Source organism: Actinomadura roseirufa (genome assembly GCF_900659635.1).
GTDB lineage: Bacteria > Actinomycetota > Actinomycetes > Streptosporangiales > Streptosporangiaceae > Spirillospora > Spirillospora roseirufa.
Map to the genome: position 1 here is coordinate 1 of NZ_CAACVB010000007.1, position 84365 is coordinate 84365.

Sequence of the window (84365 nt, forward strand, 5' to 3'; positions counted from 1 at the left end):
GCCGGCGGCTGCGCCTCGCCCGCCCGCCGCCCGAAGGCGTCCGGCGGCCGGGCGCTCGGCCCGCTCGCGCACGGCTGCAAGGTCGAGCTGGACGTCGTCGCGCCGGAGACGGGACGCTACGACGTCCGGATCCGGTACGCCGACCGGTCCGGCGCGGCGGGCGAACAGGAGCTCGCCGTGAACGGCCGTCCCGCCGCGACCGTGCGCCCGCGTAGGACCCGCGGCGGCGACTGGACGACGGCGGGCGCGCGCGTCGACCTCGTCGCCGGGCGCAACACGCTCGCGTTCCGTCAGGTGACGGGCAAAGGACAGCTGGACTACGTCGAGGTCGAGTGACCTCGCGCGCTCCCATGAACGAGACAGGCATGCGACAGGACAGGGTGGCCATGACCACGGTTGGACCCGCCGGCGACGTCGGCCACGTCCCCCACCGGCCGGACGCGCCGGCGCACGCCCGGCGCGGGCCGCTCGCCCGCGCCCTGGCGCACCCGGCGCTCGTCGCGGCCGTCGCGTGGCTGGTGGCCGCGCCGCTCGCCGCCGCCGTCCCCGTCTGGACGGGCGCCGACCCCTTCCGGCAGCAGGACGCCGACCTGCCCCTGGCGCTCGGCGGGATCGTCCTCGCGGCGGTGGCCGCGGTGGCGCTGCGCCGCCGGGAGCCGTGGGTGACGGGCCTGGCGGCCGGGCTGTTCGCCGCGTTCACCGTGCTGCTGATGCGCACCGCCCTGCACGGCACGCCGTTCGCGTTCGAGGGCGCCTGGAGCGACACCGGCCGGATCTCGGCGATGGCCACCCGCTACACCACGACCTGGTCCAGCTCCGACGGGATCGTCGCCGGCGTCCCGTCGGAGTACCCGCCGCTGTTCCCCTACCTGGTCGGCAAGGCCGCGGTGCTGCTGGACGAGCCGGCCTGGCGGCTGCTCGCGCCCGCCGAGATCATCGTGACGTCCGGCGCGGTCGTGGCCGGGTTCGCGCTGTGGCACCGGCTCGTCGCCGCGCCCGTCGCGCTGGCCGCCATCGTGCTGGTGTTCGCCGTCTTCCCCGCGCCGAGCAAGTCCTACGAGGTGCTCGCGCTGGCCGTGGTGCTGCCCTGGCTGCTTTCGACGGTCGGACGACCCGAGCGGGGCGCGCTGGGCTGGCTGCCCGCCGGGCTGATCGGCGCGGTGACGTTCCAGATCTACTTCGGCTTCCTGCTGTACGCCGCGCCCGGCATCCTCGTCCTCGCCTGGACGGTCCGGCGGGACGCGGCGGACCGCACGGCCTACGTCCTGCACCTGGCCAAGACGGCGGCGGTCGTGCTGGTGCTGTCGTCGTGGTTCCTCGTCCCGTACGCGGTGGCGATGGCGGGCGGCGGCAAGCAGGTCGCCGATATGTGGGACGCGCCGCAGAGCTCGGAGAGCCCGTTCCCGTTCCTGCAGCCGACGCCGCTCGGCGTCGTCCAGCTCGCGGGACTCGCGGCGATGGTCTGGTACCGCCGCTCGGCGTGGTGGGCGAGCCCGCTGCTGACCCTCCTGCTGGGCGTGTACGCCTACCGGGTCGTCAACATGGCCCGCTGGGGGTTCACCGGGCACACCGGGCTGTACTACTACACCACCCCGCTGATCTCCGCGCTCCTGGTCGTGGCGGCGGTGCTCGGCGCGGCCGAGGCGGCGCCGCGCGTCGCCGAGCGGGCGGCACGGCCGGTCCCGCCCGGCACGGGCGTCGCCGTGGTCGCCGCCCTCACCGCGATGGCCGGGTTCGTGTGCTGGTCGTCGTGGATGCCCGCGAGCCGCTGGATCCCGAAGGACGACAACGTCGCCGTCCCCGACCCGGCCAGCGGCGGGTGGCTGAACCGGCAGACCGTCCAGGCGCACGCGCAGCGGCTGCCCGGCGGCGGACGGCCCCGGTACGCGGCGGAGGCCGCCGAGGCGGGCGTCCACTCGGAGATGATCCCGGTCGAGCGGATCCGGGCCGCCGCCGAGCGGATCCGTGGCGCGGGCGCGGCGCCCGCCACGGTGAGCTTCGACGAGCAGCTCTTCGCGCTGCTGCCGTGGCGGGGCTACATCAGCGCGATGCGGACGGCGTCGGCGGCCACCGCGCGGTTCGACGACCGGCTGGCCGAGCTGCGGCGGGTCGCCTCCTACGGCGACCCGGCGCGGTTCGCCGAGGAGTCGGCGCGCACCCGGTTCGGTGCCATCGACGTGTTCGTGCTGAGGCGGGAGGGCACCGGCCTGACGTTCCGGCCGCTCCAGGTCAAGGAGCCGGTGCGGTTCAGCCGCGCCCAGTTCGACCCGGCCGCGTGGAAGATCCTGGACGGCCTGCGCCACGGCGGGTTCGTCGCCATCCGCCGCTGAGCCCGCGGCGGCCCTGTGGCGGCCCGGCGGCGGCCTCGCGGCGGGTCAGACGCCGGGCCGGACGCCGAGGTCTCGCAGGATCTCGGCGGTCGGCCGTGGCCGCGAGCGCACGCCGTCGGCGAGGCCGCGGGCCAGGCAGCGGCGCAGCGTCGCCCGGTCCCGCGACCCCGCGAAGGTCCGCCCCCACCGGCGCAGCGTGGACGCGCCGTACAGCGCGCGCTCGGCCGGGGAGAGCCCCCGGCTGCGGGTGAACAGCCAGATCTTGTTGCGCACCTCGAAGTAGAAGCGCTCGCCGGGGTCGGCGTCCGTGGACCCGAACGTCGCGGTCTTGTGGACGACCACGCTGTCGCGGCACAGCAGCCCGCGCCGCCCGCGCAGGATCCGGGTCGTGAACTCGAAGTCGTCGTTCCACAGGAAGTAGTCGGCGACCGGGAGCCCGCGCTCGCGGACCCGCCCGGCGTCGACCAGCACCGACACGAACGACGCGGACCGGATCGGGTACCCGTTCACCGCCCGCGCCGCGGCGCGCTCGGACGCGGCGGCGCGGGGCTTCTCACGCGGGGTGTTCATCGGGTGGTCGCGCCCGTCGGTCCACACGACGCGGCTGGCGACCAGCACCGGCGGCCCGTCCCCGCCTTTCCTGCCGTCTCCGCCCGAGCGGCGGGCGGTGAGCAGCGCCGCGAGGGCGCCCGGCTCGGGGACGGTGTCGTCGTCCAGCAGCCACAGCTGGTCCACGGCGCCGCCGGGCGCGTCCGGTCGCAGCGCGTGCGCGATGCCCGCCGCGAACCCGCCCGCGCCGCCGGTGTTCGCGGCCAGCTCCAGCAGCTCCGCCTCCGGGAACTCCGCGCGCACCATCGCGGGCGTGCCGTCGCCGGACGCGTTGTCCACGACGACGACCCGGTCGGGCGCGCGGGTCTGCGCGCGCAGCGCGGCCAGGGCCTCGGCCAGCAGCGCGACCCGGTTGTAGGTGACGACCACCGCGACGACGACCGGCGCCGTGTCCGGCGCGGTGTTCGTTCCGGGGGCGGATGCGGTGTCCGGTGCGGTGTCCGTTCCGGGGTTCGGGGCGGGGTTCGGGGGCGTGGCGGCGTTCATCGGCCGATGCCCGCGCGCCGGACCGCCCTGCGCAGCCCCGGCGCCGGTGCGCTCGCGGCCTCCAGCAGCCGGTCCAGCCCGTCCTGCACGCCGACCAGGTCGGCGTGCAGCTGCGCCAGCCCGACGCGCTCACGCGCCTCGGCCAGCCGCGCCAGCAGGTGCACGACCACGCCCGTCGACGCCGTCGCGACGTCCTCCTCGGGCAGGTCACCCGGCATCAGCGCGGGCGCCGGGTGCCGGGAGGTGGTCAGCTCGGCCAGGTCGCCGTGGACGCGGTAGCCCGCCGCCCGGATCGCCGCCGCGATCTCGCCGGTGCGCCGGGCCGCCCACGCGGCGTGCTCGGGCGGAAGGCCCATCGTGGTCTTGCCGACCAGCTCGGCGCCCTCGCCCAGCCCCCCGCCGGTGAGGTAGCGGCCCACGATCCGCTCGTACTCGCCGCCCAGCACCGCCGCGAGAGAGCCGTTCAGCCGCCGCAGCAGCTCCGCCTCCAGCACCGACAGCGGCTCGTCCTCGGGGGCGCCGGAGACGTCGTAGCGGTCGCCGTCGATGCCGGTCAGCGCGCAGAAGCGGTGCCACAGCAGCCCCGGCGGCCCGCCCGGCGGTGGCAGTGTCAGCAGGTGGATCCGGTCCCGGGGCACCGCCGTCTCCCACGTCCGCAGCACCCGCAGCGGGTCGTGCAGCCCCCAGAACATCTCGCCGTAGGGGGCGGGCGCGTCGATGCCGTGCACGACGAGGTCGTCGACGAACTTCTCGAAGGTGATGGTGTGGGTGTGCCGGACCTGTTCCTGCCAGTCGAAGATGAGCTGCCAGCCCAGGTCGCGGGTCATGAACACCACGTGCACCTCGGCGTCCCCGAAGGAACCGGCAGCCCGCTCCACCTGCCGCTCGTCGGCGCCGCCGAGCAGCTCCTGCGACAGCACGACGGTGTCGCCCTCGAAGTCGCGGGCCCGCTTGGCGATCTGCTCCCACGCCCCGTCCCAGGCGGGGTCCCGGTGCCCGCCCCACGTCAGGTCGCGCAGGTCCATCACCGCACCGAAGTGCTCCAGCGGGCCGGTGACGGGGTAGGACACACCGTCGGCGGCCAGGCGGCGGCGGTTGTCCCAGAGTGCCTTCTGCAGGAACGCCCCACCCGCGGTCGGCGCGCCGACATGCAGGTAAACGGCCTTGGCGGGCTGGGCTCGGTCCATGTGCTCGGTCACCTCGTGCTCGTCTCGTCGTGGGCGCCGCCCCCCTGGTCGTCGCCGGCCTGCTCACCGGCTTGGGCGCGCCAGTACGCCTCGCGCATCCGGCCCACCACGGGATGGCGCTCGCTCAGTGTCCGCACCGCCCTCCTGATCAGCGGGACGGTGCCGTCCGCCAGATGCCCGACCCGGGCGGCCAGCCGCCCGGTGCCGTCGAGCAGCAGGTCGACCCGCTCGGCCGCGGTGAGGTCGCCGTCCGGCATCCCCGCGAGCTCGGCCTCCACCTCGGCGATGCGGCGCAGGACGGCCACCGCCGCGTCCACGCCCGCGTCCGCCAGGTCGCCCCAGACGGGCGAGTCGGGGTGCGGCGCGCCGTCGCCCGGGTGCGGGCCGGGCAGCAGCTCGTCGAGATCACCGACGACGTCGTATCCGGCGGCGCGCAGGTCAGCGCACATCGCGGCGGCCCGCTCCGCCGCCCAGGCGTGGTCCCCGGCGGGCATGCCGATGCGCGCCGAGCCGCGCCGCCGGGTCAGCACGTCCTGCGCCAGATAGTGCTTGACCTCGTCGTTGTAGAAGTGCCAGTCCCCGTCCTCAAGGGCCCGGTTCAGCCGCAGCAGCAGCTGCGTCTCGGCGAGCCCGAGGGACGGGTTGGCGAACGACCGGGACAGGTCGCAGCTCTCCGGGTCGAGCCCGATCACCCGGCAGAACCGGCGCCAGAGCAGGTCACTGGGCGCGCCCGGCCGGGGGAGCGTGACCAGGTGGACGCGCCCCGGCGGCAGCGCCGACCCCCACCGGTCCAGCACCTCCACCGGGTCCTGCAGCCCCCAGAAGAGCCATGCCACCTCGGAGTTCTCCCAGTCCCGGCTCCGCAGCGCCGCCATGAACTCGGCGAACGACGTCGTGTACCGGTTCTTGACGTCCTCCTGCCAGTGCGCCGGGATCTGCCGGGCGAGGTCGCGGGCGGTGAAGACGAGATGGACCTCGGCGAAGTCCAGGTCGGCGAGCGCCCGCGCCACGCGCTCGTGCCGCGTCGGCGCGAACAGCTCCTGCGAGATGACCACCCGGCCGGGCCAGTCCCGGACCCGCTCCACGAGGTCCGCCCAGGCGCCGCGCGTGTAGGGATCGGTCGCGTCGGGGAAGAAGGTCCCGCGCAGATCGAAGGCCGCGCGGACGTGCGCGGCGTGGTCGCGGCCGGGGTAGAGGACCCCCTCGTCCCGCAGCCGGTCACGGTTGTGCCAGAGCGCGTTCTGGAGGTACGTCGTTCCGCTCTTGGCGGCCCCGAGGTGCAGGAACACCACGGGGCGCGCGTCGCGCGCACGGGCCCCGGGTGCCGATCCCGGAGGTGGTACTGACACGGGCTTCCTAGGGATCATGTACGACCGCCGACCGATCAGCCGGTATCTTAACGGGGCATCCGCACCGTGGGAGCAGGTGGTCACCGAGCCCGCACCCGGCCGTGCTCGCCTGACGCCGGGCCTCCCGCACCCGCTCGGCGCCGCTCCCGCCCCGCTCCCCGTCCCCCCGGCCACGCATGGAGATGGACGCCGCCCAGTGAACGTTGATCTCGTGGTCGTGGGCTCCGGCCTCTTCGGTCTCACCGTCGCCGAGCGGTGCGCCGCCGCGCTCGGCCTGCGGGTGCTCGTCCTGGAGCGCCGCGACCACCTCGGCGGGAACGCCTACAGCGAGGACGAGCCGGAGACCGGGATCGAGATCCACCGGTACGGCGCGCACCTGTTCCACACCTCCAACGAGCGGGTGTGGGAGTACGCCAACCGGTTCACCGCGTTCACCGGCTACCAGCACCGCGTCTTCTCGGCCTACAAGGGCCGCGTCTACCCGATGCCCATCAACCTCGGCACGATCTGTGCCTACTTCGGCCGGATCATGTCGCCGGACGAGGCGCGCGCGCTCATCGCCGAGCAGGCGGGCGGGCAGGCGGGCGGGGACGGCGGCCCGGCCCGCAACCTGGAGGAGAAGGCGATCTCGCTGATCGGGCGGCCGCTGTACGAGGCGTTCGTCCGCGGCTACACGGCGAAACAGTGGCAGACCGACCCGCGAGAGCTGCCCGCCGAGATCATCACGCGGCTGCCCGTCCGGTACACCTTCGACAACCGGTACTTCAACGACGTCCACGAGGGCCTCCCGGTCGACGGGTACACGGCCTGGCTGGAGCGGATGGCCGACCACCCGAACATCGAGGTGCGCCTCGGCACCGACTTCTTCGACGTGCGCGACGACCTCGCCGGGCGGGTCCCCGTCGTCTACACCGGCCCGCTCGACCGCTACTTCGGCTTCGCCGAGGGCGAGCTCGGCTGGCGCACGCTGGACTTCGAGACCGAGGTCCTGCCCACCGGCGACTACCAGGGCACGGCCGTCATGAACTACGCCGACGAGGACGTGCCCTACACGCGCGTCCACGAGTTCCGGCACTTCCACCCCGAGCGGGACCGCTACCCCCGCGACCGCACGGTCATCATGCGTGAGTTCTCCCGGTTCGCCGCCCGCGGCGACGAGCCGTACTACCCGATCAACACCCCGGAGGACCGGGCCCGGCTGCTGCGCTACCGCGAGCTCGCGGCGCGCGAGGACGGCGTCCTGTTCGGCGGGCGGCTCGGCACCTACAGGTACCTCGACATGCACATGGCGATCGCGAGCGCGCTCGGACTGGTGGACAACCGGCTGCGGCCGCACTTCACCGAGGGAGCCCGCCTGGTCAGTGGAGGAGCGGACGCATGACCCCATCCCCGGAGCACGACGGCGGGGACGCGCTGCGGACGCTGCAGCGCGTCGTCCTGCCCGTCGGCCGCGACCTGGACGTCCTGGCGCTGTACATCGAGGGCCAGATGGTCCGCGGCGCCGAGGCCCTCGCCGAGGAGGCCGCCGTGGAGGCGGGCCTCGCCGACGCGTCCGCGGAGCCCGGCGCCGCCGGGACGGGCGAGCCCGGCGCGGCGCCGGCGGAGAACGCCGGCCGCCGCACCGTCGTGGTCCCGGTCGGGCGGCGGGTGTCGTTCGCGACGTACTTCAACGCGTTCCCGGCCGGGTACTGGCGGCGCTGGACCCACGTCGACGCGGCGATCCTGCGGGTCCGGGTGCGCGGCCAGGCCACCGTGATCGTCTACCGGTCCAGCGCGAAGGGCCACGTGCACCGCGTCGCGTCCATCAAGGTCGACTCCGAGACGGCGGAGGAGCGCACGCTCACGCTGCCGCTCCAGCCGTTCGTCGACGGCGGCTGGTACTGGTTCGACCTCGCGGCGGGCGAGCGCACCGCCGTCCTCGAACGGGCCGAGTGGTGCGCGGCGGCCGGGCACGTCCGGCCGGGCACCGCGAGCATCGGCATCACCACCTACAACCGGGCGGCGTTCTGCGTCGACCAGCTCGTCGCGCTCGGCGAGGCGCCCGAGGTGCTGGCGGCGATCGACGAGGTCCTCGTCGTCGACCAGGGCACCGACCGGATCGAGGACCACCCCGGCTTCGCCGCCGCGCGGGACGCGCTGGGCGGGCGGCTGCGCGTCATCGACCAGGGCAACCTCGGTGGCTCCGGCGGGTTCGCCCGGTCCATGGACGAGACGGTCCGCGCCGGGCGCAGCGACTACGTGCTGCTCCTCGACGACGACGTGGTGACCGAGAGCGAGGGGATCCTGCGGGCGATCGCCTTCGCCGACCACGCCAAGACGTCCACCATCGTCGGCGGGCACATGTTCAACCTGTACGTCCGCTCCCAGCTGCACGCGTTCGGCGAGACCATCGAGCGGTACCGCTGGTGGTGGGGCCCGGCCGCGCACACCTGGGCCGAGCACGACTTCGCCGAGAAGGACAACGGCCTGCGCGACACGCCCTGGCTGCACCGCCGGGTCGACGCCGACTACAACGGCTGGTGGATGTGCCTGATCCCGGTCGAGACCATCGGCAAGATCGGGCTGTCCATGCCGATGTTCATCAAGTGGGACGACGCCGAGTACGGCGTGCGCGCCCAGGCCGCGGGGTTCCCGACGGTGTCGCTGCCCGGCGTCGCCGCCTGGCACGTCCCGTGGCAGGACAAGGACGACGGCATCGACTGGCAGGCGTACTACCACTGGCGCAACCGGCTGGTCACCGCGCTGCTGCACTCCCCGTACGAGCGCGGCGGCAACCTGCTCAAGGAGTGCTTCATCATCTCGGTGAAGCACGCCCTGGCCATGCGCTACTCCACCGCCGAGCTGATGATGACGGCGCTGGAGGACGTCCTGAGCGGGCCCGAGCACATGCACGCCGGCATGGCCACGAAGATCAAGGAGATCCGCCGGGTGCGCGCCGCGTTCGCCGACGCGCAGGCCCGGGAGAGCGTCGAGGCGTTCCCGGACGTGCGCGGCCGGCCGCCCCGGCGCGGCCGCAACCCCGCCCCGCCCAAGGGCCGGTCGAAGGTGATCATGACGGCGCTGACCGGGGCGCTCAAGCACCTCGGCCCGGTCGACGAGCAGGCGCTGCGCAACCCGCAGGCCGCCGTCGCCCACCTCGACCAGCACTGGGGGATGCTGTCGAAGTTCGACAGCGCCCTGGTGTCCTCCGCCGACGGCACCAAGGTCACCTGGTACCAGCGCGACCCGCGCAAGTTCCGCGGGCTGCTGCGGCGCAGCGGCGTGCTGCACGCCCGGCTCACCCGCGAGTGGGACGGCCTCGCCGTCCGCTACCGCGCCGCCGCGGCCGACCTCGCCTCGCCCGAGGCGTGGCGGGAGACCTTCGAGGCGGCCGGATCGGCGCGGGAGTGAGCCGGCGGTGAGGCGGAGATGAGCCGGATATGAGCGCCGTGTCCCCGGGGGACCTGCCGCCGCTGGTCACGCCCGGCGCGAACGGCGGGCTCGGGCGGGTCCTGGCCGACAGGTACCTGCTGCGGCTGCTGGTGCGGCGCGAGCTGAAGGCCCGGTACAAGGGGTCCCTGCTCGGGCTCGGCTGGTCCTACGTCCGTCCGGCCGTGCACTTCGCCGTGTACTTCTTCGTGGTCGGGATCTTCCTCGGGATGGACCAACGGGTGGAGCACTTCCCGGTCTACTTGTTCTCGGGGATGGTCCTGGTGAACCTGTTCACCGAGACCCTCCACTCGTGCACCCGCTCGGTGACCGGGAACGGCCCGCTGGTCAAGAAGGTGTTCCTGCCGCGCGAGCTGTTCCCGGCGGCGTCGCTGCTGGTGTCGCTCGTGCACTTCCTGCCCGGCTTCGCGATCATGCTGGCGGGGGCGCTGGCGTACGGGTGGCGGCCGGACCCGGCGGGGCTCGGTGCCGCCGTCCTCGGGTTCGCCATCATCGTCGTGCTCGGGTTCGGGCTGGGGCTGCTGTGCGCCGGGGTGAACGTGTTCTTCCGCGACCTGGAGCAGGTCGTGGACATCCTGATGATCGTCATCACCTGGTCGGTGCCGATGATCTACCCGTGGACGCAGGTCCGCGAGCGCGCGCCGTCCTGGGTGCTGGACGCCTACCTGGCGAACCCGCTGGTCTCCGCGGTCAGCCTGTTCCAGCGCGCGTTCTGGGCCCCCGGGACGCGCGGCGGCTTCGCGTTCCCGCCGCAGATGTACGGGCGCGCCGGGGCGGCCCTCGCGGTGGCCGTGCTGGTGTTCATGATCGGGTCCCTGACGTTCTCCCGCGCCCAGCGGCGATTCGCCCAGGAGCTGTAGCGGCATGAGCGGTGACATGAGCGGTGACGTGACGACGGACGCGAGCACGGACGCGAGCACGGACGCGAGCACGGACGCGAGCACGGACGCGCCTGGGAGCGCGGCCGCGCCCGGGGACGCCGGCGCGCCCGTCCCGTCCATCGTGGTCGACGGGGTCAGCAAGCGGTTCACGCTGCGGCACGCCCGGTCGATCCGGGAGATGACGATCCGGGCGCTGCGGCGGCAGCGGCTGTCGGAGACGTTCGACGCGCTGGACGGGGTGAGCCTGACCCTTCACCGAGGCGAGACCGTCGCGCTGATGGGGCTCAACGGCTCCGGCAAGAGCACCCTGCTCAAGCTGATGTCCGGGGTGATGAGCCCGGACGCGGGGTCGGTCCGGGTGCGCGGGCGGATCGCCGGGCTCATCGACGTCGGCGCGGGCCTGCACCCCGACCTGACCGGCCGGGAGAACGTCTACCTGAACGCGGCGATCCTCGGCATGTCCGAGGCGGAGACCAGGCGCAAGTTCGACGCGATCGTCGAGTTCTCCGGCGTCGAGCGGTTCCTGGACAACGAGGTGCGGTTCTACTCGTCGGGCATGTTCATGCGGCTGGCGTTCTCGATCGCCGCGCACACCGAGCCCGACATCTTCCTCATCGACGAGGTGCTGGCGGTCGGCGACCCGCCGTTCCGCGAGAAGTGCCTGGAGCGCATCCGTGAGCTGCGCGGCGAGGGGCGCACGATGGTCATCGTGGCGCACGACATCCCGATGCTCACCCGCCTCTGCGACCGGGGCGTGACGCTCCGCCAGGGCAGGATCGTCTTCGACGGCGACCCCGCCGAGGCGGGCCGGCTGTGGCTGGAGGACCGGCGGGCGCGGCAGACCGCCGACCGACCCGGCAAATCCTGACAAGCCGCCTCGGCCGGTTCACCGGCCATTCACCCACCACGGTGGCGCTGACCGGGTCGTTCACCACTGGCGAAGGCTGCCCTCCGGATCCGCTACCCACCGGGGTCGGTTTCGGACCGTCCATTCCGTGCCCATTGTTGGCCGCATCCGGCCAACAGCCCCGGGACGTGCCGCCCGATCTTTCCCGTGGGCCCCCGGGGTGACCGAATTGCCGCCTCGTTCCATTGAACGAGGCGCGGGAACCCGGCAAGCTCTTTACCCTGTGTGGTGTAAGAAACCAACCCGACTACCCCCAGGCGTACCCATATTTCCCGCGACACCCAGGGGTCTCCTGACGTGACGGACATGGCGAGCGGGTCCGCGACGCCGCGGCTCACACAAGCCGACCGCGTTCATGTGGGCTGGCGGTACGCGCAGGTGCACCCGGACCCGGGGCCGCCCCCCGGCCTCCCGGAGCGGGCCGCGCGGCCCCCGGTCCCGGCGCCCGCCCGGCGGCCCGCCGAGCACCTGGCCGCCCGGCCGCTGCGCATCGCCACCGGCGGGACTCTCGTCGGCGTCGTGCTGTTCCTGGCCTGCGCCGTGATCGGCGTCCTGCCGTGGCCGTTCGCCGCCGTGGCGCTGCTGGCCTGCGCGGTGATCCTCGGCATCACCGGCGGAGCGCTGTGGCGCGACGAGCGCGGCATCCGGGAGCGGCTGGCCCTGGAACGCGAGCGCGGCGAGCGCGAGCGCGCCGCCATCGACCGCGAGCGCGCCGCCGCGGAACGGGCCCACGCCGAGGCCATGGGCGAATGGGAGCGGCGGCACCGCGCCTACGAGAGCCAGCGCGAGTGGTACCCCGTCGCCGTCCCGCCCGGCGTCGACCGCGTCGACGTCGTCGGCGGGACGCTCGCCGGCTGGTCCGCCGCCGTCACCACCATGGGCGCCGCCCGGCTGGCGGTCGGCGCCCGCCTCACCGTCATCGACCTGTCCGAGGGCGCCGTCGCGCACGACCTGCTGCGGCTGGCCGCCGACCGCGGCGACGACCCGCTGGTGTGGGTGCTGCCCGCCGACCTGCCCCGGCTGGACGTCACGCGCGGGCTGTCCCCCGAGGCCCTCGCCGACGTGCTGTCCCTGGTGGTCGGCGCGGGCGAGGAGCAGGACGGCACCCGCGACCTGTCGTTCGACAACTCGATCCTTGAGCGGATCATCGACGTGCTCGGGCCGGACGCCACGATCCCGCGCATCACCGCGGCGCTGCGCGTCCTCGCCCAGGTCGGCGACCCGCGCGACGACCTGCGCAAGGGCCTGCTCACCGACGGCCAGCTGGAGCGGATCGCGACGCTGTTCGGCCGCGACGCCACCGACCGCATCGTGGTCCGCCGCGCCTGGGCCCTGGAGGCCCAGCTCCGCAAGCTGGAGAAGCTCGCCACCGAGCCCGTGCGGCTCCCGCCGTCCCGGCTCCACGTGGTCTCCATGGACCGGCGCGCCGGCGTTCTCACCAACCGCGTCCTCGGGACGTACGTCACGACCGCGCTCACCCACCGCATCCGCGAGGCGCGGGCCCTGCACCGGTGGGACCACACCCTCTTCCTGTGCGGCGCCGAGAAGCTGCGCGGCGACGTCCTCGACCGGCTCATCGACGCGTGCGAGGCCACCGGCACCGGCCTCGTGCTGATGTACCGCTCGATCCCGGGGCACGTCCGCGAGCGGCTCGGCCGGCGCGGGCACGCCGCGGTCGGGTTCATGCGCCTCGGCAACCCCGAGGACGCCCGCGTCGCCGCCGAGCACATCGGCACCGACCAGCGCCTGCTCGTCGCCGAGCTGACCGACTCCGCCGCCGAGTCGCTGTTCGACTTCGCGGGCGAGAGCTACGCCAGCACCGTCGCGTTCGCCCGCCCGCGCGGCGACGGGCTCACCGACCCGGCCTGGTCGCCGCTGCCCGCCCCCGCCGCCGACGACGCCGCGCTGGCCGAGGGCATCAGCGCCGCGACGGCCTGGCCCCGCACCGTCGCCGCGCCGCGCGCCGGCAAGCCGCGCTTCCGCGAGCTGCGGGTCGAGCCGCCGCAGCTCCAGGAGCTTCCGCCGACCGCGATGGTGTTCACCCACTCCGGCGCCACCGGCCGCCGGATCCTGCTGGTCGACGCCAACCCCGGCATCATCACCCTCCCGACGACCCACTCGATGGAGCTGGAGGAGTTCCAGCGCGAGCAGGAACGCCTGAACCGCCCCGACCCGGACGACGCGACGCCCCGGCCGGGCATCCCCGCCGGCCCGGACGCACCGGCCCACCGAGACATGACGCCCCGTCCCGAGGAGCGCCCCCACCCGCAACCGGCGTCCTCCCCAGAGGCAAAGCCGCCCCCAGGCCCGCGGCCTCACCCCGAGAGGCAAGCCCGCCCCGAGGCGCAGCCGTTCCCAGGTTCGTGGCCACCTCCTGAGGGGGAGGCCCGTCCCGAGACGCAGTCTTTCCCCGAAGGGCGGCCCTTCCCTGAGGGGCAGGCTCATCCCGATGCGGAATCTCGCTCTGCGAAGCGGTCCCTCTCTGAGGAGTCATCCCTTCCCGAGGTGCAGGGGCGTCCTGAGGCGTCGTATCGGGCGGAGGCGGTGTCGCGGCTGGACACCTCGTCCCAGCTCGACTTCAAGCCGCGGGCCCGGCACGCCCTTCCGCGTGGTGCCGCCGCCGCGCGGTCCACTCGGGCCGTCCCGCCCCTGAAGCCCACTGGCCGGCACAAGGCGCCCCCGCCCTGAAAGCGAGCCCGACCGTGAGCTCTGACCGGCGCCATCCGAACCCGGTGGGACGGTGGCGCGGGAGCCTCGGGCGCGTCAGGATGCTGGAGTGACGACGCCCCCAGGCCCGCCCCCGGGACGGCCCCCGCGCATGCCTCCCGGACCCTTCCCCGGCCGCTCCCCGGGGATGCCGCCGGGGATGCCGCCGCCCGGGATGCGCGGCCGGATCCAGGAACCGGCCGCCCGCGCCCCGGAACCGCCCGCCCGGCATCCGGCCCGGCACGGCGCGGACGCGGCGGGCGGGGGTGAGCCGGTGTCGCTGCCCGGCCCCTGGTACCGCATCCTCGCCGTCCCGGCGCCCGAGCGCGCCGCGTCCGCGGAGTGGGACTTCGTCAGCGTGCTGCCCGCCGCGCTGTCGGCGGCGCGGCTGGGCCGGCCGTTCGTCGTCGGCTGGCTGTCGCCGGGCGGCGGCGCCCCGCTGGAGCTGATCACCAACGCGGGCCCGGTCGGCGGGCCCGAGCCGGCGCCGGGCGGGGAGGCGCGCGGGCTGCTGTTCCCGAGCGGCGCGCGCGGCGTCCCGATCGGGGACGGCTGGCTGCGGCAGGCCGGCCGCATGGCGTGGACCTCCTGCCCCGGGCGGCTCGCCCCGCAGGTCGGGCGCTCCGACGCCGCCGCGAGCCTGTTCGAGTCGACGCTGGTCACGCTGATGGAGCGGCCGTTCGGCTGGTTCGTCGTCGCCGACCCCTGCGACGAGCGGATGATCGACGACGAGATGCGCGAGCTGCACCACGAGCTGCGGATGCTGCGCCGCGGCGAGGACGAGCAGGCCCGGCTCGCCGTCGCCCGCGCGGACCAGCGGCTCGCCGAGCTCGACGCGTTCCGCGAGGCCGGGCTGTGGCGGGTGCGGGTCGTCGCGGGCGCGGCGACGCAGGCCGAGCTCGGCCAGATCGCGCCGGTGCTCGTCGGGTCGATGGAGCTCGGCCACCACCCGTACCGGCTGCGGTCCGGGCCCGGCGGCGGCTCGTTCGCCGAGGCGCTGCGGCCGGACGCCGGGCCCGCCGCGCCCGCCGTGCTCCGCACGGCCGAGGCCGAGCAGCGCTTCCCGTTCGTCGCGACCGCCGGGGCGCTCGCCGCGCTGGCCGGGCTGCCCCGCCGTGAGGTGCCGGGGCTGCGGGTGCTGGACGCCGGCTACTTCGACGTGACGTCCGAGACGTCCGAGACGGCGGAGTCCGCGGACGACCGGGACGGCGGCCGGATCGACCTCGGCGCGATCCTGGACGCCCAGGACCGGCAGGTCGGCCGGCTCACCGTGCCGCGCTCGACGATCAACCGGCACGTGTTCGTCACCGGCGCGACGGGCGCGGGCAAGTCGCAGACCGTCCGGCACCTGCTGGAGCAGCTCACCCGCGCCGGCGTGCCGTGGCTGGCGATCGAGCCCGCGAAGTCGGAGTACGCGGCGATGGCGGGCCGGATCGCCGACCTCGGCGGGCCGGTGACGGTCGTCAACCCGTCCGACCCGGCGTCGGTGCCGCTGTCGGTGAACCCGCTCGCGCCCGAGCCGGGCTACCCGGTGCAGGCGCACATCGACATGGTCCGCGCGCTGTTCCAGGCCGCGTTCGACGCCGAGGAGCCGTTCCCGCAGATCATGGCGCAGGCGCTGCAGCGCGTCTACGAGAACAACGGCTGGGACGTGGTGACCGGCGCGGGCGTGCCCGGCTCGCTGATCGAGCCCGCGGTGCCGACGCTGGAGCAGCTGCAGAACGCGGCCCTCCAGGTGATCTCCGACGTCGGGTACGGACGTGAGCTGATGGCCGACGTGCAGGGCTTCGTGGACGTGCGGCTGCGGTCCCTGCGCATCGGCTCGGCGGGCCGGTTCTTCGAGGGCGGCCACCCGGCCGACATCGGCGGCATGCTGCGCGACAACATCGTGCTCGCCATCGAGGACGTCGCGAACGACGAGGACAAGGCGTTCCTCATGGGCACGCTGATCATCCGGATCGTGGAGCACCTGCGGATGCGCGAGCGGCGCCGCGACCGCTCGTCCGGCCCGGCGCTGCGGCACGTCATCGTGATCGAGGAGGCGCACCGGCTGCTGCGCAACCGTCCCGAGCGCACCAGCTCGCACGCGGTCGAGCTGTTCGCCGGGATGCTCGCGGAGATCCGCGCCTACGGCGAGGGCATCATCGTCGCCGAGCAGATCCCCACCAAGCTCGTCCCCGACGTGATCAAGAACACGGCGCTGAAGGTGGTGCACCGGCTGCCCGCGCACGACGACCGGCACCAGGTCGGCGCGGCGATGAACCTGGACGTCGACCAGTCGCGCGAGGTGGTGTCGCTGCGGCCCGGCGTCGCCGCGGTGTTCGCCGACGGCATGGACCGCCCGCTGCGGGTGCGGATCCCGCTCGGCGAGGGCCGCGAGGCCGAGCTGCCGGGCCCGCCGCCGCCCGTGGACGGCCGCCGCTCGGCCGCCTGCGGCCTCGAATGCCGGTCCGGCCGGGCCTGCACGCTGTACGAGCTGCGCGAGGCGGACCTCGTGTCCGGCCACCCCGACCGGGCGTGGCTGCGGCTGTGGGCCGACACCCTCGTCCTCGCGCACGTCGTCAACCGGCCCATGCCCGCGGTCCCGGCAGAGCTGGGCCGCGCCTGGTCCCGGTTGTCGCCGCGGCTGCGCGAGTGCGCGCTCGCGACCGTCCTCGAACGGGCGGTGACCCGCCGCGCCTCGGGTCTGCGGACCGCGTTCCCTCCGGCGGATCTCACGGCCGCGGTGGCGGACGTGGCGCAGCGGCTGCTCGGCGCGGCGTCCGGCGCCGGGTCCTCCACGGCGGGCGCGGACGGCGCGGTGCCGGGCCGGGCGCCCGGTCCGGCCTGGGTCATCCCGCAGCTGCGGTGGCTGCACGAGCTCGACCGGCTCTTCCCCTATGGCGGGGGCGTCCCCGACAAGCACGCCCCGGCCCCGCTGCTCGACTACCAGCTTCCCGGGCTCAAGCAGCCGCCGGAGCCGAGGCTGGGGCACCGGCTGCGAGCGTTGCGCCGACATCCGCTGTCGATGGAGCTGGAGCGGAACCGCCCGCTGGCCACCACCGCCCTCTACGGCGATGACGACCACGCCGGCTTCTACCGCGACCTCACGGTCGTGGCCATCGGCTTCGAGGAGGACGAGCAGATCGAGCACGTCGCCGCGACGATGCGCGTCGACGCCTGGCTGGAGCCCGTACTGAGCTGGGCCGAACGCTTCGTCGACCCGTTCGAGGACCCGTCCAACGGCCTGCCCTTCCTCACCCCCGAACCCCAGGAGGAGTGAGCCACCTCATCGAGATCCCATCTCATTTCGGATATTAGTTACCGCTTTCCCGGATGCGGCGCTAAATTCTGCCTCCACGCGAAGCCCGCCAGACGTGCCGTGGAGGACCGGCGTTGGACGTGCAGAGTGAGATCCCGCAGCAGGCCCCCCACTTCGGCCAGGGCACGAGGTACGAAGCCCGCCAGGGGCCCATGCAGAGCCTGACCCGATACCTCAGTGCGGCGATGTACCTGGACAAGGGCTTATGTGACCAGGTGCTCAAGGAGTACGTGTACGAGTTGCACCGGGCGATCGTCCCGTCGCACGGGTACGACCTGGAGCCGGTGATCCGGCACGCTCGCCGGGCGCGGCTCCTGCGCCTGGGCCGGGACGCCATGCTCGTGGGCATCTGGGTGGTGCTCTACCTCATGCTCCCCGGGCTCGCCGTCGCCTATGTGATGCTGTTCAGCTACACGGCGGTGCTCGTCCGCGTCCCATGGCGGCGTCTGTCCGGCTGGTGGCGCCTCGGGCTCGCCCTGATCCTGTCGTGGCCTCTGATGTGGGCGCTCGGCCTGGTCCTCGCGGCCGTGGCAGCGGTCCTCATTCTTCCGGCGGGGTTTCTCGGCGACGCGGGGATCGCCGGGCGCGCTCGGCTCGGCGTGGCGATGTTCCTCGCCGTGGTGCTTCCCCTGACCGCCGGATACGCGGTCGCGGTGATCGGGCACCTGTTCGTGGTGCTGCGGCTGCTCGCCCGGGACCTGTGGCCGGGGGCGGCCGGGCCGGGCCCCGGACCGGCCGTCGCTCCCCAGGCCGCCTCCGCCGACTCCGCTTCCGAATCCTCCTTCCAGCGGTTCGCCAGGGCCGTGCGGCGCGTCCGCACGGCCCAGGACGGCAACATCACGCTCTATTCAGGGGACAATCCGTTCATCGGCGCGGGCCACCCTCATTCGTCCCATGCGAAGGTGTGGTCGATCGTCCTCGAACTGGATCGCGAGAGGCCGGGCTCGAAGGGCGGGCCGGACGGCCCCGCACCGGTCGACCCCGTGGTGATGCACGAGCGCATCAGTGCCCGGCTCCACCAGATGCGCGACGACGTCCCCTCCGGCGGGACGGGCGGCAGTGCGGCCCGCACCCGGCCGCTGCCGCCGAACGAGCGGATCTCCGGCCTGGTCACCGGATGGCACGTCACGGCGCACGGCCGGCGCGTGCGGCGCCCGCTCCAGGCGGGCGAGCCGCTGTGGGACCACCCGCTGATCGACCCGTCCTGGCGGGCGCCCCACTCGGTCGCCTCGCCGGCGGCCGTGGCGGCGATCATCCGGCACCCGAGGGCGGGCGTGCGCTGCTTCCAGCGGGTGACGGTCGGCGCCCAGCGCCAGGCGGTCAGCACGGCCGCCGGCGTGCCGGTCGCCCCGGCCGAGGAACAGGACGTCGCGCTGACGGCGTTCGTGCACCTCGCGGTCGAGGGCCGGATGCTGTACGGGCAGTTCGCCGCGACCGTGCTCCCGCCCGTCCGGCCCGCCTTCAGGATCGTCGACGAACTGTACGCGTGGAGCCGGTCGAGGATGCTGTGGCGGGCGCTCGTCGCCGGGCGGTCGGCGTTGTTCGTCGCGCCGCTGCTGGCTCCCCAGCGGCTGGCCTGGACGCTGTGGCGGATGTCCCGCGAGGCGTTCGCGACGCAGTTCCCGGTCGACCCCGCGCGCGAGCCCGTCTACGACTTCGGTGCCCGGATCAGCGTCCGGGAACTGGCGGCCGACGACGACTTCCACGACTTCATCCAGGAACTGGACGCCGACAAGTACACACGGCTGATCGAGCGCCGCGTCAACGAGGCGCTCCTCGACTACCTGGGCGACGAGTGCGGCATCGACGTGTCCGTCTACCGCGCTCAGGCCGGTTTCATACTGAACCAAGGAGTCATCATGACCGGCGGCACCGTCCACGGGCAGGTCGCCGCCGGACGCCGCGTCGACCAGCGGCAGACCGATATCAACCCCTGAGTTTCGGAGCGCGCATGACCAAGCACGACGGCCGGGGCATCAGCGTCACCGGCAACGCGACCGTGTCCGGGCAACTCGCGACCGGTGACCACGTCACGCAGAACCAGCAGGTGAACGGCCTGGCCGCCGGGGAGGCCGCGGAGGCGTTCGCCCTCGTCGCGCGGCTGCTGGACCGGCATGACCGTGAGCTGGCCGAGCCCGACAGGGCCCGCGCCCGCCGCGATCTCGCCGACATCCGGGAGGAGATGGCCGCGGCCGACACCGACGACGACCGGATGCGCGGTGCCCTCGACCGGCTGGCACGCCGGGTCGGCGCCGTGGCGGCGCTCGGCGAGGCCGTCCGGCAGCTCGCCGCCGTGACCGGGTTCGGCGACTAGCTCAGATCGTGTCGGCGTCGCGGACCGTGATGCCGGCCTTTCCGGCGTTCGGCGTCCAGAGGCGGATGAACTCGTTCTTGGCGTCGCTCGCGTTCTGGTTGCTCCCGGCGACCTCGTCGTCGTCCGGGCAGCCCGGCGCCGCGTCCAGGTACTTCTGGTTCGACTCCACGGACGCCTGCAACGCGCGGACCAGCGCGTCCTTCATCTCCTCGCCCTCCAGGAGCGCGCCGACCTCCAGTCCGCGGGCCTTGTCGAGCTGCTCGGTCCGCTGGTCGCGGACGCGCTGCAGGCCGGAGGTGCTGCACCCCGCGGTCACGACCGCGCCGAGGTCGGAACGGGTGCCCGCCATCTCCTTCAGCAGGGCCTCCACCGTGCCGGCCTGCTTCTCCAGCGCGTCCCCCTCGGCCGTGGGGGACGGGTCGCCGCCCTCGGTCTCCGGCGCCTCGGGCTCGCTCGGCTGCGCGCTCGTCCGGTCGCCCGCGGACGTGGCCGACCCGTTCGAGCCGCCCGACCCGTTCGGCCACAGCACGATCCCGAGCGCCACCGCGGCGAGCACCAGCATCCCCGCGGCGATCAGGAAGTAGGGCCGCCTGCTCTTCTTCGGCTGCTCGGGCGGCTGCCACATCGGGGGCTCCGCCCACGGCTCCGGCGACAGCGGGGTCGAGGTCTCGCCCGACGGGGGCATGGGCGTGGTGTAGTCGGCCGGGGACGCGGCCCAGGGCGGCGGCTCCTGCTGCCGCGCCCACGGCGGCGGCAGCGGATCGGCGCCCCCGAACCCGCTCGGCGGCCCGCCGGGCGGCCCGCCCTCGTACGGCACGCCCTCGTGCTGTGCGGCTTCGTGCCGTCCGCCCTCGTACGGCACGCCGGGCCGCCCGGGATCGCGCGCGGTGGCCTCGTCCCGGAAGAGCCCGCCCGGACGGAACGAGCCGTCGGGGGCGGGACCCTCGTGGGGGAGGGCGTTCTCCCCGGCGGACGCGTGGTCGAGCGGCGCGTTGCACCGTGTGCACCGGGGCAACGCCGGCGTGGTGTCGCTACCGCAGCCCGGACACCGCATATGAGCCCCTAACCGTGAGGTTCGACGGTGCAAAGATAACGCGCCGTCCCGCGACCCGGACTCGGCGCGCCCGGTCGCAACGCGCTCGTGATTCGCCCGGGGTCAGACGCGCTGCCAGTCGCGCGAGGGCAGGTCGGTGTTCTTGGCGACCGGGTTCCACAGCACGACGAACTGGCGCTTGGCCTGCGTGGCGCGCTGCTCGGCGGGGGCGCGGCCCGGGACGTGCGCGGCGTCGGGACGCGGCTTGCCCTTGCACTTGCGCTGGTTCCGCTGCGCCCACTGGAGCAGGACCTGGTCGACGTCCAGCGACGCCTGGAGGGCCTGCCGGAGCGAGCCGCGCAGCCGCTCGCCGTTCTGGACCTTGTCCAGCTTGAGGTTGTGGTTGCGGCGCAGCTGGTTCTGGCGGCGCTGCGCGACCGTCTGGAAGCCCTGGATCGCGGTGGGCAGATCCTTGCAGGTGCCGGCGTGCGAGAGGGCCGCGTTGAGGACGCGGCGCGTGTCGACGCTGGCGTTGAGGATCTCGTTCATCGCGCCGGCCTGCTGCCGGGCCGCGCTCGGGATCTTGTTGGTCTGCGCGACCTTCGTGTTCGCGGGCGTCGGGCTGACCGGCTTCGCGCCGGCCGCTCCCTTGCCGCCGGACGGCCACAGCACGAACCCGACGGCGGCCACGGCCACCGTGACCAGCGCCGACACCCCGATGATGAGCGGCTTGCCCGGCCCCCCGCGCTTGCTCGGCGCGGCGTGCCCCGGGTAGCCGCCGTCGAACCCGGGGCCGGCCGGGCCCATCGGGTTCCCGCCCATCGGCGGCGGCGTTCCCGGCCCCATCGGACCTTGCCCGAACTGTCCCGGCCCGTACTGATCCTGGCCGTACTGTCCCTGGGCGAATTGGTCCTGGCCGAACTGCGCCTGGACCGTCTGGCCCGGGACCATCTGAGTCTGTGCGAGGGCCGGGTTGAAATCGAGCCGCGTGCCCTCGTCCAGCGGCGTCCCGGGGTTGCCCATCGGGCCCGGCGCGCCGCCGTAGGGGCCGCCGTTGAAACCCCCGCCGTCCAGCATCGTCGACTCGACCGGCGGCTCGGCGCCCGCGCCGGGCGGCGCCGCGCCCCACCCCTGCCCGGCGGCCGGCTGCTGCGGCGTCCAGACCTGGGTGGCCTCGGCCTCGGGCTCCTGCGGCTTGCGCGGCTGCGCGTACCACGACTCCGGGACGATCGACTCCGGCTCGGGCAGCGGCTGCGCGCCGAACGCGGGCGGCCGATCCGCGCCGAAGGACGCGACGCCCCCGTGAGGCTGCGACCCGGCCGGGGACAGCGGCGCCGCGGACGAGCCGTCCGCCCAGGTGGGCGGCGGCGGGGTCGCGAACCCGCCGGACGGCTCGTCGGGGTTGAACGTCCACGCCGCGGTCGACTCGGGGTCGGTGGGCGCCAGCATCCCCGCGGCCTGCTGCGGCGGCTCGGGCGGCGGCCCCTGCTGCTGGAGCGCGGGTTGCGGGCCCGGCTGGACGGGTCCCGGTCCCTGCGGGGCGGGCGGCGCCTCCATCAGGGGCGCCGCGAGCGGCGGCGGCTGGTCGAACGGAACCGCGCCCTGCGGCGCCTCCTGCGGCGCCCAAGACGGTGTGGGCGGCGGCACCATCATCGTCTTGTCGCCCAGCCCGTCGGCGGCCGCCTGGCCGTGCGGATCGGCCGGGCCGACCGAGTACACGTCGATCGGCGCATTACAGTTCGAACACCTGCCGAGCGTCCCGGGCGTGTGAGAACCGCACGTCGGACACTGCATCGCTCAGACCTCGCCTTGTCGCCGCTTCGCCACGCTTGCGATCGGCCCGCCTCTGAACGGACCCCGTCTCCCCGCAAACCAGCAGGGCTCCCGACAAAAGTAGTGGGTGACGTCGTTCACGGGCGCGTGGATGGGAATCTGGCACACCGCTGCCGGGGGTCGCACCGAATCACGACATCTTGGTACTGGTCAAGATTGCCCGGAGTGGTTTACACGGCCCGGTGTGATGCTCGTCGCATCGGGCGGCGGCGCCCCGCACCGGCTAGGCTGGTGCGGGCCGGTTGAGGGCACTATGAGACTGACTCTAGGCTCGGAGCGGTTTCCCCGGCGCATCCAGAGAAGACGGAGTCCATGAGCGATCTTCCGCTGCGTTCGCAGCTGGCCGTCGCGCTCGGTCGTACGGCCGCCAAGGTGTCCCGCATCGCGGGCCGCGGGGACGGCTCGGTGATCGGCGGCCGGATCGGCCTGCGGCTCGACCCGGAGCTGCTGACCAGGCTCGCCAAGGACCGCAGGCTCGTCCTCGTCAGCGCCACCAACGGCAAGACGACGACGACCCGGCTGATCACCTCGGCGATGGCGCCGCTGGGGGAGGTCGCCACCAACGCCTTCGGCGCGAACATGCCCACCGGGCACGTGTCGGCGCTCGCGTCCGCCCCCTCGGCCCGCTACGGCGTGCTGGAGTGTGACGAGAAATACGTTCCGATGGTGCTCGCCGAGACGGGCGCGAACGTCGTCGCGCTGATGAACCTCAGCCGCGACCAGATGGACCGTGCCGCCGAGATCTGGCTGCTGGCCGGCAAGTGGCGGCGGGCGCTGGAGGCGTCGCCGCAGAGCCACGTCATCGCCAACTGCGACGACCCGCTCGTCACCTGGGGGGCGTCCACGGCCCGCAACGTGACGTGGGTCGCCGCCGGCCAGCACTGGCGCGAGGACTCCTGGTGCTGCCCCGAGTGCGGCGGCCCCCTCGACCGGCAGGACACCGACGAGGACAGCGACTGGCGCTGCCGGCAGTGCCACTTCGCCCGGCCCCGCCCGAACTGGATCCTGCGCGGCGACCAGATCGCGACGCCCGACGGCCGGGTGTTCCCGCTGACGGGGCTGTCGCTGCCCGGCCGCGCCAACCGCTCCAACGCGCTCGTCGCGCTCGCGGTCGTCGCCCAGTTCGGCGTGCCGCCCGAGCAGGCGCTGCCGCTGCTCAGCCAGGTCACCTCCGTCGCCGGCCGCTACACCACGGTCGAGCACCAGGGCCGCAGCATCCGGCTGCTGCTGTCGAAGAACCCGGCGGGATGGCTGGAGGCGTTCGACGTGCTCCAGCCGGCGCCCGGCCCGGTCGCCCTGTCGATCAACGCGCAGGGTCCCGACGGCCGCGACACGTCCTGGCTGTGGGACGTCGACTACCGCATCCTGCGCGGCCGTCCCGTCTGGGTCGCCGGGGAGCGCCGGGTCGACCTCGCCGCGCGGCTGGAGGCCGCCGAGGTGTCCTTCACCGTCGTGGACGACTTCGAGCAGGCCGTGATGGCGGTCCCGCCCGGTCACCTGGACGTGATCGCCAACTACACCGCCTTCCAGAGCATCCGAACGAGGTACGGCCGTGTCGTCTGACCGCATCAAGATCGTCTGGATCTACCCGGACCTGCTCAGCACCTACGGGGACCAGGGCAACACGATCGTCCTGGAGCGCCGCGCCGCGCTGCGCGGCATCCCGACCGAGACCGTGCACATGCGCTCGGACGAGCGGGTCCCCCAGGACGGCCACATCTACCTGCTCGGCGGCGGTGAGGACCGCCCGCAGATCCTCGCCGCGCAGCGGCTGCGCAACGACGGCGGCCTCGCCTACGCCGTGCAGCGCGGCGCGGTGGTCTTCGCCGTGTGCGCCGGGTTCCAGATCCTCGGCCACGAGTTCGGCGGCGAGGAGGGCCAGCCCGTCCCGGGCCTCGGCATCCTCGACATCCGCAGCGGCCGCGGGCAGCAGCGGGCGGTCGGCGAGGTCGTCGGCGACGTGTCCGCCGAGCTGAACATCCCGCGGATCACCGGCTTCGAGAACCACCAGGGCGCCACCAGCATCGGCCCCGGCGCCAAGCCGTTCGCCAAGGTCGTCTCGGGCGTCGGCAACGGCGACGGCAGCGGTTTCGAGGGCGCCTACAGCGGCCGTGTCCTCGGCACCTACATGCACGGCCCGGCGCTCGTCCGCAATCCCGCGCTCGCCGACCTGCTGCTCTCCTGGGCGGTGGGCCAGCGGCTCCAGCCCATCGACGACTCGTGGGCGGGCCGGCTGCGCGAGGAGCGTCTCAACGCCGTCCTGTCCGGGCCCGCGCCCCGCTGATCAATCCCGGGCGTCCGGTCCGGCAAAGAAGCCGCCAACCCGCCGCGCCGACCACGCCCCGCCCCCCGTCCCGGCCGGTATCCCTGCTGGCGTAGGTCAGCGCGGCGTCCGATGCCGCGCCACGGGGGAGGGTGCGCGGTGGGGGCGTCAGCGGTTTCCCGGGCACTCGCCGTCCCGGAGCGCGCGGCGGCCGGGCTCGTCGACGGCGTGGCGGTCGTCATGCCCGCCTACCAGGAGGCCGCGAACCTCCGGGCCACCGTCGAGGACTTCCTCGGCACGCTCCGCGAGGCCGGGGTCGAGCACGCCGTCGTGGTCGTCGACGACGGCAGCTCCGACGGCACCGGCGCGGTCCTGGACGCGCTCGCCGCCCGTCACCCCGGCCGGGTCGTCGCCGTCCGCCACGGCGCCAACCGCGGCTACGGCGCGGCTGTCCGCACCGGCATCGACGCGGCGCTGCGCCGCACCCGGCTGCGGCTGCTGCTGCTCACCGACGCCGACGGGCAGTTCCGCGCGGCCGACCTCCCGGCGTTCCTGGACCTGCGGCGGCGCGAGCGCGCGGACGTCGTGATCGGCTACCGGCGCGAGCGCGCCGACCCGCCCGCGCGCCGGATCAACGGACGGCTGTGGACGCTCGCGGCCCGGCTGCTGCTCGGCGTCCGCAGCCACGACGTGGACTGCGCGTACAAACTTTTCGACCGGCGGGTGCTGACCGGCCTGGAGCTGATCGGCGAGGCCGCGGCGATCGACCCCGAGCTGCTCGCCAGGGCCGCGCGGGGACGGCACCGGATCGTCGAGGCGCCCGTCGGGCACCACCCGCGCGAGCACGGCCGGCAGACCGGCGCCTCCCCGAAGGTCGTCCTCCGGTCCCTGCTGAGCCTCGCCCGCGTCCACCGGAACCTGGCGCGCGCGGCGCGGCGGGCGCGGCGGGCACCGGCGCGGGACCCGGTGCTCACGCTCGTGACGCTCGCCGCGTCCGCGCTGTCCGCGGCGGCGTACGCGCACTACGCGCGGCTCGGCGGCGTCCTCGCCTACGACGACGCCGTCTCGCACGCCCTCATCACCCGGCGCGTGATCGACGGCCCGGTGGCCGGACCGGCGCAGCTCGGCGGCGTGTGGCTGCCGCTGACGCACCTGCTCGCGCTGCCGCTCAGCGGTTTCGACGGGCTCTACTTCTCCGGCTTCGCGGGCGCGACCGTCTCCATGGCGGCGTTCGTGCTGACCGTCCGCTCCCTATACCGAATCGCGGCGCGCATGGCGCTCCCGGCGGGCGGCGAACCGGACGCCGGCGGCCCACCGGACGGCCGGGCCCGCGCGGCCGGCGCGGCGGCGGCGTTGCTGTTCGCGGCGAACAGCAACGTCCTGTACCTGCAGAGCACGCCCATGACGGAGCTGCCGCTCCTCGCCTGCGCCGCCGCGGCCGTCGACCACCTTCAGCGCTGGTGCCGCACCGGCCGGTACACGCACCTCACGACCGCCTCGATCGCGACGCTGCTGGCGACCCTCACCCGGTACGAGGGCTGGATCCTCGCCCTGGCCGTCGCCGCCGTCGTGGCCTACACCGCGGTCGCGGGCGACCTCGGCGTCGCGGGCGACACGCCGGTGTCCCGCGCGAGACGGCGCGTCCGGCTGGAGTCGCACCTCCTGTTCTTCTGCGCCGTCGCCTTCAGCGGGATCGCGGGCTGGCTGTGCTGGAACCACGTCCTGTTCGGCGACGCGCTCAACTGGAGCTCGGGCGCCTACGCCAAGCCGTCCTTGTGGGTGACGTCCGGCGAACGGGCGATCGGCGACCTGACCGTGTCGGCGCACGCCTACCTCGGCGCGGTGGGCCTGGTGGTCGGACCCCTCACGCCCCTCCTCGCCCTCGCCGGGCTGGCGGTGTACGCGTGGCGGCACCGGCTCCGCCCCGCGTCGGCCGCGCCCTACGTCACGCTGGTCTTCCTGCCGTTCTTCGTCCTCATGCTCTACCTGGGGCAGCGGCCCCTGCACATCCCGTCGATCAACGGCGACCTCTACAACGTGCGGTTCGGCCTGGTCATGGCCCTCGCCACTTCGGTGTTCGCCGGATACCTCTGCGTGCTCGTCCCGGCGGCACGGCCGCGCCGCGCGGCCGTCGCGGCGGTGGCCGCCACCGTGCTCGCCGTCCCCGGCACCGCCACGTTCGCCGAGCCGCTGGCCTGGCGGCGCCGGGCCGACCCTCGGACCGCCGTGGTCACCGCGTGGCTGCGCGGCCACTACGACGGCGGCCGTGTCCTGATGCAGGGCTTCGGCAACGAGTCGGTGTCGTTCCGGTCCCGGCTGCCCAGCGCACAGATCGTCTATGAGGGCGGCTTCCGCCTCTGGGACCGGGCCCTGGCCGACCCGGCGGCCAACGGCATCCGCTGGATCGTCGCGCGGACCACCCCCGGCGCCGAGGACGGCACCTGGACCGCACTGCGCGGCACCCCCGCCCTGAACGCCTACTCCCTCACCTACAACGACGGCCGCTACCGCGTCTACCGCCGAACACCCCCGCCCCCGCCCGCGAACCGGGCGGCGATCTCGGCGACGAGCCGGAGGGCCACTCCGGCGACGAGCCCATCCGCACGCGCGCCCGCGAACCCGGCGGCGCCTCCGGTGGCGTCTCTGGGGGCGGTCTCGGTGGCGGGGCGGGCGGCGAGTGCGGCGGCGGTGTCCTCGTCCGCGCCCGCGATCGTGAGTGCGGGTTCGGCCGCGTTTCCGGTCGTGGCCCCGGCGACCTCGGTTGTGAGGCCGGTCGTTAGCTCGGCGGCGGGGTTGGTGGGGCGAGGCGGGGGGAGTGGTTGGTGACCGCGCCGATGACCACGGCCGCGCCGCCGCGTCCCGCCGCCGCGCCCGCGCTGCTGCCGGAACCGCCTGAGGACCTCAGCGCGCGCCGCCTGCTGAGCCGCGGGCAGGCCGCCGTCGGCGGCGCCACCGCCGTCTTCGCCGCCGCCGCGCTCGGGGTCCACGCGCTGACGGGCGCCGGGCCGTCCTTCACGTGGTGGGCGCAGGCCGTGATCGCCTTCTGCACCGCCGTGTACGCGCTGGTGGTCGGGTTCAAGCTGCTGATGGTCCTCGGTTCGTGGGAGGCTCCGGTGCTGCGTTTCGGCCCGGACGACCTCCGCTCCGTCCCCAATGGCGAGCTGCCCGCCTACACCGTCCTCGTCCCGCTGTACAAGGAGGCCGAGGTCCTGCCGCACCTCCTGGACCGGCTCGGCCGCCTCGACTACCCCGCCGACCGCCTCCAGGTGCTGTTGCTGGTCGAGCAGGACGACACCGAGACACGGGACGCGCTCCCGCCCGAACTGCCGGGCTCGTTCGAGGTCGTCCTCATCCCGCCGTCCGCGCCGCGCACCAAGCCCAAGGCGTGCAATGTCGGCCTCGCCCACGCCCGTGGCGAGTTCGTCGTCGTCTACGACGCCGAGGACCGTCCCTCCACCGGCCAACTCCGCGAGGCCGTCCTCGCCTTCCGCGCGCTGCCCGACCGCGTCGTCTGCGTCCAGGCCGAACTCCAGTACTGGAACCCGTGGACGAACTGGCTGACCCGCTGCTTCGCCGCCGAGTACGCCACCAACTTCAGCCTCGTCCTGCGCGGCCTGGACCGCCACCGGCTGCCGATCCCGCTCGGCGGCACGTCCAACCACTTCCGCGCCGCGGCCCTGCGCGACCTCGGGGCCTGGGACCCCTACAACGTCACCGAGGACGCCGATCTCGGCATCCGCATCGCCCGTCGTGGGTGGGACGTCCGGATGATGGACTCGGTCACGGAAGAGGAGGCCAACAGCAGGCTGGGGAACTGGATCCGCCAGCGTAGCCGCTGGATCAAGGGCCACATCCAGACCTGGCTCGTCCACACCCGCCATCCGGTCCGGTTGTGGCGCGAGCTCGGCACCAGGGGCACCGTCGCCTTCCACCTCACGATGGGGTTCTCGACCTTCGCCGCATTGGCCAATCCACTGTTCTGGGCGCTGACCCTCATCTACCTGTTCACGGGCGTCCAGTTCATCGGGGTCCTGTTCCCGGCGGCGACGCTCTATACAGGGGTGGCCACGATGGCGGGAGGCAACCTCCTGATGGCCTACTGCATGATGACCGGCTGCCTGGAGCGCGACCTCCACCGCGCCGTCCGGACCATGCTGACCGCACCCCTCTACTGGGCCCTGATGAGCGTCGCCGCCTGCAAGGCTGTGGCGCAACTCCTGCGCCCCAGCCGCCGCCACTTCTGGGAACTCACCGACCACGGCCTGGTGAACGACCCGCCGCCCGGCTGATGAGCGGGCGGTGACATGGCGCAGCGGCACCTCGATCGGGAGTTTCTCGTACTCCTCTCCGTAAGCCGCTCGCGACCGTGCCGGCCATCTATTCTGAGCGATCCTCGGTCGGTTTTCGTAGATGGAAAGCGTGGCAAAGAGGTGGCCGCTGTCTTCGTGCCGGGACGAGATCTACGGGAGCGCGTCCGTTGAGCTGGAGGAGTACACCGCGATCCGGGCGGCGACCCCCGGGTCCGACCGCGTCTTTCAGATGGTGTCCAGTGCCCGTCCAGTGCCTGTCCAGTGCGGCTGAATAGCTTGTACCGCAACGGATCACATCACACCGGAAATGGAGGAGGGACATGCGAAATCGTTTGTGGAGATCCTGTACCCGGACCGCAGCGGCGATTACCGCTAGTGTCGTAACCCTCGCAGCGGGCGGAACTCTGACTGCCGCCGGCCCGGCCAGCGCCGCCACCTCGTCGAAACTGCGGGTGATCAAGGTCACCAACGGCGAGTTCAACGTCATTCTTCCGAACCCTCAGGTCGGAAGGCGGGCGGTGGCCGCGAGCAACGTTACGGCTGCCCACGCTTTCAGCAGCTTCCAGAAGCTCACGATCCAGTCGGAAGGCTTCGATATCGACGGACGTATTAAAGGCACGCTTAAGAGCCACAACTTCGAGAGCTTGTGGACGGTCTACAACCTGCCGAGATCGTCCGGCTGGAAGGTGTGGGCCCTCAGCTTCAAGAAGGACAGCAGTCAGAGCGTCCTGAAGGAGACCTTCCACCGGGAACAGCTGGTCAACCTCGACATCGACATTCACTTCACGGTCAAAGCCGCCTCGTTGAAGGGGGTATCCACCCTGCGCATCGGGTTCGAGACGGTGAGGCTGGAGCTCGACGGAGTGATTAAGGACTTCACGGTCGTCAACCCGGAGTCCGGCGGCGCGAAGGACCAGGACGGCAAGGAAATCCCGGTCGAATTCGACCCGATCTGACCGAGGCCTCCCGATGGGCTCCGGGCGACCTACCCGATGATGCGTTGACGACGGCGGCGATTGGTTCCGGGCAGGCACCGGCACCAGTCGCCGCCGAACCTCGTTGGGGCCGGCCCGCCGCGCGTGAAATGTGGACCGCCTTCCTTTTCGCACTTATATTGGCCGAGAGGGCTGACATGCCATCCACCACGAACACTCCGATATCGATGACCAGCCGGCATCCTGGTGTTCCTCGCATATCACTGGGCGTGGCACGGAACGTGCTGACGAGATTTGCCACGGCCGCCACTTCGACAATGGCGGCTGCAATGCTTCTGATCGGCGGCTCCAACGCCGCACTCGCGGACGGCGCGCATTTCGTGCCGGAGGCTACCGATGTCAGTTGGGATGGCACCGTCGCCACCGTTACGTTCCGTGAAGTCGGTGTGGTGCTGAAGGCGGACGTGACCACGATCTCCGTCAAGGTGACCGCCGACGTGGACGCCGTCTGCAGGCGAGGAGTTTCGACACTTCACATTTACCGGTCGGCGACCGCCCTGGATGCGAAGGACTATCCGATCGGCGACGACCACACCGTCGAAGGCGCCGCCAGGGTGCCGCTCGAGGTGCCGGGGTTGGAGGTTTCCGGCTTCACGTGTGTGATAACGAACACATCGGTCACGACTGTCCTCAAGGATTTCCGGACCGGCGCGACTCTGACCCACAGAACTGACCACCAACAGATCCGAAAAAGCACCACCAGGGCACTGCGTCAGTGATCCCTTGAAGATCTGAGGCAGGGCGTTCAAGGATTTCGTCTGCGGTCTTGGTCCAGGTGAAAGGCCGGGGCGCCGCGGTCCAGGGTCTGATCCAGTCGCATCAGGCGCCGCGGAGATCACCGCCTCGACCCGTCCGTCGGTGATCTTCCGCGGCCCTTGGCGTGGCGCAGCGCGGACAGGTGATGCCTCCGGGCCTCGACGGGGCGGCCGGCCCGGTCACGCCGCGGAGCAGGGTGAGAGCGTGCGCGCGACTTCCTACGCGAGTTCCAGAGCCCGCTGCAGCTCGGCGCGGGCCTCGGCGTACCGGCCCTGCCGGATGGCAACGATCCCGAGGTTGATCCGCAGCTGTGCCGCGCTGCGGTGATCGGGCACGCTCTCGGCGGCCCGCAACGCGTGCTCGTGCAGGGTGACGGCATCGGCGTAGTGGCCGCCGCTTTCCAGGTAGCGCAAGAGCACCAGGGCGAGCTGCACCGGGTACCAGGCCTGCCCGTGCTCCGCCGCGTGCACCGCGGTGGCGACCAGGTTGGCGCGCTCGGCGTCCAGCCAGGCCAGCGCCGTGGTGTCGTGCAACGTGGGTAACGCCACCGTGGGACGCGACACCCGGGGCCGCTGGTCTCGCTCGGCGGGATACAACACGTCCATCGCCGTGGCCGCGGTGTACAGATAGAAGTCCAGGACGCGGCGCGGCAGCTCGACCTCGCCGTTCCGGACGGCCAGATCCTTGGCGTACGCCCGGAGCAGGTCGTGCATGCCGTACCGATCCCCGTTGCGCTGCACTTGATGTCTGCCGGCGAGCAGCTCCAGGCTTTCACGGGCCGTCGCCTCCTCGCCGCCGAGGAGGGCGGACGCCCCGTAGCCGTCCACATCGGTCCCGGGATGCAGGCCCAGCAGCCGGAACAGGTGGGCCGCGCCGGGCGGCAGGTCCCGGTACGACCAGGAGAACACGACGCCGATGTCGGAGCGCGGATCCCCGGTGGACAACAGGTCCAGCCGCCTCCGGTGATCGGCGAGCTCGCCCACCACCTCGGCCAGGGCCACCGGCGCCCTCCGGTGCACCAGCTCCGCCGCGATCCGCACTGCGAGCGGCAGCCTGGCGCACTGCGCCGCCAGCGCCTCGGCCGCGCTGGTCTCCGCGGTCACCCACTCGCCCGCCAGTCGCCGCAGCAGCGCCAGCGCATCGTCCCGGCGCAGGACGTCGAGGTCCAGTCGGCGCGCACCGTGCCGCACGACCAGGCCGGGCAGGCTGTCGCGGCTGGTCACCAGCACGGCGCTGCCGGCCGACCCGGGCAGCAGCGGCCGGATCTGGTCGACCGAGGCGGCGTTGTCCAGCAGGATCAGCATGCGACGCCCGTCGAGCAGGCTGCGGTACCGGGCGGCGCGCTCCTCGACGTCGGCCGGCACCTGCTCGCCCGGCAGGCCGAGCGAGCGCAGGAACCTGGCCAGGGCGGCACTGGGGGACACCGGCTGCTCCTGGTCGTAGCCGCGCAGGTCGATGTAGAGCTGGCCGTCCGGGAAGCGGTCGCGGGCGCGGTGCGCCCACCGGGTGGCGAGAGCGGTCTTGCCGACGCCCGCGGTGCCGGACACGACGACGATGGCGCTCGTGTCCGGTTCCGGCGCGGTGGTCAGCCGGTCGAGCTCGCCGAGCTCGTACGCCCGTCCGACGAAAACCGGAACGTCGGCCAGCAACTCCGCGGGCACAGTCCGGTCGACCGCGATGGGCGGCCCGGTCAGGACGTGTGCCCGCGAATCCTCGTCCAGGATCTCCTGGTAAGCGGCGGTCAGCTCCGGCCCCGGGGCGACGCCGAGCTCGTCGGCCAGCCGGCGTCGCACCGCGTGATAGGTGGTGAATGCCTGTGCCCTGAAGCCGGCGACGGCGTACGCGCGGACGAGCCGAGCCTGCCCCATCTCGTCCAGCGGGTCGGCCGCCGCGACTTCCTCGAACGCGCTGATCGCCCGGTCCACCGCCCCGGTCGCCAGCATGGCGGCGCCGTACCGGCCCAGCGCCGCCCGATGCTCCGCCACGATCGACAGCACCCGCGGGTGCTCGGCCAGCAGGGGGAGGTCGGCGAAGGGCCGGCCCTGCCACAGCGCCAGCGCCTCGGTCAGGGCCGCCGCCTCCCCGCCGTCGGCGGCGTGGCGGACGAGGCGGCGGAAGCGCATGATGTCGATCTGGTCCGCGGGGACGCCGAGGCGGTAGCTGTCGCCCAGATAAGGCAGCATCTCGCTGGGGGAGCGCGGCGCCCGCCCGGGTTCCAGCAGCCGGCGGAGCCGCTTCACGTGCGTCTGGAGGATGTTGACGGCGCTGGCCGGCGGCTGATCGCCCCACAGGGCGTCGATCAGGCTGGTCAGGCCGACCGGCTGCCCTCCGGCCAGCACGAGCAGGCCGAGCACGGCGCGTTGGGCGGGCGGCCCGAGCAGGAGCGGCTCGTCGTGGAGCCATGCGCGCATCGGCCCGAGCACCTGGATCCGTAGTGTCAACCTCGCGTCCACTTCCGGTCCAATCGATTGTCAAGAATCGCTCGGCGTTAGCTTATCGATCTGATCCGGTACAAGCGATGAGATAGGACGCATATGGCGCAAACCGGACGGGTGAGGCTAGGAGTCGCTCGGATGGTGACGGGCCTCGCCGACCCTGCCGGACCCGCCCGGCTCGTCGCCCCCTCCACGCCCCCGCCACACCGGCTCGGGCAATGCGCGGCACCATCCCGCGTTGGCTCAGATGCTCAGCGGAATCGCAGGCCCTGCCGGCACGGACCTTGACCGGGCCGGGACGGCGGCGGCGTCCACGATCGCCGATGCCCGGTCCACCGGCCCAAGCGCCCCGAGATCGCCGCCGAGCGGTTCAGGCAACCTTGATCGAATGAGGCCCGACGCTGACGGTGACGTCCACCTGGCCGCCGAGTGCGGCGGCATAGGCGCGAAGCGTCTCCAGTTCCATGGCTTCGAGGTCGCCGTTCTCGATCTGCGAGATACGAGATTGAGAAACTCCGAGAATCTGGGCGACCTCGGCTTGCGTCCTGCCGACGGCCTTGCGGAGTTCCTTGAGGTGGTGGCCGGCGATGTGCGCGTTCAGTACGGCGCTCGCTTGTGCCCGGCGCTCGGGGTCGGCCAGTTCGGGATGGCGGCGGTGTGCTTCGGCTTTGATGTCCTGCCAGCGGCGCCCAGTACTCATCGCCTGGCCTCCTTGTCCTTCGCGGCCCGATACTCGGCGTAGCGGGCTTCCGCCAGTGGGATGGCCTCGTCATACCAGCGGGACCACTGTCCGGCCTTGTCTCCGGCCACGAGGAAGATCGCGGCACGCTCCAGGTCGAAGACGAACAGCATCCGGATCTCCGATCGCCCTCGACTGCCTGGCCGCAGTTCCTTGAGGTTGTGTAGCTCGCTGTGCTCCAGGGTGTCAACGAGCGGTCGTCCCAGCGTCGGCCCGACCTCGGTCAACAGGTCGATGGCCTGCTCGACCAAGGCCGCGGTGTCCACATCGCACTCACACAGCTTGAGGAACCAGCTCTCGACCGGTTCGAGGAGGATCACATCCCAGGCCATCGACTCAATATAACCCCTGGCTCATGTCTGGGCCGCTCAGTCGCCCGATTGCTCCGGACCCTCTGCTTCGCGCCGCCGCCACGTGAACACAGGACGGTGGAGCGAGCGATGCACGTTGTTCGAGGCAGCGTGGCATCGAAGAGGACATTCACTGACCTATTGGTGTCCTAGCGTGGTGGGCGTTGGACGAGGACAGGGAGCATGCGATGCCACACGGATCCGCCATCACAGGGCCGGCGATGCACTTCGCGGACGCCGCGGAGTGGGAGGCGTGGCTGGCCGTCCATCACCAGGACGAGGGCGGTGTGTGGCTGGCGATCGCCAAGAAGAACGCGCCGGTGACCCTGGTGAGCATCGCGCAGGCCCTCGACGTCGCGCTGTGTTACGGCTGGATCGACAGCCAGCGCAAGGGACTCGACGAGCACCGCTACCTCCAGCGCTACTCGCGTCGGCGCAAGGCCAGCCCTTGGTCGCGGGTGAACGTCGAGAAAGTGGAGGCGCTCACCGCCGCAGGACGGATGCGGCCGCCCGGCCTTGCGGAAGTCGCCGCCGCCCAGGCGGACGGACGGTGGGACCAGGCGTACGCGGCCCAGCGCGATGTCACCGTCCCGTCCGATCTGGCGGCGGCGCTGACCGTACGCCCGGAGGCCGCGGCCCGTTTCGAGGCGCTCGACAAGACCGGCCGCTACCTGCTGATATTGCCATTGCTGAAGGCCAGGACCCCGGCCGTTCGCGCGGCCCGCCTGGAAAAGGCGGTCGCCGGACTGGCGGGAAACTGACCCTTGCCCAAGGCTTTCGCATATCTGCCTTGTCTCGTTTGCACTGTCCAAATCGGTCATACTCGTGGGCATGCAGCGGAACGCAGGCGCCGCTCGTCAGGCGCGATCCAACTACAACCTGGTCGGCACGATCACCGATAGGCGCCCGGACCGCGGCGTCGCGGAAGTCCTAGAGACCTGGTCGCACGTCGACAAACTCGTCCGCGACCGCGGTGAGGAGCCCCTTCGTTCCGTCGCCTTCATCGCCCGGCTCAGCGGACTTCCGGCCAAGCAGATCGGCCATTTGCGTCAGGTCCGCAACCTGTGCGCCCACTCGGCCGACGACGGCTGGCCCTCGCAGAAGGACGTCGATCAGGCATTGATGACCGCCTACGCCCTGAGAGAGCTCGTCCTGGGCATCTGACACCTGTCGCCGGACTGGCCTTCAGCGCCCCTGCGCGCCGAGCCGCACGTCCACCATGCGCATTGGGGTGAAAACCCTGCGCAACCAGTGACGGACGGTGACAATGGCGTTGACGTGAGCCGGTCGCCTGCGGCGACCTCCAGGCGGAAGGGTGCAAAAGCCATGTCTCGTGAGCAACGCCCTGAATGGGCCCTTCGCCTCGAAGCGGAGCGCCTTGACCGGGGCTGGGGTAAATACGACCTGGCCCGCCGCCTGCGGGGCGTGCTGAACATGCCCCTCACCTCGCCGGGTGTCAGGGGCACCGGCGCTCAGATCTACCGATGGGAACGGGGCATCCACTTCCCGGCCATGTGGGCGGACATCCTCGCCACCGTCTTCGAGACGACGAAGGAAGACCTCTTCGGCGACGAACTGGACAGGCGCGCCCAATCCGCATCGGGGCCCCTTGTCGAAGACGCACCAGGCATCCCCGGCGGTAGCGTGGATCAGAGTCCAACTCCCGAACAGGGGGACGACGACGTGAAACGACGTGCCGCACTCCAGGTGATCACCGCCGCAGCCGCTGGAATCGCCAGCCCGCCAGGCGCTGTGGAAACCGTCCTGTCCGGCATCCGAAATGCCATCGGCAATGCTCTCGGCCTCGGCGCCTGGGAAGCCACCGTCCACGAGTACGGGCAGCTCCTCACCACCCGCCCGGCCGGTGAATTGGTCGGCGGCCTCACTACCGAGCTCATCACGGTGGGGCAACTGCTCGAACGACCCCGCAACGACAGTGATCAGGTCGGGCTGCTCCGCGTCAGCGCCGGACTGTCCGGCCTGCTGGCAATCGACCTCGGCGACGTGGGTGATCAATGCGCCGCGCGAACCTCGTGGGACGTCGCCAGGCACGCCGCCGATGCGTCGGGCGACCGCGATCTACGGGTCTGGGCGCGCGGGCGCGCCGCCCAAGACGCGTTCTGGGGAGAGAACCCAGGGAGCGTCATCGCCAATCTGGCAACGGAAGCCGTCGAGATCGCAGAGGGAGCACCGTCGCCCGGCCTCGCTCGCGCATACGCCGCACGCGCCTACGTCGCCGCAGACCAGAACGACGCCCGGCAAGCTCACGCATCGCTCAACGCTCTCAGGCGGACCGTGGACGCGCTCCCAGAGTCGGCGGAGGAGACCCCACTTGCATTCCGCGAGAGCCAACTCCGCTGGGCGGAGTCCTACGTGTACACACAGTTAGGCGACCGCCAAGCAAGCGCGACACTTGATAAAGCCTATGCGGCCTACGGTGGCGCAGGCCGCGTCGCCGTAAAGAACCTGCGCCTAATGCGAGCTTCGGTTCTCATCAAAGAGCGCGAGGTCGATGCAGGTCTAGCGGAGGCACTGGCCACACTGCATGAATACCCCAAAGCAAAGGCCGCCGGGATAAATCTGCTGACCGGGCACGTCCTACGGGCGCTTCCTGAACAATCTCGGGACCTTCCGGCGGCGCGGGAGTTGCGGGCGTTGGCCTCTGGGCAGAGCCGCACCGCACTCACCTGACCGCGCAGGAGCCCCGTCGAGTGATCGACGGGGCTGCTGTACGCGCTGGGGCCAGGCCCGTCCGGCGGACCAGGCCGGACGCGAGCCTGGGCGGAGTCCATCGCCATGCCCCCGACGTCCATGGCGACGGCTTGTCCGCCAGTGGGGACGGCGCGCGGGCGATCTGCCTATGGACGAGCCGCCGGTGACGGCCGGAGGACTACTTGGGCGGCAGGTTCGTCCACTCGGCGGTGATCGAGGCGCCGCCCGGCACCGAGACCACTCCTCCGTCGGCCGAGACGAAGTAATCGGTGTCGATGATCCGCGACGTCTTCGGGTCGACGACCAGGTGCGCCGACTGATTTCCCCTGAAGGCGATCGAGAGTCCCTGGCCGCCCTTGACCCGGCCGAGGTTCTTGACGTTCGGGTACGAGGCGATCGCGCGGAAAGCGGCAGCGCGGACCTTCGGCGGGGCCGGCAACTGGGAGACCAGGGAGAGCAGGCCCTCGAAGGTGGATTCCTTCCGGCCGGCGGCGTCGAGCTTGCCGGCGCTGGTCCTGATGTTCCCGGACTCGACGGATTTGGCGATCCACGTCTTCAGCGCATCCGGCGTGGTCGGAAGCTTCTGGAGCTGTTCGAAGGTCACATCGGGGCCGCCCAGCCGGAATGGAATGGGGTGGGTGAGCTGGACGGCCTTGCCCCCGGTCTTCTCTCCCTTCCACCAGACTCGGCCGTCGCGCCGAGTCCAGCTCTCCAGCGAGGTGCGTCCACCGCCATTGGAGTTGGTCCTCGTCGTCTTGACGTACCAGTAGGTGCCAGAAGCCTTTGGTGCCCGCTCCGCCGTGGTGGCGGCCACGAGCAGGAGCTGCCGGCCGGACGGCGATGCCGCCGCCTGCGTGCCAGAGCCGTTCTTGGACCCGGCAGGCTCACCGGAACCGCTGCCCCCGATCACCACCGCGGCGGCGGTCACGGCGGCGACGGCGGCCAGTGCCGAGCCGAGAAGAATGGGCCGCCGCTTCGGTGAACGGCGGGGAGCCTGGTCGGCCGACTGGAGGTCTTGGTGGATCTGGCTCATGACGAACTCCTGGATTTGCCGGTGCCGGCCGCTCGGCAGATCCCGTTCCACCGGCCCCGGCAATAGCCTGGCCAACTCGGCGAACTCGTCGGGGTCGGGCTGATTCGGGGAGGTTTTCATCGGTTGATCTCCTGAGCGGACCGGACCGCGACTTCGCGGTCACCATTTACCTGTCCGTGGTCGGGCCGCGGTTCCCGATTTCTTTCGGGCGCCTGAAGCTTTCCAGCGGTGACGAGCTTGTTCAGTTTTTTGCGCGCTCGGAACAGCCGGGACCGAACCGTCCCGACCGGCACTCCGAGCGCCTCGGCCGCCTCGGCGTAGTCGAGCCCGGACCACACGCACAGGGCCAGCACCTCCCGCTCCGGCTTGCGCAGCGCCGCCAGCGCCGCACGCACGAGGGCGAGCCGCTCGCGATCACCGATGCGGGTGACGACCTCGTCGGCGAAGTCCGGCATCACCCCCGCCTTCGGAAGCCGCGACAGCGCGCCGTCGTACCTCTGGGCGGCGCGGCGTACGTTGCGCGCGATGTTGGTGGCGATACCAAGAAGCCATGGGCGCAGCGACTGTCCGTCGGCGTCCCTGTCGACGCGGTCGCGCAGCCGCCACGCCTCAAGAAAGGTCAGGGACACCACGTCCTCGGCCGTCGACCAGTTCCCCGTCAGCCGGAAGGCGTGGTTATAAACCGCGCGAGCGTGCTCATCGAACAGTTCCCTGAACGCATCCGGCTCCCCGGCGTGCACACGGGCACGCATACTCATCTCCACATCCACGGACTGTCCGCCCAAGAATCCGAGTTTCTGTGACCTGCACCACAAGACGGACCTCTGGTGCCGCGTCCACCGAGGCAGCAAGCCCCTGGCGCGGGGCGGCCATGCGTTCCCGGCCGCCGCCCTAGGCCATCGTCGCGTGAGCGCGCCAGGCAGCGATCACGGCGGCACGGGCCCCCGGCGGCCCGTCCTGGCATGGATCCGTGACGCCCGGATCTCCCTCAGACTCCAGAACGCTTCCCGAGAGAACGGCGGGGACCGTTTCGAGGGTCGTCCCGTTGCTTGGCACACGTCGCGCACTTCCCACTGTTTCCTGTGTTCGGCCCGGGGGATGCGAACCTGGCCAGGGGGAAGTGGGGTGGCTGGGGTCCTCTCACCAGGCGCTGGCCGTCGAGGGGCTGTCGACGTCGCCTAGAAAGTGAGCCGATGAGGTTCTTCGTTGTTCACGACGGGCAGGGGATCATCTCTTCGGTGATCACGGTGCCGGATGATTCCACCGCCGTGACGTTCGCCGCTCCGGCGGGGTCGTCGGTGAGCGAGGTCGGCGATCTTCCGTTGGCTCCGGAGGATCTGCGTGATCGCCGGAGGCTGGAGGAATTCGCCGCCGAATTCCAGGTCGACGTCAGTGGTTCGGTTCGTCGCGCCGCGGTGGTCCGGCGAGGGGGCTGAGCCCGGCGGTCCGCGGGGCGGGGCGATCAGGCGAGGGCCTCGGCGATCGCCGCCTGGTCCTGGTACTCGCGCCAGTGGACGATGCGTCCGTCGCGGGCGTGCAGGACCACCACGCACGCGGCGCTCGCCCGCGTGCCGCGTCCCGGCACCGTGGCCGTCAGCCGGTACTCGACGATGATCACCTCGGGGTCGGCGGTCTCGTGGATCACGACGTCCCGGAACTCCTCCAGCGTGAGGGGGAATGCCTCGCGTCCCGCCCGGACCATGGCGAGGACCTTCTCGCGGCCCTCGGTCAGGCGGTGCTCGGCGGGAGCGAACGGCTGCTCCACGACGACGTCGGCGGACAGCATCTCCTCGTCCAGCGCGGCCTGGCCGGACAGGGCGTTGCGCTGGAACCGGGCGAAAAGGTCTCGTGGGGTCGGCGTGGGCATGGGCGGTCCCTTCGGCGTGGACTAACATGAGTGTCGGCTCATGAAAAATATGAGTCGCGACTCATCTTGTCAACGAGTGGACGAATGACGCCGAGCAAGCCCATGCGCGCCGACGCGCTGCGCAACCGCGCCCGCATCCTCGCCGCCGCCGAGGAGGTGTTCGCCGAACGGGGCGCCTCCGCCTCCACCGAGGAGGTCGCCGCCCGCGCCGGCGTCGCCATCGGCACGGTGTTCCGGCATTTCCCGACCAAGCGCGACCTCCTCGCCGCGATCATGAAGGAGGTACGGGACGGTCTCGTCGCCGAGGCCGAGACCGTGCTCGCCGGTGGGCGGGCGGGGAGCGCGTTCTTCGACTACTTCGCCTTCGTCGTCGAACGCTCGGCCGAGGTCGGCACCGTCGTGAGCCTGCTGGCGGAGGAGGGGACGTCCATCGAGCCGGGTGAGCAGATCATGGCGTTCACCCGGGCGTTCGGCTCGCTGCTGGACGCCGCGAAGGACGCGGGGACCGTCCGGCCGGAGGTCCGGCTCGACGAGGTCATGGCGCTTCTCACGGCGACCGCGCATGGCGCCCTGGCCGCCGGATGGTCCGACGACCTTCGCCGCCGGACGGTGGCCCTGCTGCTGAACGGGCTCCGCGCCCGCTGAGACGGCCGGCCCCGGGTCAGTAGATGAGGGCCTGGACGTTCTCGGCGGTGGCCTCTTCCACGAAGGTGGGGGCGCCGGCGATGCGGATGCCGGGCAGGACGTCGTCCGGGCCTATCTCGCGGCGGGCCGCGCACTGGGTGCACAGGGTCACCCGGCCCGCGGACAGGATGACCGCGATGAGGTCCTCCAGGGGCGTGGCGTGCGGGAGGCGGAACTCCGCTGCCCTGCCGGGGAGGGCGAACCAGGACGACTCGCCCGTCAGCCAGAGGGAGACGGGCAGGCCGCTCGCCACGGCGGCGGCGGCGATCGTGAACGCCTGGTTGCATCGTTCCGGGGCGTCCGCGCCCGCGGTCACCTTGATCACCAGAGGTCGGGCCATGCGGAAAGCCTATCCGGGCCGATGGGGGCGCCAGTAGCATCGCCTGCCATGGGCGGCATGGTGAACGCGGGTGTCCTGATCCTCGCGCTGGCTCTGGTGGCCGTGGCGGCGGTGCTGCTGGTGGTGCGGCTCGGCCGGCTGGGGTAGCCGGGGTTGGACGGATCGCGCCGCGGATGATCGATGGCGGACGCTTCGTCCACGCGGCGGCCCGGTTTCGCGACGATGCGTTCAGTGCCGGTTGCGTCCGCCGCGGGAGCAGGCACGATGCCCCCTGTGGATAAGACGAATGTGTTCAATCTGGACGGCCGGCGGTTCGCGATGGTCAGCTCGACCGCGAGCCGGGTGGATCCGGACGCCCCCACGCGCTTCGCCTACACCGAGGCCGACGGGGTGATCTGGGGCAGCTACGAGGGCGACACGGTGGTCCACGGCCGTTTCGTGGGCGTCCGGGACGGGGCCGACGTGGAGCTCAGCTACGTGCACCTGACCACGCGGGGCACGGCCCCGGTGGCCGGACGCAGCTCCAACCGGATCGAGCTGCTGCCGGACGGGCGGATGCGGCTGGTGGAGGAGTTCCGGTTCGACGGGGACGACACCCCGCAGGTCAGCGTGTGCGAGGAGATCGTCTAGCCGGGGTCCCGCATGGCGGCGCGGCCGGCGTCCGCGCGGATGAAGCGCATCCGGCCGTGCGCCACCGACTCGCTCGCGGGGCGCGCCTTCGCCGGCGCGGGGGCGCTGTCGGAGGTCAGGACGTACGGGCGGCGGATGACCTCGTCGAGGATGAGGACGGTCTCGGTCGCCTTCACCGCCGGGATGCCGGCCAGCCGCTCGGAGACCAGCCGGTGCACGGCGGCGACGTCGGTGGCCCTGACCTGGATCATCGCGTCGTGCTGGCCGGTGGTGATCGCGCAGTACTCGACCTCGGGCATCGAGGCGAGCTGGGCGCGGAACTGCGGCCACATCTGCTGCCGGACGGTGACGAAGATGAGCGCGCAGATGCCGAGGCCGGTGCGGACCGGGTCGACCTGCGCGGTGAACCGGCTGATCACGCCGCTGGTGCGCAGCGCCTCGAAGCGCATGTAGGCGTTGGCCCGGGAGATCCCGACCTGCTGGGCGAGGGCGGCGATGGAGATCCGGCCGTCCTGGCGCAGGACCTCCAGCATCTTGAGGTGGATCGCGTCCAGTTCGGTGTGCATACGTCCAGTGTCAGGGGCCTCTGAGGGTGCTCCGTCCGACGATTTGACCATGGATCCGCCGCCTCCCTTCGCTTTGTCTTGTCTTTGCGGCCGCGTGTAGACGCTATGACGGCAGTCTTGCACTATCGGGACTTAAACGTCTAGAAGCAGACATTTCATCTACCGGACTCATCGGAGGCGTCTCATGCCGATCACGCGTGGGGCCACACGGCGGGCGGTCGCCCTTCCCCTCTTGCTGGCCAGTGCGGTCGGCCTGGCCGCCTGCTCGGGCGGGGACGGGTCGTCCAGCTCGGCCGGAGGCAAGGCCCTGGTCGTCGACACCTCGTTCAACCTCAAGACCGCGGACCCGGGCCGGATGTACGAGCAGACCGGCCTGCTCATCGACCGCGCACTGTACGACACCCTGCTCACCTTCCAGGGCTCCGATGTGAGCAAGCCGGTGCCGGCGCTCGCCGAGTCGTACGAGCTGTCCAAGGACGGCAAGAAGCTCACCCTCAAGCTGCGCCAGGGCGCGGTCTTCTCCGACGGCAGCCCGGTCACCGCGGACGACGTCGTGTTCTCGCTCAACCGGGTCCGCGACCTCAAGGGCAACCCGTCGTTCCTGCTCGACGGCGTGAAGGTCGAGAAGACCGACGCGACGACCGTGACGCTGGTGTCGGCCAAGCCGAACCCGTCGCTGCCGTTCGTCCTGCCGAACCCGGCGCTCGGCATCGTCAACTCCAAGGTCGTCCAGGCCAACGGCGGCGCCGCGGGCCCCGCCGACAAGGCCGAGGCCTACCTGAACAAGCAGTCGGCCGGATCCGGGCCGTACGTGCTGGAGTCCTTCAACGCGGCCACGCAGGTCGTGCTGAAGGCCAACGACAAGTACTGGGGCGCGACCAAGCCGACCTACAAGAAGGTCGTGCTGCGCAACGTCCAGTCGCAGACCCAGAAGCTGAACGTGCAGCGCGGGGACAGCCAGGTCGCGGTGGACCTCACGGCCGACCAGGCACAGGGCATCGGCGGCGGCACCCAGACCACCAAGGGCGCCTCCGCCAACGTCTTCTTCCTGCTGACCAACCGGAACCCGGCGGTCAGCAAGACCACGTCCAACCCCAAGTTCGCGGAGGCCGTCCGCAAGGGCGTGGACTACGCGGGCCTGCTGGAGCTGGGCGGCGCGGGCTCGGTGCAGGCCGCCGGTATCGTCCCGTCGATGATCAACGGTGCGCTGACCGCGGACCAGGCGCCCAAGCGGGACGTGGCGGGCGCGAAGGCGGCGCTCGCCTCGGCCGGGATCGCCAACCCCCGGGTCAAGCTGGAGTACCCCAGCGACTTCACGCTCAACGGCCTGTCGTTCCAGCCGCTCGCCGAGCGCGTCCAGGCCAACCTCAAGGAGGTCGGCATCACCGTCGACCTCGCCCCCGCCCCGATCGCGACGGCCCTGGAGAGCTACCGTGACGGCAAGGAGGAGATGGGCCTGTGGTGGTGGAGCCCGGACTACCCGGACGCCAGCAACTACCTCGCGTTCGTCCCCGGCGGCCTGATCGGTGAGCGGTCGGGCTGGAAGAAGGGCGCCGACAAGGAGCTGGAGGACGCCGGGGCCAAGGTCGCGACGACCGTCGGTGACGACCGGTTCGCCCAGTACCGCCAGATCCAGTCCCAGCTCAACGCCCGCGGCCCGTTCGTGCAACTGCTCCAGCCGAGCCAGCGGTTCGTCACGGCCGGCTCGGTGACGGGCATGGCGGGCAACCCGGTGTGGACGTTCGACATCGCGGCCCTCGGCAGCAAATGAAGTCCACCAGCCCGACCGATGACGGGACCACCGCCGGGCGCGCCGCCCGGCGGTGGCCCCGGCCCGGCGGCCGCCACGTGCGCCCGGCCCTCCATGAGCAGCGGGCGCAGGTGGGCGAACTCGGCGTTGGCCCGGTCGTAGTCGTCCGGGCGCCCGATGTCGAGCCAGTAGCCGTCGAAGCGGTGCTCGCGCGGATGCCGCCCCTCGGCCAGCAGATCCAGGACCAGCTCGTCGAAGCCGAGTGCCAGGCCCGGCTCGTACTTGGTGAGCGCGTCCTTGGCGACGCCGTACACGCCCATGCTGACCTGGTAGTCGAGCGAGGGCTTCTCGGTGAACTCGACGACCCGGCCGTCCCGGGAGGTGAGGACGCCGAAGTCGATGTCGACCCGGCGCGCGTACGTCGCCACGGTCAGCGGCGGACCGGTCATGCGGTGCTCGTCCAGCAGCCCCGCGAAGTCGAGGTCGGTGAGGACGTCGCCGTTCATCACGAGGAAGTCGGCCGGGAGCCGGTCGCGCATCGTCAGCAGCGGGCCGATCGTGCCGAGCGGCGCCTCCTCCGAGGTGTAGTCGACGCGTACCCCCCACCGGCTTCCGTTGCCGATGTAGGACCGGATGAGATGACCCAGGTGCCCGATGGCCAGGGTCACCGTGCGGAACCCCTGCCGGGAGAGCTGGTGCAGCAGGATCTCCAGGATGGCGTACTCGTCGCCGATCGGGACGAGCGGCTTGGGCAGCGTCGTCGTGTACGGCCGCAGCCGCACCCCCTTGCCGCCAGCGAGGATTACGGCGTGCATGATGCCTCTCCGTACCTAGATGGTGTACCTGGACGGCCGGTAGCGCGCCAGGTTGACGGGGTCGAGGAACCACTCGACGGTCTCCTTGAGGCCCTCTTCGAGGGTGTGCCGGGGGCGCCAGCCGGTGGCGCGGCGCAGCCGGGAGCTGTCGCAGACCAGGCGCATGACCTCCGACGCGGCGGGCCGCTCGCGGGCCGCGTCGGTGCGGAACTCGGTCCGCGCGCCCATCAGGTCCGCGATCGTGCGGGCGAGCCGTCCCATCGAGATCTCCACGCCGGTGCCGGCGTTGAACAGCCGGCCGGTGACGGCCTCGGCGGGCGCGGTGCCGACGGCGGTGAACGCCGCCGCGGTGTCCTTGACGAAGGTGAAGTCCCGGGTCGGCTCCAGCGACCCCACCTTCACGACCTCGGTGCCCGCGGCGATCTGGCTGGCGACGGTGGGGATGAAGGCGCGCGCGGACTGGCGCGGCCCGAAGGTGTTGAACGGGCGCAGCGTCACCACGGGCACCCCGAAGCTGGCGTGGTAGCTCTCCACGAGCTTGTCCGCCGCTATCTTCGTCGCCGCGTAGGGGGACTGCGCCTGGAGCGGGTGCGACTCGTCGATCGGCACGCTGCGCGCCGTCCCGTAGGTCTCGCTGGTCGAGGTGTGCACGAGCCGCGGCGTGCACAGGTTCCGGACGGCCTCCAGCACGTTCAGGGTCCCGACGACGTTGGTGTCGACGTAGGACTGCGGCGCCCGGTAGGAGTAGGGGATCGCGATGAGCGCGGCCAGGTGGTAGACCACGTCGGCCTTGCCGATCAGGTCGTACACCGACTCCGGGTCCCGTATGTCGCCCGGCATCACCTCCACCTCGGCCATGACGTCCGGCGGGAGCGCGTCGAGCCATCCCCACGTCCCGAACGAGTTGTACTGCGCCATGGCCTGGACGCGGTGGCCCTGCTCCACCAGCGTCTCGACGAGGTGGGAGCCGATGAACCCATCGGCTCCCGTCACGGCGACCATGTTCTTCATCGGATCCATGCCTTTCGTCGAGTGTCAGCGATGGGAGGTGGCGCGGGACAGAACGTCCCCCGCGTAGATCGACAGGACGAGGAACAGCCCGCCGGCCGCCGCCATCTGGACCGTCCCGGGCTCCATGCCGGGGACGGCCCACGCGACGGCGGCCTCGGCGGCCAGGAAGCAGGCGTAGGCGAGCAGGACCACGCCGATCCGCCCGCACGCCTGAAGGATCAGGGCCAGGAAGAACACGCCGCCGAGCCCGAGGAACCCGCCGAGCATGCGCAGCGTGGCCGCCGTGGTGGGCAGCCCGGCCAGCGCCGCCGCCACGGCGACGAGCACCGCGAGCGCGGCCAGGTACCGGGCGAGCGCGCCGGCCAGCACGGCACGGGCGGCGCGGGTGAACCCCACGATGTCCCAGTGCTCGTGCAGCAGCCGGTGCACGCGCCCGCGGTAGGCGTACAGGATCCACTCCGCGACGCCCATGGACAGCGACAGCGACAGCACCGCGACCGTCGTCGAGCCCGACGGCACCGGCCGTCCCGCGAGCGCGCACAGCAGCGTGAACGTCAGCAGCCCGCCGGTGAGCAGCCCGAACGCGGCGAAGGGCAGCGCCGCTCTGATCTCCCGGCGGGTGGCGACCGGGCGGGTGGAGCGCCCCGCCCCGGCGGTGCACACCACCGCCAGCGCGACGGTCGCCGCGAGCGTCGCGAACCAGCACGCCCACACGCCCACCGGGACGGTGCCCGGCGTCCCGTCCGGCCGCGGCTCGGGCAGCGCGCCGCCGTGCCCGGCCAGATAGACCGCGAACCCGGCGACCCCGGGCGCGAACGCCAGCAGCAGCCGCCGCTCCGCGCCGTTGACCTGCGCGACCGTCGCCGACAGCAGATAGCCGCCGAGCCCGGCCGCCAGCGCGGTCGCCGCCGTCCCCGCGCCGAGGATCACCCCGGCGGCGGCCGTCACCGGCACCACCACCAGCGCCCCGGCCGCGAGCCCGTGGCGCAGCACCCGCGCCGCCGCCGCCTTGTTCCCGAGCCCCAGCTGGACGTACCCGAGATAGGCCGTCCCCTGGCTCACCGTCCACGACAGCAGCAGCGAGAACACCAGCAGCACACCGGCGGCGGTCCTGGTCAGCACCGGCGTCGCGGTGACGTAGCACAGCCCCGGCAGGCCGAACAGGATCCCGCGCAGCAGATGCCGCCAGGGCACGGCGCGCCACGGGTCCGCCGCCGTCTCGGGCGCCGGCGGCCGCCGCGGCGTCCGCGCGAACAGGTCCTCGGCGAGCGCGAACACGTCGGGATGGCCGTAGCCGCGGGCCGCCTCGTCGTTGATCCCGTCCGCCTCCAGCGCCGCCGTCACCTCCAGCGGGTCGACCGCGTTCGCGCACAGCTCCGCCATGCGCTCCCGCAGCGCCTCCAGCGCGTCCGCGGCGGAGCCGCGCGGCTCCGCCGCGGACCCGGTGCCGTGCTCGCCCGGCCGCGCGGCCGGGTCGGGCAGGAAGGAGGCGGTCATGCGAGTCTCGCCTCCGGACGGCAGTCCGGCGCGCCCGGTGAGGACAGGCCCGCGTAGATCGACCGGAACGCGTCCACCGCCCGGTCGACGGTGAACAGCTCCAGCGCCCGCTCCCGCGCGGCCCGGCCGAGCCGCCGCCGGGACACCTCGTCGCGCAGCAGCCGCACGCACGCGTCCGCCATCTGCCGCGGCGCCCGCGGCGGCACGACGAGCCCCGTGTCGGCGACCGCCTCCCTGACCCCGCCGACGTCGGTCGCGACGGTCGCGCGGCCGCACGTCATCGCCTCGATCAGGGTGTAGGGGAAGCCCTCGGAGATGCTCGACAGGACCACCACCGTCCCCGCGGCGTAGGCCTCCCGGATGTCGTCGACCCGTCCCTCGAACGTGGTCTGGTCGGCGATCCCGAGCTCGGCGGCCAGTTCCTCGCACCGGGTGCGGTACCGCTCGCCGCCGGACGGCGTGCCACCGAACATGCGCAGCCTCGCGTCCGGTACCTCATCCTTGACCAGGGCGAACGCCCGGATCAGCGTCTCCAGGTCCTTGATCGGATCGACCCGCCCGGCCCAGCTGATCGTCGGCAGCTCGGGTTCGGCGCCGGCCGCCGGGAAGGCAGCGGGGTCGACCCCGTTGTAGACGGTCTCCAGGTTCTCCGGATCCGCCCCGCACCGCACCTCCCACCGCTGGTTGTACAGGTTGCAGGGGGTCACCAGGTCCGCGACCCGGTACCCGGTGGCGCACAGCAGCCGCAGGAAGCCGAGCAGCGCCGACTTGACCGGCCACGAGTACGCCGACCGCTGGTAGCCGATGTACCGCTCCCGCAGGTAGATGCCGTGCTCGGTCAGGCACAGCGGCGTCCCGTGCGTCCACTTGGCCGCCAGGCCGGGCAGCACCGGGATGCCGTTGGACACCGCGTGCGTGAGATCGGCCTTGCGCGGCGGCCGCATCATCGGCCGCAGCAGGTGCTCCAGCAGGTCGATCACCGTGAGGGCGTCGTGCACCGTGGGCCGCACCCCGATCCGCTCGTACTCCTTCCTGCGGCCGGCCCACTCCTCCATGAGCCAGCGGACCGGTCCCTCCGTGCGCAGCGCCGCCTGGAGGCCGTAGTCCTGCCCGAAGTCGAACAGGGCCCGCAGGATGTGCGGGAACACCTCCCCCTCCGGGCCGGAGGGGGTGAGGATCGCGTGCAGGAACGCCCGGCACAGCTTCTCGAAGCGCCGCGCCGCCCCGCCGGACGGGGGCCGCCCGCCGGGCGGCCCCCACATCGGTACGGCTTCGGCGGTGACGTGGTCGGGAAGGTCCCACTTCACGGGCTCCGCACCGGTGATCGTGAGCGCCAGGACATGGAAGGAGTGCTCCGGCATGCCCTGCACGAGCTGGTCGCACCAGACGCTCACGCCACCGTAGTTGTGCGGATAGGTGCCCTCCGTCACCAGGGTGATGTCCAACGTCAGGCTCCAGGGGGCAGGAGCGTGAAGTTCCCCGTCCGGTAGGCGGACCGCTCACCGGAGTACGCGGCGCCGAACGCCGCCCCGGTCGCCCCGTCCTTCGAGCCCTCGGGCACGGTGACGGGAACGTCCAGCCCGTCCGGGGCCTTGACGGTGACGGTGCCGTCCTGGACGTAGGCGGTGACGGTGCCCTTCTCCACGGCGCCGTCGCGCAGCGCGGCGCGCCACACGTCCTGGCGGCCGAGCTCGGTGCCCGCCTCCGCCATCGACCCGGACACGACCGGCGTGTTGTCGGCGAACGCCGCCCGGTAGTCGCCGAGGACCCGGTCGAGCAGCGGGTAGAGGATCCGCCCCTCGGTCAGGTTCGACTGGTGCGCGTAGTGCGGCCGCGGGTCGTTGCCGAGCACGTGCGACAGCGCGATCTGCGCGTCGGTCGGCACGATGTAGGACGCGAACCCCGTCGCCGCGTCCAGCGGCTTGATGCACGTGGTCGTGGACGGGTTGTCCTCGCAGATGCCGCTGCCGCCGTCCGCGCGCCGGGTGTAGATCCAGTTGTACTCGTCGACCTCCTCGGCCTCGGTCGCGACGTTGAAGAAGACGCTCAGCGGATGCCGCGGGACGGTCCGCAGCGTGCCCAGCGCCCGCTGCGCCCGCTCCCGCGAGGCGTCCCCGGCGACCCAGGTGACGGCGAGGCCGGACAGCCCCGGCGCGAGGTTCGGGTTGTCGTCGGGCTGCTGCGGCTGGATCCGCAGACCCGAGTGCTCACCGGTGACCAGCTCCGCCGCAGGGACGGTGATGCCGTGCTGGCCCGCCCACTCGATGTTCTTGGCGACCTCCTGCTGGATCTGCGCCTGGCTGACCCACCTGACCTTGTCGTCGTCGTCGGTGCGGCACCTCCACGGCCGGACGGACAGGTCCTGCACGCAGCCCAGGTAGGCGTGCCCGTAGGTGTGGTTCAGCCACCGGAACTTGGCCCGGTTGTCGACCAGCGACGTGGTCAGCGGGTCCGACCCGTCCCGGGTGATCGCCTCGTCGCTGCCGAGGCCGTTGAACGCGAGGTCGAGCGGGAACGAGCGCTGCGTCTGCCAGTCCGCCGCGTACGTCACGTCGGCGGGGGACATCCGGATGTCGGGCGTGGTGACCCCGCCGGGGCAGTCCTCACCGGGCGTGCAGTTGCTCTCGGTGCTCCAGCGCGAGTCCGGCAGGAACACGTCGTCCACGTGGACGCCGAAGTAGTTGCGGGTGTAGCCGAGGTGGACGCCCTTGGTCAGCCAGGTGATGATGCCGTGGCCGAGCGTCCGGAACTGCCACTGCTCGCCGTTGGCCGCGAAGGTCAGCACCAGCTCGCTGCGCCCGTCGTGGTTGTAGACCCCGCCGAGCGTGCCCGTCGTCGTGCCCACGGTCGCGGTGAGGAACGGCTGGAAGGACCGTCCGGTCGCGGGGTCGTCCGGCTGGGGCGTCGCGATGAACCCGTAGCTCTCCGACTGGTTCGGGACGAGGTCGTCGAACTTCACCGGCCCGCGCAGGTAGCGGAACGCGTCCGCGCGTGCGGCGGGCGTCGCCTCGGCCGCCGCCCCGTCCAGGGAGCCGGCGTACCCGGGCGCGTTCAGCCCGACGTCAGCGCCGGGGTAGACGTAGCCGTCGAGCTGGCGGATCCCGAACTTCTTCTCGTAGTCGGCGAGCGCGGTCGCCTCCGCGCCGTTCGTGAACGGCGAGGCGTTGGGCAGGACGACCGCCTGGTACTTGGCCCGCGCGACCCCGTCGACGGTGTCGGACAGGAACGCCTCGTTGATGACCGGCCGGTCGGCCGCCCTCAGGTCGACGGTCTTGTAGGGCACGCCCTCGAGCTTGAGCTGGTCCGTCACCGCGGACACCGAGGACGAGCCGTTGGTGACGACGAGCACCTGCAGGTCGACGCGCGGGCCCACCACCCGCGCGCTCGCCTGTGGACAGGTGGCCAGGGCGGCCGCTGTCAGGACCCCGCAAAGGGCACTGAGAGCGGGACGACGACTGACTCTCATCACGCCTCCTCCGGACGCATTTCGATGGTGATCGAAGAATTCACACCGATTCACATCCACTATCGAAATGGGAAATAAATGGGCTGCGACGCAGCCAGCCAGAGCATGCGGCAGGCGTCTCGGCGAGTAAAGACGGCGGCGGGGTCCATCTTGCTCTGGGCCCGGTCCTAGGACCGCCCTGGACAGCGGTCATCACGAGGATTTATGACCGGCCCCGCCGACGCGCGGATTTCCATTCTTGCCAGCGTGCGGTGGCGTGTTCCCGGCCATCCGCGCCGAGCCGCTTATAGATCTGGTGCGCGTGGTTCTTCACGGTCTTCTCGGAGATGACGAGCCGGCGCGCTATCTGCCGGTTCGTCAGCCCGGCCGCGATCAGCTCCAGGATCTCCACCTCGCGCGGGGTGAGCCCCGGGTCGTCCGGCGCCGCCGCCGAGTGCCCCTCGTGCAGCCAGCGCACCAGCGCCGTCACCGCCGGCCCGGACAGATGCGACTCGCCCCGGTGCGCCGAGAGGATCAGCCCGGCCAGCGACTGCGGCTCGAAATGCCCGTAGACCAGGCAGCTGTGCGCGCCCGCCAGCAGCGCCCCGACCAGCAGCCGGGGATCCTGCGCCGCCGTCACCGCGACGATCCGGGCACCCGGCCGCAGCCGCGCCAGCGCGCCGATGTCGCCGGTGGGCGGCGGTGAGGCGTCCAGCACCACGACGTCCGGCTCGTGCCGCCGGACGTCGGCCATCGAGAGCTTGACCGTCCCGTTCCCGACGACGTCCAGCATCGGCGCCGTCCGCAGCAGCGAATGAAGCCCGATCCGCAATACAGGATTGTCGCTGACAATCAAAACACGCACCGCGTTCGACCGCTGGTCGAGCGGACCGTCAGAACTCAACGCTGATCCCTCTGCACGCCTGTTGCCTCGCTTTTCCGCGCCGGTGGGAGCCGGCCTTGCGGCCGATCCGGCTCGTGTGCAACGAGCGAAGACTCACGATCGAATCCGAAACGCCGGAAGCGAGTCAAGAAAGACGTGCCCCGATGACCGCATTCGGCCACCTAGGTGAAAATTCCACAAAACACCCGCGAGCCCAAACAAGATCAACTTCGAAGCCCCACGCGCCCGCGAACACACGGCGAAGAAGATTCGGCGAGGGCCGCCCGGGGCCACCCGGCGCCCGAAGCCACGGCCCGCACCCCGAGCCGAGACAACGTGACGAAAAGGAGCGTTCCGTCGAGCCGGACGCTGCGACGGCGCCACCACCCGAGCAGCGAGGGCCGGGCCCGGGGGAGAAGTAGGGCCACCTGTCCGCAGAGGTAACACGCAACGGTCCTGCGCCGTAGCCTGAGGTTGTCTAGACGTCAGGTCGGGAAGGCGAGAAGCCGAATGTACGACGAATCTAGCATCGGGGCCCGGCTGCGATCACTGCGCAAGGAGCGGGCGCTCACACAAGAACAACTCGCCGAAGCGAGCGGCGTGTCCGTTGACTTGATCGGCAAGCTCGAACGCGGGCGTCGCTCGACTGCGCGCCTCACCTCGATCGCGAAGCTCGCAGGTGCCCTCGACGTCGAGGTCTCCGCACTGACCGACAAACGGGAACGCTTGGGCCGCGACCGCGACGGCGGCAGCGTCCTCGCACTACGGGACGTCCTCACCTCGCCGTCGCTCCTGCCCGGGTTCGACGCCGACGACCCAGGGGAACCAACCCCGATGGACCGGCTTGAGCGGGCTGTGGGCAAGGCATGGGCGGATTACTGGGCGGGCAACTTCGGTGAGGTCCTCGCCGCACTGCCCGGCCTGATCGGCGAGGCTCGCGTCACCCGGGAGGCGCTCGGCAACCCGGCCGTGCAGCCCCTCGCGCTCGCGTACGAGGTCGCTTCGTGCCTCGCCGCCCAGATCGGCCGAGCCGATCTGGGGATCCTGGCCGCGGAACGCGCCGTCAACGCGGCGTATGGCGGAGATGATCCGTTGCTGTGGGCCTGCATGCACTGGTCGTACGCATGGGTCCTCTTTCATCAGGACCGATACGCCGAGGCCGAGACGGTGGTGGTCAAGATGGCGGAGAAGATCGAGCCGGGCTTCCGGGGCACCGACATGGAGGTGGCGGTATGGGGGTCCCTGCTCACCACGGCCGTCGCGCCAACCGTCGCACAGGACCGTGACCCCGGAGAGTATCTGCGTCTCGCGGGCGCGGCCGCTGAGCGCATCGGCGGGCGCATGTGGGTTTACCGCACGTCCTTCGGCCCGGCGACGGTGGCAATGCAAGCGGGTTACGGCTACGCGGTGCTGAAGGAGCCGGCGAAGGTGTTGGAGGCGTCCCGCCGCATACGCCCCGGGGACCTGAAGGGAATTTCGTGGGGCGCGCATCTGATGGACGTAGCACAAGCCCATCTGGACGCCGGGCATCGCCGAACGGCAGCGACCAAACTCCTGGAGGCCCGGCAGGTGTCGCCGGTGTGGTTCCGGCACCAGCGCGTCGCGCGCCAGGTGACAGCGGAGATTCGTGAGCAGGAGCGCCGCCTCACCCCCGAGACGCGGACGCTGGTCAAGGCCCTAAAGCTCGACGACTAGGACATACCGCGCAGCCAGCCCGGACGCCTCGTACGGGTTGGCCGCGCACGACCATGCGGATCCGTACGTTACGTCCGTGGTACTTCCCGTCACTCAGTGCGACTCTGTGTCCTCCGACACAAGGCGGTCCCGGACGCGGTGGTAGCGCACCGGCCGGGACCTTGACCGGAAGGACCCCGGCCCATGGCGGAGTCTACGACCCCGGAGGGACGGCTAGCCGCCCTCGCTGCCCACTTGGGCGCGCGCAAGCTCACCGTCGAACTCACCCCTAACGGCCTGCTGGTCACCAACCAGAACGCGCCGGGCTGCTGCCCCGAGACCCGCCACCCCCGAGACCTGATCACCTGCCGCAAGCGCCCCGAGGACGACGGGACGCTGTGGCTTTTCACCTCCTGGGGCGAGCCCATCGCCCCCGCCGACCAGATCATCGACGCCGCAGTGTTCATCCTCGGATACCTCGGCCAGCGCACCGAGCCCCTCACGCCAGAGGACACCGAGCAGGGACGGGCCGCGCGATGAGGACCCCCAAGACGTGGACGCGGGACGAGCGCGCGGCAGCCCCCACGTCCACCACGCGCCGACCGCAGGAACCCCTCGCGCTCAAGGCCCAGCGGTCGGCGCGCACCTCCCAGGAGGGATGTCTCGCCATCGAGGGCGGCGCGGGCGTCTACCTCCTTCTAGACCCCGAGACACGCGACATCCGCGGAACCCTCCTGGACCAGGGCGGCGGCTGGTGGAAGTGCCGGACACCACGCGGCAACACCCGCCAGGTGTTCATCGCCCCCGACGTCGCCGACCCATGGCTGAACGCGGCCGAGCGGATGGCCGCCTCGTGAACGCCGAGCGCCTGGAAGAGCTGGCAACACTCGTGAACCGACGCTTCCCCAACATCTCGGCGAGGCTGCCATCCGGCACGCAAATCCTCCACGTCCGCTCTCGCGAAGAGGGCCCCCGCTTCGTGGTCTGGCGCCCAAACCCCGGCGCCTACGTCTGGTACTCCGACCCAGGCCACGGCAAGCACCTAGGCACAACCGCCGACCAAGCCGCCAACGAAATCGCCCGAACCCTAGACCTCACCACCCAATAGACCCCGTGGTCCCCGGGTTAACGGCGCGCGCCCGGGGACCACGGTCCCGCCTGAAACCACCCTCACGCTCTGGGCGCCCAAGAGGGTGCACGGCGGGCGGAACGCTGCGATACTCAACCACGTCGGTTCTCGTTTTCAGCGGGACCCCCGGGTCCGCTGCACAACCGGAGGCTCGCTGAAGAATCGACCGCCAGCACCGCCCCCAAGTCGTGGACCACCTGCGGCTTTACCCTGGGGTCCTCACAGCCCCTACGAGGGTTCGCAACTCGAGCTCGGCGGTCATGCTCTCCGGGTACTTCTGGGTCCTCATAGCCCCTACGAGGGTTCGCAACGACCAGAACGAGGCGTCGGACAGCCCCAGGTTCTCCGTCCTCATGGCCCCTACGAGGGTTCGCAACGGGCATCGATGGCTCCTGTACCGGCGGGACCCCACGTCCTCATAGCCCCTACGAGGGTTCGCAACCGGCTTGGCGGCCCGATGGTGGTATGACGTAGGCCGAACGTCCTCATAGCCCCTAAGAGGGTTCGCAACATCCAGGTGATGGCCTGGGACAGGTACCACTCGATGGTCCTCATAGCCCCTACGAGGGTTCGCAACAGCCCGAACAGCTCATGGTCGGCAAGCACGCCGACCAGTCCTCATAGCCCCTTCGAGGGTTCGCGGGATAGGACGCCTTCGCTTCGATGCGGAGGTGAAGTCCTCGCGCCGGATCGGGGCAGCTACGCCAGGGGTGAGCCGTTGTCGGCCGGGTAGGTGATCACGCGTGGACCCGGCTGGTGGGGCCGAACCGGGCCCGTGGGGCGAGCGCTTCGTGTCAGCCGGGGACGGTGTCGTGGGCGATGATTGTTGGTGGCCAGTGCGATTCCTCACTGGCGGCCAGTTAGTGGGGAACTATCTGGCCGTGGGTGTCCACGTTCAGTGATCGCGTCGCGGGCCGCCAAACGTGCGGGGTTGGGCCTTCTGAGAGTGCGATGCCTTGGCCGGTATCGGGCGTCGTCGGCGTGCAGATGGCGAGCGGCAGGAGATCCAGGTACCGCTTGTCCAGCGCAGAGCGCGCCTGGAGCATGCGTGGCAGGGAAGTGGTCCCGCGCCCGGCGTGGACGGGACGCGAGTCCTTGCCATGCAGGACAGCGAGCCTCTGGCGTTCATGCCGGGGTGGCGACAATCCTGGGGACATCGCTCACGGTAGGCGAATGATCCGTTCCAGTAACGGACCGGGGGCTCCCTCCTCCGGTCCGGCACGGGATCCACGGATCAAGCCGCGCGCGCCGCCCGGGAGTGCGGTCCTTCACCCCGTGCATGCGCCACCGCCGGGGAGGAGGGCCCCGCGCAGGCGTCGTGCCGCGTCAAGCCGACCCGTCGATGGGCCGCCGGGGCACGACCCTGGAAGGGACACCCCCATGTCACCGTCCACCAGCGTCCCGGCGCGCCGCCGCGGACTCCGCGGCCGGTCGGCCGCCCTGATCGCCGCGCTCGCCCTTACCGCGGCGGGCCTGCTGGCCCTGGCGGGCCCGGCCCACGCCGCCCCCATCGAGATCACCGGCCCGGCCGACCCGGTCCCCGCTGGCACCGCCTACACCTACACCGTCAACACCTTCCTCGACCGGGACATGACCGTCACCGCCGACCTGTCCGGCGCGGCCGCGACCTTCACCGCCGTCACCGAAGACAGCGGCGACCTGGCCTGCAACGCCTCCGGCACCCACGCCGTCTGCACCGCCGCCAACCCGTCCGGCCGCCCCAACCCCGTCGCCATCACGCTGACCGTGCTGCCCACCGCCACCGGAACCGTCACCGCCGACGCCACCATCACCTCTTTCAGCCTGGACGGCAGCGCCAGCACCACCACCACCATCACTCCGGCCGGGCCGACCTACACCTTCACCGGGTTCTTCGCCCCGGTGAACAACCCGCCCGTCCTCAACACCGTCAACGCCGGACGCAGCATCCCGGTCAAGTTCTCCCTGAATGGCGACCAGGGCCTGAACGTGCTGGCCGACGGCTCGCCCTACTCCAAGGCCACCACCTGTGGCACCGGCACCCAAGACCCTGTGGAGACCACCACCGACTCCAACTCCGGCCTCACCTACGACCCCGGCACCGGCCGCTACACCTACGTCTGGAAGACCGACAAGAACTGGGCCGGCACCTGCCGCACCTTCCACCTGAAACTGGCCGACGGCAGCGACCACACCGCCAACTTCCAGTTCCACTAGAACCACCCACCGCCCAGCCGTGGCCCCGGCACCACCGGGGCCACGGCCGCGCTCCAACCCAGACTTGCCCGTTTCCATCCCTCACCGATCACCCACCGTCACTGGCTAACTGGCCGTACGTGGGGAACTGCAGCTGGCCGCTGTCAGCGATGATCTCGATTTCGAGTTCGGGTCCATTAGGGGGGACGCCACGCGCGTCCCATGAGCCGGGCCGAAACCTCAGCACGGTCCTTCTCGGGTGGCTTCTCTGGCGTCTTGGCACGCCACCTTTGTCTCGAACCCCAGCCGCCACAGCTCCCGGACTAGCGGGACCATTTCGGTGTCGATCTGGGCCTCGCGGCCGTTGGGGGTCGTGAGGACCTGTGTGGGGTGAAACTGCGTCCAGTCGGTCACGGGCTCACCTCTCCAGCCGGTATTTCGCCCAGCGGCCCGCGAGGTCGGCGTACTGGCTGATCCAGGGGTCTTCACGGGTCTGGGCGGCGGCCCGCCACTGCTCGGCGAACGCTACGGTGAACGCGTCGAGGTCAGCGGATGGGGCCGACGCCCATGTGGGGAACTGCGAGACCCACTCGTCGGCGGCCTGCGGCGAGTGCCCGGCCTTGAGCAGCCACGGAATCAGCAGAGCCAACTCCAGCCAGGCGACGCCGCGCGTCACGAATGCCCAGTCCACCACGTAGGCGCGGCCGTCGGTGGTGATGATGAAGTTGTCCTCGTTCAGGTCGGTGTGGAGCAGCGAGCCACCCCCCAGCGGGGCCGGGTCGTCGATGAAGCGTTGCCAGCGTCGCCCGGCCGACAGCATCGGCACGTCCGGACACGGCGCGTTCTGGATGTTGTGGACGGTTTTGGCCAGTAGTTCCATGTCCGGAGATCCGGCGGAGAAGTCGGCGGGGCGTCCGTCCACGTGGTCGAACCCGAGCGCGAGCCACCCCCCGGCCTCGGCCTGCCACCGCAGCCCGGGGGCGAACTCGGAGATGACGGGATTCACGGCGGCCTCGCGGCGCAGCGACATGACCTCGGGGCCGTCCCTGTCCTGCAGTTTGCGCGCGGCCTTCATGAAAACTCGGCCGGCACCAGTGAAGAGGGTGCACGCGATGTCCGCGTGGTTGCCCTTGGGGGCCGGGTCAACGAGGTGGACCGGGCCGGTGTTGGCCTCGATCCCACTCCGCAGTTCCTCGGGCAGGTCGGTCCAGTCGGTACGCACGCGCGGCCCTTCCTAGATCAGATGCGGATGGTCAGCGGCTCGTCGGACAGGGAGGGCTTGAAAGTTGACCCTCCATCGCAAATCCCAGGGCCGCGCCCGGCTCGTCGGTGTCGCGTGGCCGGAAGGGCTGGCGGTGCTTGTCAACCGGCGGTTCTCCAATGTGTCGTCTAGGCTGCCGTCCGGCACGCAAATCCTCCACATCCGCTCCCGCGAAGAGGGCCCCCGATTCGTGGGTCTGGCGCCCAAACCCCGGCGCCTACGTCTGGCACTCCGACCCCGGCCACGGCAAGCACCTAGGCACAACCGCCGACCAAGCCGCCAACGAAATCGCCCGAACCCTCGGCCTAACCACCCCATAGCCCCCGTGCCCCCTGGGCTGACGGCCCCGCCGAGGGTGCAAGGTCGGTGGATCGCTGAGATACTCCGTCCCGTCGGCCCTAGTTTCAGCGCGACTCCCGGGCCTGTTGCACAAGCGGAGGCTCGCTGAAAAATCCACCCCAAGCCGCAGATCACCTGCAGCTTTACCCTGGGGTCCTCATAGCCCCTACAAGGGTTCGTAACGCAGCGACCCCGGTGCCCTCCGCGATCATGGCGGCGGTCCTCATCGTCCCTACTAGGGTTCGCATTCTCACGGAGGCCGTGCGAAAGCGCGTTTCCGGTGTGTCCTTTTCGCCCCTACGAGGCGTTCACCCAACGCCGGGGCCAGTGGACGAGTTGGACGGTCCGCCCATGCACCCACACCCAGCGGCGGATGGTGTGATGGAAAGTGCCTGGGGGCAGGCGTCGTCACTTGGCAGCCGAAGCCCGCAGGATCCGGCTGCGGCGAGGGGGGCGACCAGGCGGGAGACGGTCGGATCGGAGCCCATCGGCCCGAACACGGCGGTTCGGCACGCAGCATCGCGATATCGGCCGGACAGGCCCCCGCCCAGGGTGACCTTTGATTCTCTTGAGATGACCGGGACCTTGGTGACGCCTATCGTCCCAGGTCAGAGGCACTTTCACGACTGGGAGAGACCAGCCGGACGGCACGGGACGACCAGCTCCCGGTGTCGGGATCGGTCAGTTGTCGCGGGGTCTGCCGAACTCTTCGATCAGCACGGGATACTGCTCCCCACCGTGTCCGGCGGCGATCGAGCGGTCGGCCATCGCCTTGATCAACTTGGGTAGTTCGGCGTTGACGCCCAGCGCCTCGCTCTCCTCGATCAGGTGCGCCATCGCCCGCGCGTCGGTCTCCAGGGCAGACACCTCGGCCGGGAAGGAGCCGTTGTCGATCTGCTCGGCATAGCCGGGCAGCCATCCGGCCACACCGGCAGCGATCTGCTGCGCGAACGTCGCATACGTCGCGGCGTCGACACCGGCCGTCCTGAGCATGGCGGTGCCCTGGAGCCAGGCGTTCAGGACGCTCCACATCATGGCCAGGCCGGCCACGTCGTACAGGGACGCCAGCCCGTGGTCCGCGCCAAGGTAGGCGACGGTGCCGAGGGCGTCGAGTGTTGCCTTGTGAGCATCGAGGTCCGGCTGCGGCCCGCTGTGCAGGATCACCGCCTCGGCGGTCCCGATCGCCTGGGGGATGGCCATGATGGCGCCGTCCAGGTAATGGGCGCCGCGTTGCTCGGCCCATCGGGCGGCTTCCCGGGCCTGGGCCGAGGAGCCCGAGGTCAGGTTGATCAACGTCGTGCCGTCCAGCTCGGCGTCGCTCCCGCCGAGCAGCTCGTACACTGCCTGGTAGTCGGTGACGCAGATGATCGTCAGGGAACCCGCCTTGAGCGCATCGCCCACCGTCGGCGCCAGCCGGGCGCCCTCGGCCATCAGCTGGTCGGCCTTGGAGGCCGTACGGTTCCACACGATCGTCGGGTGCCCGGCTTTCAGGAACGCGCCGGCAAGTGCCTGGCCCATCAGGCCGAGTCCGATGACTGCCACGGGTGTGTTGGTGTTGTCGGTCATGGCACCATCGTCAACGTTCATGCCGGCCTGAAGGTCAAGTGAGGTTTCGATGCTGATCGGGGAACTGAGTCGTCGGACGGGCGTCAACGCCCACCAGTTGCGCTACTACGAGGCCCATGGCCTGCTTGAGGCAGACCGCGGCGCGAACGGTTACCGCGAGTACGACGAGCACGCCGTGCTGCGGGTGCAGCAGATCCGGCACCTGCTCGGTGCCGGTTTGTCCTCCGAGGACATCGCGTACCTGCTGCCCTGCGCGGTCGGAGAGGTCCCGGAACTGCTCGGGTGCCCCGAGATGCTGGCCGCGATGCGGTCACGCATGCGGCGACTGGACGATCAGATGGCCAGGCTTGCCCAATCCCGCGACGCTCTTGCCGACTACATCGATGCGGCCGAACGAATGAGCAGCGAGAGCTATCCGCCATTTGACGGAGCTGACCAGGAGTCCGTCCCAGCCTGAGTAGTCGGAGTGCCCCAGGTCTTGCGGACCCGCCTCGACAGCACACCCCGCGCCGACCTGCCAGACCAGCCCCTCAGCCCGGACGCGAGACGGAGCCTTCGACAAGCCCCATCTTCCCAGCTCAGGAGCCTTGTCGAGGGTCCGCCCCCGCCTCGTCTGGCCTCGGGCGGGACGCGTGAGGTTCGGCGATCTATGGCAAACCCCGGCGCAGGCGGGGCCGCCTGGATAGAACCTGGTGCATGCCCGCCCCCATCTCGTCCTCGGCACAGGCGGCCCGGCAACGTCTCGCCGATCAGCTCAAAGAGATCCGCGAGGACGCCGGGCTGACCGGCCGCGAACTCGCGCGCCGCGCGGGCTGGACGGCCGGAGTAGCGAAGGTGTCCCGAATCGAGCACGGGCACCGGCCCATCTCCGTCGAAGACCTCCGAACCTGGTGCAATGCGTGCAAGGTGTCTCCGGAGCGTGTAGCCGAGCTGATCGCTGAACTCCGCGCTGTCGCGAGCATGTGGGCAACCCACCAGCAATTGAATCACGTTGGCCTAAAGGCCCGTCAGGAAAAGCTGCGCGACAAGTACTGGAGCGTGAGGCTACATCGGGTCTATCAGACGAAGTACATTCCGGGCTTACTCCAGACGCGGGCGCTGACGAAGCACTACCTGACGACAGCGCGGCTCGAACAACATCTCGACATTGACGACGTCGTCGCAGCGGTCGATTCCCGAATGGAACGTCAGCGCTGCCTGAACCGCCCGAATGCCCGCTGGCTGTTCTTGATCGAGGAAGACGTTCTCTGGTATCGCCCCGCCTCCGACGCGGTTCACATTGAGCAGCTCCACTACCTGATGGAGGTCATGGGACGTCCGACCGTGTCCCTCGGGGTGATTCCCAGGGGCATCGCGCGCCACGGGGTGAACCCTGAGGAGTCCTTCACCATGTCGAGCTTGCCTGACTCTGTGGTGGTTACGGTCGAACTCGTTTCGGGAACTCTGACGCTTTCACAGCCGTATGAGACCCGCATGTATGCAGAGGCGTGGACCCGGTTGTTCGACCTGGCGGTTCACGGTGAGCAGGTGCGGGAATTGATCCGAGGACCGTTGGCCGCGCTAGAGCGCTCCTGACGAGCCGTCTCGCGTCGGGTGAGAGGCAACGGGCCGCCGCAGACCTGGAGGCTGACCGTGGGTGACATCGACTTCGTCGGCTCGGACCCCGGCTCGGAGGATGAGCGCTGTCCGGCCGTGTACCGCACCCCTGACACCGGGGACTTCTACCAGCAGGGTCGGCTCGTGACCGACCCCGAGGTCTTGAAGAGCCTCGGCGAGCACGTGGCCCTTGCTGCTGACGAGGCGGTCATCTGGCAGCCCGCTCGCATGGCCGACATGCTCGCCGAGGCCGCCGCCGGTTCGTACGAGCAGGGCAGAGCCGGACACGGTATCCCCGCGTTCGCGGAGCTGCTCGCTGGCACGAAACGGTCAGCCGTCCACCTGGAGATGCGCGACTTCTACGGCGGCTCGAAGGGGTTCGAGGACTGGAAAGCCGGCGGCTCTGGCCGCACGGACCGTTCCCGTTGGGTCGGCTTGGTGAACGACGCGACCGCCAGGGGCGTGCGGATGCGACGGGCCCGGATCGTGTCTGAACCCGTAAGTGACTACATCCGCTGGGAGCACATGGTCACCGATGTGAACATCGACGCCGGTGAGAATGTCCGTTGGCTTCCCAGACGGCAGACGTGGGACCTTATGTTGCCAGGTGCGGACTTCTGGATGTTCGACCAGCGGCTCGTAAGGTTTCACTTCGATGCGGGGAGCGGTGACCCACTGGAGGAATACGAGTTCGTGTCGGATCCGCGCCGGATTGCGGCGGTCGTGGCTGCGTTCGAGATGGTGTGGGAGCGGGCAATCCCCCACGAGGAGTACAAGCTGGACTAGCCGTCGAACTGCATAGCGGCAAACGGCGGCAAAACTCTGGCGCGGCGGAATCGGCGGGTTGGATGCTCGTGCCATCGGACGCCGGGAGACCCAGTCCGATGCGCGAACACCGGGGTCCCGGACCTGACCGGAACCGAGGCCCCGTCGCCTTCCCTTGGCACGCGGGAATTCCGCGCCGGAGGGTCTCCTCAACCGCAAGGAGATCAGCACATGACGGTGCGCCTCACTCCCGACCGCACGAACGCCCTGCTCTGCTCGCCCGACGGCGAGTCCCGCGGTTTGATCGCCAGGGTCGGCGACATGTTCCCCCTCGACCCCATGCCGGCGGTTCAGGCCAACAGCGGCGCCCCGCCCTCGACGACCGGCGTCCGGCCGTGGGGGTTGCAGTTCGTCCGCCCGCCCCGTGTCCGAAACCTCGGCCCCGACGAGCCGGTGATCTACGACCCCGTCCGGCAACTCACGGTCGAGGTCGCGACCGGCCGGCCGGTGTTCAAGCACTCGGGCGGGACCAAGGAGACGACCGGGAACCCGGACGGCCAGAAGGCGGCGCCCGAAGAGACGACCAAGGACTAGCCGGCGATGGCCTCAACGATTCTCGTCATCACCAATCGGGAGGACGGCACAGCCGACAGGGTCGTGCACGAGCTCAACGAGCGCGGCACGCCGGTCATGCGGTTCGACGCCGCCGACTTCCCGCAACGGCTCGCTTTGTCGGCCGCGTGCGGGCCGGACGCGTGGTCGGGTTCGCTGGTCGGCGACTACCAATCGGTGCGGCTGGAAGACGTCGTCGGTGTTTACTTCCGCCACCCTGGACAGTTCGAGCTGCCCGAGGGCATGAGCGAGCCCGAACAGCTCTGGTCCTACGGCGAGGCGCGTCTCGGATTCGGCGGTGTACTGCACGGCCTCGGTTGCGCGTGGGTCAACCATCCGACGCGCACCGCAGCGGCCGAGTACAAGCCACTTCAATTGTCGGCCGCTCTCGCCGCTGGACTGCGCATCCCGCGCACATTCATCGGTAACACCCCCGACCAGGCATATGCGTGGGCGAAAGAGGTCGGCGCGCCGATCGTCTACAAACCGCTCGCCGGATCGGTGCACACCGAAGCCGACGCGACCCACATCCTCTACGCGACACCGATCGACGACCTGTCGTCGCTCAACGACCCCGCCATGCGCACGACCGCGCATTACTTCCAAGAGTGGATTCCCAAACGCGCCGAGGCGCGGGTCACCGTGGTCGGCGACGAGATGTTCGCCGTCACGATCCACATCGACAGTCCCGAGGGACGCATCGACTGGCGCGCCGACTACGCCTCGCACCGGTATGAGGTCGTGCCCGTCCCCGACGACGTGCGGGCCGGACTGGACGAATGCCTTGCCCGGCTCGGCCTGGTCTACTGCGCGGCTGACTTCGCCATCGACCCGCGCGGCGAGTGGGTCTTTCTCGGCGATCTCAACCCCAATGGCGAATGGGGATGGCTCGCCCATCACTGCGACCTGCCGATCGCGGCGGCCATCGCCGACGCACTCGAAAGGGGGAGACGATGACCCGAACCGGCATCGGCTCGGACACCGAACGGCGGGCCGAACAACTCGCCGACCGACTCGCCCAGGCGGGGGACATCATCACCCCTGCGTGGCGGAACGCGTTCGCCCGCGTGCCCCGGCACGTGTTCGTGCCGTCCTACGCCCGGTACGAACACACACCGGACGGCGTGCGATACACGCTGGTCAGCGGAGACGATCCCGACCAGCGCCAAGAGTGGCTCGACGGCATCTACGCCGACGAGACCCTGATCACCCAGATCAAGGGCGAGCGGGTCGAGGTCGCCCTCGCCGACGGCGTCCGGCGTGGCGCGTGGACCAGCTCGTCCACCGCGCCGGGCCTCATGGCGCGACTGCTGGAAACCCTCGACGTCGCCGACGGCATGACCGTGCTGGAGATCGGAACCGGCACCGGCTACAACGCCGCACTGCTGAATGAGCGCCTCGGCGCCGGAAATGTAACGTCGATCGACATCGACGAGCAACTCGTCGAGGACGCGCGAAGACGCCTCGCCAGCCTCGGCTACCAGCCGCGACTGGCGACCGTCGATGGCCGCGACGGCTTTCCGGAAGGGGCGCCTTACGACCGGGTGATCGGCACGTGCGCGTTCCCCAACATCCCGCCGACATGGATCGCCCAGACCAAACCCGGCGGGCTCATCCTGGCCAACGTCGCAGGCGGGCTCGCAGGCGCGATGGTCCTCGTCCGCGTCGACGCGGACGGCACCGCGACCGGCCGCTATCTGTCCAAGTGGGCGGGCTTCATGCCCGCGCGGTCACGAAAGCCCGTGGCCGAACCCACCTACCCCGACGTCGACAGCACCCGCGAAACCCTGCTCAGTCCCGACGCGCTAGACGAGCCCACCTTCGCGTTCCTAGCCCAACTGCACGTCGGCGACGCCTCACCGTACTGGGCAACACGTGAAGACGGGTCTCCGCTATTCGGCCTCGCCGCACCCGACGGATCCTGGGCCGAAATCCACCCCGCCGACGACCACGGCCGACGACACGTAGAGCAAGGCGGACCACGCGTCCTATGGGACCTGGTCGAGGCCGCCCACACATCGTGGGAAAAGCTCAACCGCCCCAACTGGTCGGCCTTCGGAATCACAGCCAACAGCACCGAACAACGAGTATGGCTCACCACCCCCGAAGGCCCTTCCTGGCCATTGCCCAACTAGCGACGAAGCCGTGGGTGTCCTGAGGGTATGCACCTCAGGTGGATCGCTGCGATACTCCGTCCTGTCGGCCGCGGCTTCAGCGGGACCCGCGGGTCTGCTGCACAACCGGAGGGTCGCTGAAGAATCGACCGGCGACACCGGCCCCAAGCCGCAGATCACCTGCGGCTCTACCCAGGGGTCCTCATCCCCCTACGAGGGTTTGTAACTCCACCACGGAGGCCGCGGCGCCCGCGTACTCGGCGCCCTCATCGCCCCTACGAGGTGTTCACCAAGTCGACGCCGGGTCAGGGGACGAACTGGTCGACCTGTCTATGCACCGCACCCAGTAGTTGAGGCTCCGGCCTCTACCGCGAGAACCATGTCCTGCGCGGGCTGCGGAGGCGCAGTGCTCCCACTATCGGGATACGTAGGCTGGGGTGAACCCCGTCGCCCCTTGTCGGCCGGGGATGTCACAAACCACAAGTGGCTCGGCTCGTCGGCGACACCCGCCGCACCCGCCTAGCGAAACCGGACGACCGGGCGAGGCGCTCAGGTCGGCGGTTAGTGGCCGTTGGTCTCTTCGCTGGCACGAGCGGCGGGCATCAGGGCCGGGAGCGCGCGGGCTCGCTCGCGCAGTTCGGTCACGCTCGGCGCGGCCACTGGCGAGACGTCGTCGACGAGCGCTGAGAGCCGGTTCCGGGTGGAGGCGCGCAGCCGCTCGGCTGCGACGGTGTCCAGTACCTGCACCCCGAGCGTGGCCGCGTCGCCTTGGTGTCCGCGTGCGGCTTCGCCGCGTGCCAGGATCAGCATCGCCGCCGCCCAGCCGGGACGCCCTTTCGGTATGGCTCGGATCGAGGCTTGGGCGTAGGCGCGTGCTTGCCCGGCGTCGCCGGCGAGCAACCCGGCCTCGGCCAGGTGCAGGGTGAGCTCGGCCTGGTCAAATCCGAAGCGCCCCGGCAGTTCTTGCGCCGAGTCCATGGCGTCCTCAGCCCGTCCGGCGATGCGTGTCGCCTCACGACGATCGCCGAGCGCGGCGGTGGGCCGCAGCAGAGCCCAGGCGAGCATTTGCGCTTTGCGTAGCTGGGTGTCGGCCAGCTCGTGAGCGCGGCCGCCCAGCGCGATCGCGTCGCGGTAGTGGCCCTCCTCGTTAGCGATCATCGCCTGCGCGCCCAGCGCCCAGCACTCCAGCCATCGGTCTCCGACCACTGTGGCCAGCCTCTGCGCCGTCACAAGGTGCACGCGCGCGGCAACGCGGTCGTCCAGATGGAACGCCAGATTCCCCACCAGCGCCGACAGCCAACCGGCCACCTGGCGCAGCTCGGCCCGCACGTTATCGGGAGGGCCCTGGGCGAGGATCTCGTTCACCATGTGCCGCACTTGGTGGACCTCGGTGGCAAGCACGCTGGGCGGGGACGCCGAGTAGTGCAGGCCGTAGTAGTCGACGGCGGCGTGCAGCGAGGCCAGGGTTCCGGACCCGCCTGCGGGGCCCTCGGCCTCCAGCCCCAGCGCGATCGAGTCGCGGAGGGCCTGCAAGGCGCCGCTGCTGCCGTTGGCCATCAGATCACCATTCCTCGCGGTCGCGGCCGTTCCCCTTGCCGCACCGTACCCGCCCGGCCCGCGGTTCACAGCCCATGACGGATTTGAGGACGCGAGCCCGAGTTCACCCGGTGCGGCCTGATAAACCGCGGCGAACGCCTCGGCGTAGGCGGGCCCCGGAGCGATCTCGCCGTGCTCGTAGCGGCACAGCATGGAGCAGTTCAGCCCCGGCACGCCCAGATCGTGATCCTGGTAGTACCCGGTGACCTGCTGCACGGTCTGTGGACGCGACCACCCATACGCCCACCGCCACGCCTCAAGGGCCGACACCTCCGGCAGCTCCCGGCGGATCCGCGCGACGATCTCCGGCACCGTCCAGCCGGCGCGCTGCCCGCGCCGGCGGATCAACTGACCGGCTCGGGCGAGTTCGGCGCGACGGCGACGGCTGATCCCCATGAGCCACTCTCCGGCTTACACGACACCCGGTTCGGAGCGTAACCCGCCGTGCACACCGCCATCATTGCCGTGCACGGCAATGATGGCGGCAATACCGCGACCACAATGCGGCATTGAGTCGTTCACCTGCTGGACCGCATCGTGAAGACATGACCGAGCTTCCCGCCACCGGCTACTGCACCGGCGCGTCCCGGACATCTCCAGGCGCGGCCGAACGCACCGCCTGCGGGTATCACGACCTTCCCTCACCGCATGCCGCGTGCGCGTCGGGGCATCGGGCCGTGCGCTGGGGACGGCGAGGCCACCCGTTCACCACGCAAGGGAGGGGGCCACGATGACCGTCACGATCGCCGACTACGGCACGTTCCCGTCGGCGTTCGAAGCACCCCAGGAGCATCTGCCCGACTTCGCCGCGCTGTTCGACGGCGAGGCCCGCTACATCGTCCAGACGCCGCCGGTCCGCAACGACTACAAGAAGGCGTCCGGGTCCAGCGACGGTGCCAAGACCTACGACACCACCGCCACCTGACCCGCGAAAGAACCGGCCAGAACCACGCCAGCCCAGGGCCCGGCCACGCGGTGGCCGGGCCCGCGCAGGCCGCCCTGCGGCCACAGGGAGTCTGTTGTGCTGACCTTGAAGATCGACCCGGGCGCCCTCCCCTGTGTGGCAGTGGGACGGCGGCTCCTACACGACCCTGGACGGGCGTGGCCGGGTCACGCCCTACCCGCACCCGATGGTGGAACAGTGCGCCGCGACCGACGGTGCCCGCACCGTCCTCATCGTCAGGGAACGTGTGCTTGGACGTCCGGCCACCCCTGCCGCCGTGGTCCCTGTCCACGCCGGCGATCTCGATCGGATCATCGCCGAGGCGTACCGGTGGCCCGTCGACCACCTGCTGATCGAGTTCACTCCGCGCCGGCCGCTGCGCATCCGGGCCGGGGCTGTCCGCGCCACCCCGCTGTTCCTTGCTCACCGCGAGGGAATCCTGCACGGATCGTGGGACATGGCCGACCTGCGGTCCTTCGCCGGAGACATCGCCCCCCAGGAAGCCACCCGCCTCCTGATCTACCGGCCCCGCTACAGCACCGGCACGCCCTTCACGGGCATTCACCGCCTCACCGAACGCGCCACCGCCACCTTCGGCGGCGACCTGGTCATCACCTACCCCGACCCCATCGAGCACGCCGAGCCGCACGGCCTGGCCACCACCGAGACCGATGTTGGGGACGGAGCCACATCGGGCGGGGCCGACGTGCTGGCCGCGTTCACCACCGGGATCGACATCGCACTTGACGCCCGCCCTATCGAGCCCACCGCGACCGTCTGCCACCTGACCGGCGGGCTGGACTCCGGCTCGATCGGCACCCGCATGGCCCGACGCTGGCCCGGCCAGGTCGACACCGCCACGCTGATCGTCATCGGGCCAGGCCGCGAGCAGCAGATCAGACGTCGCGCCCAGATGCGCGAGCGGGTGCCGTTCGGGTCCCGAGACCTGTGCCTGGACACCCGTGACCGGCTGCTGTTCGGGCCGGGCTGCGGCCGTGTGCGCGGTGAGCCGCTCAGCCCCTACGACGAGCCGCTGTATGAGCTGTTCACCGAGCTGAACGCCCAGATCGCCGCTCTTGGCGCGCACACGCTGGTCACCGGGCTCGGCGGGGACGAGATGGTCGCGGTCGGCTCGGCCGAATCAGCGCGGGCCGCCCTCGACAAGGCCCAGAACTTCGACCTGCCGTGGCTGGGGCCTCGGGCGCGGGCGGCGATCGAGTACGGCGACATCGGCATCGCCCCGCCCGCCATGGCCGGCGGGATCACCCTCCTGGCTGCCGAGACCGTCGCGCCGCCACTGCTGCGCGCCGGCCTGTGGCCGGTGCACCCCTTCGCGCACCGGGCGCTGATCGAGCTGGGTGATCAGCTGCCCTTCCACTGGCGCGAACTCAAGCAGCTCCAGCGCCGCCACCTGGCCACGTTCGGGCTGAGTCACGACGCCTGCAACCCCGCTGAGCGTGAGAGCTTCGCCGAACTCGTCGAGGCGTCCCTGCTCATCAACGGGCTGCCGCTGGTGCACCGCATCCTGAGGGAAGGATCGCCCCTGATCGAGGCAGGGCTTATAGACCCTGACGGCCTCGCGGCCACGGTCGCTGAACTTGGCGGTATCTCCTACCGGGAGGACGTCCACTCGAAGCTGCTCGAGGTCATCGCCCTCGACCAAGCGGCCCGGGCATTCCTGCCTTGACCTGCGCCCCCAACCACGGGTCTAGGTCGAGCCGCTCAGCCCGCCGCGCCATCATGAACACCTCGGCATGGGTCCGTTGCTCTCGGCGCACCAGCTCGAACCCCTGCGTGAGGTTGTAGCGGGCGATGCCGATGTCGTGGCAGTGCCGCCGGATCCACGGCACACCGAGCCGGGCGGCGCTGTCGACCGCCCACCACGCCATGGCCGTCCCGGGCCGCCGTTCACGAACCGCCGGGTCAGTGATCGACCCCGACAGATACAGCGCGGGCTCAGCCCGCTCGGTGTCGGTCCACCCCCACGGCGGGCCGACGTCCTGGACCAGCATCTGCCCGATGACGCCGCGCCCGGGATCCGCCAGCACCCACACATCCCCGTCGGGGTTGTCGCACTGGGCGACCAGATCATCGGCCGCGTCCCGCCAACTCGGCATCCCTCGCCGCTCCATCCAGGCACAGCGAGCGTTCACCATCCGTGCGACACCGTCCCGATCGGTGGCCGCCGCGCGTCGCATCTGCCACACGCGCCAATTGTGCGCCATCCCTCGGCCGGAATCAGGTGAACGCCCACCCCAGCCGACGTGCAGCGCCCGGACTGGCTCATGCGCCCCCACGCCCGACCACGGTCATCCTCGCTGGAGGGACACCTTGGTTCGCGTTCTGCCTCGCCGCGCCGCCGAGGTCCGCCACAGCCTCGTAGGCGACATCTCGTGCCTTGGGGGACCGCCCGCCCATTGCCGCGAACAGCATCGGCGATCTCTTCGACCGGAGCTCCGGTTCGATCGACGGCGGCGGCATCAGCGGCGCCTCTTCGGGCGACCTCGCCGCTACGCGTTCCGGGTCCTCCTCGACCCGAACTCCCGTGACCTCCGCAAATGTGCTTCTCGACCAGGGGCGGCGGCTGATGAAAATGCCGGACGCCCCGCAGCGACGCGCGGGAGGTGTTCGTCGAGCCCGATGTCGCCGAGCCATGGCCGAACGCCGCCGAGCGCGGTGGGCAACTCGTGAATGCGGCGTCTGGAAGAGCCGGCGGTGCTGGTGAGCCGGCCGTTCTCCAACGTGTCGGCGAGGTAGCCGTCCGGCACGGAGATCCTGCACAACCGGGGGGGTCGCTGAAGAATCGACCGGCGACACCGGCCCCAAGCCGTGGATCACCTGCGGCTTTACCCTGGGGTCCTCATAGCCTCTACGAGGGTTTGCAACCACAGTGCCCCCAGCGGGCCGCCTAGGCCCACTGTTAGTCCTCATCGTCCCTGTAGGGGTTTGCCGGTTTTCGTGGGGGCGTGGGCTTGTGTGGTGGGGCCGGCCGGGGGTGGCCCGGCCGGGCCCTTGGTGGTTTTTAGTCGGGGATTACTGCGTGGGCTGTTATTTCTATTTTTAGTTCGGGGCCTACTAGGCGGTTTACGCCTATGTGGGTGCGGGTTGGGCGGTGGGGGCCGAAGTATTCGGTGTAGACCGCGTTGACTTCGTCTTGGGCGTCCATGTCGGTGTTGTAGATGGTGACCTCGACGATGTCGGTCAGGGTGCCGCCGGCGGCTTCGAGGGCCGTGCGGACGTTGTCCAGGCAGGCTCGGGTCTGGGCGGCGATGCCGGCGGGGACGCGAAGTTCGTCCGGGTCGTGAGGGTGCTTGTGGATGAGTGGGTAGGCGGTGGCGCCCGAGAGCCAGATCGTGCGGCCGCCGCGGGTGGCGATGGCGGGGGTGAAGGGGACCTCGTCCGGGTCGGCGCCCGCCGTGTAGAACTGCATGGATCGTTCCTTTCTCATGGGATCAGGACGCGGTGGCGAGCGGCCCGGGGTCGGGTGCGGGGGCCGGGCGGGCGAAGCCCGCGGGGCGCAGGCCGAGCGCCGCGAGCAGCGCGGCCGCGGCGGACAGCGCGGCGAGCTGGACGAGTCCCGCCGCCGGCCAGCTCGTGGCGCCGGCCAGCAGGCTGAACAGGTACCCGGCGAAGCCCGCCGGGATGTAGATCGCGGAGACGAACAGCCCGGACGCGCGGCCCGCCAGGTCGCCGCGCACCGAGGCGACGAGGTAGCCGGCGAGGTTGACGAACACGCCCGAGCTGAACGCCAGGCCGAACACGAACGACCAGACCGCCTGCCACCACAGGGCGGTCGGGCCGGTGAACAGCGCCACCGCGGCCACCGCGGTGAGCAGGAGGAACCCGCCGAGCACCGCCCTCGGGTCGTACCGGTCGCCGAGGTAGCCGCCGGCGCTGGACAGCAGCGCCGCCAGGCCGGACAGCCCGACGACGAGGCCGGCCCGGGTCGGGGAGTAGCCGAGCTCGTCGCGCAGGAAGCTCGGGTACATGCCGATGTAGCCGAAGTCGATCAGCCCGCCCAGCACGGTGACGGCCGCGAGGATCGCCGTGTTCCGGTTGCGCAGGCCCGGCGCGCCGCCGACCGTCCGGACGCCGTGGCCGCCGTCCGCGCGGGCCTCGCTGAACCACGGCCGGACGGCCAGCGACACCAGGACGAGGGCGCCCGCGCCGATCAGCCCGAACAGCAGCATCGGGGCCCGCCAGGACCCGTAGGCCGACAGCAGGTGGCCGCCCAGCGCGGGCCCGATCAGCGACCCGGCGGCGAACGCGACGTTCACCGTGCCGATCGCCGTCCCGCGGTACTTCTGGAACGCCGCCGCCGCGATCGCCAGCAGCGCCGTCAGCTGGAGGGACTCGCCGACGCCGGAGGCGGCGCGCCAGAAGAGCATGTCCCAGAAGCCCGCCGAGACGACGGTGAGCACCGTGACGGCGGAGAACAGGAACGTTCCGAGCAGGAGGAGGGTCTTGCGCCGGACGCGGGTGATCAGGTATCCCACCGGGATCCCCGACAGGCCCATGCCCAGGGCGAAGAAGGTGGACTGGAGCCCGGCCCCGGCGTCGCCGAAGCCGTACTCCTCGCGGACCTCGGGGAGCAGGATCGGGAAGACCTGGCGGTCCATCGCGTTCACGACGTAGGCGATGAGGAGCACGCCGAACATCGCGAACATGTGCTTCTGACGGTGTGGATCATTGGTCGTACTGGCTGTCATGGTGGACCGCCTTGCTCGCTGTTGCCTGTCGTTGTCCAGCCCCCGGGAGATGTCGCGTCCGTGCCGCCGGGGCACGGTGCCGCCCGTGGTCAGGGCAGGCCGATGGTGGTATCGAGCCTGCCGATGCCGTCGATCTCGACGGTGACGCCGTCGCCGGGGCGGAGCCAGGCGGGGTCGTCCATGCCCCAGGCCACGCCCTGCGGGGTGCCGGTGGCGATGATGTCGCCCGGCTCCAGGGTCAGGCCCTGGGTGAGGTCGGTCAGCAGCGTCGTCAGGTCGAAGATCAGGTTCTTGACGGTGTCGTCCTGCCTCACCTCGCCGTTGACCAGGGTCCGGACGCGCAGGGCCCGCGGGTCCGGGATCTCGTCGGCGGTGACGATCCAGGGGCCGATCGGCCCGTAGCCGTCGGCGCCCTTGCCGCGGAACCACTGCAGGTGCCGCTGCTGGACGTCGCGCGCGGTCAGGTCGTTGAAGATCGTGTAACCGAACACGCAGTCCAGCGCTCCGGCGGCGGTGAGGCCGCGGGCCCGGGTCCCGATGACGAGCGCGAGTTCGCCCTCGTAGTCGAGCGCCCGGGTGAAGGCGGGGTCGGCGACGACCGTGGCGCCGTGCCCGGTGAGGGCGGTGTGCGGCTTGGTGAAGTACACCGGCGCCTCGGGGATGACGGCCTCGGCCAGCCCTTCGGCGCGGGCGCCCTCCTCGACGTGCTCACGGTAGTTCTTCCCGACGCAGATGACGTTCTTGGGCGGGTGCAGGACGGGCGGCAGCCACGTCACCTCCCGCGCCGGGAGCCGGTGCCCGGCGAGGGCCGTCACCTCCGCGCTCGTCAGCGGGGACGAGATGAGGGCCGTCACGTCGGCCGCGTCGTCGCGTCCGGGCAGGGCGCGCACGGGCGCCACGCCGTCGTCGGTGACCAGGGCCGCGGACGTCCCGGTCCGGTGTTCGATGGTCGCGAGCCGCATCAGTCCTCCACCACCGCGAAGAGGCGGGCGTGGGCGCCCTCGATGCCGCCGATGCGGGTGAAGGCCGGGTACACCCGGGTCCGGTGGCCGAGCAGCGCGCCGAGGTTGGTGGCGTGCTCCACGAGGTAGATGCCGGCGCCGAGCAGGATCCGGTGGACGACGAACTCCTCGGAGGTGAAGTCGTGGTTGCGCGCGCACTCCTCCTCGAAGAAGTCGAACACCACCGCGCGGGGCGCCCGCTCGGCGAGCCATCGGGCGCCGGACTCGTGCAGCCACGGGGAGGTCGTGTAGTACTCCGGGAACCGTCCCCACATCCGGTCGGACCAGCCGGTGCGCAGGACGGCGACCTGCCCGGCGGCCAGGCCGGGGTCGGCCTTGTCCAGGTCGGTGTCCGTCACCGCCTCCGACGGGCCCTTCGCGAGGTCGAACACGGCCGCCTCGCCGGCGATGTCGTCCAGCGTGAGGTCGCTGGTCGTCCCGCCGTCGGCGTAGACGTGCAGCGGGGTGTCGATGTGGGTGCCGAGGTGGATCGGCATGACCCGCGCCGTGCTGACCTGCCAGAACCCCGGGCCCCGGTGGTGGTGCTCGATCTCCAGCGTGAGGCTGGTGGACGGGGGGCCGGGCGTCCCGGCGGTCACTTCGACGCTCAGGTCGATCAGTTCGGTCATCGTTGCTCCTCGTGGTGTGCGTGGGTGCCGCTGTAGACCTCGGCGGCGCGGTGGATGTGGCGCCGGGCGGCCTCGGCGGCCCGGACGGGGTCGCCTCCGGCGATGCCTTCGAGCAACTCGCGGTGGTCGCGGTGGACCTCCTGCCGCCAGCTCGCGTCCACCGTCAGGTTGCTGAGGCTGGAGACCTCGATGCGGTCCCACAGCCGGGTGAGGGACTCGGTCGCGAACGTGTTCGCGGCCAGCGTGCAGATCCACTGGTGGAAGCGGAGGTTGGCGACCGAGGCGCGGCGCGCGTCGTCGCGCCCGGACGCCACCTCGACCGCCTCCGCCCTGGACTCCAGCTCGGCCAGCTGCGCCCGGGACAGCTCGCCGTCCCGTGACCGCTCCGCCGCCAGCTCCGCGGTGAGCGCCTCCAGCGCGGCCCGGTACCGGTAGGCGTCCGTGACCTCGGCCGCGGACAGCCCCGCCACGATCACGCCGAGGCCCCGTCCGCCCACCGTGACGAGCCCGTCGCGCTGCAGGTGCTTGAGCGCCTCGCGGATCGGGGTGCGGCTCATCCCGAGCCGCTCGCTGAGCTGCCGTTCGGACAGGGGCGTGCCGGGCGGGGCGTCCCCCGACAGCAGCAGCGAGCGGATCCGGAGGTACGCCTCCTCCGCGCTGCTGAGCGTCTCCATCGACTCATGCCTGGTCATAGAGGTGGTATACCAGGCATCCCAGGTATTCCACAAGAGAAGGCGGGCCCCCGTGAACCTGCTCGATGCCGTCCTCGTCGCCGCCGCCGGGATCACCGCCGGCGCCCTCAACACGGTGGCGGGCGGCGGGACGCTCGTCACCTACCCGGTGCTCCTGCTGTGCGGCGTCCCCCCGGTCACCGCGAACATCACCTCGGTCGTCGGCCTCGCGCCCGGCTACGCCGGCGCCGTGCACGCCTTCCGCCCCGAGCTGCGCGGCCAGCGGCACCGGCACCTGGCGCTCGGCCCGGCCGCGGTCGCGGGGGCCGCCCTGGGCGCGGTCCTGCTGCTGGTCACCCCGCCCGGCGGTTTCGCGGGCGTCGTCCCCGTCCTCGTGCTCGTGTCGAGCCTGCTGCTGCTCGCGCAGCCGGTCCTCGCCGGCCTGATGCCCGCGGCGGGCGAGGACGCCGCCGCGCGCGTGCCCTGGCCCGCGCGGGCGGGCGTGTTCGCGGCGTCGGTCTACGGCGCCTACTTCAGCGCGGGTCTCGGGGTGCTGCTGCTGGCCGTCCTCGGCATCGTGCTCACCGACCCGTTCCCGCGGGTCAACGCGCTGAAGAGCTCGCTCTCACTGATCATCGTGCTGACGGCGATCGCGGTCTACCTGGCGTCCGGGCACGTCGCGGTCGGCTACGCGGCCGTCCTGCTCGTCGCGTCCTACGCGGGGGGAGCCGCGGGCGGTTCCGTCGTCCGCCGGATCAGCCCCGCCGTGATCCGCTACAGCGCCGCCACCCTGGGAATCCTGCTGGCCCTGGCTCTCTTCCTGAAGAACTGAGGGCGGGACGTGTCAGTGTCCCGCGTGGCCCGTCGCCGTCCGAGCCCCTGCCTGGAGGGTGGGCAGGGGCTCGGCGGCTGGGGTTCAGCGGCGGATCGGGGGGAAGCGGAGGATGCGGTCGTCGGTCGCGGCGGGGCTGCCGCGGCCGTCGCGGTTGCTCGTCGTCAGCCAGAGCCAGCCGTCCGGGCCGACGGCGACCGTGCGGAGGCGGCCGTAGGTGCCCTGGAGCACCGCGGTCGGGGTGCCCGACGAACCGCCCTTGCCGTCCAGGGGCACCAGCCAGAGGCGCTTACCGGCGAGGGCGGCGGTGTACAGGGTGTCGCCCGCGACGGCGGCGCCGCTCGGCGAGGCCTCCTTGGTGTGCCAGGTGGCGATCGGCGCGATGTAGGTGGGCGGGCCGCCCGGCCCCTCGACCTTCGGCCAGCCGTAGTTGCCGCCCGCGACGATGTGGTTGACCTCGTCCCAGGTGTCCTGGCCGAACTCGCTCGCGTACATGTGGCCGCCGCCCCAGGCCAGCCCCTGCACGTTGCGGTGCCCGAGGCTGTAGACCACCGTCTTCGGGTCGGGGTTGCCCGGGGCGGGCGACCCGTCCGGGCGCATCCGGAGGATCTTCCCGGCCGGGGTGGCCGGGTTCTGGGCGTTGGCGGACTGGCCCGCGTCGCCCGTGCTGGCGTAGAGCAGGCCGTCGGGACCGAACTGGATCCGGCCGCCGTCATGGAAGGTGTTCTTGGGAATGCCCGAGAGGAGCACTTCCTGCTGGGGGGACGCGGCGAGCTTGAAGCGGACGATCCGGTTGTCGGACGCGGAGGTGTAGTAGGCGTAGACGTACTTGTCCTCGGCGTAGGTCGGCGAGACGGCGATGCCGAGCAGCCCGGACTCGCCCCGGGCCTGCACCCCGGACAGCTTGGCCACCTCGACCGGCGCCGAGCCCGGGGACAGGCGCAGGATGCGGGCGCTCACCCGCTCCGACACCAGCGCGCTGCCGTCGGGCAGGAAGGCTAGGCCCCAGGGGACGGTCAGGCCGGACGCCACGACCTCGGGGCGGGAGAAGTCGAACGCGGGATTCGCGGCCGGTCGCGCCGCCGCGGGCGGGGCGGCCGCGGCGGGTGACGGCGCGGCGGCGGGAGCGGCGAGCAGGGACGCGGCGGCGACCGCGGCGGCCGCCGGAACGAGGACGCGCTTCTTCAGGGGCATTGTCACTCCAGGCCGGCCCGGTCAGTGCGTGCCCCCGGTTCCCTGACGGGCCGTTGTCGAAGGTGAGAACGGAATTCGCGGACGATGCGGAGTCGCGACGGGTGATGGCGGGAGGAGCAGATGGTCTCGATGGGCCCCGGACGGTGCCTCGGCGGCCGGGGGACGAGAGGCACGGGGGAGTCTGGCGTGCCTTCTGCGCAGTGGCGGGACGTTCGGTTTCGTAACGTACCCGGACCGTCCGTTTCTGTGAAGGCTCGATTTTTCACTTTCAAGCGCGCCGGGCCTTCGCCGGGAATGGAAGCCGAAGGTCCGGTGGAGGACCGGACGGTGGGCGCGGGTTAGGGTCGGGGGGTGCGATTCGCGATCTCCATCCCGCAGGTGGTCACCGGCGGCGACTTCGACCCCGGACCCTTCCGCCATCATCTGGAGCGCGCCGAGGCGCTCGGCTTCGACAGCGCGTGGACGGTCGACCAGGTGCTCGGCCCCGCGCCCACGCTCGGCCCCATCGAGACCATGACCTACGCCGCGGCTTTGACGCGGCGGCTGCGCCTGGGCTGCGCGGTGTTCGTGAGCCCGCAGTACAGCCCCGTCCACCTGGCCAAGAGCCTGAGCACGCTGGACCAGCTCAGCGGGGGACGCCTTGAGGTGGGCGTCGCCATCGGCGGGCGGGACCGGACGCTGGACGCCTTCGGGGTGGATCCCGACGGTCTCGTCTCCCGGTTCACCGAGGGGATCGCCCTGATGAAGGCGTGCTGGACGCAGCCCCGCATCACCTTCGAGGGGCGGTTCTGGCGGCTCGACGACGCGGTGATGGAGCCGAGGCCGGTCCAGGCGCCGCATCCGCGGATCTGGTTCGGCGGCCGTGTCCCGGCGGGGCTGCGGCGCGCGGTCCGGCTCGGCGGCGGCTTCTTCGGCGCGGGGTCGGCCACGACCGAGCAGTTCGCCGAGCAGGTGCGCGTCGTGCGCGAGGCGCTGGCCGAGGAGGGACGGGACGCCGCGGACTTCCCGATCGCCAAGCGCGTCTACGTCGCGGTGGAGGACGACGAGGCCGGGGCCCGGCGGCGGGGCGCGGCCGAACTGGCGCACCTCTACAGCTCGGGCGACATGGCCCCCGTCGGCGTCTACGGGCCGCCGGACGTGTGCGCGCGGGGACTGCGCGAGGTCGCCGACGCGGGCGCCGAGCTGATCCTGCTCCACCCCCTCTACGACGACACCGCGCAGATGGAGCGGCTCGCCGCCGAGGTCCTGCCGCAGCTGGGCTGAGACGTGCGGGTGACGCCGCCGGGGAGCCCGGTCCGGGCTCCCCGGCGGACGGTCACCGCGAGTGCCTGCGCAGGAATTTCCTCAGGGTGGGGTTGTAGACGTCCGAGCGCTCCCACTGTGGCGCGTGGCCGCACTCGTTCGCGACCACCGTCTCCACGTCATGGAGGTGGCTGGCGAAGACGCGCTGCACCGACGGCGGGCTGTAGAGGTCGGCGTCCCCCCACAGCAGGAGGGTGGGGATCCGCAGCCGCTCGACGTCGGCCCAGGTCGGACTGTTGATGTTGCCCTGGGAGACGTCGGCGTGGCGGGAGCGGTGGTGGATTTCGAGCCACTCCTGCACGCCGCCCGGGTTGATCGCGCGGTAGGACGGGCCGATCTCGATGAAGTCGGGGGGCATGGACTCGAAGCCCTTGGGACGCAGCCGGGCGAGCATGTCGCGGTAGTCCTTGTCCTGGACCCCGGTCAGGCTGCCGCTGATGGTCAGGCTGTACAGCCGGTCCGGATGGGACAGCGCGTAGTCGAGCGCCACGCCGCCGCCCGCGGCGACGCCGACCGCGTGGAAGCGGCGCAGGCCGAGGTGGTCGGCGAGCGCGTGCAGGTCGCCCGCGCCGGTTCCGGGGGCGTCCGCCGGGCCCGCGTCGGACTTGAAGTGGCCGCGCCGGGAGTAGCCGATGACCCGGAACCCGGCCTTGGCGAGGTAGGGTTGCTGGTAAGGCCAGCTCTCCGCGCTGCCCGTGTAGGGGTGCAGGAGGACGACGGGCGCCCCGCGGCCCCCGGTGTCCCAGTACCAGAGGCGGGAGCCGGGCACCGGCGCGTACCCCTCGGTGGCCGGGGCCTGCGGGGGGATCGGAATGGGGCGATAGGGCGAGTCGGGGCGGGGCGCGGTCTCCGCCGAGGCGGTGCCGGCGCCGACGAGGGGGACGGCGGCGGCCGCGAGCGCCGTGGCGCCGCCCAGCAGTCCTCGGCGGCCGATCATCGGTGTGGTTCTGGCGGGGCGGGCGGGGTCCTGCTTGGTCATCCACGACCTCCCGGGTCATGATGCGGCGGACCCGCGCAGGTCAGCGCGGGTCCGCCGGGTTCGTCGCAGCAGGAATATAACCCACTTGTTGATGAAATCAACAGATGTGGATCGTGGTGCTGAAGGCGAGATCACGCCAGGTTTGTCCCGTTTTGGCCAGGGCGCGTCCGCGACGCACTGACGAACGCCGTGGACCGTCCCAACGGAAGTCCATGGTTCGTCCTGCCTCCGGTACCCCTCGCGGAGGACGCGGGATCCCCGTCCTGGACGACGATTTCCCGCCGGTGCCGTCCGTAGCGTGGTGGCCATGAAAATCACCGGCATCATCGGTGCGGGAGCGGCCGCCGCCGCCGTTCTCGCACTGGTCGCGCCCGCCGTCCCGGCCGAGGCGGCGGCCACGGGAGTCGACGGGCTGTGGCGCAGTGACGGCTACAACTACATCTTCGCCGTCGACAAGGGGAAACTGACCTCGTACCAGACGACGTCCATCAGTTGCCTGCCCGCCGACGTCAGCGGCGACCGCCTTCCCGGGACCGATCCGGCGCGGGCGCGATTCGGCCGCAAGGGCAAGACGGAACTCGTCCTCACCCTCACCGGCCGGAACGCCGCGCGCCTGCTTCCGCTCGGCTCCGCCGCGCCGATCGGGCTTCACCGGCTCTCCGCGCTCCCGGCGCGGTGCGGGAAGCCCGCGCCCAAGGACCCGCTGAGCGTCTTCGACGTCTACTGGACGACCTACGCCGAGAACTACCCGTTCTTCAAAACGAGGAAGGTGGACTGGCAGAAGGCCCGCGCGAAGTACCGGCCGAAGGTGGGCCCGAAGACCAGTGACAAGAAGTTGTTCGGCATTCTCGCCGACATGACCAAGCCACTCGGGGACGCGCACACCTCACTGGACGCCGGTGACGCCGGTGAGTTCGAGGGCCTGCGCCGTGGGACCCGCACGGGCTCCAACGCCTTCACGGCCCGGACCAACAAGGCGATCGGCGCCTATCTCGGGGTGCCCCTGCAATCCTGGGGCAATGGCCAGATCTCCTACGGCGACCTGCCGGACGGGCTCGGCTATCTCAGGATCAACAGGTTCGTCGCCTACAAGGGCAAGGACATCGACGACATCTTCTACAGCGACGACAGTGCCGAGCTCGGCCGCGCGCTCGACTCGGTGTTCACCAAGGCGCGGGTGCGTTCCCTGAAGGGGCTGGTCATCGACGTCCGCAACAACGGGGGAGGATACGACGCGCTCGGCCTCCAGATCGCCTCGCGCCTGACGGACGCGCCCTACCTCGCCTACGTCAAGGCGGCCCGCGACGACCCCAAGAACCCTTCGCGTTTCACCACGCCGCAGCGGGTGACGGTCCGTCCCGCGCACGCGCCGGCCTACCGGGGCCCCGTGGCGGTCCTCACCAGCGACCTGTCCGTCAGCGCCGCCGAGACCTTCACCCAGGCGATGATGGGCCGCACGCCCCGGCCGACCCGGATCGGTGCCAACACCCAGGGCGTCTTCTCCGACGTCCTGTCCGGTTACCTGCCGAACGGCTGGGCCTTCGGCCTGGGCAACGAGCGTTACGCCGACGGCCGCGGGCACAGCTTCGAGGGGCCCGGGATCGCCCCCGACGTCCGCACGCCCGTCTTCACCGAGGACGAGCTGACGCACAACCGCGACTCGGCCATCGCCAAGGCGCGCCAGATCCTCACGCAGGCCCGCCCCTAGGCGAGCCTTCCGGGCCGCTCTGCCCGCCACGCCCAACCGTCACGCGGTGGTCCTCCGTCCCGGACCACCGCGTGTTCGCGTGCCCGGACCCGCCCGCCCGGTCCCCGGGACCCTCCCCGCCGCGTTATCGGCCGCGTTAACGATCAGTTATCGACGCTGGCTAGGGTTTTCGACAAATGGCCGGACCGCCTTGGCAAAGAGGTGCGGATATGAGTTCCAACCCATTCGACGACGAGGACGGGCGGTTCTTCGTCCTGGTGAACGACCAGGGCCAGCATTCACTGTGGCCGGCCTTCGCGGAGGTACCGGCGGGCTGGCGGGAGGTGCTCGGCCCGGAAAGCCGGCAGAACTGCCTCGGCCACATCGAGGAGAACTGGACCGACCTGCGGCCCGAGAGCCTGCGGGAATCCATGGCCGCCGACGCGGCGGCGCGGGCCGACTGACCCGGAGAGAAATCGAGAGATCCGCTCTCTTCGGCCGGTCGTGGCCGTTCGCCTGACAATTTTCTATGGGACGGGGAGAATTCTCTTGTCTGCAGATCTGAGCGCCGGGCGCGCACCGGAGCGCAACGAGCGCGGTGTCATCGCCGAGCATTACCACGCCCTGCAGAGCCTCAGCGCGGTCGAGGCCGCGCGCGAGGCCATGCCGGTCCCGCCGGCCACCGGGGAGGCGCTGCTCGTCGGGCTCTACCAGTCCGCCGAGATCGCCCTCTACAACCTCACCGACCTGCTCGACCGCGCCGCCGAGCACCTCGGCAAGCGCGACGTCGACCGCTGCGTGACGCAGCTCCACTGGGTGCGCAGCTTCCACCGCGTCCTCGTGCGGCTGAGCGTCGACGCCCTGCGCGTCAGCGCCGGCTGGGACGGCGAGGCCCCCCGCTGGCCCGTCGACACGACGCCCGCCTTCGCCGGGTTCGTCCCGGCGCTGCGGCGCTTCGACACGGCGCTGTCGCAGCTCGTCGAGCTGGGCGAGCTGGACGTGCACGCGACGATCGCCGAGTCGTCCCTGGAGAACCCCGAGTACGGCATCCTGCACTGCGCCCGGATCGCCAACCACGACGCCCGCGTGTGGAGCGCGAACCTGGCCAAGGCCGTGCACCCCGCGCCCGGCGTCGAGCCGGAGCGGATCCTGGCCACCGGCCACCTCCTGCACGCCGTGCACGAGCACCGGCTGACCGGCGACACCTACTTCACGCAGTTCCGGGCCCTGCACCAGATTCCCGAGCTGCTCGTGCGGGAGATCAACGACCGCCTGGAGATCGCCACCCGGAGCGCGCGCTCCGGCGACGTCGCCGCCGCGGTCGAGATGCTCGACGGCGCCGCCGAGCTGTACGGCTCGGTCGAGGCGTGCCTGCCGCCGATCGTCGACAACCTGAGCACCCACGACTACCACCAGATCCGCGAGAACCTCGGCCTGACCAGCGGCAGCCACTCGGTCGGCATGCGCTTCCACCTGTTCACCGACCTGTACGAGCAGTTCGTCGAGGCGGTGGGCGGGCTCCAGGAGCAGGGGAGCGACCACCCGCTCCTGCCGCGGCTGCGGCGGCACGCGAGCGACCTGCGCGTCTTCATCTTCTCCTGGCGCGACATGCACCTCCACCTGCCGCGCAACAACCTGGGCGGGATGGAGACCAAGTCCCTGACCGGGGCCCCGGACGCCGTCCGCACCGTCCGCAAGATGCGCGACAACGCGGTGTCGGCCGACCCGCTCTCGCGTTACGCCAAGCGGGGCCACCCGATGAGCTCCACGGGCCCGCTCGCCGGGTACCTCGACGGCCCGGACTCCTCCGACACCCTGCTGCTCGCCGTGACGGGCAAGGCGACGCAGGCCGGCTTCCGCGACGTCCAGGAGCGGACGAACTTCTTCTCCCAGCGCACCCCGTTCACCCGGCCGCCGCGCCGGGTCGTGTAGCGGACCGGCGCGATCGGGGGACCCGCCCGCCTCCGGGAGGGGCCCATGGCCGGGCGGACGTGCTGGAACGGCTGGAAGGAGGACCGATGCCGCACGAGCTGGAGGAGCCGGCCGGGACCGTCACCGAGGCGACGATCCCGGAGTCGTTCGAGCGCGTCGCCGCCGCGCGGCCGGACGAGGTCGCGGTGGTGTGCGGCGAGGGGACGCTGACCTACCGCGAGCTGGACGCCGGGGCGAACCGGCTGGCGCGGGTCCTGGCGGCTCGCGGCGTGGGCCCGGAGTCGGTGGCGGCGGTGGCGCTGCCGCGCACGCCGGACTCGGTGGTCGCGGTGCTCGCGGTGGTGAAGGCGGGCGGGGCGTACCTGCCGGTGGACCCGTCCTACCCGGCCGAGCGGGTCCGGTTCATGCTGGCCGACTCGGCGGCGTGCCTGGTGATCGCGGACGGCGCGACCGCGGACCGGCTGCCGGACCCGCCGGTGCCGGTGCTGCGGCTCGACGATCCGGAGACCGCCGCGGCGCTGGCCGCCGCCGACCCCGCGCCGGTGCGGGACGCGGACCGGCGCGCGCCCCTGTCGGTGCGCAACACCGCCTACGTCATCTACACCTCCGGGTCGACCGGGCATCCCAAGGGCGTCGCGGTCACCCACACCGGGCTGGCCGCCCTGGTCGCGACCCAGGTGGAGCGGCTGGGGGTGGCGCCCGGCAGCCGCCTGCTCCAGTTCGCCTCGCCGAGCTTCGACGCCTCGGTCTGGGAGTGGTGCACGGCGCTGCTGTCGGGCGCCGCGCTGGTGCTGGCCTCCAGGGACGCGCTGGCGCCCGGTCCCCCGCTCGCCGCCACCGTCGCCGAGCACGGGGTGACGCACGTTCTGCTGCCCCCGCCCGTGCTCGCCGCGCTGCCGGAGGGGTCCCTGCCCGGCGTGGAGTGCCTGGTGGTCGGCGGCGACGCGTCGTCCGCGGAGCTGGTGCGCGGGTGGGTGCCCGGCCGGCGGATGATCAACGCCTACGGTCCCACGGAGACGACCGTCATCGCCTCGATGAGCGGTCCGCTGGCGGGGGACGGCCGGGTGCCGCCGATCGGCCGGGCCGTCGCGGGCACCCGCCTCCACGTCCTGGACACCCGGCTCCGGCCGGTGCCGCCGGGCGAGGACGGCGAGCTCTATGTCTCCGGCCCGGGGCTCGCGCGGGGGTACCTGGGCCGGTCCGGGCTGACGGCGTCGCGGTTCGTGGCGTCCCCGTTCGGTGGTCCGGGCGAGCGGATGTACCGCACCGGCGACGTCGTGACCCGGACGCCCGGCGGCGACCTGGAGTTCCGCGGCCGCGCCGACGACCAGGTCAAGATCCGCGGGTTCCGGATCGAGCTCGGCGAGGTCGAGGCCGCGCTGGCGTCCCATCCGGCGGTGGCGCAGGCCGTCGTGGTCGTCCACCGGACCTCCGCCGGGCCGCGGCTGGCGGGCTACGTCCTGCCGCGCGGCGCGGGGGGCGTCCGGGAGCAGCGCGAAGGCGAGATCGACTTCACCGCCGCGGCGGTGGCGGCGGACGTGCGCGCCCACGCGGCGCGGCGCCTCCCGGACCACATGCTGCCCGCCGCGGTCACGGTCCTGGACCGCCTGCCGCTGACGGCGAGCGGGAAGGTGAACCGGGCCGCCCTGCCCGAGCCGGTGTTCGCCCGCGACGTCTACCGGGCGCCGCGGACGGCGGAGGAGACGGTCCTGGCGGAGGCGTTCGCCGAGCTGCTCGACGCGGACCGGGTCGGCGTCGACGACGACTTCTTCGCGCTCGGCGGCGACAGCATCCAGTCGATCCAGGTGGTGACGCGCGCCCGTGCGCGGGGCGTGCAGGTGAGCCCGGCGCAGGTCTTCGAGTACCGGACCGTGGCGCGGCTGGCCGCCGCCGCCGCGACGCACCGGCGGGACGGCGCGCGGGCGGAGACCGGCGACGACTCCGGCTGGACGCCGCTGCTCCCGGCGGCGGCGTGGCTGCTGAGGCGGGGCCCCGGTTTCGACCGGCTCCTCCAGGCCAGGGTGCTGGAGCTGCCGGAGGGCATCGACGGGGCGGGGCTGGCCGCGACGCTCCGCGCGCTGCTGGACCGCCACGAGCCGCTGCGCTCCCGGCTGGTCTGGGAGAGGGCGGCGGGCCTGCGGGCCGGTCCGCCGGGCGCGGCGCCGGTGCTCCGCCGCGTGGGATGCGACGGGCGGTGGGGCGGTGAGCCCTGG

70 protein-coding genes and 1 pseudogene are annotated in these 84365 nt (G+C 71.7%); 41 read left to right on the forward strand and 30 right to left on the reverse strand.

Annotated features, from left to right (window positions below):
* Together E1291_RS02795 and E1291_RS02800 are read left to right on the forward strand one after the other, a co-directional pair.
* On the forward strand, positions 1 to 336 hold a 336-nt coding region (locus E1291_RS02795), incomplete at its 5' end, for a carbohydrate-binding protein (RefSeq protein ID WP_131735938.1).
* 50 nt (positions 337 to 386) lie between these two features.
* Positions 387 to 2330, forward strand: coding sequence for an arabinofuranosyltransferase (locus E1291_RS02800; protein WP_165494931.1), 1944 nt, complete (start codon positions 387 to 389; stop codon positions 2328 to 2330).
* Positions 2331 to 2375: 45 nt separating this feature from the next.
* On the opposite strand, the gene E1291_RS02805 is transcribed toward E1291_RS02800, so the two are convergent.
* The 3 genes from E1291_RS02805 to E1291_RS02815 are packed head-to-tail and all read right to left on the reverse strand — an operon-like array spanning position 2376 to position 5904.
* A complete protein-coding gene (locus E1291_RS02805) occupies positions 2376 to 3425 on the reverse strand; it encodes a glycosyltransferase (RefSeq protein WP_131735940.1) in 1050 nt (349 codons plus the stop codon).
* The gene (locus tag E1291_RS02810; RefSeq protein ID WP_131735941.1) at positions 3422 to 4624 is read right to left on the reverse strand and encodes a hypothetical protein; all 1203 of its coding nucleotides are present in this window, start codon (positions 4622 to 4624) and stop codon (positions 3422 to 3424) included. Before E1291_RS02810 ends, E1291_RS02805 begins: the two co-directional genes overlap by 4 nt.
* Complete coding sequence (locus E1291_RS02815) at positions 4621 to 5904, reverse strand: hypothetical protein (protein ID WP_131735942.1); 1284 nt, start codon at positions 5902 to 5904, stop codon at positions 4621 to 4623. Before E1291_RS02815 ends, E1291_RS02810 begins: the two co-directional genes overlap by 4 nt.
* A 253-nt stretch (positions 5905 to 6157) precedes the next feature.
* On the opposite strand from E1291_RS02815, the gene glf reads away from it, so the two are divergent.
* The 8 genes from glf to E1291_RS02855 all read left to right on the forward strand — a co-directional run bounded on the left by glf (position 6158) and on the right by E1291_RS02855 (position 19499).
* Positions 6158 to 7342: a UDP-galactopyranose mutase gene (gene glf, locus E1291_RS02820; RefSeq protein WP_131735943.1), complete on the forward strand. Its 1185-nt coding sequence runs from the start codon at positions 6158 to 6160 to the stop codon at positions 7340 to 7342.
* Positions 7339 to 9351: a glycosyltransferase gene (locus E1291_RS02825; protein WP_131735944.1), complete on the forward strand. Its 2013-nt coding sequence runs from the start codon at positions 7339 to 7341 to the stop codon at positions 9349 to 9351. The genes glf and E1291_RS02825 overlap by 4 nt, the downstream gene beginning before the upstream one ends.
* Before the next feature lie 29 nt (positions 9352 to 9380).
* The gene (locus E1291_RS02830; protein WP_131735945.1) at positions 9381 to 10250 is read left to right on the forward strand and encodes an ABC transporter permease; all 870 of its coding nucleotides are present in this window, start codon (positions 9381 to 9383) and stop codon (positions 10248 to 10250) included.
* Positions 10251 to 10254: 4 nt separating this feature from the next.
* Complete coding sequence (locus E1291_RS02835) at positions 10255 to 11139, forward strand: ABC transporter ATP-binding protein (RefSeq protein WP_242613901.1); 885 nt, start codon at positions 10255 to 10257, stop codon at positions 11137 to 11139.
* Between the two features lie 345 nt (positions 11140 to 11484).
* Positions 11485 to 13866, forward strand: a complete 2382-nt coding sequence (locus E1291_RS02840; protein ID WP_242613902.1) for a hypothetical protein — start codon at positions 11485 to 11487, stop codon at positions 13864 to 13866.
* Between the two features lie 130 nt (positions 13867 to 13996).
* Positions 13997 to 17146 carry an ATP-binding protein gene (locus E1291_RS02845; protein ID WP_278045219.1) on the forward strand — a complete coding sequence of 1050 codons (3150 nt, stop codon included), beginning with the start codon at positions 13997 to 13999 and terminating at the stop codon, positions 17144 to 17146.
* A gap of 119 nt (positions 17147 to 17265) precedes the next feature.
* Complete coding sequence (locus E1291_RS41720; RefSeq protein ID WP_503108233.1) at positions 17266 to 19122, forward strand: AbeC-like domain-containing protein; 1857 nt, start codon at positions 17266 to 17268, stop codon at positions 19120 to 19122.
* 14 nt (positions 19123 to 19136) lie between these two features.
* A complete protein-coding gene (locus E1291_RS02855; RefSeq protein WP_131735947.1) occupies positions 19137 to 19499 on the forward strand; it encodes a DUF5955 family protein in 363 nt (120 codons plus the stop codon).
* Between the two features lies 1 nt (position 19500).
* Here E1291_RS02855 and E1291_RS02860 read toward each other — a convergent pair whose 3' ends face one another.
* Both E1291_RS02860 and E1291_RS02865 read right to left on the reverse strand, forming a co-directional pair.
* Positions 19501 to 20514, reverse strand: a complete 1014-nt coding sequence (locus E1291_RS02860) for a hypothetical protein (RefSeq protein WP_131735948.1) — start codon at positions 20512 to 20514, stop codon at positions 19501 to 19503.
* A gap of 141 nt (positions 20515 to 20655) precedes the next feature.
* Positions 20656 to 22251 (reverse strand): hypothetical protein, encoded by a 1596-nt coding sequence (locus E1291_RS02865; RefSeq protein ID WP_131735949.1) that lies wholly within the window; start codon positions 22249 to 22251, stop codon positions 20656 to 20658.
* Between the two features lie 426 nt (positions 22252 to 22677).
* Here E1291_RS02865 and E1291_RS02870 point away from each other — a divergent pair, with 426 nt between their 5' ends.
* The 6 genes from E1291_RS02870 (at position 22678) to E1291_RS02895 (ending at position 30652) form a co-directional block, all read left to right on the forward strand.
* The gene (locus tag E1291_RS02870) at positions 22678 to 23928 is read left to right on the forward strand and encodes a Mur ligase family protein (protein ID WP_131735950.1); all 1251 of its coding nucleotides are present in this window, start codon (positions 22678 to 22680) and stop codon (positions 23926 to 23928) included.
* Positions 23918 to 24649: a type 1 glutamine amidotransferase gene (locus tag E1291_RS02875; RefSeq protein ID WP_131735951.1), complete on the forward strand. Its 732-nt coding sequence runs from the start codon at positions 23918 to 23920 to the stop codon at positions 24647 to 24649. Before E1291_RS02870 ends, E1291_RS02875 begins: the two co-directional genes overlap by 11 nt.
* Before the next feature lie 138 nt (positions 24650 to 24787).
* The gene (locus tag E1291_RS02880; RefSeq protein WP_207400517.1) at positions 24788 to 27454 is read left to right on the forward strand and encodes a glycosyltransferase family 2 protein; all 2667 of its coding nucleotides are present in this window, start codon (positions 24788 to 24790) and stop codon (positions 27452 to 27454) included.
* Complete coding sequence (locus tag E1291_RS02885) at positions 27451 to 28917, forward strand: glycosyltransferase (RefSeq protein ID WP_207400518.1); 1467 nt, start codon at positions 27451 to 27453, stop codon at positions 28915 to 28917. Before E1291_RS02880 ends, E1291_RS02885 begins: the two co-directional genes overlap by 4 nt.
* 341 nt (positions 28918 to 29258) lie before the next feature.
* The gene (locus E1291_RS02890; protein ID WP_131735952.1) at positions 29259 to 29894 is read left to right on the forward strand and encodes a hypothetical protein; all 636 of its coding nucleotides are present in this window, start codon (positions 29259 to 29261) and stop codon (positions 29892 to 29894) included.
* Between the two features lie 248 nt (positions 29895 to 30142).
* On the forward strand, positions 30143 to 30652 hold the full coding sequence (locus E1291_RS02895; RefSeq protein ID WP_165494933.1) for a hypothetical protein: 510 nt from the start codon (positions 30143 to 30145) through the stop codon (positions 30650 to 30652).
* 255 nt (positions 30653 to 30907) lie between these two features.
* On the opposite strand, the gene E1291_RS02900 is transcribed toward E1291_RS02895, so the two are convergent.
* The 3 genes from E1291_RS02900 to E1291_RS02910 form a co-directional block, all read right to left on the reverse strand.
* Complete coding sequence (locus E1291_RS02900; RefSeq protein ID WP_131735954.1) at positions 30908 to 33100, reverse strand: AfsR/SARP family transcriptional regulator; 2193 nt, start codon at positions 33098 to 33100, stop codon at positions 30908 to 30910.
* A 394-nt stretch (positions 33101 to 33494) separates the two neighbouring features.
* Positions 33495 to 33824, reverse strand: coding sequence for a helix-turn-helix domain-containing protein (locus E1291_RS02905; protein ID WP_131735955.1), 330 nt, complete (start codon positions 33822 to 33824; stop codon positions 33495 to 33497).
* Positions 33821 to 34195, reverse strand: a complete 375-nt coding sequence (locus E1291_RS02910; RefSeq protein ID WP_131735956.1) for a type II toxin-antitoxin system RelE/ParE family toxin — start codon at positions 34193 to 34195, stop codon at positions 33821 to 33823. The genes E1291_RS02905 and E1291_RS02910 overlap by 4 nt, the downstream gene beginning before the upstream one ends.
* 206 nt (positions 34196 to 34401) lie before the next feature.
* Between E1291_RS02910 and E1291_RS02915 the strand changes: the two genes are divergently transcribed.
* From E1291_RS02915 to E1291_RS02925, 3 genes are all read left to right on the forward strand, one after another.
* Complete coding sequence (locus tag E1291_RS02915) at positions 34402 to 34974, forward strand: YdeI/OmpD-associated family protein (protein WP_242613904.1); 573 nt, start codon at positions 34402 to 34404, stop codon at positions 34972 to 34974.
* A 70-nt stretch (positions 34975 to 35044) separates the two neighbouring features.
* Positions 35045 to 35377: a hypothetical protein gene (locus tag E1291_RS02920; protein ID WP_131735957.1), complete on the forward strand. Its 333-nt coding sequence runs from the start codon at positions 35045 to 35047 to the stop codon at positions 35375 to 35377.
* A 162-nt stretch (positions 35378 to 35539) separates the two neighbouring features.
* Positions 35540 to 36904 (forward strand): NsdA family TPR-like regulatory protein, encoded by a 1365-nt coding sequence (locus E1291_RS02925; RefSeq protein ID WP_242613905.1) that lies wholly within the window; start codon positions 35540 to 35542, stop codon positions 36902 to 36904.
* 199 nt (positions 36905 to 37103) lie between these two features.
* Here the strand turns inward: E1291_RS02925 and E1291_RS02930 are convergent, their stop codons facing one another.
* Together E1291_RS02930 and E1291_RS02935 are read right to left on the reverse strand one after the other, a co-directional pair.
* On the reverse strand, positions 37104 to 38078 hold the full coding sequence (locus tag E1291_RS02930; RefSeq protein WP_131735958.1) for a CU044_5270 family protein: 975 nt from the start codon (positions 38076 to 38078) through the stop codon (positions 37104 to 37106).
* Positions 38075 to 38743: an RNA polymerase sigma factor gene (locus E1291_RS02935; RefSeq protein WP_242613906.1), complete on the reverse strand. Its 669-nt coding sequence runs from the start codon at positions 38741 to 38743 to the stop codon at positions 38075 to 38077. The genes E1291_RS02930 and E1291_RS02935 overlap by 4 nt, the downstream gene beginning before the upstream one ends.
* A 408-nt stretch (positions 38744 to 39151) precedes the next feature.
* Here E1291_RS02935 and E1291_RS02940 point away from each other — a divergent pair, with 408 nt between their 5' ends.
* Complete coding sequence (locus tag E1291_RS02940) at positions 39152 to 39394, forward strand: hypothetical protein (RefSeq protein ID WP_131735959.1); 243 nt, start codon at positions 39152 to 39154, stop codon at positions 39392 to 39394.
* Positions 39395 to 39420: 26 nt separating this feature from the next.
* On the opposite strand, the gene E1291_RS02945 is transcribed toward E1291_RS02940, so the two are convergent.
* Positions 39421 to 39825, reverse strand: a complete 405-nt coding sequence (locus E1291_RS02945; protein WP_131735960.1) for a nuclear transport factor 2 family protein — start codon at positions 39823 to 39825, stop codon at positions 39421 to 39423.
* Between the two features lie 84 nt (positions 39826 to 39909).
* Here E1291_RS02945 and E1291_RS02950 point away from each other — a divergent pair, with 84 nt between their 5' ends.
* Positions 39910 to 40470, forward strand: coding sequence for a TetR/AcrR family transcriptional regulator (locus E1291_RS02950; protein WP_131735961.1), 561 nt, complete (start codon positions 39910 to 39912; stop codon positions 40468 to 40470).
* A gap of 16 nt (positions 40471 to 40486) precedes the next feature.
* Here the strand turns inward: E1291_RS02950 and E1291_RS02955 are convergent, their stop codons facing one another.
* A complete protein-coding gene (locus tag E1291_RS02955) occupies positions 40487 to 40849 on the reverse strand; it encodes a DsrE family protein (RefSeq protein WP_131735962.1) in 363 nt (120 codons plus the stop codon).
* A gap of 273 nt (positions 40850 to 41122) precedes the next feature.
* Here E1291_RS02955 and E1291_RS02960 point away from each other — a divergent pair, with 273 nt between their 5' ends.
* On the forward strand, positions 41123 to 41479 hold the full coding sequence (locus tag E1291_RS02960) for an avidin-fold protein (RefSeq protein WP_242613907.1): 357 nt from the start codon (positions 41123 to 41125) through the stop codon (positions 41477 to 41479).
* Here the strand turns inward: E1291_RS02960 and E1291_RS02965 are convergent.
* On the reverse strand, positions 41476 to 42045 hold the full coding sequence (locus E1291_RS02965) for an Lrp/AsnC family transcriptional regulator (RefSeq protein WP_242613908.1): 570 nt from the start codon (positions 42043 to 42045) through the stop codon (positions 41476 to 41478). The two genes, E1291_RS02960 and E1291_RS02965, sit on opposite strands and share 4 nt — an antisense overlap.
* A 184-nt stretch (positions 42046 to 42229) precedes the next feature.
* Between E1291_RS02965 and E1291_RS02970 the strand changes: the two genes are divergently transcribed.
* The gene (locus tag E1291_RS02970; RefSeq protein ID WP_131735964.1) at positions 42230 to 43816 is read left to right on the forward strand and encodes an ABC transporter substrate-binding protein; all 1587 of its coding nucleotides are present in this window, start codon (positions 42230 to 42232) and stop codon (positions 43814 to 43816) included.
* Positions 43817 to 43947: 131 nt separating this feature from the next.
* Here the strand turns inward: E1291_RS02970 and E1291_RS43685 are convergent.
* The 6 genes and pseudogenes from E1291_RS43685 to E1291_RS03000 form a co-directional block, all read right to left on the reverse strand.
* A pseudogene (locus E1291_RS43685) lies at positions 43948 to 44610 on the reverse strand (sugar phosphate nucleotidyltransferase); the annotation flags it as partial.
* 15 nt (positions 44611 to 44625) lie between these two features.
* Entirely contained in the window at positions 44626 to 45603 is a 978-nt protein-coding gene (locus tag E1291_RS02980; protein WP_278045220.1) for a GDP-mannose 4,6-dehydratase, read from the reverse strand.
* 42 nt (positions 45604 to 45645) lie between these two features.
* A complete protein-coding gene (locus tag E1291_RS02985) occupies positions 45646 to 47118 on the reverse strand; it encodes a hypothetical protein (RefSeq protein ID WP_131735966.1) in 1473 nt (490 codons plus the stop codon).
* Complete coding sequence (gene pelF / locus E1291_RS02990) at positions 47115 to 48563, reverse strand: GT4 family glycosyltransferase PelF (protein WP_207400519.1); 1449 nt, start codon at positions 48561 to 48563, stop codon at positions 47115 to 47117. The genes E1291_RS02985 and pelF overlap by 4 nt, the downstream gene beginning before the upstream one ends.
* A gap of 2 nt (positions 48564 to 48565) precedes the next feature.
* On the reverse strand, positions 48566 to 50584 hold the full coding sequence (locus E1291_RS02995) for a response regulator (protein ID WP_131735967.1): 2019 nt from the start codon (positions 50582 to 50584) through the stop codon (positions 48566 to 48568).
* Positions 50585 to 50786: 202 nt separating this feature from the next.
* Complete coding sequence (locus E1291_RS03000) at positions 50787 to 51428, reverse strand: LuxR C-terminal-related transcriptional regulator (RefSeq protein WP_370770932.1); 642 nt, start codon at positions 51426 to 51428, stop codon at positions 50787 to 50789.
* 528 nt (positions 51429 to 51956) lie between these two features.
* Here E1291_RS03000 and E1291_RS03005 point away from each other — a divergent pair.
* The 4 genes from E1291_RS03005 (at position 51957) to E1291_RS44480 (ending at position 56445) form a co-directional block, all read left to right on the forward strand.
* Positions 51957 to 53141: a helix-turn-helix domain-containing protein gene (locus tag E1291_RS03005; RefSeq protein WP_131735969.1), complete on the forward strand. Its 1185-nt coding sequence runs from the start codon at positions 51957 to 51959 to the stop codon at positions 53139 to 53141.
* Between the two features lie 183 nt (positions 53142 to 53324).
* The gene (locus E1291_RS03010; RefSeq protein WP_131735970.1) at positions 53325 to 53660 is read left to right on the forward strand and encodes a hypothetical protein; all 336 of its coding nucleotides are present in this window, start codon (positions 53325 to 53327) and stop codon (positions 53658 to 53660) included.
* Positions 53657 to 53977, forward strand: coding sequence for a hypothetical protein (locus tag E1291_RS03015; protein ID WP_131735971.1), 321 nt, complete (start codon positions 53657 to 53659; stop codon positions 53975 to 53977). Before E1291_RS03010 ends, E1291_RS03015 begins: the two co-directional genes overlap by 4 nt.
* Positions 53978 to 55629: 1652 nt before the next feature.
* Complete coding sequence (locus E1291_RS44480) at positions 55630 to 56445, forward strand: PxKF domain-containing protein (protein ID WP_131735972.1); 816 nt, start codon at positions 55630 to 55632, stop codon at positions 56443 to 56445.
* Between the two features lie 397 nt (positions 56446 to 56842).
* Here E1291_RS44480 and E1291_RS03025 read toward each other — a convergent pair whose 3' ends face one another.
* On the reverse strand, positions 56843 to 57646 hold the full coding sequence (locus tag E1291_RS03025) for a phosphotransferase family protein (protein ID WP_131735973.1): 804 nt from the start codon (positions 57644 to 57646) through the stop codon (positions 56843 to 56845).
* A gap of 1059 nt (positions 57647 to 58705) precedes the next feature.
* Positions 58706 to 59590, reverse strand: a complete 885-nt coding sequence (locus E1291_RS03030) for an NAD(P)-dependent oxidoreductase (RefSeq protein ID WP_131735974.1) — start codon at positions 59588 to 59590, stop codon at positions 58706 to 58708.
* A gap of 49 nt (positions 59591 to 59639) precedes the next feature.
* Between E1291_RS03030 and E1291_RS03035 the strand changes: the two genes are divergently transcribed.
* The 6 genes from E1291_RS03035 (at position 59640) to tgmC (ending at position 64698) form a co-directional block, all read left to right on the forward strand.
* Positions 59640 to 60047 (forward strand): MerR family transcriptional regulator, encoded by a 408-nt coding sequence (locus E1291_RS03035; RefSeq protein ID WP_131735975.1) that lies wholly within the window; start codon positions 59640 to 59642, stop codon positions 60045 to 60047.
* 239 nt (positions 60048 to 60286) lie between these two features.
* A complete protein-coding gene (locus tag E1291_RS03040) occupies positions 60287 to 61165 on the forward strand; it encodes a helix-turn-helix domain-containing protein (protein ID WP_131735976.1) in 879 nt (292 codons plus the stop codon).
* Between the two features lie 57 nt (positions 61166 to 61222).
* Positions 61223 to 61972: a DUF6879 family protein gene (locus tag E1291_RS03045; RefSeq protein WP_242613909.1), complete on the forward strand. Its 750-nt coding sequence runs from the start codon at positions 61223 to 61225 to the stop codon at positions 61970 to 61972.
* Between the two features lie 210 nt (positions 61973 to 62182).
* Positions 62183 to 62545, forward strand: a complete 363-nt coding sequence (tgmA, locus tag E1291_RS03050) for a putative ATP-grasp-modified RiPP (protein WP_131735977.1) — start codon at positions 62183 to 62185, stop codon at positions 62543 to 62545.
* 6 nt (positions 62546 to 62551) lie between these two features.
* Complete coding sequence (gene tgmB, locus E1291_RS03055; protein WP_131735978.1) at positions 62552 to 63520, forward strand: ATP-grasp ribosomal peptide maturase; 969 nt, start codon at positions 62552 to 62554, stop codon at positions 63518 to 63520.
* Positions 63517 to 64698 (forward strand): ATP-grasp peptide maturase system methyltransferase, encoded by a 1182-nt coding sequence (gene tgmC / locus E1291_RS03060; RefSeq protein WP_131735979.1) that lies wholly within the window; start codon positions 63517 to 63519, stop codon positions 64696 to 64698. Before tgmB ends, tgmC begins: the two co-directional genes overlap by 4 nt.
* A 540-nt stretch (positions 64699 to 65238) precedes the next feature.
* Here tgmC and E1291_RS03065 read toward each other — a convergent pair.
* Positions 65239 to 66669 carry an NsdA family TPR-like regulatory protein gene (locus E1291_RS03065; RefSeq protein WP_131735980.1) on the reverse strand — a complete coding sequence of 477 codons (1431 nt, stop codon included), beginning with the start codon at positions 66667 to 66669 and terminating at the stop codon, positions 65239 to 65241.
* Positions 66670 to 67003: 334 nt separating this feature from the next.
* Between E1291_RS03065 and E1291_RS03070 the strand changes: the two genes are divergently transcribed.
* Entirely contained in the window at positions 67004 to 67198 is a 195-nt protein-coding gene (locus E1291_RS03070; RefSeq protein ID WP_131735981.1) for a hypothetical protein, read from the forward strand.
* A gap of 133 nt (positions 67199 to 67331) precedes the next feature.
* Positions 67332 to 68903: an asparagine synthase gene (locus E1291_RS03075; protein ID WP_242613910.1), complete on the forward strand. Its 1572-nt coding sequence runs from the start codon at positions 67332 to 67334 to the stop codon at positions 68901 to 68903.
* Here the strand turns inward: E1291_RS03075 and E1291_RS03080 are convergent.
* The 6 genes from E1291_RS03080 to E1291_RS03105 form a co-directional block, all read right to left on the reverse strand.
* Entirely contained in the window at positions 68863 to 69333 is a 471-nt protein-coding gene (locus E1291_RS03080; RefSeq protein ID WP_242613911.1) for a GNAT family N-acetyltransferase, read from the reverse strand. The genes E1291_RS03075 and E1291_RS03080 overlap by 41 nt on opposite strands.
* A 905-nt stretch (positions 69334 to 70238) precedes the next feature.
* Complete coding sequence (locus E1291_RS03085; RefSeq protein WP_165494935.1) at positions 70239 to 70646, reverse strand: RidA family protein; 408 nt, start codon at positions 70644 to 70646, stop codon at positions 70239 to 70241.
* A 22-nt stretch (positions 70647 to 70668) separates the two neighbouring features.
* On the reverse strand, positions 70669 to 71925 hold the full coding sequence (locus E1291_RS03090; protein ID WP_131735984.1) for an MFS transporter: 1257 nt from the start codon (positions 71923 to 71925) through the stop codon (positions 70669 to 70671).
* A gap of 89 nt (positions 71926 to 72014) precedes the next feature.
* Positions 72015 to 72887 carry a fumarylacetoacetate hydrolase family protein gene (locus E1291_RS03095; RefSeq protein ID WP_165494936.1) on the reverse strand — a complete coding sequence of 291 codons (873 nt, stop codon included), beginning with the start codon at positions 72885 to 72887 and terminating at the stop codon, positions 72015 to 72017.
* On the reverse strand, positions 72887 to 73555 hold the full coding sequence (locus E1291_RS03100) for a cyclase family protein (protein WP_131735986.1): 669 nt from the start codon (positions 73553 to 73555) through the stop codon (positions 72887 to 72889). Before E1291_RS03100 ends, E1291_RS03095 begins: the two co-directional genes overlap by 1 nt.
* The gene (locus E1291_RS03105) at positions 73552 to 74247 is read right to left on the reverse strand and encodes a GntR family transcriptional regulator (protein WP_131735987.1); all 696 of its coding nucleotides are present in this window, start codon (positions 74245 to 74247) and stop codon (positions 73552 to 73554) included. Before E1291_RS03105 ends, E1291_RS03100 begins: the two co-directional genes overlap by 4 nt.
* Before the next feature lie 52 nt (positions 74248 to 74299).
* Here E1291_RS03105 and E1291_RS03110 point away from each other — a divergent pair, with 52 nt between their 5' ends.
* Entirely contained in the window at positions 74300 to 75058 is a 759-nt protein-coding gene (locus tag E1291_RS03110) for a TSUP family transporter (RefSeq protein ID WP_131735988.1), read from the forward strand.
* Positions 75059 to 75142: 84 nt separating this feature from the next.
* Here E1291_RS03110 and E1291_RS03115 read toward each other — a convergent pair whose 3' ends face one another.
* A complete protein-coding gene (locus tag E1291_RS03115; protein WP_131735989.1) occupies positions 75143 to 76252 on the reverse strand; it encodes a PQQ-dependent sugar dehydrogenase in 1110 nt (369 codons plus the stop codon).
* A gap of 351 nt (positions 76253 to 76603) precedes the next feature.
* On the opposite strand from E1291_RS03115, the gene E1291_RS03120 reads away from it, so the two are divergent.
* A complete protein-coding gene (locus tag E1291_RS03120) occupies positions 76604 to 77515 on the forward strand; it encodes an LLM class flavin-dependent oxidoreductase (protein ID WP_131735990.1) in 912 nt (303 codons plus the stop codon).
* Positions 77516 to 77567: 52 nt separating this feature from the next.
* Here the strand turns inward: E1291_RS03120 and E1291_RS03125 are convergent, their stop codons facing one another.
* The gene (locus E1291_RS03125; protein WP_131735991.1) at positions 77568 to 78533 is read right to left on the reverse strand and encodes an alpha/beta fold hydrolase; all 966 of its coding nucleotides are present in this window, start codon (positions 78531 to 78533) and stop codon (positions 77568 to 77570) included.
* 307 nt (positions 78534 to 78840) lie between these two features.
* Between E1291_RS03125 and E1291_RS03130 the strand changes: the two genes are divergently transcribed.
* The 4 genes from E1291_RS03130 to E1291_RS03145 all read left to right on the forward strand — a co-directional run.
* Positions 78841 to 80241, forward strand: coding sequence for a S41 family peptidase (locus E1291_RS03130; protein WP_131735992.1), 1401 nt, complete (start codon positions 78841 to 78843; stop codon positions 80239 to 80241).
* A gap of 209 nt (positions 80242 to 80450) precedes the next feature.
* The gene (locus E1291_RS03135) at positions 80451 to 80684 is read left to right on the forward strand and encodes an MbtH family protein (protein ID WP_131735993.1); all 234 of its coding nucleotides are present in this window, start codon (positions 80451 to 80453) and stop codon (positions 80682 to 80684) included.
* A gap of 85 nt (positions 80685 to 80769) precedes the next feature.
* The gene (locus tag E1291_RS03140) at positions 80770 to 82152 is read left to right on the forward strand and encodes a hypothetical protein (protein ID WP_131735994.1); all 1383 of its coding nucleotides are present in this window, start codon (positions 80770 to 80772) and stop codon (positions 82150 to 82152) included.
* 86 nt (positions 82153 to 82238) lie between these two features.
* Positions 82239 to 84365 (forward strand): non-ribosomal peptide synthetase (locus E1291_RS03145; RefSeq protein WP_131735995.1); only part of this gene is annotated, 2127 nt, incomplete at its 3' end.

Bases quoted from the DNA above. Each gene is read 5' to 3' on its own strand.
- E1291_RS02800 (WP_165494931.1), top strand. From the start codon at position 387: ATGACCACGGTTGGACCCGCCGGCGACGTCGGCCACGTCCCCCACCGG.
- E1291_RS02805 (WP_131735940.1), bottom strand. From the start codon at position 3,425: ATGAACGCCGCCACGCCCCCGAACCCCGCCCCGAACCCCGGAACGGAC.
- E1291_RS02825 (WP_131735944.1), top strand. From the start codon at position 7,339: ATGACCCCATCCCCGGAGCACGACGGCGGGGACGCGCTGCGGACGCTG.
- E1291_RS02830 (WP_131735945.1), top strand. From the start codon at position 9,381: ATGAGCGCCGTGTCCCCGGGGGACCTGCCGCCGCTGGTCACGCCCGGC.
- E1291_RS02835 (WP_242613901.1), top strand. From the start codon at position 10,255: ATGAGCGGTGACATGAGCGGTGACGTGACGACGGACGCGAGCACGGAC.
- E1291_RS02840 (WP_242613902.1), top strand. From the start codon at position 11,485: ATGGCGAGCGGGTCCGCGACGCCGCGGCTCACACAAGCCGACCGCGTT.
- E1291_RS02845 (WP_278045219.1), top strand. From the start codon at position 13,997: ATGCCTCCCGGACCCTTCCCCGGCCGCTCCCCGGGGATGCCGCCGGGG.
- E1291_RS02855 (WP_131735947.1), top strand. From the start codon at position 19,137: ATGACCAAGCACGACGGCCGGGGCATCAGCGTCACCGGCAACGCGACC.
- E1291_RS02870 (WP_131735950.1), top strand. From the start codon at position 22,678: ATGAGCGATCTTCCGCTGCGTTCGCAGCTGGCCGTCGCGCTCGGTCGT.
- E1291_RS02890 (WP_131735952.1), top strand. From the start codon at position 29,259: ATGCGAAATCGTTTGTGGAGATCCTGTACCCGGACCGCAGCGGCGATT.
- E1291_RS02900 (WP_131735954.1), bottom strand. From the start codon at position 33,100: ATGCGCGCATGGCTCCACGACGAGCCGCTCCTGCTCGGGCCGCCCGCC.
- E1291_RS02905 (WP_131735955.1), bottom strand. From the start codon at position 33,824: ATGAGTACTGGGCGCCGCTGGCAGGACATCAAAGCCGAAGCACACCGC.
- E1291_RS02910 (WP_131735956.1), bottom strand. From the start codon at position 34,195: ATGGCCTGGGATGTGATCCTCCTCGAACCGGTCGAGAGCTGGTTCCTC.
- E1291_RS02915 (WP_242613904.1), top strand. From the start codon at position 34,402: ATGCCACACGGATCCGCCATCACAGGGCCGGCGATGCACTTCGCGGAC.
- E1291_RS02920 (WP_131735957.1), top strand. From the start codon at position 35,045: ATGCAGCGGAACGCAGGCGCCGCTCGTCAGGCGCGATCCAACTACAAC.
- E1291_RS02925 (WP_242613905.1), top strand. From the start codon at position 35,540: ATGTCTCGTGAGCAACGCCCTGAATGGGCCCTTCGCCTCGAAGCGGAG.
- E1291_RS02930 (WP_131735958.1), bottom strand. From the start codon at position 38,078: ATGAAAACCTCCCCGAATCAGCCCGACCCCGACGAGTTCGCCGAGTTG.
- E1291_RS02940 (WP_131735959.1), top strand. From the start codon at position 39,152: ATGAGGTTCTTCGTTGTTCACGACGGGCAGGGGATCATCTCTTCGGTG.
- E1291_RS02945 (WP_131735960.1), bottom strand. From the start codon at position 39,825: ATGCCCACGCCGACCCCACGAGACCTTTTCGCCCGGTTCCAGCGCAAC.
- E1291_RS02950 (WP_131735961.1), top strand. From the start codon at position 39,910: ATGACGCCGAGCAAGCCCATGCGCGCCGACGCGCTGCGCAACCGCGCC.
- E1291_RS02955 (WP_131735962.1), bottom strand. From the start codon at position 40,849: ATGGCCCGACCTCTGGTGATCAAGGTGACCGCGGGCGCGGACGCCCCG.
- E1291_RS02965 (WP_242613908.1), bottom strand. From the start codon at position 42,045: ATGCACACCGAACTGGACGCGATCCACCTCAAGATGCTGGAGGTCCTG.
- E1291_RS02970 (WP_131735964.1), top strand. From the start codon at position 42,230: ATGCCGATCACGCGTGGGGCCACACGGCGGGCGGTCGCCCTTCCCCTC.
- E1291_RS02985 (WP_131735966.1), bottom strand. From the start codon at position 47,118: ATGACCGCCTCCTTCCTGCCCGACCCGGCCGCGCGGCCGGGCGAGCAC.
- E1291_RS02995 (WP_131735967.1), bottom strand. From the start codon at position 50,584: ATGAGAGTCAGTCGTCGTCCCGCTCTCAGTGCCCTTTGCGGGGTCCTG.
- E1291_RS03005 (WP_131735969.1), top strand. From the start codon at position 51,957: ATGTACGACGAATCTAGCATCGGGGCCCGGCTGCGATCACTGCGCAAG.
- E1291_RS03010 (WP_131735970.1), top strand. From the start codon at position 53,325: ATGGCGGAGTCTACGACCCCGGAGGGACGGCTAGCCGCCCTCGCTGCC.
- E1291_RS03015 (WP_131735971.1), top strand. From the start codon at position 53,657: ATGAGGACCCCCAAGACGTGGACGCGGGACGAGCGCGCGGCAGCCCCC.
- E1291_RS44480 (WP_131735972.1), top strand. From the start codon at position 55,630: ATGTCACCGTCCACCAGCGTCCCGGCGCGCCGCCGCGGACTCCGCGGC.
- E1291_RS03030 (WP_131735974.1), bottom strand. From the start codon at position 59,590: ATGACCGACAACACCAACACACCCGTGGCAGTCATCGGACTCGGCCTG.
- E1291_RS03035 (WP_131735975.1), top strand. From the start codon at position 59,640: ATGCTGATCGGGGAACTGAGTCGTCGGACGGGCGTCAACGCCCACCAG.
- E1291_RS03040 (WP_131735976.1), top strand. From the start codon at position 60,287: ATGCCCGCCCCCATCTCGTCCTCGGCACAGGCGGCCCGGCAACGTCTC.
- tgmA (WP_131735977.1), top strand. From the start codon at position 62,183: ATGACGGTGCGCCTCACTCCCGACCGCACGAACGCCCTGCTCTGCTCG.
- tgmB (WP_131735978.1), top strand. From the start codon at position 62,552: ATGGCCTCAACGATTCTCGTCATCACCAATCGGGAGGACGGCACAGCC.
- tgmC (WP_131735979.1), top strand. From the start codon at position 63,517: ATGACCCGAACCGGCATCGGCTCGGACACCGAACGGCGGGCCGAACAA.
- E1291_RS03065 (WP_131735980.1), bottom strand. From the start codon at position 66,669: ATGGGGATCAGCCGTCGCCGTCGCGCCGAACTCGCCCGAGCCGGTCAG.
- E1291_RS03070 (WP_131735981.1), top strand. From the start codon at position 67,004: ATGACCGTCACGATCGCCGACTACGGCACGTTCCCGTCGGCGTTCGAA.
- E1291_RS03080 (WP_242613911.1), bottom strand. From the start codon at position 69,333: ATGCCGAGTTGGCGGGACGCGGCCGATGATCTGGTCGCCCAGTGCGAC.
- E1291_RS03085 (WP_165494935.1), bottom strand. From the start codon at position 70,646: ATGCAGTTCTACACGGCGGGCGCCGACCCGGACGAGGTCCCCTTCACC.
- E1291_RS03090 (WP_131735984.1), bottom strand. From the start codon at position 71,925: ATGACAGCCAGTACGACCAATGATCCACACCGTCAGAAGCACATGTTC.
- E1291_RS03095 (WP_165494936.1), bottom strand. From the start codon at position 72,887: ATGCGGCTCGCGACCATCGAACACCGGACCGGGACGTCCGCGGCCCTG.
- E1291_RS03100 (WP_131735986.1), bottom strand. From the start codon at position 73,555: ATGACCGAACTGATCGACCTGAGCGTCGAAGTGACCGCCGGGACGCCC.
- E1291_RS03105 (WP_131735987.1), bottom strand. From the start codon at position 74,247: ATGACCAGGCATGAGTCGATGGAGACGCTCAGCAGCGCGGAGGAGGCG.
- E1291_RS03115 (WP_131735989.1), bottom strand. From the start codon at position 76,252: ATGCCCCTGAAGAAGCGCGTCCTCGTTCCGGCGGCCGCCGCGGTCGCC.
- E1291_RS03125 (WP_131735991.1), bottom strand. From the start codon at position 78,533: ATGACCAAGCAGGACCCCGCCCGCCCCGCCAGAACCACACCGATGATC.
- E1291_RS03130 (WP_131735992.1), top strand. From the start codon at position 78,841: ATGAAAATCACCGGCATCATCGGTGCGGGAGCGGCCGCCGCCGCCGTT.
- E1291_RS03135 (WP_131735993.1), top strand. From the start codon at position 80,451: ATGAGTTCCAACCCATTCGACGACGAGGACGGGCGGTTCTTCGTCCTG.